The following is an 89,894-nucleotide window of genomic DNA, read 5'->3' as shown; positions in this document are numbered from 1 at the left end:
CGACGGCGTGGGCGTTGTTTCCGGTTGGGGCGCTTTCCGCGCGGGGGGGGCGGGGCGGGCGCGGGGGGGGCCGGCGGGGGGGGGGGGGGGGGCCCCGGGGGGGCCCCCACGGCGGTGATCAGGAGGGGTCCACCGGCCCCGAGATCTGCTCGCTGATCCACTTCATGCTGCCCTCGCCCATCCCCTTCACATAGGACTTCGCGTTGTGCGAACCGCCCTGGATGACCTGGAGATGGGTGTGGATGGGGCCCTTGTTGCCGTAGGTGGCGATGTACTTGTCCACCTTCCCCTTCACGGTCCCTTCAAGGGTGCCGTACTGGAAGGCGAGGTAGACGTCCGGGCCGCCCTTGGCGATCAGCTTCTTGGAGAGCAGCTCGGGGTTGTTCGCGTCCATCTCCTTCTGGTGGCCGTGCCACAGCCGGGAGTCGGGGACGATGTCCGGGCCGGAGGCGATGACGGCCTTGAACTTGTCCGGGTGCTTCAGCACGGCCTTCAGGCCCGCGAAGCCGCCGGTGGAGGAGCCCATGAAGGCCCAGCCGTCGCGGGACTTGATCGTCCGGAAGTTCTCCTTGACGAGCTGCGGAACGTCCTCGGTCAGCCAGGTGCCCATCTTCGGCTGGCCCGGGATGTCACTGCCGTCCCAGTACAGCGGGTCGGCGTTCTGCGGGTTGAGGACGGGCATCGCGATGATGAAGGGCTTGCCCGTGCCCTCCTCGGACCACTTGGCGACGCTCGACTCCAGGCCGAGGTCGGTGCCCATCCAGTAGTTCATGGGGAAGCCGGGGCCGCCGGGGAGCGCGATCAGGACCGGGAAGCCGCTGTGCTTGTACTTGGGGTCCTTGTACTGCTTCGGGGCCCAGACCCAGACCTTGCCGGTGAAGCCGGACTTCTTGCCGTGGTACGTCACCACGCCGATCTCGGTGCCGTCGCTCAGGGTGTTGGCGTTCTTGAACGGGGCCGCCGGGCCCGTCGGCATCGCGATCTTGGAGTCGGACGCCTGCTGGGCGCCCTTTCCACCGTCGTTCCCCCCGGCCTGACCGCCGCCCGCCGGAATGTCCTGGCCGAAGCTGACCGGCTCGCCCTTCCGGGAGAAGGGGCCGATCTCCATGTACTTCATGACACCGGTGGTTATCAGGCCGAGGACGGCTATGGAGGCCACCACTATGATCCAGCGTTTCCGGCCAGAGGCCCGCCGGCGGCTCTGAGACCGGTAGGTCCCGCTCGAGTGCGTCATCGCGTCGCTCCGGACGATTCTGCTGCCCCGAAGGACATGACGGTTTGTTCCTCCCTAGTGGATGGGCAAACCGGGGAGGCGGGTTCCTGGGACAGCCCATGAATTGAGTCATAGGCTGAAAATCAGGGGCCGACAGGGGGCGTACGGCCCCTCCTGGGGGGAGGCGAAGGTCCCGATGCGGCCGTTGCTGGAGGAAGATCCGCGCGCCGTCGGCCCGTACCGGCTGCTGGGCGTGCTCGGCGCGGGCGGCATGGGCCGGGTCTACGTGGGCCGCAACCCCGGCGGCCGGACGGTGGCGGTGAAGGTCGTGCACCCGCGGCTCGCCCTCGACGAGGAGTTCCGCTCGCGCTTCCGCCGCGAGGTGGACACCGCGCGGCGGGTCGGCGGCGCCTGGACCGCGCCGGTCCTGGACGCGGACCCGGACGCGCCGGTGCCCTGGGTGGTGACGGGGTACGTGGCCGGGCCGTCCCTGGACCGGGCGGTCGCCGACGTCGGGCCGCTGCCCGGACCGGCCGTCCGCGCGGTGGGCGCCGGGCTGGCCGAGGCGCTGGCCGCCGTGCACGCGCTGGGCCTCGTCCACCGGGACGTCAAACCCTCCAACGTGCTGCTGCCGCTCGACGGCCCGCGGTTGATCGACTTCGGCATCGCCCGGGCCATGGACGGCACGACCTCGCTCACCGCCACCGGCCTTGTGATCGGCTCGTCCGGGTACATGGCGCCCGAGCAGGTGCTGGGGCGCCCGCTGACCGGGGCGGCGGACGTCTTCTCGCTCGGCGCCGTCCTCGCCTTCGCCGCCGCGGGCGCGGCGCCGTTCCCCGGCGAGCACCACGCGTCGATCAACTACCGCGTGGTCCACGGTGATCCGGAGCTCGGGCCGGGCCTGGACGGTGACCTCCGCGAGGCGGTCACGGCCTGCCTGGCCAAGGACCCGGCCGACCGCCCGGCCCCCGCGGACCTCCTCCGCCGGCTCACCGGCGGCCGTCCGGCGGGTGACCTCGTGGGGCCGGGCTGGCTGCCGGCGCCGCTGGTGGAGCAGGTGAGCCGGCAGGCGGTGGAGTTGCTGGGGCTGGAGGGTGGGGGTGTTCCCTTTGGTTCGCCCGGTGGTGCCTTCGGCCCGGCGACGGGTTACGCGCCGACGGAGTGGGGCGGCGGGGCGCCGTCGGCGGCCGACGGCAGCGGCGGCCGGCACGGCCCGGACGGCACGAGCGGTGGAAACGGCGGGAACGGCGGTCCGGCGGGCGCACGGGAGCCAACGGGCGCGGGCGGTGCCTTCGGGGCACCCCCCTCGGCGCTCCCCGCGCCCCCGCCGGGCTCCTACGCGGAGTGGCCCGACGGCGCGCTCCCCGTACGGGACGGCAGTGGGCCGGGCACGGCGTACGGGCTCGGCGGGGACGCGTACGGCCGGGGCGAGGGCGCGTACGGCGGCGGGGACGCGTACGACGTCTCCGGCGCGAAGACCTACGGCGGACCGGGCGCGGGTCCGTACAGCGACCGCGGCCCGTACGGAGACCGCGGGGCGTCACCGTCCGCTCCCGGGCAGGGCGGTCCCGGGCAAGGCGGTCCCCGGCGGGCCGGTCCCGGCCGGAACGGGGCGCGCCGCCCGGCCGTCCTGGCCGGTGCGGCGGCCGGCGCGGTGGCGGTCGTCCTCGCCGTGCTCCTCGGGCTGGGGGTGTGGCCGTTCGAGAGGGGCGGCGGGCACCACGGCAAGGCGGAGGTGTCCACCGGGTCCGCGTCCCCGGCGGCAGGGGACGTCCCGCGCGGGTTCGTCGGGACGTGGACCGGAGCGGTCAAGCAGCGCGACGGCACCCCCAACGGCTCGGTGACCTCCGTCATCGGCCAGGGGCGGAAGGGCGAGTACGTCGTCCGCAACAGCTACGACGTCCTCGGCGTCTTCCAGTGCCGGGCCAAGGCGGCGCTGCGGTCGGCCACCGCGACGACGATCACGCTCCGCGAGGTGACCGACGGGCCGAAGGCGGCCGGCTGCACCGGCAGCGAGGCGACGCTCGTCTACACCCTCGGTTCCGACGGCACGCTCTCCTACGCCTCCGACGACGCCCAGGGCGGTTCCCCCACCGCCACCCTCACCCGCTCCGGTGGCTGACCCCGGCCGCCCCCGGCGCTGTCGGACCCCTGGCGTAGGCTGGTTCGGACTTCACGAACCCCCTCCGAAGGGACGCACGGTGACAGAGCACGCCGACCTCTCGCCCTCTGAGATCGCAGCCGTCCTCGACCGCGCCGCCGCCGGCGGGCGGATCACTCCGGAGGAGGCGCTCGTCCTCTACCGGTCCGCCCCGCTGCACGCGCTGGGCGCGGCCGCGGACGCCGTGCGCCGCCGGCGCTACGCGGGTACCGAGCACATCGCGACGTACATCATCGAGCGCAACATCAACTACACGAACTCGTGCGTCACGGCGTGCAAGTTCTGCGCGTTCTACGCCCCGCCGAAGAGCGACAAGGTCTGGACCCGGCCCCTCGACGACATCCTGCGCCGCTGCGCGGAGACCGTGGAGCTGGGCGGCACGCAGATCATGTTCCAGGGCGGCCACCACCCGGAGTACGGGGTGGAGTACTACGAGGAGCACTTCTCCGCGATCAAGAAGGCGTTCCCGCAGCTCGTCATCCACTCGCTGGGCGCCTCCGAGGTCGACCACATGGCGCGGATCTCGGGCGTGAGCGCCGAGGAGGCGATCCGCCGGATCCACGCCGCCGGTCTCGACTCGTTCGCGGGCGCCGGCGCCGAGCTGCTGCCGGAGCGGCCGCGCAAGGCCATCGCGCCGCTGAAGGAGTCGGGCGAGCGCTGGCTGGAGATCATGGAGATCGCCCACAACCTGGGCGTCGAGTCGACCTCCACCATGCTGATGGGCACGGGCGAGACCAACGCCGAGCGGATCGAGCACCTGCGGATGATCCGCGACGTGCAGGACCGCACGGGCGGCTTCCGCGCGTTCATCCCGTACACCTACCAGCCCGAGAACAACCACCTGAAGGGCCGGACGCAGGCGACGATCTTCGAGTACCTGCGCATGATCGCCATCGCGCGGCTGTTCCTCGACAACGTCGCGCACATCCAGGGCTCGTGGCTCACCACGGGCAAGGAGGTCGGCCAGCTGTCGCTGCACTACGGCGCGGACGACCTGGGCTCGATCATGCTGGAGGAGAACGTCGTCTCCTCGGCGGGCGCCAAGCACCGCTCGAACCGGCAGGAGATCATCGACCTGATCCGCAAGGCGGGCCGCGTCCCGGCGCAGCGGACGACGACGTACGAGCACATCGTGGTCCACGACGACCCGGCGGACGACCCGGTCGACGACCGCGTCGTCTCGCACCTCTCCTCCACGGCGATCGAGGGCGGCACGGCCCACCCGGAGCTCAAGCTCGTCGCCGCCGACTGAGGCGGGGCCTTCCGGTGCTGACGATCCACGCGGCCGGGCTGCTGCTGACCGGCGACCCGGCGGCGGAGCCCGTGCCCGGCGGCGCGGTCCTCGTCGACGGCGGGGCCGTCGCGGCCCTCGGCCCGCTCGACGAGGTGACGGCGGCGTACCCGGGCGCGCGCGTACGCCGCTGGCCGGGCGTCCTGACGCCCGGCCTCCGGCAGTGGCACGGACTGTGGCTGCTGACGCGCGCCTACCACCCGGACCCGCGTGAGTACGACGAACTCGGCGACCGCCCGCTGACGGGCGACCGCCTCACGGCCCTGGACATGCCGGAAACCCGCAGGTCGGGCAGTGTCCGGCGGGGCCTCCAGCGCATGCTGCGCTACGGCACGACGGCGGTCGGCGGCCCTTTCCGCGACACGGTGGTCCGCACGGCCGTGTCCCGCTCCGGCCTCCGGGAGGTCCCGGCGACCCTCGCCCCCGGCATCACGGCCGCGCCGCCGGACCTCGACCCGTTCCGCAGCGCGTCCGCCCTGGCCGACGTGATCCCCGCCCCCCTGACCGTCGGCGGCCGCGCCGATCTGGCCGCGTTCGACGTCCCGGACGAGACGGGTCTGGTGGCGGCGGGGGCGGGTACGTGTGTGGCGACGGTGCTGGCCGGACGGCTGGTCTACCGGGGCGCCTGAGGGCGGCGCGGTGCGCCCCGCTCATCACATCGGGTGACGGTACCGTCGTATTCAGGACCGCAGTCCGCACGCGCGTCCACGCTCGCGTTCATGGGAGCAGTGATGATCGCAGAACGGCTGGAGCAGGCCGCCGAGCCGGACAAGGCCACTCCTGAGAACTGGATGTTCCCGCCGGAGAACGGATGGACGGTGGACCAGGTGAAGGACCTGGAGCTGCCGTTCGACTGGGAGCTCGTGGACGGAGTGATCGTGGTCAGGGGGCGGACGGTTTGGTGGCACAACAGGGTGCGGGGCAGGATCGCACGGTGCCTGGAGGACGCCTCGCAAGCGCCCTACCTGGTGGAGTCCGAACAGTGTGTGTTCATCGACAGTAACAACCCTCCGGTCCCTGACATCGTCGTCTTCGACAAGACAGGGCTGAATCTCTTCGAGGCGAGGTACATCCCCGTGGAGAAGGCCGTCCTCATGGTCGAGGTCGTCTTCCCCGGCTCCCGCCAGGACGACCGCGTCCGCAAGCCCGCCCTCTACGCCTCCGCCGGGGTGAAGAACTACTGGCGCGTCGAGCGTGGCGAGGACGGGCTGCCGGAGGTGCACGAGTTCTGGCTGCACAAGGAGACCGGGCAGTACGTCTCGGCCCCCGACCGGCCGGTGCACACCGGCAAGCTGGAGACCGACCGGCCGTTCCCCGTCGTCATCGACCTGGCGGGCCTGGTCGAGCTCTGAGGCGGCGCTGCCGTCAAGGATGCGTAGCGGGCGGCGGCGGAAGCGTCAGCAGTCCGTCAAGGAGAACGAGCCCCTCCGCTTTCTTCGGCAGAGTGATCGACGCGGGCCGGCCGCTCCGGTCGTCCGCGGTGCGGAGTTGGGGGCCCGGCCGTTCGACGGCGGGCCGGAAAGAGCGTGTGCCATCGGTGCGGGACGCGGCCGTCGACGGGCGGTGCCGGGTTCCGGGGGACGTGCCGGTGGGCCTGGGGGCGCGGGGGCTCGCAGGAGGGGCGCTCACCGTGCCACGGGAGCGACGTCGTCGCGGAGCGGCCGGGCCGTCCAGAGGCCCCTGTGTCCGGGGGCGGGGGGCGGAGGTGAAGAATGGGGGCGTGACCCGAGCCTCTCTGGACAAGCAGCCGCACGAAGTCGCCGCGATGTTCGACGACGTGGCGGCCAAGTACGACCTGACCAACGATGTGATCTCGCTGGGCCAGGCCCGGCGGTGGCGGAAGCACGTGGCGGCGGCCGTCGCGGGGCGGCCGGGGGAGAGGGTGCTGGACCTCGCGGCCGGCACGGGGACCTCGTCCATCCCGTTCAGCGCGGACGGCGCGTACGTCGTCCCCTGCGACTTCTCGCTGGGCATGCTGCGCGAGGGGAAGAAGCGGCACGAGTGGCTGCCGCTGACCGCCGGTGACGCGACCCGGCTGCCGTTCGCGGACGAGGTGTTCGACGCCGTCACCATCTCCTACGGGCTCCGCAACGTGCAGGACACCGACGCCGCGCTGCGCGAGATGCTGCGGGTGACCAAGCCCGGCGGCCGGGTGGTGATCTGCGAGTTCAGCCACCCCACCTGGAAGCCGTTCCGGACCGTCTACACCGAGTACCTGATGCGGGCGCTGCCGACGGTCGCGCGCGCGGTGAGCAGCAGCCCGGACGCGTACGTCTACCTCGCCGAGTCCATCCCCACCTGGCCGGACCAGCCGGCGCTCGCGGGACGGCTCCAGCGGGCCGGCTGGACGGACGTGGCGTGGCGCAACCTCGCGGGAGGCATCGTCGCCCTGCACCGGGGCAGGAAAGCGGCCACTCCGGCGGGCTGACGTTCGGTAAGGTTCCGGCCCCGGCTTCCCTGTTCGGAGCCGGGAGACACCGAGTCACCGGAGCTTGTATGACGTCGTTCTGCCCGTCTTGTGGGGCTGCCTTCGTGGCTGATGCCCGCTTCTGCATGGCGTGCGGCAAGGAGCGGCCCGTGGCGGAGGCGGCCGGCGCGCCGCCTCCGCCACCCGGCACGCCGCCCCGGCCCGGCGTGGCGTCCCCGCCGTTCGCTCCGCCGCCGGCCGCCCCGCCGTATGCCACGCAGGGCACGTACGTCCCGCACGCCCCGCACGCCGGTGCGTACGGACCGCCGCCCGCCGCCCCTCCGGGTGCGCCGGCCGCGCCGGGGCCCGTGGCCGTGTTCCTGCGCCGGGTGTTCACCGGCGACTGGGCGGGCTCGGTGCTGGCGGCCCTGTGGCCGGTGGCCCTGCTGCTGCTCCTCGCGATCTGTTTCTCCGCCCCCTCCTGGGGTTCGGACGAGGACGACCTGTCCTGGTCCGGACGGTTCCGGATGGTGACCGCCCTGCTGCTCCAGGGCCTCGGCGGCACCGCCGAGGTCTCGGGCGGCGGGTCGCCGTTCGGTCCGTCGCGGGTCAGCGGGTCCATATCGTTCTGGCTGCTCACCATGACGGTCCTGTGGACCGTCGCCGTGGTCCTGGGCGCCCGGTGGCTCCGCCGGGCCCGGCCGGCCGGCGCCGGGATCGACGCCGCGCCGCGCGTCGGGCTGCTGACCGGTGCGGTGGTCCTGGCCCTGGGCCTGTACGGGCAGCCGGACGTGAACGGGGTCGAGCTCTCGACCACGCCGGTGCTCGCCGCGCTGTTCACCTTCGCGCTCACCACGGTGCTCAGCGGTGCCGTGCTCGCGCGGGACACCGTCCTCCCCCGGCTCGGCCCCGGCGCGCGGATGGTCCTGCGGGCGCTCGGCACGGCCCTGCGCGCCGTCGCGCTGGCCGTGGGCCTCTGGTCCGTCGCGCTCCTCGTCATCGTCCTCTACCAGCTCGACAAGGACGGTGACCTCAACGGCTGGGCGTTCGTGGGCATCCTGGTCTTCCTGGTCAACGCGGCGCTCGTGTGCGTCGGCGGCTCCTGGGGCGCCGACCTCAGCGCCAGGATGGGCGCGAACGGCGGTGGCTACGGAAGCGGTTACGACGACGGGGGCTTCGGGTACGGGCGCTCGTCCGGGTCCGGGTCCTTCGGGTCCTCCTCCGGCTTCGGCCGCAACCACGACTTCGGCCTCTCCGAAGCCGGTGACGTGTGGGGGAGCTGGGCCCAGGCGGGCATCGTGGCGATGGGCGTGCTCTGCGCCCTGTCGCTGACCCTGATGCTGGTGCGCCGCTCGCGCGAGGGTCGCAAGGAGCAGGTGCTGACCGGGGTGTTCTTCCTGGCGGCCGTGTGGCTGCTGGGGCTCGCCGCGGGGATCTCGTCCGAGTGGAAGGGGCGTTCCGGCGGGGACTTGATCGGTTCCTTCGCCAACACCGAACTCGGCGTCAACGGCGGTGAACTGTTCCTCTTCGGGACGCTGTGGACGGCCGGCGCGGTGCTGCTCGCGGTGCTCGTCAACAGCGGGCGCGGGACCGGCGGGACGTACGCGGGTCCGTACGGGCCCCCGCCCGGGCCCCCCGCGCCGTTCCACGCGCCGTACGCTCCCCCGATGGGCGCCCCCGCCTCCGCGCCCGGGATGCCTCCGGTTCCTCCGGCCGCGTCTTCCGGCGCGCCGCCGGTGACACCGCCGCCGGTCCCTCCGGCCGGCCCGCCCGCTGGGCCGGCCGTGCCCCCGGCAGGGAGCACGGCCGCAGGCGCCGCGGCCGGGGCCACCCCGCCTGCGGGCGCGCCCACGTCCGCAGGCTCGCCCATATCCGCGGGCGCGCTGTCGGCGGCCGGCCCGCTGGCGTCCTCCGAGGCGCCCACCGTCGTTGGACCGCCCACTGCCTCCGAGGCACCCACGGCCGTCGAGCCGCCCACCGCCGACGAACCGCTCGCAGCCGGTGGAGCCGGCCCCTCGGCGGGCCCCGCCGGAGCAGCGCGCGCCGAGGCGCCCACCGCCGTGGACCCCGCCCCGCCCGCCGGCTCCGCCGCCCCCGCCCCCGCCCGCGGCCGGGCCCTGCGGTGGGCGGCCGTCGGAGCGGCGGCGTTCGTGGTCGGCGGCGTGGCCGCGGCCGGTGTGCTGCTGGTGAACAAGGACGACGGCGGGAAGGACGACCGCGCGTCCCGGCAGTCCGCGAGCAGTGACCAGCGCCCGGCCGGGGGCACCGGCAGCGCCGCCGCCTCCGCGTCCCCCGCGCCGTCGGACTCCCCGTCCGCCGGCCCGGCGACCCCGTCGGAGTCCGCCCCGGGCGACCCGGCCGGCACCGGGGCCCCGTCGAGCACCCCGGACGTCCCCGCCGGTACCAGGACCGCCGCCCCCGACGCGCACGAGCACGTGACGGACCCGACCCGTGACGCGCCGAAGTACTACGAGCTGACCGCCGCCCCGGAGGGTTTCGCGCTCGCCGTCCCCGAGGGCTGGCGCCGTGAGGACAAGGGCAGCGGCCAGATCGACTGGCACGGCCCCACCGGTCCGGAGCACCTGCGCGTCGGCATCGTGAAGAAGGCGGACCAGTCGGCGTACGAGCACTTCGGCGAGCTGGAGCGGACCGTCGCCAAGGAGGACGGCTACCGGCGGCTCCAGTTGACCCGCAACACCTTCAAGGACCGTCCCGGCGCCCTGTGGGAGTGGACCTGGAACGACCACGGCCGCACCATGCACGCCGTCAACCAGGCGTATGTGGACGCCTCCGGGACCGAGTACGCCATCCTCTACCAGGGCCGCGAGGACATGGGCAGCGCGGACGGCTGGCACCGGACGTTCGACACCGCGCTCGACCACTGGACGGCCGGGAAGGACTGAGCCGAGGGCTGGCCGGACCCGTAAGGGACATCCCGGGGCGTGTGGACGGCGGACGTCCCCACGCCCCGGCGCGCGTCCGGCCTCGCCGCGCCCCGCCGCGGCACCGCCCACCCGAGCGTCGGCCCACCGGCCACCCCGCCGCGTCCGGCTCCTAGACTCGTCGGAGACCGAGCAGTCCCCTCCACGCACCCGAACGGGAGAGCCGACGTGACCGACGTCCCTGCCGAACACACCGCCGATGTGATCGTGGTCGGGGCCGGCCCCGCCGGCTCCGCCACCGCGTACCACCTGGCCAGGACCGGCCTCGACGTGCTCCTCCTGGAGAAGACGGCGTTCCCGCGCGAGAAGGTCTGCGGCGACGGCCTCACCCCGCGCGCCACCAAGCAGCTCATCGCCATGGGCATCGACATCTCGGAAGAAGCCGGCTGGCTGCGCAACAAGGGCCTGCGCATCATCGCGGGCGGCAACCGACTCCAGCTCGACTGGCCGGATCTCGCCTCGTTCCCCGACTACGGGCTGGTCCGCAAGCGCGACGACTTCGACGAGCAGCTCGCCCGGCAGGCCGTCAAGGCGGGCGCCCGGCTGTACGAGCGGTGCAACGTCGGCGCGCCGGTCCTCGACGAGCGCACCGGCCGGGTCATCGGCGTGGAGGCGAAGCTGGGCGAGGAGAAGGCGCCGGTCACCTTCCACGCCCCGCTCGTCGTCGCCGCCGACGGCAACTCGACGCGGCTCTCCGTCGCCCTCGGCCTGCACCGCCGCGACGACCGTCCGATGGGCGTGGCCGTCCGTACGTACTTCACCTCCCCGCGCCACGACGACGACTACCTGGAGTCGTGGCTGGAGCTGTGGGACCGGCGCGGCGCCGAGGACCGGCTGCTGCCCGGCTACGGCTGGATCTTCGGCATGGGCGACGGCACCAGCAACGTCGGCCTCGGCGTCCTCAACACCTCCGCGTCCTTCAAGGAGCTGGACTGGCGCGAGGTGCTGAAGGCGTGGTGCGCCTCCATGCCGGAGGAGTGGGGCTACACGCCGGAGAACATGACCGGCCCGATCCGCGGCGCCGCGCTGCCGATGGCGTTCAACCGCCAGCCGCACTACACGCGCGGCCTGTTGCTGGTGGGGGACGCGGGCGGGCTGGTGAACCCGTTCAACGGCGAGGGCATCGCCTACGCGATGGAATCCGGCCAGATCGCCGCCGAGGTCATCGTCCAGGCTCTCGGCCGGGCCACCCCCGAGCAGCGCGAACTCGCGCTTCGCCGCTACCCGAAGGTGCTCAAGGACACCTACGGCGGCTACTACACGCTCGGGCGCGCCTTCGTGAAGCTCATCGGCAACCCGAAAATCATGAAGCTGGCCACCGAACGCGGCCTGACGCACCCGACGTTGATGAAGTTCACACTGAAGCTGCTGGCGAATCTCACGGATCCGACGCATGGTGATGCCATGGACCGTGTCATCAACGGCCTGAGCAGGATCGCCCCCAAGGCCTGACCGGCCGGGGGCGACGCGGCGATCCCCAACCACCCTTCCGGAGCGCGGCGTTCCGGGCCTTGATTCTTTACATGTCAGGGTCCGGGACGCCGCGTTCCGTTGGTATTAACCCGTTCGATACAGCTATTTCACAACAGGTATTGACAATTGCTTGCTACGGACGAGTAGGGTCATACGTGCTTGGTGAAACAGTTGTGACTCTCCGTACAGGGAAAGGCTCGACTTCATGTCGCTCCGGAGTGGTGGCGAGGACCAGTTAGCGCGTAACCGGCAGGAGTTCGCGCGTCAGGCGAGTACGTTCGAGGACGCGCGGCTGAACACCGCGTTCACCATGCGGTTGCGGGAGCTGGTCGAGTTCGCCGCCCCCCGGCCCGAGGACGTCTGTCTGGAGGTCGCCTGCGGCACGGGGCTCGTGTCGAGGGCGCTCGCCGGTCACGTCCGGCATGTGACGGCGCTGGACGCCACCCCCGAGATGCTCGCCACAGGCAAGCGGGAGGCCGACGCCGAGGGGCTGTCCCAGGTCGTCTACCAGCAGGGCGACGCCGCCCGGCTGCCGTTCCTGGACGCCTCGTTCTCCCTGGTCGTCACCCGTTTCTCGCTCCACCACGTGGCCTCCCCGGAGGCCGTCGTCCGGGAGCTGGTACGGGTCTGCCGGCCCGGCGGGCGCATCGTCGTCGCCGACATGGTCCGCCGCCCCGAGCTGGGCGGCGACCCCGACCGCATCGAGCGGCTGCGCGATCCCTCGCACGGCGCGATGCTCACGGTCGACCGGATCACCGAGCTGTTCACCGCCGCCGGCGGTGACGTCCGCAGCACCGAAGTCATCGACGTCCAGCGGCCGTTGAGGCCGTGGCTGGAACAGGCGCGCACGCCGGCGGAGACCGCGGCGCGCATCGAAAGCGAATTGGCCGAGGAATTGGCCGGCGGCCCGGTGTCCGGAATGCGCCCCGTCACTCTCGACGGCAGGTTGCATTACACCCAGAGCTGGGTCCAGCTCCTCGCGGTACCGGACTGACCGCCGGGCCGGCCGCGCCGCGTCGCGCCACGGCCCACCGACCAACGGAACGTGCTCCACATCGACCAGAGCCGGCGGACCGCCGCCGGTGCGCCGCCGCCCGGGAGGAACCGGGCGGAACGGGGGAGACAGCACAGTGCCGCATACCGATCACACCCGCCGCTTATACATCGACCTCATACCCGTTCACACCGGCACCACGCCGTTCGGCACCTGCTATCAGCAGTGCGTGGCCAACCTCGCCACGTGGTACGGACTGCCCGACGCCGAGGACGTCCTCGTCACCGCCTGGGGCTTCAACTGGGACGGCGGAAGCGTCCTGCGGGGCGGCGACCGCTGGGTGACGGCGGCCGCCCGCCTCCACGGACTCCCGCTCCGGGAACGGCGGTTCGGCTCCTACGAGGAGCTCCGCGCCCTGGAGGAGGCCGAACTGGCCGCCGGGCGCCCGCTCGCCGCGGCCGTCGACGCCTACTGGCTGCCCTCGGAGTACGAGGGCGTCGAACACCTCGCACACTGCGTCCTGCTCACCGGCCGGGACGCGGACGGGGTCACCATCGTCGACCCCATGAACCGCCCGGAGCCCGTCCGGTACCCCGAGGAGCGCTGGCGGACCCTGCGCTCGGCGGACGCGGCCGACGGCTTCCGCACTTTCCTTCTGTCCGGCGGGCCCGCCCGCAAGCCGTCCGCCCACGATCTGGCGCGGGCCGTGAGCGAGGACCGGCGCACGCACCACGAGCGTGACACCGCGGCCCTCGCGGCGTACATCGAGGCGTGCGACGCCGCCGAGGCCGGCACCCTCGACGTGAGCGGTGCCGCCGCCGAGCGGCACTTCCTCGGCAGACTTCTCCGCCATCTGGCGGACTCCGTACCGGAGTTGGAGGCGGTGGCCGTCGAGGCCGCGTCCCTCACCCGGCGCTGGTACCTGGTGCACACGCTGTCCCGTGAGTCCGGCGGATCGCCGGAGGGGCGGCAGCGCCTGGTCCGCATGCTGCGCGACCTGCGGGGCCGCGAGGAGCGGCTGGCGGCGCACGTCGACGAGGCCGTCGCCGCCCTGGGCGCGTAGTCCCCAACCGGCCCACCCCGTAAGGGCGTTCCCTGGGGGGCTGCCCCCTGGGCCGATCTTTCCACTCTCCCACCCTTTGCTTCGCGCACTCGCGCATCAGCACTCTCTGTAAGGCTAGGAGTACTTCCCGTGCCCGAAAGCGCAACACCCTGCGAGCATGCCGTTCGCGAGGCGCTCGCCCAGCACTCCGACCTCGGCGCCGCCGCGCACGAGCTGCCCGCCGACGGCGACCTCTACGCCGCCGGGCTCACCTCGCTGGCCTCCGTGCGGGTGATGCTCGCCCTGGAGGAGCGGCTCTCGGTCGAGATCCCCGAGGAGCGCATCGGCCGCGCCCTCTTCGCCTCGATCGCCCATCTCGTCGGCGTTCTCGACGAGTTGACCGGCGAACGCGACCAGGCCGTGGGGGCCGGCCGATGACCGCTTCCACCACCGAGCGCGTCATTCTGACGGAGCGTCAGGCGCTCGACGCGGCCGTCGCGGTGGCGAAGGCGGCGGCCGAGCACGCCGCCGCCACCGACCGCGACGCGGCCTTCCCGGCCGTCGGCGTCGCCGCCCTCCGCGAGCACGGCCTGCTGTCCGCCGCCGTCCCCAAGGAGTACGGCGGCCACGGCCTCGACCCGCGCACCCTGACCCGGATCGGCGCCCGGCTGGCCGGCGGCTGCGCCGCCACCGCCATGATCTGGGCGATGCACCAGCTCCAGGTGGCCTGCCTGGCGCGCGGTGCCGCGGCCTCGCCGGAGATCGCGGCGGCCCTGGCGGACATCGCCGGCCGGCAGCTGCTGATCGCCTCCATCACCTCCGAGGTGGGTGTCGGCGGCGACATGCGGCGCAGCGTCGCCGCCGTGGAGCCGGCCGGCGACGGCATGGTCCGGCTGACCAAGAAGGCCACCACCGTCTCGTACGGCGAGCACGCCGACGGCTTCCTCGTCACCGCCCGCTCGGGCCCCGACGCGGCCCCGACCGACCAGGTCGCGGTGCTCGTCATGGCCGAGCAAGCGGAGCTGGAGCGGACCGGCGACTGGAACCCGCTGGGCATGCGCGGCACGTGCAGCCCGCCGTTCACCATGAGCGCGACCGTGCCCGCCGGCATGGTGGTGCCCGAGCCGTTCGGGGAGACCGCCACCCGCTGCATGGTGCCGCTCTCGCACCTGCTGTGGTCGGGTGTGTGGACGGGCGTCGCCGCGGACGCGGTGCGCCGCGCGGTGGCCTACTCGAAGATCCGGATGCGCGCCCAGCTCAAGGCCGGGCGTACGCAGGACGACCCGCGCCTCGGCCGGGCCTACGCCGACCTGCGGGTGCTCCAGGACACGGTGCGGCGGTTCGCCGACGACTACGCCGTGTGGGACGCCGCCCAGGACGCGGACACCACCGCCATGACCGTCCGGGCCAACGCGCTGAAGACCGGCGTGTCGGTGGACGCGGTACGGGTGGTGGAGCAGGCGCTGGAGATCTGCGGGATGGCCGGCTACAGCGAGTCCGGCCCGTACTCCGTCGCCCGCCACCTGCGGGACCTCTACTCCGCCCGCCTGATGATCGCCAACGGCCGCCTCGAGCTGGCCAATTCGGAACTGCTGCTTCTCACGGGGGACCTGATACAGGAATGACGAGCATCGACACCCGGGCGGCCCGCGCCGCCGACGACCTGACGGCCGGGGGCTGGGCGCTGCCCGCCGGCGCGGTGGGCACCCACCGCTTCACCCCGAAGTTCGAGGCGGTGATCGCCGGACTCCAGGCCCGGCTGACCGCCCTGGGCGGCACCGAGGGGCCGGTCTGGCACCCGCCGGTGCTCTCCCGGTCCCTGATCGACCGCGCCGAGTACGCGGAGTCGTTCCCGCACCTGCTGGGCTCGGTGAACGCCATGGACGAGGACGCGGACGGCGTGGTCCTCGCCCCCGCGGCCTGCTACCCGGTCTACCCCGGGCTCGCGGACGGCACGGTCGGGGAGCAGGTCCACTTCGACGTGGCCGGCTACTGCTACCGCCACGAGGCCACCAGCGAGCTCGGCCGGTTCCGGACGTTCCGGATGCGGGAGTTCGTCACCGTCGGCGCCGAGGAGCCGGTGACCGCCTGGCGGAACGGCTGGATCGAGCGTGGCGAGAAGCTCTTCGCCGAGCTCGGCGTGGCCGTCGAGGTGAAGTCGGCCACCGACCCGTTCTTCGGTCCCGGCGGGCGCCTGATGCGCGCCAGCCAGCTCGAACAGGACCTGAAGTACGAGTTCGTGGCCAAGGTGTCCCCCGAGGACCCCGGCACGGCCATCGCCTCCGCCAACTGCCACAAGGACCACCTGGGCACCCGGTTCGCCGTCCGGCTGCCAGGCGGTGACACCGCGCACAGCGCCTGTGCCGCCTTCGGCCTGGAGCGCATCGCGCTCGCCCTGATCAACGCCCACGGCGACGACCTGAACGACTGGCCCGCGCTCGCCGCGGCCCTGCCCACCCCCGGGAGCCCGGCATGACGCACGTCCCCCACCACCTGGTCACCGGCGCCACCGGTTTCGTCGGCGGCGCCCTCGTCCTCGAACTCCTCGCCCGCACCGACGCCGAGATCCACTGCGTCGTCCGCCCGCGCCAGGACCTCTCCGCCGACGAGCGGCTGCGCGCCGCGCTGACCACGGCCGCCGCCTCGTACGGCATCACGGACCTCGACGAGGCCATCGCCACCCGCTGCCACCCCGTGGAGGGCGACCTGACCGCCGAGGCGTGCGGCGTCGACGCGGCCGCGCTGCCCGAGGTCGAGCAGGTCTGGCACGTCGCCGCCTCGCTCGCCTACGAGGAGCACCGCCGGGAGGAGATCCTCCGCGACAACCTCGGCGGCACCCGGCACGTCCTGGAGCTGGCCCGGGCGCTGAAGTCGCCCACGTTCAACTACGTCTCCACGGCCTACGTGGCCGGCGACCGCACCGGCTTCATCCCGGCCGAGCGGGTCGGCGAGGGCGTGGTGAGCAACAACGCCTACGAGCACAGCAAGATCCAGGCCGAACGGGCGGTGTACGCGGCCGGGTTCGAGCGCACCCGCATCTTCCGCCCCAGCATCGTCATCGGCCACAGCCGCACCTTCGCGGCGACCAGCTTCACCGGCCTCTACGGCTTTGTGAAGGGCCTCCAGAAGGCCCGCTCGGAGGTCCGCGCCACCCTCGGCGACATGCTCGTCTTCCGTCCGCTGCGGCTCCGCGCCACCGAGGACGCGCTGGTCAACTTCATCCCCGTCGACCACGTCGTCTCGGCGGCCGTCGGCGTGGCCCTGGCGGACGGCCCCACCGACGTCTACCACCTGGCCAACACCGAGCAGCCGACCGTCGGCGACACCCTCGCGGAGCTCTGCGACCAGCTCGCGATCAAGCACCCGCACTACGTCGACAGCACCGACGAGTTCACGCTCATCGACGAACGGGTCGACGAACGCGTCGAGTTCTACCGCTCGTACGTCAACGGCACCAAGGAGTTCGACGTCGCCAACGTGCAGAAGCTGCTCGGCGACGACGTCCTCGGCCACGCCCTGCCGCGCGAGCGGCTCGCCGAGTTCATCGGCTGGTACCTGGAGCACCACCGCGCACGGAAGGGAAAGAACGCGTGAAGCGCGAAGGCATCGAGTCCTGGGATCTCGCCTACGACGGCAAGCAGGACCTCCACGAGACGGAGGACGGCTGCAAGCTGTACTACGAGATGCGCGGCGAGAGCGGCCCGGTGGTCACCTTCGTCTCCACCATCTACGTGGTCAGCACGGCCTGGCGGAACTTCACCGGTTCCCTGGTGGACGGCCACCGGCTGCTCACCTACGACCTGCGCAACCAGGGCGCGTCGGAGAGCAAGCCGGCGGACTTCGCCCGGCACGCCGACGACCTGCGGTCGCTGCTGGACGGGCTGGGGATCGAGAAGACGTACCTGGTCGGCACCTCCATCTCCACCCTGATCTGCCGCGACTTCGCCGTCGCCCACCCCGACCGGGTGGCCGGCCTGGTGCTCGTCGGCCCGCCGCTCAGCCCGAAGGGCTCGTCGCGCCGCCGCCGCATCGCCAAGTCCTGGCTGAACGCCCTGGAGACGGGCGGGCCACGGGCCCTGTTCGACCTCATCTACCCGCTGGTCTTCGGCGAGAAGGCCATCGCCGAGGGCGGCTCCGGCGCCTACCTCGCCCTCCGCGAGCGCTTCCTCGCCATGAACTCCACCGCCCAGCTCGCCGCCAACCTGCGCGAGGCACTGGAGGCGGACGACAAGGCGGAGCTGCTGGAGCGGATCCCCGCGCCGACGCTGCTGCTCAGTGGCGACGACGACTTCTCGACGACGGAGTCCACGCTGCGGAACGTCGCGGGGCTGCTGAAGAGCGCCGCCGTCGAGATCATCGAGGAGTGCGGACACCTGCCGTACTTCGAGCGGCCGGACGATTTCCAGGACGCGATCTCCCGGTTCGTGGCGTCGGTCGAGGGCGGCGGGTTCCCGGAGACGTTCGTGCCGCGGGCGGCTGGGGCGCTGGTATGACGGACGACATTCTGCGACGGCTGGTCGCCCTGCTGGAGCGGGTCGCCGCCGTCGAGCTGGACGGCCGGCCGGTCACCGAGACGGGTCCGGACTCGCTGCGGGCGCTGGGGCTGACGTCGGTGCGGCTGATGGAGTTCCTGGTCGCGGTCGAGGACGAGTTCGATCTGATCTGGGATGACGATGTGGAGGAGGCGGTGATCGGGTCGCTGGAGGGGATGGCTCGGTACATCGCGGAGGGGGCGGCGGTGCGCGCCGGATAGCCGGGGGGTTCGCCCCAGTCCCGCCCCTTCGCCGCTTCCTGGGGCTGCGCCCCAGACCCCGCTGATCGCGGCTTCGCCGCTCGTCCTCAATCGCCGGACGGGCTATGTAGCCCGTCCGGCGATTGAGGACAGCGCCCGCAGGGCGCTTCGGGGGTGCGGGGGCAGCGCCCCCGCAAGAAACGGTGAAAGGGCGGGGCCGGGGCACACCCAACTCCCCCCACAGCAACGTTCACTCACGACCACAGGTGGACCCCATGACCGCGGAAACGCAAAAAGCCAAGCGCGAGCGCCCAGCGTTCCTCACCGACTACGCCCCCACCCGCTACCGCAAACGCCTCACCCCCCTCTCCCGAGTCCCCATCACCGGCCGCATCGGCGAGGTCTGGCACCTCGCCGCCCAGCGCCACCCTCGCAACCCCGTCATCGTCGACCGCGCCCCCGACGTGGACCGCGACGGCCCCCTGGAGCGCAGCTACCTGCAGTGGGCCGCGCTCGTCGACGACCTCGCGTCCCGGCTGCACGCCCTGGGCGTACGGGAGTGGGACCGGGTCGCCGTCGTCAAGCGGAACCACCTCGACGTCGCCCTGCTCGCCTCCGCCGCCGCGCGGATCGGCGCCGTGCCCGCGCTGATCACCGACCACCACGACGCGCGCACCCTCGCGGTGATGCTCGGCCGGCTGGAGAAGCCGTTCCTGATCACGGACCGGCAGGCGCTGGAGCGGATGGGCCTCGACAAGGAGGCCGTCGCCGAGCTCACCGAGAAGACGGCCTGCGTCGACGATGCCCCCGAGGACCGGCCCGACGTCGTCTCCTTCGACGGGCTGCGCGGCGGCCCGGTCGTCGAACCCCGGCTCCGCGCCTGGGAAGAGCCGATGGTCATCACCCACACCTCGGGCACCACCGGCGTCCCCAAGCTGGTGCTGCACTCGGCCGAGTCGCTGTACTCGCTGGGCCTGGTCGAGGCCGAGCGGTGGCCGTTCTTCCGGCTGCGGGACGACGACACCGTCGCGTTCTGCGAGCCGTACTCGCACCAGCGCATCATCACCGGGCTGCTGCCGCTGGCGACCGTCGCGCCCAAGCTCGTCATGATGTCGGACCCGCTCGCGCCGGTCGTCCGCGACCTGCTCGTCGAGCACAAGCCGACCTTCGTCGAGACGCTGCCCAACGCCTTCCTCGCCTGGGAGGAGCTGGCACAGGACCCGGCGAAGCCGTTCGCGAACGTCCGCGTCTTCGTCAACTCCTTCGACGCCATCCACACCCGTACCGTCCGCACCTTCCTCGCCGCGACCGAGCGGAAGCTGCCGGTCTGGGTGCAGTCCTGGAGCCAGACCGAGGCCGGCGCGGTGGCCATCCGCCCGTACACGCGCGGCTCGGTCAAGCGGCGCGGCCACCGGCCGCCGCCCACCCAGGTCCTCGGCTGGCCCGTCCCGGGCTTCGGCAGGCTCCGCGCCGTCGACCCGGACACGGGCGTCCCGGTGCGCCGGGGCGAGGTCGGCCTGATCCAGTTCTCCGCGCCGGGCCGCTGCCTCACCTACGTCGGCGAGAAGGAGCGGCACGACCTCAAGCGCGAGGGCCACTGGTGGAACCTCGGCGACATGGCGGTCATCAACCGCCTCGGCGCCGTCCGGCTCATCGACCGCGAGGTCGACCGGATCCCCGGCGCCAGCGCACTGGAGATCGAGGACGTACTGCTGGACCGGCTGCCGCGGACCACCGAGGTCATCGTCCTCGCCGTCGCGGGCGGGAAGCCGCAGCCCGTCTACAGCTCCCAGTTCGACCAGCCCGTGACCGAGGCGCAGTGGCGCGCGGCCACCGCCGACCTGCCGGAGATGGCCGAGCCCATCCACATCCGGTGGGAGGAGTTCCCCCGAACCGCCACGTGGAAGGTGCGCCGCGTCATGCTCCGCGAGCAACTGCTCGAGGACGCCGACGGCATCGGTTACGGCACCTGGACGTAGCGGTCACGTCAACCGGCCGCGAGGGCGCGGCGCGCGGGACGCCTCCGGGCCGCTTCCGCGCGCCGTGCCGTCCGGCCGGCCGACCCGCTGAGAGGAAACATGACAACCCAGACCGAGAGCAGCGGTACGGCACCAGGGGCGCCGGAGGCCGGCCACCCCCGCAGGTGGCTGATCGTCGGCGCGATGTCGCTGTGCATGTTCATCGCCGTCATGGACAACACCGTCCTGACCGTGGCCCTGGCCTCCATCCAGAAGGACCTGGACGCCTCCAACGCCTCGCTCCAGTGGTCGATGGACGCCTACACGCTCACCTTCGCGGCCCTGCTGCTCACCGCGGGACTGCTCGGCGACCGCTACGGGCGGCGCAAGGTGCTGGTCGCCGGGCTGGTGTTCTTCGCCCTGGTCTCCGCCGCCGGCGCGTGGTCCGGGAGCGCGGGGCAACTCATCGGCTGGCGCGCCGCGATGGGCGTCGGTGCGGCGGTGGTGCCCGGCTGCACCATGGCCGTGATCACCACCGCCGTGCCGCGGCACGAGCGGGCCAAGGCCATCGGCCTCTGGTCCGCCGCGGCCGGCGTCGGCATCGCCGCCGGCCCGATCATCGGCGGCGCCCTGCTGGAGCACTTCTGGTGGGGCTCCGCCCTGCTGGTGAACGTGCCGTTCGTGCTGGTGGCGATCGGCCTGATCGTGTTCTGTGTGCCGGAGAACCGCGGCGGCAACAGCACCGCCCGGATCGACCTCCCCGGCGTTCTGCTCTCCACCGCGGCCACCGGTGCCCTGGTGTTCGGCATCATCGAGGGCGGCGAACGCTCCACCCTCGCGGACGCGATCGTCTGGGTGCCGCTGGTCGCGAGCGTCCTCCTCTACGCCGTCCTGGCGAAGGTGGAGCGGCGGGCCGCCAACCCGGCCGTCGACCTCGGGCTGCTGCGCAGGCCGCGGTTCGCGGCGGGCTCCGGAGCCCTCGCGATCATCTTCTTCACCGCGATGGGCGCCAGCTTCGTCGTCGTCTTCTACCTCCAGATCCTGCGCGGCTACAGCCCGTTGGACTCCGGGCTGCTGATGCTGCCGCTCGCCGTCGGCTCGATGATCAGCGCCGGGGTGAGCGACGGACTGGTGAAGCGGTTCGGCGCGGCCTCCGCCATCGCGGTGGGCGCGGTGCTGATGTCCGCCGGGCTGGGGCTGATCGGCCTGCTCGGCGCGTCCACGCCCATCTGGCGGTTCGGCGCGGCCCAGTTCGTCGGCGGCCTCGGCTTCGGCCTGGCGTTCTCCGCGGCGATGGCGGCGACCGTCGCCATGGTCCCGGAGGAGAAGGCGGGCGCCGGCAGCGCCCTCGCCAACACGGCGCGGCACGTCGGCAGCGCCCTGGGCATCGCCGTGCTCGGCGCGGTCCTCGGCGCGGTGTACCGCCACAAGCTCGGCGACACCACCGACCCGCTGCCCGCCTCCGTCCGCGACCAGGCCGGGGACTCCCTCGGCAGCACGGCGGGCGCGCTGCACGAGGTGACCGAGCGGGCGAGAGAGCTCCAGGGCGCCCGGGACGCCGCGTCGCAGGCGGAGCTCAAGGAGCTGCTGCCCGCCGTCCGGTCGGCGCGGACCATCCTCGACCGGGCGGCGGACGCGTTCCTCGACGCCCTGCAGACCACCATGTGGCTGACCGCCGGGATCGGCCTGCTCTCCGCCGTCGTCGCGCTGGTGTGGCTGCGGGGCGGGACGGCGGGCGAGGCCGGTGCGGAAGCCGGTGCCAAGGACGGTGAGTCCGCCGCGCCCGCCACTGCCGCGGGGGACACGTCGGCCGTCTGATCCGGGGGCCGGGGACCCCCGGCCCCCCTACCCCTCACCCTCTCCTGCCCCGCGGGTCCGACCGGCCCGCGCGGGCGTACCGAATGGAGCGCGTTCCGTGGCAGCCCGAGCGCCTGGTGCGCAGACCGACACCTTCGAGATATGCGTGGTGGGCGCGGGACCACGCGGCCTTTCCGTACTGGAGCGGCTCTGCGCCAACGAGCGGACCGCACCCTCGCACGGCACGGTGACCGTCCACCTCGTCGACCCGGCACTGCCGGGAGCGGGCGCCGTCTGGCGCCCGGACCAGTCGCGGCACCTGCTGATGAACACCGTCGCCTCGCAGATCACCCTGTTCACGGACGGGAGTTCGCGGATCGACGGGCCCGTGGAGCCGGGGCCCACCCTGCACGAGTGGGCCAGGGACGTGGTGTCCCTGGCGGAGTGCGCCGGCGAGGACGACTGGGTGCTGCGCGAGGCGCGGGCGCTCGGCCCCGACGCGTACCCCACCCGCGCGTTCTACGGCCGCTACCTGCACGACTGCTACCGGCGCGTGCTGTCGGGCGCCCCCGCGCACCTCACCGTGCGGACGCACCGCTCGCGCGCCGTCGCGCTGGCGGACGCGCTCGGCGCGGCGGGCGGGCCGCAGAGCCTGCTGCTCGCCGACGGCACACGGCTCGACGGGCTCGACGCCGTCGTCCTCGCGCAGGGGCACGTCCCCGCCCGGCCCACCGTCCCCGAGGCGCGCGCCGCCCACCTGGCCCGGCTGCACGGGCTCACCTACCTGCCGCCGGTCAACCCGGCCGACGCCGACCTGGACGGCGTCGAGCCCGGCGAACCCGTCCTGCTGCGCGGCCTGGGGCTCAACTTCTTCGACTACATGGCCCTGTTCACGACCGGGCGCGGCGGCACGTTCGTCCGGGACGAGGACGGGACGGCCGGGAAGCTGGTCTATCGGCCGTCCGGGCGCGAGCCGCGGCTGTACGCGTTCTCGCGGCGCGGCGTGCCCTACCACGCGCGCGGCGACAACCAGAAGGGCGTCTCCGGGCGGTACTTGCCCCGGTTGCTCACGCCGGAGCGCATCGACGCGCTGCGCGCCCGCGCGCGGAGCGGCGAGCCGGTCCGCTTCACCGCCGACCTCTGGCCGCTGATCGCCGCCGAGGTGGAGAGCGTCTACTACGGCACCCTGCTGACCGCCCTCGGCCGGGACGCGGAACGCGCGGAGTTCACCGAGCGGTACCTGGCCGCCGGGACGGCCGGTTCCGGGACGGCCGGTGCCGGGCCTGCCGGGTCAGGCGCGGCCGGGGAGCGCGAGGAGCTCCTCGACGCCCTCGGCATCGCCCCGCGCCACCGCTGGGACTGGGAGCGGCTCGCCGCCCCGCACAAGGGCCGGGACTTCGCCGACCGCGGCGCGTTCCGCCGCTGGCTGCTCGACCGGCTGCGGGCCGACGCGCGCGCGGCCCGCGAGGGGAACGTGGACGGCCCGCTCAAGGCGGCCCTGGACGTGCTGCGCGACCTCCGCAACGAGATCCGGCTCGCCGTCGACCACGCCGGGCTCGACGGCGCCTCCCACCGCGACGAGCTGGAGCGCTGGTACACGCCGCTCAACGCCTTCCTCTCCATCGGCCCGCCCGCCTCCCGCATCGAGGAGATGGCCGCGCTCGTCGAGGCCGGCGTACTGGAGGTGACCGGTCCCGGCACCGACGTACGCCTCGACCCGGCGGCCGGCGCGTTCACCGCGTCGTCGCCGCTGGTGCCGGGGGAGCCCGTACGGGCCCGGGTGCTGATCGAGGCCCGGCTCCCCGAACCCGACCTGCGGCGCACCGAGGACCCGCTGCTCCGGCACCTGCTCGACACCGGGCAGTGCGCGCCGCACCGCGTCCCGACGGCGGACGGGCCGGCGTACGAGACGGGCGGACTCGCCGTCACCGAGCGGCCGTACCGCGTCGTCGCCGCCGACGGCACCGCGCACCCGCGCCGCTTCGCCTACGGGGTCCCGACGGAGGGCGTGCACTGGGTCACGGCCGCCGGCACCCGGCCCGGCGTCGACTCGGTGACGCTCGCCGACGCGGACGCCATCGCCCGTTCCGTGCTCGGGCTCACACCGGCGGACGCGGCGCCGGAGGCGTCGGCGGCGTTCGCGGGGGTACCCGTCTGACGGGTGGGTTGCGCGGCGGAGGCCACCGGCCCGGCTCCGACGGGGGCCGGTGGCCTCCGCCGCTGGGCTGTCCGGACCGGGAACGTCCCTGATCTGTAAGCGATTTCGTCCGATGTGGCACGCACCGCCACCCACGCCCGAGGAGACTCGATGACCGCCCACGACCGGGACGCCCTCCACGACACCGGCCTGCTCTCGCCCGTACGGGCCGGCACCCCCGTGGAGGAGGCCACCGGCGACGCCGCCTGGGTGCGGGCCATGCTCGACGCGGAGGCGGCGCTGGCCCGGGCGCAGGCCCGGCTCGGGACCGTGCCGCCGGAAGCCGCCCTGATCATCAGCGAGGCGGCCGGCGCGGCGCGTTTGGACGTCCGCGCGCTGGCGCTCGCGGCGCGCGAGACGGCCAACCCGGTGGTGGGGCTGGTCGCCGCGTTCGCCGCGGTGGTCGCGGAACGGGACCCGGCGGCGGCCGAGTACGTGCACCGGGGCTCGACCAGCCAGGACGTCTTCGACACGGGTGCCCTGCTGGTCGCGGCCCGGGCGCTGCGGCTGATCCACGCGGACCTGCTGCGGACCGCCGGTGCGCTCGGCCGGCTGGCCGCCGCGCACCGCGACACGCCGGCCGCCGCCCGTACCCTCGCCCTCCAGGCCGTCCCCACCACCTTCGGGCTGCGCGCGGCCGGTTGGCGGCAGTTGGTGCTGGACGCCGCCGGGCGGATCGAACGGTTGCTGGACGGCGGGCTGCCCGTCGCGCTGGGCGGCGCGGCGGGGACGCTGGCGGGCTACCTGGAATACGCGCGCTTGGCGGGGGAGCCCGACCTCGACTCGTACGCCGGCCGGCTCGGCGCGCTGTTCGCCGAGGAGACCGGGCTGGGCCGGCCCGCGCTGCCGTGGCACGCGCTGCGCACGCCGATGGTCGACCTGGGGGCGGTCCTCGCGCTGACCGCGGGCGCGCTGGGCAAGTTCGCCGTCGATGTGCAGAACCTGACCCGCACGGAGGTCGGCGAGGTCGCCGAGCCGGCGGTGGCCGGGCGCGGCGCCTCGTCGGCGATGCCGCACAAGCGGAACCCGGTTCTGGCCACGATGATCCGCACGGCCGCCCTCCAGGTGCCCGCGCTCGCGACCGTCCTCACCCAGCAGCTCCTCGCGGAGGACGAACGCTCGGGAGGCACCTGGCATGCGGAGTGGCTGCCGTTGCGCGAGTGCCTGCGGCTGGCGGGCGGTGCCGCCCACACGGCGGTCGAGCTCGCGGAGGGCCTGGAGGTCCGCCCGGAGCGGATGGCCGCCAACCTGGCGTTGACGGGCGGTCAGATGGTGTCGGAGCGGGTCTCCGCCGTCCTCGCCCCCCGGCTGGGGAAGGCGGCGGCGAAGCGGCTGCTGACCGAACTCACCGGGGAGGCGGCCCGTACGGGCCGCCCCCTGGCCGAGGTGCTCGCCGCCGACCCCCGGCTCGCCGGCGTCTTCACGGCGGAGGAGTGCGCCGAACTGTGCGATCCGGCGCGGTACACGGGGAGCGCGGGGGAGCTGGTGGACCGGGCGCTGGGCCGGATCCCCTAAGGGTTCGGGCTACCGGCCGCCGACGCCGGGGACGGCCGCCTGCGGCGAGGCGTGCCAGTTGGTGACCTCCGGCCGGTCGAACCGCGTGCTGCCGACCTTGAGGCCGACCGGGTCGCCGGCGGAGTCCCGGCTCACCGTGACGGTGATGTCGGCCAGTTCCTTGCCGGAGTGGTCGTTGGTGGTCTTGGGGTTCAGCCCGGCGTACGCGGTGGTGCCGCCGCTCAGCTTGATCTGCTTGCCGACGGCCTGCTCGGCCGGCTGCGCCTCGGTGCCGTCGGCGCCGATCGCCACCACCGGGTAGACGCCGGGGAGCCGGCAGGTGATGCCGGGCTTGGCCCGCACGGATATCTCGATGTAGCCGCCGGCCTGGGTCTTGGAGGTGGCGGCCCAGTTCAGGTCGTTGGTGCCGCAGGCCTGGCCGTAGCCCTTCTTGTCGCCGCTCCCGTCCGCGCCGTTCTTGCCGCCGGGGGCGGGCGCCTTGCCGCTGTGGGCCGGCTTCCCGGCTCCCTTCTCCGCCGAGGTGCCCTGCGACCCCGAGCCCTTGCTACCGCCGGGGGCGGGCTCCTGGCCCTTGCCCGCGGAGCCCTGGTCGGCGGGGCGTGACGTGCTGTCCGAGGCGGAGGGCGCGGAGGAGGCGGCCGGAGCGGAAGCCTCGTTCCCGTCATCACCCTTGTCGCAGGCGCTCAGCGACAGCACACCGGCCAGCGCCGTGGCGGCCAGAGCGGCCGAGCGGATGAGGTTTTTGCGCATGGGTGGTTCCCCCCGTAGTGGTCTCACTGGATGGGTCGGGAACGGCGCGGAGAAGGGCGCCGCCGTCGACGGGAAGAAGCTTCGCGGCGCCTGGTCCGGACCCGCAACGAGCCGTGTGAAAGAGGGGACGTCGAACTGCTCGCATGCCCTGTGACCTGCGGAAACACTGTTCCCCTGGAACGGCTGCCTGGAACGGGGAGCCGGGCCCGGAGCCGCCCGGGGCACGGGCCCGGCCGGTCGGCCGACCCTGAGACGGGGTGGCGAAGGAGCCAGGGGAGAACCGGGGGTTTCCCCCATACCGACCGACCGTGGGACGGCCATAACCTCGTCACACAAGCCAGGCCACCCCCATTCCTGAGAAACGGTGAAGTCCCATGCGTTCCCGCCTCCGTCCGATCGCCGCCGCCCTTCTGACGGCAGCGGCCGCCGTCGGCGCGCTGAGCGCGTGCGACCTGGGGCCGATGAAGAAGTCCGAGGACGACGCCACCGTGTCCCGGAAGGTCAGCGCGGTCCGCATCGACGGCGACTCGGGCGCCATCACCCTCCACGGCAAGCCCGGCACCACCGGCGCCGAACTCCACCGGACCGTCCACTACCGCGACGACCGCCCGGACGGCCCCACCCACCGCGTCGAGAACGGCGTCCTCGTCCTCGGCGGCTGCGGCGAGGACTGCTCGGTCGACTACGAGGTCACCGTCCCCGCCGGGATCCCCGTCAGCGGCGGGACGTCCAGCGGCTCCATCGACCTGGAGCGCGTGGGCGCGACGCACGTGAAGTCGTCGTCGGGCGCCATCGAACTGACCGACATCGCGGGCCCGCTCGACGTCGAATCCACCAGCGGCGCGGTGAAGGGGCACGACCTCACGTCCGGCCCCGTGAAGGCGAAGGCCACCAGCGGAGCCCTCGACCTCACCCTCGCGTCCCCCCAGGACGTCGAGGCCGAAACCTCCAGCGGCTCCCTCACCGTCACCGCCCCCGACGGCCCCTACCGCGTCACCGCCGACACCGACAGCGGCTCCAAGAACATATCCGTCCCCCAATCCCCCTCGGCCCCCCACCACCTGAACCTGACGACGTCCAGCGGCGCCCTGAAGGTCAGGAACGGCTGAGACCGCTCGGGCAGCCGGCAGGCTACTCGTCCAGGCAGTCGGCGAGGTACCGCGCCGTCCGTCCAAGCTCCCGCATATGGGCGGTCGCCGAGCACAGGCCCGTACCCGCGTCGCGGGACAGGTCCGTCCGTACCCGGTCGATGAGTGTCTGCCAGCGGTGCCAGGCGCCGGTGTGGCGGTCGAGCCGGGTGACACGGTCGAGGGCCTCGTCCAGCATGGCCCGCAGGTGTCCGCGCAGGGCTGTGGTCAACTCGGCCACTTCTTCCGGCCGGGGAAGCACGGGCCCCCGGTCCTGGAGGGCCCGCCGGACGGTGGCCCGGATGGTGATGAGATCCAGGGGTGCGGAGTCCCCAGTCAGCATGGAAGTGAGCCGTGTGGCCTGGTGGCCGGGCGTCGTGTCGTGGTGCACAGGGTGCTCCTCAGGGCCGAGCGGTCGAGTCCGGCGCACGACGTGCGCCTCGGTACGCCGATTGCACCGTCGCGGCCATGGCGGGACGAGGCCACATCACCGGACACTTCGTCGGTCCGGCTCCTGGCCCGCGGGCGGAGCAGTAGCGTCTGGCGCCATGTCCGAAGCAGCGTCGCGGAACACGCTCCTTGTGGCCGCCCGGGTGCGGCACGGCTGGCACACGCAGCAGGAATTCGCCGATGCCTACGAACGTCATGCGCTGGCGCTGGGGGAACGCACGGTCATCTCCGTGCGGCAGGTGCGGCGGTGGGAGTCGGGCCGGTCGGAGTGGCCGAACCGCGATGCGCGGCGAGTGCTGGAGAGCATGTTCGGCCTTCCGTTGGAGCAGTTGGGCTTCGTCCGTCCCAGGGCGTCGGGAACTGCTGCCGCCCGTGTTCCGGCCCCTTCACCGGAGGAGGTGCCGATCCGTCCGGTCGCCGAAGGCACCGAGGTACGTCGGCACAGTGGGCGCGAGCTGGTCGACTGTCTGGGTACGGCCCTGGAGAAGGCCGCCCGCCTGGATGGCCGGAACGGCCCCGGAGGTGTCTTGCCGGTCGCCCTCGACCTGGTGCGGTCCGTTGAGAACACGGCGCGGGAAGCCCGCACCGACATCCGCCGGGAACTGTTGCGTCTGGGCAGCCGCGCCGCCGAGTTCACGGCCTGGCTGTATCACGACAACGGGGCGCCCGCGAGGACCGTGCTGTACTGGCACGACCGGGCTATCGAGTGGGCCGACCTGTGCGGGGACGGGGCGATGCACGGATACGTCCTGCTCCGCAAGGCACAGGCGACCGAGCGCACCGACCCGGCCCGCATGCGCGACCTTGCGCACGCGGCCGTGCACGGCCCCTGGTCGCTGCCGCTCCGCGCCCGCGCGGAGGCGCTGCAACAGGAGGCCCGAGCACTGGCGCTCGGCGGCGCGGCGCCGGAGGACGTCGCGCGCATGCTCGATCGGGCCGGTGAAGCGCTCGATGCCGCGCCGCCGGTCACCACCGTGACTTGCGTCGGCCCCTTGTGCGGCGGATACGACCTCGACCGCCTGATGGCACAGAGCGCCGTCTGCCACCGGGAGGCGGGACGGCCGGAGCGAGCCGTCGTCCTGCTGCGCGAGCACTTGGCCACCGGCGCGTTCGCCCTCCGGGACCGGGCCTTCTTCACCGCCCACCTGGCCGGTGCTCTGGCGGCGGCGGGCCATCCCGACGAGGCGGCGGCGACCGGGTTGTCCGTTTTGCGCCTCGCCGCCGCACCGCGTTTCGGCCAGGCGCTCCGCGAACTGCGGCGTTCCGTCGGCCTGCTGCGCCCGCATGGTCGACGGCCCGCCGTGCGCGAACTGCGCCGCGCCCTCGCCGTCCTGCCGGGTTAGCGCGTGAGGAAAGCGGTGACGCGTTCGATGACCTCGGCCTGCCACGCCTGCGACCGCGGGTGCAGATACCCGGGGTCGTCGTGCACGGCGAAGCCGTGTTGTGCTCCGTCGAGTTCCAGCAGCTCCGCCGGGCCGCCGAAAAACCCCAGATGGTGGCGGGAGGACTCGACGGGAACGAAGGTGTCCTTCGTTCCGTGGACCAGAAGGGCGGGGGCCTGGACGTCCCGGAGAAAGGTCGCGGGGGCGAGGTGGTGGACCTCGTTCAGCAGAGCGCGGCCCAGGGCGAACGGGCTGTGTTCGGTGAAACCCCGGCCGTCGAGGGCCTCGGCCGCTTCCGGCGTGAGGTAGTCGTCCCTGACGTACGGCCGGCTGGTCGCGTACCGCTCGTGGTAGTCGAGGCGGGGGTTGAGCAGGACCAGGCGGCGGACGTCCCGCGGCCGGTGGGCGGTGTGCAGCGCGGCGGCGCCACCGGAGAACGACGCGGCGATGACGTCGACGGCGCGGTCCGAAGCGGCCACCGTCCGCAGGTGGTCGCAGGCCGCGCGGATGTCGTTGGCGACGCCGGTGATGGTCACGTCCTCCGGCCGTCCGGCGCTCGTGCCGTGGGCGCGGAGATCGAAGCGGAGGGATCGGAAGCCGGCGGCGGTCAGGCCGGCGGCGAGGCGGGTGAAGAAGCCGCCTTCCTCGCGGGTGACTCCGGCGCCGTGCACCAAGACCACCAGGCCGTTCCCCGGCCCCTCCGGTGCGGTCAGGGTTCCGGCGAGGGCGGTGCCGTCCAGGGAACGGAAGGCCGTCTCCGACTCGGGCATGAGCCGATCGTAGTGACGGCGTGTCGGCGGCGCAGGCGTTCACGGCGAAGGGCCGCCACCTCTGTCCGAGGTGGCGGCCCTTGACCCGAATGTGTCCGTGCGTCACATGACGCGGACCGCGCCGGTGGGCGGGGAGTAGCTCATGTCGCGCTCGACGATGCCCGTGCTGGGGTTCTGGGCGCCGATGAACTTGCCGCCGCCGATGTAGACGCCGACGTGGTAGGCGCTGCCCGCGGCGCCCCAGTAGACGATGTCGCCCGGCTGCAGGTTGGAGAGGGAGACCTGGGTGCCGGCGGTCGACTGGTCCTGGGAGACGCGGGGGAGGCTGATGCCGATCTGCTGGTAGGCGGCCATGACCAGACCGGAGCAGTCGTAGGAGGACGGGCCGGTGGAGCCCATCACGTAGGCCTTGCCGACCTGCGCCCGGAGGAAGGAGATGAGGGTGGCGGCGTTGCCCGTCGCGCCCGTGCTCTTCGTGGACGTCGTCGAGGTGCTCGTGCCGGAGCCGGAGCCCTGGGCGCCGCTGCCCTCGTCGTCGCTGTCGGCGGAGGCGGTGGCCTTGGTGCCGAGGGCGGTGCGCTGGGCGTCGCGGGAGGCGCGGGCCTGCTCGGCCTCGCGCTTCTCCTTGGCCTCGGCGGCCTTGCGCTCGGCCTCGGCCTTGCGGTCGGCCTCCTGCTTGGCCTTCTTGGCGGCGACACGGGCGTGGTCGACCGCCTTGTCCACCTGCGCACGGACCTGGTAGTCGTCCGCGGTCTGCTGCGTGGCCGCGGCGCTTTCGGCGACCGAGGCGGAGAGCGCGGCGTTGATGGCCGGCATCTCGATCGTGGCCTCGGCCGGCTTCTCGGCGGCGGTCGCCTGCGCGGCGCCCGTGACGGCCAGGGTGCTGAGGACGCCACCGGCAACACCCGAGCGGATGGCCCACGACTGCGTCGCGGGGCGACGGGGCTTCCGGTGGCTGGTTATGTGCGCGTTGGGGGACATGGGACAAGGGCTTACCAGGCGCCGTAGGTGGAGTTCAATATAAGTGACGTGGACCACAATCGGCGTTCGAGTGCCAGGAATTCAGGGCAGGCGCACCGGAAGCGGGCTTTCCGCTGCCCGTTCCCCCAATCGTGATCATGCGGTTAAGCATGGCATTTGGGCGTGGAGGGCGCTCGGCGGCGCGGCATATCACGTTCCGGTCTCGGCCGTCGAAGATCGCCGGGCAAATCGGACATCAATCGAACGCCTACGTGGCGGACTTCACGTGCACGCGCTCTTGCCGACGGCCGGGGCGCTGTCGTCGTGCGGCCGTCGCGCGATCACCGGACAGCCGCCCGGCGGATGGTGAATCCGCGCACGAGCCGACGATCGGTCACCGCTCCGCAACGGATGGTGTCGCTATATCAGTTGACGATGGCAGATGCCAATTTGCCCGCAGCCCCGGTGGCTTGATAATGCCTCAGCCCCCGAAGGCCGCCTCGACCAGCGGAAAACCACCGGAATGTGACCACTGGCGATCACTCGGATGCTTCGGGTGAGAAGGTCACCGATCATCCGACTTGATGATCGTTCGTCAGGTGGTGGAGATCACAAACGCCGTGCTGTTCGCCGTGTCGCAGATCACAGACCGCCGGGCATAAGATGCCCTCGACCCGGGCTTGTGAACTGCCTCACATATTCGCGATCTTCGCAGAACCCTTCGCGGTGTTCGCCGGTGAGCGGTCCGCGGAGGTCCGGTCAGCCAGCAGTCAGCGTCGACTGGAAGGAGCGAGGAGCGGTGAACGCCTACGCGCCCATCCTCGTACTGGGAGCCCTCGGTGCCGGCTTCGCGATCTTCTCCGTGGTCATGGCATCGCTCATCGGGCCGAAGAGGTACAACCGCGCCAAGCTCGAAGCCTACGAATGCGGCATCGAGCCGACGCCGCAGCCCTCCGGCGGCGGCCGCTTCCCGATCAAGTACTACCTGACGGCGATGCTCTTCATCGTCTTCGACATCGAGATCGTCTTCCTCTACCCCTGGGCCGTCGCCTTCGACTCCCTCGGGCTGTTCGGCCTCGTCGAAATGCTGCTCTTCGTACTCACCGTCTTCGTCGCCTACGCCTACGTCTGGCGGCGCGGCGGCCTGGAATGGGACTAGGGGGCCACCGCACATGGGTCTTGAGGAGAAGCTGCCCAGCGGCTTTCTGCTGACCACCGTGGAACAGGCCGCCGGCTGGGTCCGCAAGGCGTCGGTCTTTCCCGCCACCTTCGGCCTCGCCTGCTGCGCCATCGAGATGATGACCACCGGCGCCGGCCGCTACGACCTGGCCCGCTTCGGCATGGAGGTCTTCCGCGGCTCCCCCCGCCAGGCCGATCTGATGATCGTCGCCGGCCGGGTCAGCCAGAAGATGGCGCCGGTGCTGCGCCAGGTCTACGACCAGATGCCCAACCCCAAGTGGGTCATCGCCATGGGCGTCTGCGCCTCCAGCGGCGGCATGTTCAACAACTACGCGATCGTCCAGGGCGTCGACCACATCGTCCCCGTCGACATCTACCTGCCCGGCTGTCCGCCGCGCCCCGAGATGCTCATGGACTCGATCCTCAAGCTCCACCAGAAGATCCAGGGCGAGAAGCTCGGCCCGCACCGGGCCGAGGCCGACCGCGAGGCCGAGCGGGCGGCGCTGAAGTCCCTGCCCCTCATCGAGATGAAGGGGCTGCTGCCGTGAGCGAGCAGGACGAGCGGGACCGTCCGGACGACCGGGTCCCCGTCCAGCGTGGTGACACCGGCGAGGTCATCGGCGTCCGCAGGGGCATGTTCGGCGCGAACAACGGCGGCGACACCACCGGCTACGGCCGCCTGGTGCGGACCGTCCGGCTGCCCGGCGAGACCGCCCGGCCCTACGGGGGCTGGTTCGACGAGGTGGCCGACGAGCTGGAGGGCGCGCTGGAGGAGCAGGGTGTCGTCCCGTCGAACGCCATCGAGAAGACCGTCGTCGACCGCGGCCAGATCACCTTCCACATCGCGCGCGAGCACCTGCCGCGCGTCGCCCGGACGCTCCGGGACGATCCGGCGCTCCGCTTCGAACTCTGCACCGGCGTCAGCGGCGTCCACTACCCGGGGGACAAGGGCCGCGAGCTGCACGCCGTCTACCACCTGCGCTCGGTGACGCACGCCCGGCTGATCCGGCTGGAGGTCACCGCCCCCGACGCCGATCCGCACGTGCCGTCCGTCGTCGACGTCTACCCGGCCAACAACTGGCACGAGCGCGAGGTCTACGACTTCTTCGGCCTGGTCTTCGACGGCCACCCGGCGCTCACCCGGATCATGATGCCGGACGACTGGCAGGGCTTCCCGCAGCGCAAGGACTACCCGCTCGGCGGCATCCCCGTCGAGTACAAGGGCGCTCAGATCCCGTCTCCGGACCAGCGGAGGTCGTACAGCTGATGTCCACCAGCGAATCCCCCACGAGCCCGCACGGTTCCGCGAACACGAGCCCGCACGGTTCCGGGAAAACCGCCCAGGGCCCCAGAAGCACCGAGGGCCCCCGCGAGACCACCGAGGGGCCCGTCTACACCGTCACCGGCGGGGACTGGGACGAGGTCGTCACCGCCGCCCGGAAGACCGACGACGAGCACATCGTCGTCAACATGGGCCCCCAGCACCCCTCCACCCACGGCGTGCTCCGCCTGATCCTGGAGATCGACGGCGAGACCGTCACCGAGGCCCGCGCGGGCATCGGCTATCTGCACACCGGCATCGAGAAGAACCTCGAATACCGCAACTGGACGCAGGGCACCACCTTCGTCACACGCATGGACTACCTCATGCCGCTCTTCAACGAGACGGTGTACTGCCTGGGCGTGGAGCGGCTGCTCGGCATCGAGGACCAGATCCCCGAGCGGGCGACGACGCTGCGCGTGCTGCTCATGGAGCTCAACCGCATCTCCTCGCACCTGGTGTTCATCGCCACCGGCGGCATGGAACTCGGCGCCACCACGGTCGCCATCTTCGGCTTCCGGGACCGCGAGATGATCCTCGACATCTTCGAGCTGATCACCGGCCTGCGGATGAACCACGCGTACGTCCGCCCCGGCGGCCTCGCCCAGGACCTGCCGCCCGGCGCGGTGGACCAGGTGCGCGAGTTCGTGAAGAAGATGCGCAAGAACCTGACCGAGTACGACAAGCTCGTGGTCGGCAGCCCCGCCTACAAGGCCCGCCTGCAGAACGTCGGTTACCTCGACCTCACCGGCTGCATGGCCCTCGGCGTCACCGGCCCGGTGCTCCGTGCCGCCGGCCTCCCGCACGACCTGCGCAAGACCGACCCGTACTGCGGCTACGAGACGTACGACTTCGAGGTGCCGACGGTGGACACCTGCGACGCGTACGGGCGCCTCCTCCTCCGGCTGGAGGAGATGCGGCAGTCGCTGCGGATCATCGAGCAGTGCCTGGACCGGCTGGAGCCGGGCCCGGTCATGGTCGCGGACAAGAAGATCGCCTGGCCCGCGCAGCTGGCCCTGGGGCCGGATGGGCTCGGCAACTCCCTCGACCACATCAAGAAGATCATGGGTACCTCGATGGAGGCCCTGATCCACCACTTCAAGCTGGTGACGGAGGGGTTCCGGGTGCCCCCGGGGCAGGCGTACGCGGCCCTGGAGTCGCCGCGCGGCGAACTGGGCGCCCATGTCGTCAGCGACGGCGGCACCCGCCCGTACCGGGTCCACTTCCGCGACCCCTCCTTCCACAACCTCCAGTCCATGGCGGCGATGTGCGAGGGCGGCCAGGTCGCCGACGTCATCGTCGCGGTGGCGTCCATCGATCCTGTGATGGGAGGCGTCGACCGGTGACGACGGAAACGCACTTGGGGATGCCGCAGCTCCCCGCCCCCGACTACCCCGCCGAGGTGCGCGCCCGGCTGGAGGCCGACGCGCGGGAGGTGATCGGCCGGTATCCCGACAGCCGCAGCGCGCTGCTGCCGCTGCTGCACCTGGTGCAGGCCGAGGAGGGGTACGTCACGCGCACCGGCGTCCGCTTCTGCGCGGAGCAACTCGGCCTGACGACGGCCGAGGTGACGGCGGTCGCGACGTTCTACACCATGTACCGCCGCAAGCCGAGCGGCGACTACCAGGTGGGGGTGTGCACCAACACGCTCTGCGCGGTGCTCGGCGGCGACGCCATCTTCGACGCGCTCAAGACGCACCTGGGCGTGGAGAACGGGGAGACCACCGGCGACGGCAAGGTCACCCTGGAGCACATCGAGTGCAACGCGGCCTGCGACTTCGCGCCCGTGCTGATGGTCAACTGGGAGTTCTTCGACAACCAGACCGTCGAGAGCGCCAAGCGCCTGGTGGACGACCTGCGCGCCGGGCGCACGGTCGAGCCCACGCGCGGGGCGCCCCTCTGCACGTACCGCGAGACCTCCCGCATCCTGGCCGGCTTCCCGGACGAGCGGCCGGGCGCGGTGGAGGCGGGCGGCGGTGCCGGGCACGCCTCGCTGGCCGGGCTGCGGCTGGCCAGGGGCGAGACCGGCCCGGCGCGCGTCGGACCACCGCGCGGCGCACCGCCGTTGGGCGAGCGCCCTCCGGAGCATCCGAGCTCCCACGACGCGCCCCGGCCCACGTCCGCCTCGGACCCCGCCCATCCCAGCGGGCCGGTCACCGGGACCGGGCCGGCCACCGGGCCCACCGAGGAGGGGGAGGAATGACCGTGTCCACCGACTACGGCGGGACCCCGCGGCCGGAGGCCGGCGGAGGGGACGGACCCGAGAAGCTGCTCGCACCCGTGCTCAGCGCCTTCTGGGACGACCCCCGCTCCTGGACGCTGGAGACCTACCTCCGGCACGACGGCTACCAGGGGCTGCGCAAGGCGCTGGCGATGTCACCGGACGACGTGATCGCCTACGTGAAGGACTCGGGCCTCCGCGGCCGCGGCGGCGCGGGCTTCCCCACCGGGATGAAGTGGCAGTTCATCCCGCAGAACGACGGCAAGCCGCACTACCTCGTCGTCAACGCGGACGAGTCCGAGCCGGGCACCTGCAAGGACATCCCCCTCCTCTTCGCCAACCCGCACTCCCTCGTCGAGGGAATGATCATCGCCTGCTACGCGATCCGCTCCACCCGGGCGTTCATCTACCTGCGCGGCGAGACCGTCCCCGTCCTCCGCCGGCTGCACGAGGCCGTCCGCGAGGCCTACGCCGCCGGCTACCTCGGCCGGAACATCCTCGGCAGCGGCATCGACCTGGACATCACCGTGCACGCGGGCGCGGGCGCCTACATCTGCGGCGAGGAGACGGCCCTCCTCGACTCGCTCGAAGGCCGCCGCGGCCAGCCCCGGCTCCGGCCCCCCTTCCCCGCGGTGGCGGGCCTCTACGCCTGCCCCACTGTGGTGAATAACGTCGAATCCATCGCGTCGGTTCCCTCGATCCTCCACCGTGGCAAGGAATGGTTCCGTTCGATGGGCAGCGAGAAGTCCCCGGGCTTCACGCTGTACTCGCTGAGCGGCCACGTCGTCCGCCCCGGCCAGTACGAGGCGCCGCTCGGCATCACGCTGCGCCAGCTGCTCGACATGAGCGGTGGGATGCGCCCGGGCCACCGGCTCAAGTTCTGGACGCCCGGCGGTTCTTCGACCCCGCTGCTCACCGAAGAGCACCTGGACGTGCCGCTGGACTACGAGGCGGTGGGCGCCGCCGGCTCGATGCTGGGCACCAAGGCCCTCCAGTGCTTCGACGAGACGACCTGCGTCGTCCGGGCGGTCACCCGGTGGACCGAGTTCTACGCGCACGAGTCCTGCGGCAAGTGCACGCCCTGCCGCGAAGGGACGTACTGGCTCGTCCAGTTGCTGCGCGACATCGAGGCGGGCCGCGGCCGGCTCACCGACCTCGACAAGATCGAGGACATCGCCGACAACATCAACGGCAAGTCGTTCTGCGCCCTCGGCGACGGCGCGGCGAGCCCGATCTTCTCCTCGCTGAAGTACTTCCGGGCCGAGTACGAACAGCACGTCAGGGGCCGTGGCTGTCCCTTCGACCCGGCGAAGTCCACGGTGTGGGCCGACCAGTCGCACCCGGAGGTGCACGTATGACCGTCACCACGTCCGCGCCCTCCGGCGGGGGGAACGCGGCCGTACCCCCCGACGACCTGGTGTCCGTCACCATCGACGGCATCCCGGTCTCCGTCCCCAAGGGCACCCTCGTCATCCGGGCCGCCGAGCTGGTGGGCATCGAGATCCCCCGGTTCTGCGACCACCCGCTGCTCGACCCGGTGGGCGCCTGCCGGCAGTGCATCGTGGAGGTCGAGGGCCAGCGCAAGCCCATGGCGTCCTGCACCATCACCTGCACCGACGGGATGGTGGTGAAGACCCAGCTCACCTCGCCGGTCGCCGGGAAGGCGCAGCGCGGGGTGATGGAGCTGCTGCTCATCAACCACCCGCTGGACTGCCCGGTCTGCGACAAGGGCGGCGAGTGCCCGCTGCAGAACCAGGCGATGACCGCCGGGCAATCCGACACCCGGTTCGAGGGCCGCAAGCGCACCTACGAGAAGCCGGTGCCCGTCTCGCCGCAGATCCTGCTGGACCGCGAGCGGTGCGTGCTCTGCGCCCGCTGCACCCGGTTCTCCAACGAGATCGCCGGCGACCCGATGATCGAGCTGCTGGAGCGCGGCGCGCTGGAGCAGGTCGGCACCGGCGAGGGCGACCCCTTCCTCTCCTACCACTCGGGCAACACCATCCAGATCTGCCCGGTGGGCGCGCTGACCTCGGTGGCGTACCGGTTCCGCGCCCGGCCGTTCGACCTGGTGTCGTCGCCGACGGTGTGCGAGCACTGCGCGGGCGGCTGCGCGACCCGCACCGACCACCGGCGCGGCAAGGTGATGCGCCGGCTCGCGCAGGAGGACCCCGAGGTCAACGAGGAGTGGCTGTGCGACAAGGGGCGGTTCGCGTTCCGCTACGCGCAGCGCCCCGAGCGGCTGGAGACGCCGCTGGTCCGCACCGCCGAGGGCGTCCTGGAGCCGGCGAGCTGGCCCGAGGCGCTGGAGGCCGCGGCCCGCGGGCTGACCGCCGCGCACGGCCGGGCCGGGGTGCTGACCGGCGGCCGGCTGACGCTGGAGGACGCCTACGCGTACGCCAAGTTCGCGCGCGTCGCCCTCGGCACGCACGACATCGACTTCCGCGCCCGCGTGCACAGCGGCGAGGAGGCCGACTTCCTGGCCGCCCGGGTGGCCGGCCGCGGCCGGGACCTCGACGGCGAGGGGGTGACGTACCGCTCGCTGGAGAAGGCGCCGGCCGTGCTGCTCGTCGGCTTCGAGGCCGAGGAGGAGGCGCCGAGCGTCTTCCTGCGGCTGCGCAAGGCCTGGCGCAAGCACGGCCAACGCGTCTTCTCCGTCGCGCCGTTCGCCACGCGCGGGCTGGAGAAGGCGGGCGGGACGTTGCTGCCCGCCGCCCCCGGCACCGAGCCGGAGTGGCTGCGCGCGCTGGCCGACGGCACCGCCCAGGACGCCCGTGCGGCGGCCGAGGCGCTCCGCGCGGAGGGCGCGGTGATCGTCGTCGGCGAGCGGGCGGCCGGGGTGCCGGGCCTGCTCACCGCCGCCGTGGCGACGGCCGCCGCGACCGGCGCGGACTTGGTGTGGATCCCGCGCCGGGCCGGGGAGCGCGGCGCGGTCGAGGCGGGCGCCCTGCCCGGGCTGCTGCCCGGCGGCCGGCCCGCCACCGACCCGCGCGCCCGCGAGGAGACGGCCGCCGCCTGGGGCCTGCCCGAACTGCCGCGCGCCACGGGCCGGGACACCGGGCAGATCGTCGAGGCCGCCGCCACCGGCGAGTTGGGCGCCCTGCTCGTCGCCGGGGTGGAGCCCGCCGACCTGCCCGACCCGGCGCGGGCGCGGGAGGCGCTGGACGCGGTCGGCTTCCTGGTCGCGCTGGAGCAGCGGCCGAGCGAGGTGACGGACCGGGCGGACGTGGTCTTCCCCGTCTCGGCCGTCGTCGAGCGGTCCGGCACCTTCGTCGACTGGGAGGGCCGGGCCCGGCCGTTCGAGGCGGCGCTCAAGCCCGACCAGATGGTCCGCCGGCACGTCGTGCCGGATCTGCGCGTCCTGCACATGCTCGCCGACGCGATGGCCGCCGAGACAACCGGCCCCCATGGTCCCGTACCGCTGCGGCTGCCCGACGTCCGGGCGGCGCGCGCCGAGCTGGCCCGGCTGGGCACCTGGACCGGCGCCCGCGCCGCCGACCCCGCCGAACCCGCCCGCCCGGCGCCCGCCGCCGGGCCGGGCGAGGCCGTGCTCGCCGGCCACCGGCTGCTGCTCGACCAGGGCCGGCTCCAGGACGGCGACGACGCCCTGGCCGCCACCCGGCACCCGGCCGTCGCCCGGCTCTCCCCGGCCACCGCGGCCGAGACGGGCGTCGCGGACGGCGAGCCGCTGGCCGTCACCGGGCCGGCCGGCACCGTCCGGCTGCCACTGCTGATCACGCCCATGCCGGACCGGGTGGTCTGGCTTCCGCTCAACTCCGCCGGCGGCGGCGTCGCCTCCGACACCGGGGCGCGCCCCGGGGAGGCCGTGCGCATCGCGCCCGGCGGGGCCGTCGAGGGACCGGAGGTGCTGTCGTGATCCCCGCCGTGGACGCGGTCCGGCCGGGGGAGCCCGGCTCCCTGGGCGGACTGGCCGTCGAGAACCTGTCGGTGTTCGGCCACGACCCCTGGTGGCTGGTGGTCGTCAAGGCCGTCTTCTGCTTCGCGTTCGTGATGGTGACGGTGCTGCTGTCGATCGTCATGGAACGCAAGCTGATCGGCTGGATGCAGCTGCGCGTCGGCCCCAACCGGCACGGCCCCTGGGGGATGCTGCAGTCCCTGGCCGATGGTGTGAAGCTGATGCTGAAGGAAGACATCGTCGTCAAGCGCGCCGACAAGGCGGTGTACATCCTGGCGCCGATCGTCGCGGCCGTGCCGGCCTTCATGGCGATCGCGGTGATCCCGTTCGGGCCGGCCGGCGACGAGGTGTCGATCTTCGGCACCCGCACCACGATGCAGCTCACCGACCTGCCCATCGGTGTCCTCTACATCCTGGCCACGGCCTCCGTCGGCATCTACGGGATCGTCCTCGGCGGCTGGTCCTCCGGCTCCACCTACCCGCTGCTCGGCGGCCTCCGCTCCTGCGCCCAGATGATCTCCTACGAGATCGCGATGGGCCTGTCGTTCGCCGCGGTCTTCCTCTACTCCGGCTCGATGTCCACCTCGGCGATCGTGGACGCGCAGCACAACCGCTGGTACGTGTTGCTGCTGCCGGTCTCCTTCATCGTCTACATCGTCGCGATGGTCGGGGAGACGAACCGGGCGCCGTTCGACCTGCCGGAGTCCGAGGGCGACCTGGTCGGCGGCTTCAACACCGAGTACTCGTCCATCAAGTTCGCGATGTTCATGCTCGCCGAGTACGTGAACATGGTGACGGTCTCGTCGGTCGCGGTGACGCTGTTCCTCGGCGGCTGGCGGGCGCCCTACCCGATCTCGGCGTTCTGGGAGGGCGCGAACCACGGCTGGTGGCCGATGCTCTGGTTCGTCATCAAGCTCCAGCTGCTCCTCTTCTTCTTCATCTGGCTGCGCGCGACCCTGCCGAGGCTGCGCTACGACCAGTTCATGAAGCTGGGCTGGAAGATCCTCATCCCGGTCTCGATGGTCTGGCTGATGCTCGTGGCGACGGTACGGGCGCTGCGGAACGAGGACTACGACTTCCAGTCGATCGTCCTCTACGTCGCGGGCGCGGTCGTCGCGATCCTGCTGGTCTCCTTCGTCGCCGACCTCTTCCGGGGCCGGGGCGAACGGGACGGGGAAGCCTCCGACGGCGACGGCGAGTTCGACCCCATGGCCGGCGGCTACCCCGTGCCGCCGCTGCCCGGGCAGACGCTGCCACCGGTGCCGCGCCGCAGGTCACGGCGGGAGCGGGAGCTCAGCGAGGTCTCTGTCAGTGGCGGGGTGCATACTCTGAGTGACGAGACCCGCGAGGGGTCGCGTGCCGGAACTCGTGACGGAAAGGAGGCCGGCGGTGCCTGAGTCTGCCCGCGAGGACGCCCCGCGTCCCCGCAAGAACCCCGTGGCCGGTTTCGGGGTGACGTTCAAGGACGTCTTCAAGAAGCGGCTGACCGAGCAGTACCCGGAGTACAAGAAGCCCACCGCGCCGCGCTTCCACGGCCGGCACCAGCTCAACCGCCACCCGGACGGCCTGGAGAAGTGCATCGGCTGCGAGCTGTGCGCCTGGGCCTGCCCGGCCGACGCCATCTACGTCGAGGGCGCGGACAACACGGACGAGGAGCGCTACTCGCCGGGCGAGCGGTACGGGCGCGTCTACCAGATCAACTACCTGCGCTGCATCCTGTGCGGGCTCTGCGTCGAGGCGTGCCCGACCCGGGCGCTCACCATGACCAACGAGTACGAACTCGCGGACAAGAGCCGGGAGTCGCTCATCTACACCAAGGAGGAGCTGCTCGCCGGCCTGGAGGACGGCATGGTCGAGTCCCCGCACGCGATCTTCCCCGGCATGACCGAGCAGGACTACTACCGGGGGCTGGTGACCGAGGCGGCGCCCGGCACCGAGCGCCAAGTGGCCGTCACCAAGGGCGAGAAGCCCGCGTCCGAGGGGGTGGAGGCGTGAATCTCGCCGCGGACTCCATGACCTCCACCGGCGAGGCCGTCCAGTTCTGGATCCTCGCGGTCGTCGCCACGGCCGGCGCGCTGGCCACGGTGCTGATGAAGAAGGCGGTGCACAGCGCCCTCTCCCTCGCCGGGACGATGATCGTGCTGGCGGTGTTCTACCTCGCCAACGGCGCCTACTTCCTCGGCATCGTGCAGATCGTCGTCTACACCGGCGCGATCATGATGCTGTTCCTCTTCGTCGTCATGCTCGTCGGCGTCACCGCCGCCGACTCGCTCCGCGAGACCATCCGGGGCCAGCGGTGGCTGGCCGCCTTGTGCGGACTGGGCTTCGGCGTCCTGCTGATCGCCGGCATCGCCAACGCCTCGCTGCACCACTTCGACGGGCTCGGCCAGGCCAACTCCGGCGGGAACGTCGAGGGGCTCGCCGCCCTGGTCTTCACCAAGTACGTCTTCGCCTTCGAGATCACCGGCGCCCTGCTGATCACCGCGGCGGTCGGCGCCATGGTGCTCACCCACCGCGAGCGCATCCGCCGGGCCGCCACCCAGAAGGAGCTGTCGCGGCAGCGGGTACGCGAGGGCACCCATGTGGCGCCGCTGCCCGCCCCGGGCACCTACGCCCGGCACAACGCCAACGACATCCCCGCCCTGCTGCCGGACGGCGCCCCGTCCGAGCTCAGCGTCAGCCCCACGCTGCGCGCCCGCGGCCAGGTGCGGGACGTCTCCGGCGAGGCGCTCGCGGACCTCGCGGCGCTGGAGCAGCGGTCGCGCGAGTGGCTGGAGCGCGACGGCGACGAGGACCGGAAGGGAGCCGTCAAGTGAACCCGGTCAGCTATCTCTACCTGTCCGCCCTGCTGTTCACCATCGGGGGCGTCGGGGTGCTCGTCCGGCGGAACGCGATCGTCGTCTTCATGTGCGTCGAGCTGATGCTGAACGCCTGCAACCTGGCGTTCGTCACCTTCTCCCGGATGCACGGCAATCTCGACGGCCAGATCATCGCCTTCTTCACGATGGTCGTCGCCGCGGCCGAGGTCGTCATCGGGCTCGCGATCATCGTCTCGGTCTACCGCGCCCGCCACTCGGCCTCGGTCGACGACGCCAGTCTGCTGAAGCTGTAAGGGGACGCCGCCAATGGAGAACCTCATCGGACTGCTCGTCCTCGCGCCCCTGCTGGGGGCGGGGATCCTGCTCTGCGGCGGACGGGCCCTGGACCGCGCCGGGCACTGGCTGGGCACCCTGTTCGCAGCCGTCTCCTTCGCCCTCGGCGCGGTGCTCTTCGCCGACATGCTGGGCCGGAACGCCGACGACCGCGCGCTGGACGTCACCGTCTTCCAGTGGGTGCCGGTCGGCGGCTTCCGCGCCGACGTCGGCTTCCACCTCGACCAGCTGTCCATGACCTTCGTCCTGCTGATCACGGGCGTGGGCACGCTGATCCACCTCTACTCCGTGGGGTACATGGAGCACGACGAGCGGCGCCGCCGCTTCTTCGGCTACCTGAACCTCTTCCTCGCCGCGATGCTGCTGCTCGTCGTGGCCGACAACTACCTGGTGCTGTACGTCGGGTGGGAGGGCGTCGGCCTGGCGTCGTACCTGCTGATCGGCTTCTGGCAGCACAAGCCGAGCGCCGCGACCGCCGCCAAGAAGGCGTTCCTCGTCAACCGCGTCGGCGATGTCGGACTGTCCATCGCGATCATGCTGATGTTCACCACGTTCGGCACCTTCGCCTTCGACCCGGTGCTCACCGGCGCCGACGGGGCGGGGGAGGGCAAGCTCACCGCCATCGGCCTGATGCTGCTGCTGGCGGCCTGCGGCAAGTCGGCCCAGGTGCCGCTGCAGAGCTGGCTCGGGGACGCCATGGAGGGCCCCACCCCGGTCTCCGCCCTGATCCACGCGGCCACCATGGTCACCGCCGGCGTCTACCTGATCACCCGGTCCGGGGCGATCTTCGAGGGGGCGCCGGACGCCCAGCTCGCCGTGGTCACGGTCGGGGCGGTCACCCTCCTCTTCGGTGCGATCGTCGGTTGCGCGAAGGACGACATCAAGAAGGCGCTGGCCGGCTCGACGATGTCGCAGATCGGCTACATGGTGCTCGCCGCCGGCCTCGGGCCGATCGGATACGTCTTCGCGATCATGCACCTGGTGACCCATGGCTTCTTCAAGGCCGGGCTCTTCCTCGGCGCCGGCTCGGTCATGCACGGCATGAACGACGAGGTGGACATGCGCCGTTACGGCGGCCTGTGGCGCTACATGCCGGTCACCTTCGTCACCTTCGGGCTCGGCTACCTCGCCATCATCGGGTTCCCCGGCCTCTCCGGCTTCTTCTCCAAGGACAAGATCATCGAGGCGGCCTTCGCCAAGGGCGGCACCGAGGGCTGGATCCTCGGCGGCACGGCCCTGCTCGGCGCGGCCATCACCGCGTACTACATGACCCGCGTGATGATCATGACGTTCTTCGGTGAGAAGCGGTGGGCCCCGGCCCCCTCGCCGGACGCACCCAGCGCGGAGCCCGCCGCCGAGAAGCACGGCGACGGGACGCACGGCGCCGGGGAGCTCCCGCACCCGCACGAGTCGCCGAAGTCGATGACGATCCCGATGATCCTGCTCGCCGTCGGATCGGTCTTCGCGGGCGGCCTGTTCACCCTCAACGACACCTTCCTGAAGTGGCTGGAGCCCGTCACCGGGCACGAGGAGGGCGACTCCCCGGTCAGCGCGCTCACCGTCACCGGGGCGACCATGGCCGTCCTCGTCGTCGGCGTCGCGCTCGCCTGGGCCCAGTACGGCCGCAAGCCCGTCCCCGTCACGCCGCCGCGCGGCTCGCTGCTCACCCGGGCGGCCCGCCGCGACCTCCTCCAGGACGACTTCAACCACATCGTCCTCGTCCGCGGCGGCGAGCAGCTGACCCGCGGCCTGGAGGCGATCGACCGCACGGTGGTGGACGGCGCCGTCAACGGGACGGCCGTCACCGTCGGCGGGCTCTCCGGCCGGATGCGCAGGCTGCAGAACGGCTACGCGCGGTCGTACGCGGTCTCGATGTTCGGCGGCGCGGCGGTGCTGATCGCCGCGACCCTGCTGATGAGGGCGGTTTGATCATGTCATTTCCCCTGCTCACCGCGACGGCCGCGGTCCCCGCCGTGGGCGCGGTCGTCACCGCCGCGGTCCCGGCAGCGCGCCGCGAGGCGGCCAAATGGCTCGCGCTCCTCTTCGCCTTGGGGACCCTGGTCCTGGCCGCGGTCCAGCTCGTCCGCTTCGACCCGGACGGCAACGCGTTCCAGCTCACCGAATCCCACGCCTGGATCGCGGACTTCGGGGTCCGCTACGACTTGGGCGTCGACGGCATCGGCGTGGTCCTCGTCGCCCTGACGGCCCTGCTCGTCCCGTTCGTCCTGCTGGCCGGCTGGCACGACGCCGAGCCGCTGGAGGCCGCGGCGGCCGACCGGCGCTGGCGGCCCACCCAGGGCCTGTTCGCCCTGATCCTGATGGTCGAGGCGATGGTGGTGATCTCCTTCGAGGCCACCGACGTCTTCCTCTTCTACGTCTTCTTCGAAGCCATGCTCATCCCGATGTACTTCCTCATCGGCGGCTTCGGGGACCGGACCGGGGAACCGGCCGACGCGGGCGAGGCGGCGGCCCGCCGCTCCCGCGCGGCCGTGAAGTTCCTGCTCTACAACCTCGCCGGCGGGCTCGTCATGCTGGCCGCGGTGGTCGGGCTGTACGCGGTCACCGCCGACCAGCTCGGCACCGGCACGTTCTCGCTCCAGGAGATCGTCCAGGCCCGGGCCGCCGGCAAGCTGGAGTTCGCCACCGTCACCGAACGCGCCCTGTTCCTGGGCTTCTTCTTCGCCTTCGCCGTCAAGGCGCCGCTCTGGCCGCTGCACACCTGGCTGCCCGGCGCCATGGGCGAGGCCACCGCGCCCGTCGCCGTCCTGATCACCGCCGTGGTCGACAAGGTCGGCACCTTCGCGATGCTCCGGTTCTGCCTCCAGCTCTTCCCCGGGGCGTCCAAGTGGGCCACCCCGGTGATCATCGTGCTGGCGCTGATCAGCATCCTCTACGGCGCCCTGCTCGCCGTCGCCCAGCGCGACATCAAGCGGCTGATCGCCTACGCCTCGCTCTCGCACTTCGGCTTCATCATCCTCGGCGTCTTCGCGATGACCACCCAGGGCCAGAGCGGCGCCACGCTCTACATGGTCAACCACGGGATCTCCACGGCCGCGCTGATGCTGGTCGCCGGCTTCCTGATCAGCCGCCGCGGCTCCCGGCTCATCGCCGACTACGGCGGGGTGCAGAAGGTCGCGCCGGTCCTCGCGGGCACCTTCCTCATCGGCGGCCTGGCCACCCTGTCGCTACCGGGCCTCGCGCCGTTCGTCTCCGAATTCCTGGTCCTGGTCGGCACGTTCGGCCGCTACCCGGTGGCGGGCGCCATCGCGACCGTCGGCATCGTCCTCGCCGCCCTCTACGTCCTGGTGCTGTACCAGCGCACCATGACCGGGCCGGTGAGGGAACCGGTGCGCGGCATGCCCGACCTGCGGGTCCGTGAACTCGTCGTCGTCACCCCGCTGATCGCCCTGCTCCTCTTCCTGGGCGTCTACCCGAAGCCGGTGACGCGGATCCTCGACCCCGCCGTCGAACACACCATGTCCCAGGTCCACAAGACCGACCCCCGGCCGGATGTCCGGGTGAGCACCGCGGAGGGCGCGAAGTGAGCCGAGCAGCCGCCGTCCACAGCCTGTGGACAGATTCGTCCGCGTCGGCGGTCCTCGCCGACGCCCCCAGGAAGATCCCCGCACCGCACATCGAGTACGCCCAGCTCTCACCGGTGCTGATCGTCCTCGGCGCCGCCGTGGTGGCCGTCCTCGCGGAGGCGTTCCTGCCCCGCCGGTCCCGCCATCTGGCCCAGGTGGCGACCACCGTCATCGGACTCGCCGCCGCGTTCGCCGCGGTCGTCGCGCTCGCCGCCAAGGGCTACGCCACCGGCAAGGCGCACGTGGCGGCGATGGGCGCGGTCGCCGTCGACGGCCCGGCCCTCTTCCTCCAGGGCACGATTCTCCTCGTCGCCCTGGTCGCCGCCCTCGGCTTCGCCGAACGCCGGCTCGACCCCGCCGCGCACGGCCGCCCCGTCGACTCCTTCGCCGCCCAGGCCGCCGCCGTCCCCGGCGGCGACGCCGAACAGGAGGCGGTGAAGGCGGGCTGGACCACCAGCGAGGTCTTCCCGCTGCTGCTGTTCGCGGTCGCCGGCATGCTCGTGTTCCCCGCGGCCGACGACCTGCTGACGCTCTTCGTCGCGCTGGAGGTCTTCTCCCTCCCGCTGTACGTCCTCTGCGCCCTGGCCCGCCGCAAGCGGCTGCTCTCGCAGGAAGCGGCGGTCAAGTACTTCCTCCTCGGCGCCTTCTCCTCGGCCATCCTCCTCTTCGGCGTGGCTCTGCTCTACGGCTACGCCGGCACCGTCACCTACGCGGGCATCGCCGACGTCGTCAACGGCACCGTCCGCACCGTCTCCCCGGCCCTCGCCTCCTCCACCGGCAACGACGCGCTGCTGCTCATCGGCGGCGCGATGGTCCTCATGGGCCTCCTCTTCAAGGTCGGCGCCGCGCCCTTCCACATGTGGACCCCCGACGTCTACCAGGGCGCCCCCACGCCGGTCACCGGCTTCATGGCAGCGGCCACCAAGGTCGCCGCCTTCGGCGCCCTGCTGCGGCTCCTCTACGTCGTCCTGCCCGGCCTGCGCTGGGACTGGCGGCCGGTCATGTGGGGCGTCGCCATCCTGACGATGCTGGTCGGCGCGATCGTCGCCGTCACCCAGACGGACGTGAAGCGGCTCCTCGCCTACTCCTCCATCGCCCACGCCGGCTTCATCCTCGCCGGCGTCATCGCCATCAGCCCCGACGGCGTCTCGTCCGTCCTCTTCTACCTGGCCGCCTACTCCTTCGTCACGCTGGGCGCGTTCGCCGTCGTGACGCTGGTGCGGGACGCCGGCGGCGAGGCGACGCAACTGTCGAAGTGGGCTGGCCTCGGCCGGCGTTCGCCCCTCGTCGCGGCCGTCTTCGCCGTCTTCCTGCTCGCCTTCGCCGGTATCCCGCTCACCAGCGGCTTCGCCGGAAAATTCGCGGTCTTCAAGGCGGCGGCCGAGAGCGGGGGCGCTCCGCTGGTGATCGTGGGTGTGGTGTCGTCGGCGATCGCCGCGTTCTTCTACATCCGGGTGATCGTGCTGATGTTCTTCAACGAGCCGCGGGCGGACGGGCCTACGGTCGCCGTGCCGAGCGCGTTGACGACGGTGACGATCGGGGCGGGGGTGGTGGTGACCTTGGTGCTGGGGGTGGCGCCGCAGTACTTCCTGGAACTGGCGGGGGATGCGGGGGTGTTCGTGCGGTGAGGGTGCCCCTGTCCCGCCCTTTCGCCGTTTCCTGGGGCTGCCGCCCCAGACCCCGTTTGTCGCGGCTTCGCCGCTCGTCCTCAAACGCCGGACGGGCTATATAGCCCGTCCGGCGTTTGAGGACAACCGCGCGGAGCGCGGTTTCAGGGGGTGCGGGGGCTCGCCCCCGCAAGAAACGGTGAAGGGGCGGGGCTGGGGACCCCCTACCGGCCCCCGGCCGGAAGTACGTGCCCCGCCACCTCCCCGAGCCCGATCCGGGCTCCACCCGGCCCCGGAGCCCAAGCCGTGATCACGACCTCGTCTCCGTCCGCGAGGAACGGCCCCTTTCCGGCCGTGATTTCGAGCAAGCACCCCAACTGGTCGGGCTCCGGCCCGCTCACCGTTCCCGACGCGTAGAAGTCGCCGGTCCGCAACGACGCTCCGTTCACCGTCATATGGGCGAGCTGCTGGGCCGCCGTCCAGTACATGGCGGAGAAGGGCGGCCGGGCGACGACCTCGCCGTTGATGCGGACCTCCAGGCGGATGTCGATGCCGCCGGGCTCGGCCGCGTCCGAGTCGTCGAGGTACGGGAGCAGCGGGAAGTCACGGGCCGGCGGTACGACGCGGGCCGCGTCGAAGGCTTCCAGGGGGGTGATCCAGGCGGAGACCGACGTGGCGAAGGACTTGCCGAGGAAGGGGCCGAGCGGCACGTACTCCCAGGACTGGATGTCGCGCGCGGACCAGTCGTTGACGAGGCAGACGCCGAAGACGTGGTCGCGGAAGGCGTTTAGCGGCACGGGCGTCCGGGCGGGCGCCGGGGTGCCGACGACGAAGCCGACCTCGGCCTCGATGTCGAGCCGCCGGGACGGGCCGAACGAGGGGAGCTCCTCGTCGGGTGCCTTGCGCTGCCCCTGGGGGCGTACGACGTCCGTGCCGGAGACGACGACCGTGCCCGCGCGGCCGTGGTAACCGATAGGCAGGTGCTTCCAGTTGGGGGGCAGCGCCTGGCCGTTGGGGCGGAAGATGCGGCCCGCGTTGGTCGCGTGGTGCTCGCTCGCGTAGAAGTCGACGTAGTCCGCGACCTCGAACGGCAGGTGCAGGGTCACCTCGTCCAGCGGGTGGGCGTACCCGCCGGGCAGGGTGCCGTCGTCGAGCATGCCGCGGATCTCCGCGCGTACCGCCTGCCAGACCGGGCGTCCGGCGGCCATCAGCGGGTTGAGCACGGGCTGGTCGAGCAGATCGGCGTACGCCGACCCGCGCTCGGCGGCGGCGGTCGCCGCGTCGAGGACGTACGCGCCGTAGCGCACGCCGATCCGCGGCTGCTCGGGAGCGCCCGGGGTGGTGAAGACGCCGTAGGGGAGTGCGTCCGCGCCGAAGGGGTCTCCTTCGGGCAGTTCGTGGGGGCTGTGCTGGGGCATGGGTCTCGCGGCCTCGCCTTCTCCACTCGGAATGCGCGTCGGATGCACGGGAGCCTCACATTACGGGTTGACGGCCGACGGGCAAGAGCTGTTCGAGGGGTGTTCCCGCGCCGGGAAACGGTGTTCCAATGCGGGGAAAAGGTAGGGCAATGTCCGGTAACTCCTTGCTGGAGGCGATGATTCCGAAGTAGCGTCCTAAGTCGGGTCACACGCAGTAGGGGGCCGCTGAGGGCGGGGTGGCCGAGGGGGGAGCTGGTGGCGAGCAGGAGCGCGTCCGTATCGGCGGACGGGTCAGTGCCCGGGTTGATCGTGAAGTTCGGTGACTATCCCCTGCACCACGGCGGCGTCGGTGCGATCCGCAGCCTCGGAAGACTCGGCGTGCCGATGTACGCCATCACCGAGGACCGGTGGACCCCGGCGGCCGTCTCGCGTTATCTGAGCGCCGGATTCGTCTGGCCGACGACCGGCACCGAAGGGGCCGGGGAGCTGGTGGCGGGCCTGCTCCGGATAGCCGAGCGGATCGGCCGTCCCACCGTGCTGCTGCCCACCGACGAGGAGGCGGCCGTGCTCATCGCCGAGCACGCGGACGTGCTGGCCGGTCCGTTCCTCTTCCCGCCGGTGGAACGGGAGTTGCCACGGCGGCTGGCCAGCAAGCAGGGGCTGTACGAGCTGTGCGTGGAACACGGGGTGCCGGCCCCGACGACACTGTTCCCCGCCACCTACGAGGAGATCGAGAAGTACGCCGCCACCGCCGTCTTCCCGCTGGTGGCCAAGAACCGCGAGGCGTTCGAACGCCGCCGCAGGCCGGCCGTGGCCGGGACGACGCGGATCGCAGACGCCCGCCGGCTGCTGGAGCTGGCCCGCGACTGGGGGCCCCGGCCGGGGGTGATCCTCCAGGAGTACCTGCCGCGCGAGGAGGCCGAGGACTGGATCGTCCACGCCTACTTCGACGCCGACAGCGTGCCGCGCGCCCTGTTCACGGGCGTCAAGGTGCGCTCCTGGCCGCCGCACGCGGGCATGACCGCCAACGCCTACGTCGTCGACAATCCCGAACTGGCCGCCATGACGGCCCAGTTCATCAAACAGATCGGTTTCTGCGGCATCGTCGACCTCGACTGGCGGTTCGACCGCCGCGACGGGCGGTACAAGCTGCTGGACTTCAACCCCCGGATGGGCGCCCAGTTCCGCCTCTTCGAGAACGAGGCGGGCATAGACGTCGTCCGCGCCCAGCACCTCGACCTCACCGGGAGGCCGGTCCCCGAGGGCGAACAGCTCACCGGCCGGCGGTTCGTCGTCGAGAACATCGACCTGCCCGCCCTCGCCGCCTACCGGCGGAGCGGGTACACCACCCCGCACGCTCCCGCCCGCGCCAACGGGACGGAGCTCGCCTGGGCGGCGCGGGACGACATGAAACCGTTCCTGACCATGCTCGCCCGGCTCGTCCGGCCCGGGACGAGACACCTGTGGCAGCTGTGGCGCTCCCGGCGCCGGGCCCACGCGGCCGCCGCCCGGGCGGTGCCCGCCGCCCCGGCCGCGGTCGCCGAGCGGACGGAGTGACGGCGGAGGCGACGGAGGGCGACGCAAAGCGATGGGGGAGGGCGGGGGACGGCGGGAGGCGACGGGCGGACGGGCGCGATGCGGGCGCGCGGGCGCCTTCGGCCGGCCGGGTGAGGAGTGCTGAGGAGCTCAGGGCGTGCGGGGGGCCCGTACGCGCCCTCAGCGCCCGTACCCGCCCCGCGAGGCTCCCGCACCTCCAGCGGTCACACCCGCCCGCAACGCCCGCGTACGCACCGCGTGCGCGGAAGTGACGCAGCAGACCGGCCCCGCGAGCGCCTCGCGGGCCGGGAGACGCCCTGGGAGGGGACACGTGACACTTCCGGTAGCAGTCATCGGGGCCGGCCCGTACGGCCTCTCGACCGCAGCCCACCTGAAGGCGCGCGGCGTTCCGACGCGCGTCTTCGGCTCGCCGATGGTGAGCTGGCGGGAGCAGATGCCCGCCGGGATGCTGCTGAAATCCACCCCCGCGGCCTCGGACATCGACGCCCCGCAGCCCGGCCACACCCTGCTCGACTACTGCCTGGACGCGGGGGAGCGGCGCTACGAGTCCGACTGGGACGTCATCCCCGTCGAGACCTTCGCCGCGTACGGGCAGTGGTTCCAGCGACGCCTGGTGCCGGGGCTGGAGCAGGTGCGGGTGAAGTCCGTGGAGCGGCGCCAGGGCGGTCCCGGTTTCGAGCTCAAGCTGGACTCCGGTGAGCAGTTCGCCGCCCGCGCGGTCGTGGTGGCCACCGGGCTGAGCGGGCTGGCCCGGGTGCCCGCCGAGCTGGCCGCGGCGGTGCCCGGCGGGCCGGCCGGGGATGTCCCGTTCTCGCACAGCTCGCACCACCGCGACCTGTCCGGCTTCGCGGGCCGGCACGTCGCCGTGATCGGCGCGGGGCAGTCGGCCCTGGAGACCGCCGTGCTGCTCGCGGAGGCGGGCGCCGCCTCGGTGCGGGTCGTGGCCCGGCGGCGCGGGGCGGTCCGGTTCGGGGCGGCGCCGGACGGGCAGTCGTCGCTGAAGCCGGACACGCCGTTCGGGCGGGCCTGGTCGCTGTACGCGTTCTCGTACCACGCGGACGGCTTCCGCCGGCTGCCCCCGCGGACCCGCGCGTACCTGGTCCGCCGGGTGCTGGGGCCGCTCGGCGCCTGGTGGCTGCGCGAGCGCTTCGTGGGCCGGGTGCAGGTGACCGAGGGGAAGCGGGTCGTCCGGGCCCGGCTGGCGGAGGGCCGGCCGGTGCTGACGCTCGCGGAGTCCGCCGACGGGCCGGAGAGCGAGCTCACCGCCGACCATGTGATCGCCGCCACGGGTTACCGGGTCGATCTGGGCGCCCTGGACTTCCTGGGGGACAGCGTCCGGACCCGGCTGGCGGCGAGCGCCGGCGGCCCCCGCCTCGGCGCGGGCTACCACTCGTCCGTCCCCGGTCTCTTCTTCACCGGCCTGCCGGCGGCGGCGAGCTACGGCCCGGTGATGCGGTTCGTCTGCGGGACGGCGTACGCGTCGCCGCGGCTGGCACGGGCGGTGGCGGCGCTCTGACGGACCGTGACCGCCGGGCGGTGTCCCCCGCAGGGGGCACTTCTCGTCACACCGATTCCACGGAGGTGGGATCCGGCGCGGGAATCGACACCGGCGCCGACGCCGATTCCGGCACCGGAAACGGCGTCGGAATCGACAATTCCGTTTCTGGTCGCCGCCGGTGCGCGCCCGCTCGCTCTCACCCGGCCCCCTCCCCCTCCGTCCACCCGCCGGACGGGCTGATTCCGGCCCGTCCGGCCCCTTTTCGACGGGCGTGGGCCGCCGGTATGGACCGGGGGCGGCCCGAAGGGGCGGGGGAGGGGCCGGGAAAACGGCCGGGAAGCAGCCGAGGGGAAGCCACGGAGAAGGGGACAAATCGCCCCGGGGAGGGTCGGTGGCGGGCCACTGTTCGGGCAGCCGCCCACGGTGATCCACAACCGACCGGATACGCTGACTTTTGGTGAAGACAGCGACACATCGACAATCCCCGTGATCGCAGGCAGACAGGAGTACCCCTCGTGACCGTCGTCGGGCCCTTCGGGCTGAGCGTGCGGGACCAGGCTCTTGAAGCCGATGTCCAGGCCGGGTTGGCCGCTGTCGAGGAGGGCCTCCTGGAGGCCACCAAGAGCGGTGTGCCCTTCATCACCGAAGCCGCGCAGCACCTCGTCCGGGCGGGCGGCAAGCGCTTCCGGCCGCTGCTGGTGATGCTCGCCGCCCAGTTCGGCGACCCGTACGCGCCCGGCGTCGTGCCCTCGGCCGTCGTCGTCGAGCTCACCCACCTCGCCACCCTCTACCACGACGACGTCATGGACGAGGCGGACATGCGCCGCGGGGCGCCCAGCGCCAACGCCCGCTGGGGCAACTCCCTGGCCGTCCTCACCGGCGACTTCCTCTTCTCCCGCGCGTCCCGGATCCTCGCCGACCTCGGCCCCGAGGCCGTCCGGATCCAGGCCGAGGCGTTCGAACGCCTGGTGACGGGCCAGATCCTGGAGACCGCGGGCCCGCTCGACGGGCGCGACCCGATCGAGCACTACCTCGACGTCATCGGCGGCAAGACCGGCTCCCTGATCGCCGTCTCCGGCCGCTACGGCGCCATGATGTCCGGCGCGGACGAGCGCGTCGTGGAGATCCTGACCCACTACGGCGAGCGGCTCGGCGCCGCCTTCCAGCTCGCCGACGACGTCCTCGACATCGCCAGCGACTCCCACGAGTCCGGCAAGACCCCCGGGACCGACCTGCGCGAGGGCATCCCCACCCTCCCCGTCCTGCACCTGCGGGCCCGCGCCGAGGCCACCGGCGACCCGGACGACCTGGAGCTCTGCGCCCTGCTCGACGGCGACCTCGCCGACGACGCCCGGCTCGCCGAGGTGCTCCGCCGGCTGCGCGTCCACCCGGCCCTGGAGCAGGCCCGCCGCGACACCGTCCGCTACGCCGAGGAGGCGCGCGCCACGCTCGCGCCGCTGCCCGAGTGCCCGGCCAGGGCCGCGCTGGAGGAGCTCTGCGACGCGGTCGTGCACCGCGCGGGCTGACGGGCCGGCGGTCGTACGGAGCCGTTCTCCGGAGTGGTTTCCGGGACCGATGGGAACCGGCCGCCCGAGACGGACGACGCGAACCGGCCACCGGGTGACGGGTGGGACCGGCGAGCGCCGGCCCGTACGCGCCACCCCTCGATCGGGACGGGACGGGCGTGCACAAACGGCAGTGACGAGCACGGTGTTGCGGGTCCGGCGGTCCGCCGGGCCGGGCATGGACAGGTCGCGGCCGGTTCGCGACCGGTCGCCGGGGAGAACCCCGCTCATCCTCCCGGGGGTTCGTCCCCTAGGGCTTGTCATACCCGAGAGGTACCGTGAGTTGAGTCCGGCGGCTGATGACCGGAGCATCGCGCGTTGGTGGAATGGACGGAGTCGTGCGGGAGGGCAGTCCTCCCGACTCCGGCGCCCCCACCGAGCGGTCGGGCCACATGAGCCAGGGGATGGGCGAGTGCACGACGCGAGAGACCGCCGCAGACGACGGAGGTAGAGCACATGGCACGGAACCAACCGACACCCGGCGCCGACGGCCACGAGCCGGCCGGGGCCACCGGGCCCTCGGGGGCCGGCCGCCGCAAGGCCGTCCGTTACGCGGTCCCCGTCGCGGTGGCCGGGGTCGCCGCCGCCACCATCGGCATCGGCTCGGCCCTCGCCACCTCGGGCGACCCCGACCTGCCGAAGATCAGCGCGCAGGACCTGCTGGCCAAGGTCGCCGCCTCGGACGTGCAGCAGCTCTCCGGCTCCGTCCGCGTCACCACCGACCTGGGCCTGCCCTCCCTCCCCTCGGGCGTCTCGCTCGGCGGGGCGATGGGCAAGGCCGGCGGCGAGCGCAAGGGCGACGCCAACCCCGCGGGCAAGCTGACGGAACTGGCCTCCGGCTCGCACACGCTGCGCGTCGCGGCGGACGGCCCGGACAAGCAGCGGGTGTCGATCGTCGAACGCGCCGCGGAGTACAGCGTCGTCCGCAACGGGCAGCAGGTGTGGGCGTACGACAGCGGCAGCAACACGGCGTACCACGCGACGGCGCCCAAGGGCGCGGCCGGTGCCGACAAGGACCGCAAGCTCCCCGGCGGGCTTGCCGACGCCTCCCCGCAGGAGCTGGCGAAGAAGGCCCTCGCCGCGGCGCAGGGCACCACGGACGTGGCCGTCGACGGCACGGCCAAGGTGGCGGGCCGGGACGCCTACCGGCTGACCCTCACGCCCAAGCAGAGCGAGTCGACGATCGGGTCGGTGCGGATAGCCGTGGACGCGAAGAACGGCGTCCCGCTGAAGTTCACGGTCACCCCGAAGGGCGGCGGCAAGGCGGCTGTTGACGTGGCCTTCACCAAGGTCTCCTTCGACCGGCCGAGCGCGTCCACCTTCTCGTTCACCCCGCCCAAGGGGGCGAAGGTGACCGAGGGGTCGCAGGGCAAGGGCGCCGGCCACGGTACGGACGACCACGGCAAGGGCCGGCTCCCGGCCGCCCCCGGGACGGACGCGGCGTCCGCCCCGAAGACGACGGGCACCGGCTGGGCGACCGTCGCCGAGCTCGACGCCGGCAAGGGCGCGGGTGCGGGTGTGGGTGCCATGGGGTCCGGCAAGGGCGTCGGCCCGAAGGGCGGTGCCCACGGGAGCGGCGCTCACGCCAAGGACGCGGAGAAGCTGCTCGACAGCTTCGGCGGCAAGGTGACGGGCTCGTTCGGTTCCGGCAGGATCGTCAGCACCCGCCTGCTGAACGTGCTGCTGACGGACGACGGCAAGGTGTACGCGGGCGCGGTGACCAAGGAAGCGCTGCTGAAGGCCGCGGACGCCAACCGGTAGGGCCGCGGTAGACGCGGTAGGGCGCGCGGGCGGTACGGGGGAGGGGAGAGGGGCCTGTGACGGAACCGGAGACGGGGTCGGGAGCGGGGCCGAAGCCTGCGCGGGAGCCGAAGTCGGAGCCGGAGCCCGGGCCGGCGCCGAGGCCTGTGCCGACGCCCGCCCCCGGGCCTGAGCCTGCTCCCGGCGTCGTGCCTGCTCCCGACCCCGTATCTGCCCCCGGCCCCGAGCCGGTCATCGAGACGCGGGGGCTGACCAAGCGCTACCGCGGCGGGCAGCTCGCGGTGGACGGCCTCGACCTCGTCGTGCCGCGCGGCAGCGTCTTCGGCTTCCTCGGCCCCAACGGATCGGGCAAGACGACGACGATCCGGATGCTCATGGGGCTGATCGAGCCCACGTCGGGGCAGGCCCGGGTGCTCGGCGAGCCGATGCCCCGGGCCGGCGGCCGGGTGCTGCCGCGGGTGGGGGCCCTCATCGAGGGCCCGGCCCTGTACGGGTTCCTCTCCGGCCGTGACAACCTCGTCCGGTACGACGCCGCCGACCCCACCGCCGACCCGCGCACCCGCGCCGCCCGGGTGGCGGACGCCCTGGACCGGGTGGGGTTGGCGGGGGCGGCCGGAAAGAAGGCCCGGGCCTACTCGCTCGGCATGAAGCAGCGGCTCGGCCTGGCCGCCGCCCTGCTCCAGCCGCGCGAGCTGCTGGTCCTGGACGAGCCGACCAACGGCCTCGACCCGCAGGGCATGCGGGAGATCCGGTCCCTGGTGCGGGGGCTGGCCGCCGAGGGGACCACCGTCTTCCTCTCCTCCCACCTCCTCGACGAGATCGAGCAGGTCTGCTCGCACGCCGCGGTGATGGCGCGCGGCCGGCTGCTCACCCAGGGCACGGTCGCCGACCTGGCCTCGTCCACCCGCGGCCGGCTGGCCGTCACCACCCCCGACACGGCGGACGCGGTCCGCGTCCTCAAGGAGCACGGCGTGAACGATCTGGCGGTCGCCGACGACCGCGTCACCGGCGAACTGCCCACCGGCACCCCGCCGCCCGACCTCGCGGACCTCAACGCCGCCCTGGTCCGGGCGGACGTCCGGGTGCGTTCTTTCGGCACCGAACGGGTCTCGCTGGAGGACGCGTTCGTCGCGCTCACCGGGGAGGGCTTCGATGTCGCGGGCTGAGCCCGGGGCGGTCCCCGCGCCCGTCGCCGTCCGTCCGCCGCGCGCGGTGTGGCGGCTGTCGCTGTTCCGCAACGAGATCACCACCGTCTTCCGGCGCTGGCGCACGCTGGCGCTGCTCGGGGTGCTCGCGGCCGTGCCGGTGCTGGTCGGCATCGCGGTCAAGATCGAGACGAGCGACGGGGACGGCTCGTTCGGCGGCGGGCGCGGCGACGGCCCCGCCTTCGTCAGCCAGGTCACCAACAACGGCCTCTTCCTCGTCTTCGCCTCGCTCGCCGCGACGCTCCCCTTCTTCCTGCCCATGGCGATCGGCGTGATCGCCGGGGACTCGATCGCCGGCGAGGCGGGCAGCGGCACCCTGCGCTACCTGTTGGTCGCCCCGGCCGGCCGCACCCGGCTGCTGCTCGCGAAGTTCACCACCACGGTCGTCTTCTGCCTCGCCGCCACCCTCGTCGTCGCCTGCTCGGCGCTGCTGGTGGGCGCGCTCCTCTTCCCGCTGGGCGACGTCACGCTGATCAGCGGCACGACGGTCTCCTTCGGCGACGGGCTGCTGCGCGGCGTGGCCATCGCCGGAGTGGTGGCCGCGTCGCTGATCGGCGTCGCGGCGCTGGGCCTGTTCGTCTCGACGCTGACCGGCAGCGGCATCGCGGCGATGGCGACGACGGTGGGGCTGCTGATCACCGTGCAGATCCTGGACCAGTTCCCGCAGCTGCACGCGATCCAGCCGTACCTGTTCCCGCACTACTGGCTGAGCTTCTCCGACCTCCTCCGGGACCCGGTGTACTGGGACCAGATCGGACGGAACCTGGGCCTCCAGGCGCTGTACGCGGCGGTGTTCGGGTCGGCGGCGTGGGCCCGCTTCACGGCGAGGGACGTGACGGCGTGACGGCGCGGAGCGGGCCGCTGTCCGGACCCGCTCCGCGCCGCAGGGCTCAGAAGGTGAGCTTCCAGCTGTTGACGGTGCCGCTGTCCTGGGCGGCGACGTCCTGGACGCGGAGCTTCCAGGTGCCGTTGGCGGTCTCGGACGAGGCGTCGACCGTGTAGGTGGCGACGACGTCGGACGCCGAGTCGTTGGCGCTGGACCCCTTCAGCCGGTACGTGCGCCCGCTGGGTCCGATGAGGTCCACGGTGAGGTCGCCGCGGTAGGTGTGCGTGATGTCCACGGACACCTTGAGCGCGGCCGGGGCGTTGCCGGTGAGGCCGCTGACCGCGATCGGGGACTCGACGGCCGGACCGTTGTCGGGAATGGCGACCGGCGTCTTGCTCTCGAAACTGGTGCCGGTGGGCGGGTTGGTGGACCCGCCGCCGCTGAGCTTCCAGATGGCGCCCGCGATGGCGGTGCTGTTGGTGCCGAGCGCCTTGTCGTCGATGTTCGCGATCGTGTCGCAGGAGCGGTGGTAGCAGCTGTCGAACGCCTTGCCGGCCGTCCCGCCCCAGTTGCGGGCCTGCTCGGCGGTCTTGATGTAGTCCGCGCCGCTGAACAGGCCGCCCACGCGGATGCCCGCCTGCTGGAACGGCGCGTGGTCCGAGCGCCCGTCGCCCTCGGTGTCGACCTCGGTGGCGATCTGCCGGGCGGCGAACCAGTCCTCGAAGAGGCTCTTCAGCGAGGCGTCGTAGCCGTAGACGAAGTAGCCGGGGTTGGGCGAGCCGATCATGTCGAAGTTGAGATACGCGTCGATCTTCGACCGCTCGGTGGACGGCAGTTGGTTGACGTAGTACGAGGAGCCGCGCATCCCCAGCTCCTCCGCACCCCACCAGCCGAACCGCAGGTGCTTGTCCGGCTTGTAGCCGGACTTGGCCACGGTGAGCGCTACTTCGAGGACGCCCGCGGACCCGGACCCGTCGTCGTTGATCCCCGGCCCGGCACTGACCGAGTCGAGGTGCGCCCCGGCGAACACGACGTGGTTCGCGTCCCCGCCCGGCCAGTCGGCGATCAGGTTGTAGCCGGTCGCGCCGCTGGTGGTGAACTGCTGCACGGTCGTCTTGTAACCGGCCGCGTCCAGCTTCGACTTGACGTAGTCGAGCGACGCTTTGTACCCGGCCCGGCCGTGGGCCCGGTTGCCGCCGTTGGCGTTGGCTATCGACTGGAGTTGGGTGAGGTGCGCCTTGACGTCGGCGGCGGGTATCTCGGGCGCGTCGGCGACTCGTGTGGCCGACGTCGCCGTGGTTCCTGCGGTTCCCGCTGTGACCGGCACCGCGATGGCCGGAGACGCGCCGATGAGCGTCACCGCCGCGACCGCGGTGCACGCCAGGAGAGTGGCGGAACGGCGGCGTCTTCGGGGGCTGGTGGGCAGGGTGGGACCTTGGACATCAAGCATGGGGGGCTCCCGTCCTTTTGACGTGCCCATGATGTTCAAGGGGTTTTCGGAGATCCGTCAAGGGCGGAATTCGGACAGGGGGGTTCGCTATCCGGATATCGGGCGGGGCATCCCCGCTGTTGTGCGGGGACCAGACCCCGATCACGCGTCGGCGACGCGGTAAGGGCGGGCCATCCCCGCGTGCGCGGGGACCACGCCGACGGCGAACTGTGCGAAGCTGAGGTCGATGGACCACCCCCGCGTGCGCGGGGACCACGGCATCAGGGCCAGGACGGGACGGGCCCACCAGGGACCGCCCCCGCGTGCGCGGGGACCACCGAGGGGACTCCGCCCAGCGCCACGTGGGTCAGGGACCACCCCCGCGCGCGCGGGGACCACCCCAGTCGGGCGTCGGCGGCGGGGGCGGCGGCGGGACCACCCCCGCGCGCGGGGACCACCGCTTGCTGTACTTGCCCGACCTCAAGTACGGGGGGACCACCCCCGCGTGCGCGGGGACCACACGGCGTGACCTGCGCGTTTAGCCAGCGGCAGGCCGGTTTTTACTCACTTTCGCAGCTTCCGGCATTCGGGCTGATCCGTAGCGAACCGCTCTCCAGAGCTGTGCGTTGGGCGCGTGAGCAGCGTATCCAGGCCCCAGATCGTAGAGCCAGGCGCCGCCCCGCGCCCATCCGTTCACGCCCCGCCGCGCCCCGCCGTCGCGTCCGGCTCGCCCGCAACGCCCGCCGCCGCCTCCACGGCGGCCTCCGGCCGCGCCGGCTCCGCCGGGGCCGCGGGACCCGCCGTGACATCCGGCCCGTCGGAACCCGGCGGCTCCGCCGCCGCCCGCTCGCGAGCCGCCGCCAGTTCCACCCGCGTCGCCCGCGCCGAGCGCATCGCGTCCCAGGTCAGCATGGCCAGCGCCAGCCACACCAGCGCGAAGCCCGCCCACCGCTCCGGCGGCATCGACTCGTGGAAGACGGCGAGGCCGAGGGCGAACTGGAAGATCGGGGCCAGGTACTGGAGCATGCCCAGCACCGACAGGGGGAGGCGGACCGCCGCCATGCCGAACGACACCAGCGGCAGGGCGGTGATCGCGCCGGAGGCGAGAAGCAGCAGCAAGTGCCCCGCGCCCTCGCTCGCGAACGTGCTCTTGCCGTCCGCGCCGAGGAAGATCAGGAAGCCCAGCGCGGGCAGGAACTGGACGGCCGTCTCGGCGGCCATCGACTCCAGCCCGCCCAGCCCGACCTGCTTCTTGAAGAGGCTGTAGGTGCCGAACGACGCCGAGATGCCCAGCGCGATCCACGGCAGCTTGCCGTAGCCCACCGCCAGCACGATCACCGCCGCCGCGCCGACGCCGACGGCCGCCCACTGCGCCGGCCGCAGCCGTTCGCGCAGGACGACGACGCCGAGGGCGATGACGACGAGGGGGTTGATGAAGTAGCCGAGCGACGTCTCGACCACATGGCCCGCGTTGACGGCCCAGATGTAGATGCCCCAGTTCACCGAGATCGTCGCGGCGCTCAGCGCGATCATCCCGAGCCGCTTCGGCTGCCGCAGCAGCGGGCGTATCCAGGCCCAGCGCCGGGTGAGGGCGAGCGCGGCCACGACCGTCACCAGGGACCACACCATCCGGTGCGCCAGGATCTCGAACGCCCCGGCCGGCTCCAGGAGCGGCCAGTACAGGGGGAACAGCCCCCAGATCGCGTAGGCGGCGAGACCGCACAGGAACCCCGTGCGCGTCTCGTTCTGCTGCGTGTCCGGCTTCACGGATCCCTCCCGGCGGTTTCGACGACGACCTCGCGAAGGTAACGCCGTCCGGGGGTGCCTGTCATGTCCGTACCGAATGACGGTCATGACGCCGGACGGCTACGGACCGGGCCGCTCCGTCCCCAGCGCCCCCCGCAGCCGTTCCACCGCCCGCGAGACGTCGAACGGCAGGACCGTGACGGCCACGTTCGGCAGCTGCTCCAGCGTCCGCGCCATCTGCTCGCCCGTGCCCCGGTGCAGGAGCCGCCCGAGCGGGGTGGAGTACGTCCGCTGGGGGACGAGCAGGGTCAGCGCGGTCGAACCGTCCGCCGTGGTCCGGGCGGCGAGTTCGAGGACGGCCCGCCGCAGCCGCCGGTCCGGGCAGTCGATCAGCTCCAGCGGGACGTTCGTGCCGGGCGTCGCCTCCCAGCGGGCGGCCAGCCGCCGCGCCCGGGCCTCGTCGATGACGAAGTGCAGGGCGCGGACCTCGTCCGGCCGCAGCTCCTGCGCGTACCGCAGGGCCTTGACGGCGGCCAGGTCGAGGCTGTCCACCAGGACGTACACCAGGTGCCGCCGCCAGTGTGGCCGGCCGGTGGTGAAGGCGGGGACGTTCTCCAGCACCGCCGCCTCCGTCCGGTAGTGGCGGTTGATGCGGATCAGCGCCCAGACGCCGACCGGGAAGACCACGACCACCAGCCACGCGCCCTCCGTGAACTTGGTGATCGCGAAGATCAGCACCACCAGTGCGGAGACCACGGCGGCGGCCAGGTTCACCGCGATCTTCGCCCGCCGGCCCGGCCCGGACGAGCGCACGTGGTGCGCGGTCATCCCGGCGGCGGCCATGGTGAAGCCGGTGAAGACGCCGATCGCGTACAGCGCGACCAGCTTGTCGACATTGCCGCCGGCGAGGAGCAGCAGCCCGAGCGAGACGACGGTGAGGCAGATGATGCCGTTGGAGAAGGCGAGGCGGTGCCCGCGCCGGGTCAGCTGGCGGGGCAGGAAGCGGTCCTCGGCGACGAAGCTGGCGAGGAAGGGGAAGCCGGTGAACGGCGTGTTGGCGCCGGTGTAGAGGATCAGCGCGGTGGCGAGCTGTACGAACACCAGACCCGCCGTCCCCGCCTGGCCGTCACCGAAGACCAGGTGCGCCTCCTGGGCGAGGACGGTCGGGTTGCCCTCTTGGTAAGGGATCGCGTGCGTGAAGTGGGCCAGCGCCGAGACGCCGAACACCATGATCCCCAGGATCAGGCTCATCACGGTAAGTGTGCGGCGCGCGTTGCGGCCCTGCGGGTGCCGGAAGGCGGACACGCCGTTGGAGATCGCCTCCAGGCCGGTGAGCGACGAACCGCCGTTCGCGAACGCGCGCAACACGATGAACAGCGACGCGCCGTACAGCCAGCCGTGCCCGCCCGTGCCCAGCGGGACGGCACCGGGCGCTGCCGTGTCGGCGTGCGGCAGCCCGCCGCCCAGCCCCCGGACCAGCCCGATGGTCAGCAGCAGCCCCACCGCCGCCATGAAGAGATAGGCCGGCAGCGCGAACGCCCGGCCCGCCTCTCGGATTCCGCGCAGATTCCCGTACATCAGCAGCACCACGACGCCGATCGTGATCGGCAGTTTGAGATGGTCGATGCCGTGGTAGCCGTGGCCGACCAGGTGGGCGAGGGAGATCAGCGCGTCCGTGCCGGCGGCGGTCTGCACGGCGACCGTGACCGTGTAGTCCACCAGCAGCGCCACGGCCGCGATCTGCGCGACGCGCGGTCCCAGGTTCTCCCGGGCGACGACGTACGAGCCGCCGGCCCGGGTGTAGACGGACACGACGTCGCGGTAGGCCAGTGTCACCAGCAGCAGGACCAGCAGAATCGCCCCGGTCACCGGCAGCAGCAGCGTGAACGCGGCGATTCCGGCGACGGGGACGAGGATGCGGAGCATCTCCTCCGAGCCGTACGCGGTGGACGAGATGCAGTCGGAGGCGAGGACGCCGAGTGCCATCGGGTTCGACAGCTTCTCCTGCGCGAGGCGCTCCGTCACCAGGGGTGGGCCGAGGAGGGCGCGTTTCACGCGGTAGCGGAGGCGGTCGGGTGGGAGGGGAACTTCGGCGTCGGCCATGTCCTCTATGAGAGCGGGTGGCTCCCGGGGGTGGGCGGGTCGACGCGGCGGGAACACTCGTTTGGTGGTCCCCTGGTCCCTCCCCTTCACCGCTCGTCCTCGAACGCCGGACGGCCTGAATACCAGCCCGTCCGGCGTTTGAGGACGACCGCGCGGAGCGCGGTTTCGGGGTGCGGGGACCCGCCCCCCGCAAGAAACGGTGAAGGGGCGGGGCTGGGGCCCCTACCCGGCCACCGTCCAGGTGTCGCCCCCCGTGAGCAGCCCCGCGAGGTCCCCCTTGCCCCGCTGCTCCACGGCCGTCTCCAACTGCTCGGCCATCAACGTGTCGTACACCGGCCGCCGCACACTGCGCAGGACGCCGATGGGCGTGTGGTGGAGGGTGTCGGGGTCGGCGAGCCGCGACAGCGCGAACGCCGTGGTCGGGGATGTGGAGTGCGCGTCGTGTACCAGCACCCGCGCCTCGTTCTCGGGCGTCACCTCGATGACCGTGAGGTCCCCGGTGGCCGGGTCCCGCACCACGCCCTTGGATCCGTCGGCGCCGAAGCGGATGGGCTGTCCGTGCTCCAGGCGGATCACCGCCTCCTGCGCCTGCTCCTTGTCCTTGAGCGCTTCGAAGGCGTTGTCGTTGAAGATGTTGCAGTTCTGGTAGATCTCCACCAGCGCCGTGCCGGGGTGGTCGGCGGCTTGGCGCAGGACCTCGGTGAGGTGTTTGCGGTCGGAGTCGATCGTGCGGGCGACGAACGACGCCTCCGCCCCGATCGCCAGCGAGAGGGGGTTGAAGGGCGCGTCCAAAGAGCCCATCGGCGTGGACTTGGTGATTTTGCCGACCTCGGAGGTGGGGCTGTACTGGCCCTTGGTCAGCCCGTAGATCCGGTTGTTGAACAGCAGGATCTTGAGGTTGACGTTGCGGCGCAGCGCGTGGATGAGGTGGTTGCCGCCGATGGAGAGCGCGTCGCCGTCACCGGTGACCACCCATACCGACAGATCGCGGCGGGAGGTGGCCAGGCCGGTGGCGATGGCGGGGGCGCGGCCGTGGATGGAGTGCATCCCGTAGGTGTTGAGGTAGTACGGGAAGCGGGAGGAGCAGCCGATGCCGGAGACGAAGACGATGTTCTCCCGGGCGACGCCCAGTTCGGGCATGAATCCCTGCACGGCGGCGAGGATGGCGTAGTCGCCGCAGCCCGGGCACCAGCGCACTTCCTGGTCGGACTTGAAGTCCTTCATGGACTGCTTGGCTTCCGCCTTGGGCACCAGCTTCAGCGCCTCAGACATCGATGGCCTCCTTGAGCACGGTGGCGAGCTGCTCGGCCTTGAACGGCATGCCGCTGACCTGGGTGTGAGAGCGCACGTCCACCAGGTAGGTGGCGCGCAGCAACAGGGCGAGCTGGCCGAGGTTCATCTCCGGCACCACGACCCTGTCGTAGCGCTTCAAAACCTCGCCCAGGTTGCGCGGGAAAGGGTTGAGGTGACGCAGGTGTGCCTGGGCGACGTGGGAGCCTGCGGCGCGCACCCGTCGCACGGCCGCGGTGATCGGGCCGTAGGTCGAACCCCAGCCCAAAACCAGGGTCCGGGCCTGGCCGGAGGGGTCGTCCACCTCGATGTCGGGGACCGCGATGCCGTCGATCTTCGCCTGGCGGGTGCGGACCATGAAGTCGTGGTTGGCCGGGTCGTAGGAGATGTTGCCCGTGCCGTCCTGCTTCTCGATCCCGCCGATACGGTGCTCAAGCCCCGGCGTCCCCGGTACCGCCCAGGGGCGGGCCAGCGTCTTCGAATCGCGCTTGTAGGGCCAGAACACCTCGGTGCCGTCGGCCAGCTCGTGGTTGGGTGACGCGGCGAACTGCACCCGCAGATCGGGCAGTTCGTCCGGCTCCGGGATCCGCCACGGCTCCGAGCCGTTGGCCAGGTACCCGTCGGAGAGCAGGAAAACCGGCGTGCGGTAGGTCAGCGCGATCCGCGCCGCATCCAGGGCGGCGTCGAAGCAGTCGGCCGGCGTCTTCGGCGCCACCACCGGCACCGGCGCCTCACCGTTGCGCCCGTACATCGCCTGCAACAAGTCGGCCTGCTCGGTCTTGGTCGGCAAACCGGTCGAGGGACCACCACGCTGGATGTCCACGATCAGCAGCGGCAGCTCCAGCGAGACCGCCAGACCGATCGTCTCCGACTTCAACGCCACACCCGGCCCCGACGTCGTCGTCACCGCCAGCGCCCCGCCGAACGCCGCCCCCAGCGCCGCACCGATCCCCGCGATCTCGTCCTCCGCCTGGAAGGTGCGCACCCCGAAGTTCTTGTGCTTCGACAGCTCGTGCAGGATGTCGGAGGCCGGAGTGATCGGGTACGAGCCCAGGTACAGCGGCAGATCCGCCTGCCGGGAAGCGGCGATCAACCCATACGACAACGCCAGGTTCCCCGAGATGTTGCGGTACGTACCGGCCGGGAACGCGGAAGCCGCGGGGGCGACCTCGTAGGAGACCGCGAAATCCTCCGTCGTCTCACCGAAGTTCCAACCCGCCCGGAACGCCGCCACGTTCGCCTCGGCGATCTGCGGCTTCTTCGCGAACTTCTTCCGCAAAAACCGCTCGGTGTTCTCCGTCGGCCGGTGATACATCCACGACAGCAGCCCCAGCGCGAACATGTTCTTGCTGCGCTCGGCCTCCTTGCGGGAGAGCCCGAACTCCTTGAGCGCCTCGATCGTCAGCGTGGTCAGGGGGACGGGGTGGACGTTGTAGGCGTCCAGCGAGCCGTCCTCCAGCGGGTTCGTGGCGTAGCCGACCTTGGCCATCGGGCGCTTGGTGAACTCGTCGGTGTTGACGATGATCTCCGCGCCCCGCGGGACGTCCGCGATGTTCGCCTTCAACGCGGCGGGGTTCATGGCGACCAGGACGTTCGGGGCGTCGCCGGGGGTGAGGATGTCATGGTCGGCGAAGTGGAGCTGGAAGGAGGAGACGCCCGGGAGGGTGCCGGCGGGCGCCCGGATCTCGGCGGGGAAGTTCGGCAGCGTGGACAGGTCATTGCCGAACGAGGCCGTCTCGGAAGTGAAACGGTCACCCGTGAGCTGCATACCGTCACCCGAGTCACCCGCGAACCGGATGATCACCCGGTCCAGGCGGCGGACCTCCTTGCCGCCCGAGCCCGCTTCCGCAGCGGAGGCGCGCTGCCCGGTGAGGCGCGACGGCTCCTCCCCGGCCCCGGGCGGGGAGACTCCGGGCTGCTGTTCGGCTGGTTCGGCCTGTTCGGCCGGGCTGCTGACCTGGCTGGTCACTGCTTCGGACCTCCCTCGTGACGGCGGTCCCGCACACGAGGTGCCGACCGGCGTTCCCATCGCCATCGTACGTGGGCGGGGCACGGCCATCCGGGACGGATCACGGGATGGGGAGGCCCCGCAGCACCCCCATCCTGGCATGCCCGCTTCCGGCCATCCTCGATGTCGCCGGTGCTCCGGCGCACGCCCTCCGCCCCCAGGACCAGGACCGGAGGAGGAGGCCGGGCGTCCGGCCCCGGCACCCGCCGGGCTGACGGGGCGTCAGGCGGGCGGAAGCGGAAGCGCCGGAAAGGTGTTCAAGCGCGTCCCGGCGCACGCTCCGGCCCGTCCGGCGCCTGGGGACGGCGCGTTCCACAGAGGTCCGGGGGCCCGGCCCCCGGAACCGGCGGCGAAACGAAGACCGGGGCGCCCCTCACGACCGCAGACAGGGCCTCACGAACGCAGATACGTGAGGACCGCCAGCACCCGCCGGTGATCGCCGTCACTCGGCGACAACCCAAGCTTCATGAAGATGTTGCTGACGTGCTTCTCCACGGCCCCGTCGCTCACCACGAGCTGCCGGGCGATGGCACCGTTCGTCCTGCCCTCCGCCATCAGCCCCAGGACCTCCCGCTCGCGCGGGGTGAGCCCGGCCAGGACGTCCTGCTTGCGGCTGCGGCCCAGCAGCTGGGCGACGACCTCGGGGTCGAGCGCGGTGCCGCCCCGGGCCACCCGGACCACGGCGTCCACGAACTCCCGCACCTCGGCCACCCGGTCCTTGAGCAGGTAGCCGACCCCGCGGCTGCTGCCGGCGAGCAGCTCGGTCGCGTACTGCTCCTCGACATACTGCGAAAGGACCAGGACACCCAGGTCCGGATGGTCCCGGCGGAGGCGGACGGAGGCGCGGACGCCCTCGTCCGTGTGGGTCGGGGGCATGCGGACGTCCGCCACCACCACGTCCGGCAGCGCCCCCTCGTCGGCCAGTACCCGCACCGCCTTCAGCAGCGCTTCGGCGTCCCCCACCCCGGCCACGACCTCGTGGCCGCGGTCGGTGAGCAGCCGGGTCAGGCCCTCCCTGAGCAGCACCGAGTCCTCGGCGATGACCACCCGCACCCTGTCCGCGGCGTTCTCGACCACGCGTCCGGCCCCCTGGCTTCCCGGCGGACGCTCCGGCCCGCGCTACGACTGCGACGTCCCACAGCATCGCAGCAAAACGGCCCCGGGACGGACGGTCCGGGGCCGTGGTGCGATCAGGCGGGCGGGCGATCGGGCGCGTAGCGGTCAGCGGTCGCGCCAGGGCAGCTCCGCGGTGATGGTGGTGGGGCCGCCGGCGGGGGAGTCGACGACCAGCAGGCCGTCGACCGAGCCGAGCCGTTCGGCGAGCCCGGCCAGGCCGCTGCCGTCGGCGGTGGACGCGCCGCCCCGCCCGTCGTCCCACACCTGGAGCATCACGCGGTTGCCCGAGCGCCACACCTCCACCCGCGCGGTCCGGGCCCGGCTGTGCTTGCTGATGTTCTGGAGGAGTTCCGAGACGGTGAAGTACGCGATGCCCTCGATCGCGGGCGCCGGGCGGCTGTCGAGGTCCACATGGACGGCGACGGGGACGGTGCAGCGGCCGGCCACCGACGACAGGGCCGCGTCCAGGCCGCGGTCGGTGAGGACGGCGGGGTGGATGCCGCGGGCGAGGTCGCGCAGCTCCTGGAGGGCGATCTTCACTTCGCCGTGCGCCTCGTCCACCATCCTCGCGGCGGCCTCCGGGTCCTCCAGCAGCTTCTCCTTCGCCAGGCCGAGGTCCATGGCGAGGGCGACGAGCCGGGCCTGGGCGCCGTCGTGCAGGTCGCGTTCGATGCGCCGCAGGTCGGCGGCGGCCGTGTCGACCACGACGCCCCGGTCCTGCTCCAGCCTGGCGACCCGGACGGCCAGCTTCGACGGGCCGAGCAGGGACTTCACCAGCATCCGGTCCATGGTGGCCATGCCGTGGATCAGCCACGGGGTGGCCAGGACGATCACCAGGCCGACAGCGGAGGCGGCGGCGACTTCGAAGGGGTTGTCGAGGTAGACCTCGTGGGTCCGGTCGCTGAAGACCTGCATGCCCGGCTGCCCCCACCACGCCGGGTACATCCACTGGTAGGCCGGGTAGAGGAGCAGGGACCAGCCCAAAATCTGGAGGACCAGCGACGCCGTGAACGTGCAGATGGCCCACGGCATCTGCACCACCGCGTAGACCATGTGCCGCCAGGACGCCCCGCTCTTCAGCAGCGCCCACACCCAGCCCATGAACCCGCCGTTCCGGTTCTCCGCCTGGACGGGGAGCGGCCCCTCGACGTCCGCGCCCAGCAGCAGCCGGGCCCGGGTCCGCTCCACCGCGCCCAGCACCCGCGCCCCGGCGAGGCCGAGGGCCAGCACCGGCAGGCCGATGAAGGTGACCAGGAGGCCGAGCCCCAGCGAGACCGTGGTGACGGCCCAGGTGAAGCCGGCGATCGAGATCGGCAGGCTCAGCTGGAGGTAGAGGAACGCGCGCCAGGTGCGTCCCGACAGGGGGGCCCGCAGCGCGAGCGGCAGCCGGTGGTGCCGCTCCGCCGGGGCGGCCGGGTATCCGTGGTCTCCGTAGTCGATGGCCATCTCCAGGGTTCCTCTGTCCTCTGCGTCCGTCGCGTCCGCCGGAAGTGCGGGATGACTCCAGGTTCTCCCGGGGGGAGAGGGCCGGACCATGCGGTGGGTGGGTGTTCTCGGGGTGGGGTTCTCCCTACCCCGAGGGGCTCAAGGGTTTTTCAGGAACCCTCACGGCGGCGGGGAAGCGGAACGTCCCCGCGGCGTCAGTTCCGGGACCGCCACGGCAGCTCGGCCGTGATCACCGTCGGGCCGCCGGCCGGCGAGTCCACCTCGAACAGGCCGTCCACCGAGCCCAGCCGCTCCGCGAGCCCGGCCAGGCCGCTGCCGTCGGCGGTGGACGCGCCGCCCTGCCCGTCGTCCCGCACCTGGAGCAGCAGCCGGTCGTCCCTCCGCCACACCTCGACCTCGGCGGTCCGGGCCCGGCTGTGCTTGCTGACGTTCTGGAGGAGTTCCGAGACGGTGAAGTACGCGATGCCCTCGATCGCGGGCGCCGGGCGGCTGTCGAGGTCCACATGGACGGCGACGGGGACGGTGCAGCGGCCGGCCACCGACGACAGGGCCGCGTCCAGGCCGCGGTCCGTCAGCACCGCCGGATGGATGCCGCGGGCGAGGTCCCGCAGCTCCTGGAGGGCGAGCTTCACCTCGCCGTGCGCCTCGTCCACCATCCTCGCGGCGGCCTCCGGGTCCTCCAGGACCTTCTCCTTCGCCAGCCCCAGCCCCATGGCGAGGGCGACGAGCCGGGCCTGGGCGCCGTCGTGCAGGTCGCGTTCGATGCGCCGCAGGTCGGCGGCGGCCGTGTCCACCACGATCCCCCGGTCCTGCTCCAGCTCCGCCACGCGCCGTTCGAGCTCGTCGGAAGGGCTCAGCAGCCCGCGCGCCATCGCCCGGTCGACCGAGGCCATGGCCCGGGCGAGGTGCCCGAGCACCGGCCAGGCGACGAAGAGGGCGCAGATCGTCACGCCGAAGGTGAGCACCCCCCACGGCAGCCGGACCAGCGTGTACAGCGTGGTGCGCCAGGCCACCGTGTCCTTGAGGGTCCTCCAGACCCAGCCGACGGCCCCCCGGCGGGATCCGCCGCGCGGCAGCGGGCTCGGTTCGTCGACCCGGACGCCCAGCAGCGCCCGCGCCCGGCCCCGCTCCATCCGCCCCACGAACCGCACGCCCATCAGGCCCGCCGCCAGCAGCGGCAGACCTATGACGGTGAACGACAGCAGCACGCCCGCGAACAGCCACAGCGCCACGTACACGAACCCGATGAGCGACGTCAGCAGGTTGCTCAGCAGGTAGAGGACCTCTTTCCAGGTCCACGCGTCGAAGGCGAACCGGGCGGGCGGCAGCCGCTCGTCCTCGGACCCGCCCCCGGAGGGGACGGGGACCCGGGGCCGGAGACGGGTGGGTATCGGGGAAGGGCTGCGGGCGGTCACGGTCCAAGCCTGCCCGGCGCTCCGCCATCCCCGCCATGGGGGCCCCGGGAGCGCCCCGGTGGGGACAACCCCACCCCCGGCCGGGCAGCGCTGCCCGGTCCCCGGCCCGTAGCGCCTAGACTCCTGTGCGTACAGATCGTCGAATGCGGACGAACAGCCGCACACAGGGAGTGAGGGGCCGGACGTGCCGGAGGCAACCGCGCGCATCGCGACGGCCGACACCCGGCTCGCGGCGGAATCCGCCGCCTACTTCCACGGCTACGGCCTGGTCGCCCTGCTCGGCGTCCTCGGCGCGCTCTTCGTCGCCGTGGCGTTCGGCGCCGGACGGCTGCTGCGGCCCGTCGTGCCGACGCCGGAGAAGCTGCTGACGTACGAGTGCGGCGTCGACCCCGTCGGCGAGGGCTGGGCCCACACCCAGGTGCGCTACTACGTCTACGCCTTCCTGTACGTGATCTTCGCGGTGGACTCGGTGTTCCTGTTCCCCTGGGCGACGGTCTTCGCCGCGCCCGGCTACGGTGCCGCCACCCTGGTCGAGATGTTCGTCTTCCTCGGCTTCCTCGCCGTTGGCCTGTTGTACGCATGGAAGAAGGGCGTCCTGGAGTGGACGTGACACGCGCCGAGCCGGTCGGCCTGCCCGAGCCCCGCCGCCTGGGCGCGCTGGCCCGGCTGGCCCCCGAGCCCATGAAGGTGGTCCTGAACTGGGGCCGCCGCTACAGCCTATGGGTGTTCAACTTCGGCCTCGCCTGCTGTGCGATCGAGTTCATCGCCGCGTCCATGGCCCGGCACGACTTCATCCGCCTCGGCGTGATCCCGTTCGCGCCCGGGCCCCGGCAGGCCGACCTGATGATCGTCTCCGGCACGGTGACGGACAAGATGGCGCCCGCCGTGAAGCGGCTGTACGAGCAGATGCCCGAGCCGAAGTACGTCATCTCGTTCGGCGCCTGCTCCAACTGCGGCGGCCCCTACTGGGACTCGTACTCCGTCACCAAGGGCGTCGACCAGATCATCCCGGTGGACGTCTACGTTCCGGGCTGCCCGCCCCGGCCGGAGGCGCTGCTCCAGGGCATCCTCAAGCTGCAGGAGAAGATCGCGGCGGAGTCGACGGCGGAGCGGTACGGCGCCTCGGCGCCGGTGGGTACGGCGCCGTCCGCCGGCGTGCCGACCGCGTCCGTCGCGGAGCTGCGCAGCGCGCCGGTGACGGCGCCGGCGACGGGGGCGGGGGCGGCCGGGTCCGAGAGGAATTCGGGGAGCGCCCCTGAGTCAGACTCCGGGAACAACCCCGAGGACCGTTCCGGGGACGGCTCGGCGAACGGCCCCGGGGAGGACGGCCGATGACCGGCTGGCTGCCCGCACCCGTCACCGACCTCTTCGGCGCGGACGCCACGGCCGAGGAGGCGTACGGCCTGCTCACCGTCGACGTCCCCGCCGCGTCCTGGATCACCGCCCTCACCGCCGCCCGCGACGTGCTCGGCTGCACCTTCTTCGACTGGCTGAGCGCCGTCGACGAACCCGGCACGGGCTTCCTCGTCTGCGCCCACCTCGTCGCCCTGCCGACCGCCGACGACGCGTCCGTCCGCCGCCTCGTCGTCCGCACCACCGTGCCGCACGACGCGCCCGCCCTCCCGACCGCGGTCGGGGTGTACGCCGGCGCGGGCTGGCACGAGCGCGAGACGCACGAGATGTTCGGCGTCGACTTCACCGGCCACCCGAACCTGGCGCCGCTGCTCCTCCCCGAGGGCTTCGAGGGCCACCCGCTGCGCAAGGACTTCGTCCTGGCGGCGCGGGTCGTCAAGGCGTGGCCGGGCGCGAAGGAGCCCGGAGAATCCGATCACGGCGGGCCCAAGCGGCGGCAGATGCTCCCGCCCGGCGTCCCCGACCCCAACGAGTGGGGCCCCCTCAAGGGCCAGCTTCCCCCCGCCCCGGCCCGCCCGGCCCGTGCCGCTCGCACGACGGGCCCGGCCGCGGCGGCCGACCGCCCGGCCCGGCGCACCCGCACCGCGGGCGACGGCTCGGCGAGCCAGGAGACGACGGCCCCGGTGCGCCGCGCGAGGAGCGCGTCGGAGGGCTCGGCGAGCCAGAGCGAGACCGACGCAGCCGTTCCGCGTCGTGCGCGCAGTGCGGCGGAGGGTTCGGCGAGCCAGGGTGAGGCGGGTACCGCCGTTCCGCGTCGTGCGCGCAGCGCGTCGGAGGGCTCGGCGAGCCAGGGCGAGGCGGGTACCGCCGCTCCCCGGCGGAACCGGAGCGCGTCGGACGGTTCGGCGAGCCAGGGCCAGGCCCAGCCCGGCGCCGCCGCTCCCCGCCGTACGCGCAGTGCCTCCGAGGGCTCGGCGAGCCGGCAGGGGACCGCCGGCGCGACGCCCCGCCGTACGCGCAGCGCGAGCGACGGCTCGGTGAGCCAGTCCGGTACGGACGCGGGTACGGGCCCGGCCTCCGCGACCACGCCGATGGACGCCCCGGAAGCCACCCCGGCCACCCGCCGCCCGGCCCCGCGCTCGTCCGACGCCCCGTGGCACCACGCCCGCCCCGCCTTCGACGAGCCGCAGGCCGAGAAGCCGAACGCGTCGGATCGCCCCGCCGACCCCGCAGCGCCGGAGGCGGCTGAAGCGGCTGAAGCGGCCGAGGCGGCCGAGGCGGCCGAGGCGGCCGAGGCGGTGAAGCCCGGCGCGCGCGAAGCGGCAGAGCCCGGAACGGACGCCCCCGCCCCGCAGAGCGCGCCGGCCGCGAGGCCCGCCGCGCCCGACGTGCAGCCCGCCGTGGAGCCCGGTGACAGGTCCGCCGCGTCCGGCGCCAAGCCCGCCGGGGAACCCGGCGTCACGCCCGCCGACCGGCCCGGCGCCGCGCCCGCCGCGCACCGCGAGCAGCCCGCCGGTCAGCCCGGCGCCCCCGCCGCCGAGCCCCCCGCCCCCGGCGGGAAGCGACCCGCCGCCCCCGACGGCGGCGCCCCCGAGAACGATCCTGACCCCGCCGGAGGCGACCCCGCATGAGCAGCAGCGACGCCCTCGACGTGGTGCTGCGCCTCGTGGCCCTGTTCGGGGTCTTCCTGGTGTTCCCGCTGCTCGTGGGGCAGATGGAGCACAAGGTGATGGCCCATATGCAGGGCCGGCTCGGGCCGATGTACGCGGGCGGGTTCCACGGGTGGGCGCAGCTCGTCGCGGACGGGGTGAAGTTCGCGCAGAAGGAGGACATCGTCCCGGCCGACGCCGACCGGCGGGTCTTCCAGCTCGCGCCGGCCGTCGCCCTCCTGCCCTACCTCCTCGTCCTCGTGGCCCTCCCGATCGGCCCCGGCGCGGCGGTCGGCTGGTACATCGACGCGGGCGTGTTCTTCGTCCTCGCCGTGATGGGCGTGGGTGTGCTGGGCTCGCTGATGGCCGGCTGGGCGTCGGCGAACAAGTTCTCCCTGCTCGGCGGCCTGCGGACGGCCGCGCAGCTGATGGCGTACGAGCTGCCGATGCTGCTCGCCGCCGCCTCCGTGGCGATGGCGGCGGGCACGGTCTCGCTGCCCGGGATCCTGGACGCGTTCCACTGGTGGTGGGTGCCCTGGCAGATCGTCGGCGGGCTGGTGTTCTTCACCGCCGGCCTGGCCGAGCTGCAACGGCCGCCGTTCGACATGCCGGTGGCCGACTCCGAGATCATCTTCGGCGCGTACACCGAGTACACGGGCCTGCGGTTCGCGATGTTCCTGCTGTCCGAGTACGCGGGCATCGTCGTCCTCTGCGGGCTGACGACCGTGCTGTTCCTCGGCGGCTGGCACGGCCCGTTCGGGGCCGACGGGCTCGGCTGGGTGTGGACGCTGCTCAAGACGGCGGTGCTCGCGTTCGTCGTGATCTGGCTGCGGGTGAGCTACCCGCGGCTGCGCGAGGACCAGTTGCAGAAGCTCGCCTGGACCGTGCTCATCCCGCTCGCCCTCGCGCAGATCGCGCTGACCGGCGTCGTCAAGGTGGCGATCTCATGAACATCCCCGGCAGCGGCCTGGCCAAGGGCCTGGCCGTCACCCTGCGGACGCTCACCCGGCGCACGCAGACGGTCCAGTACCCCGACGCGCAGCCCGAACTGGCGCCCCGCACCCGCGGCGTGATCGGCCTGTTCGAGGAGAACTGCACGGTCTGCATGCTGTGCGCCCGCGAGTGCCCCGACTGGTGCATCTACATCGACTCCCACAAGGAGACCGTCCCCCCGGCCGCGCCGGGCGGGCGCGAGCGCAGCCGCAACGTCCTCGACCGGTTCGCGATCGACTTCGCGCTGTGCATGTACTGCGGCATCTGTATCGAGGTGTGTCCGTTCGACGCCCTCTTCTGGTCGCCGGAGTTCGAGTACGCCGAGACGGACATCCTCGACCTCACCCACGAACGCGACCGGCTCCGCGAGTGGATGTGGACCGTGCCCGAGCCGCCCGCGCTCGACCCGGCGGCGGAGGAGCCGAAGGAGATCGCGGCGGCCCGCAAGACGGCCGAGAAGATGGCGGCCGCGCAAGCCGCACAGGCCGCGCAGGCGGCCCAGGAGAAGCAAGCGAAGGAGGACGGAGCATGAGCCCCCACGGCGTCGCACTCGCCTCGGGCGCGCACGGCTTCCTGTCGCCCACCGGCGTCGAGGTCGCCTTCCTCCTCGTCGGCCTGGTCACCCTCGGGGCCGCCGTGCTGACCGTCACCACCCGGCAGCTGGTGCACGCCGCCCTGTGGCTGGTCGTGGCGCTCGGCGGGCTGGCCGTGGAGTACCTGCTGCTGACGGCCGAGTTCGTGGCCTGGGTGCAGGTGCTGATCTACGTCGGCTCGGTGGTCGTCCTCCTGCTGTTCGGCCTGATGCTGACCAAGGCGCCCATCGGCCGCTCGCCGGACGCCGACTCCGGCAACCGGCCCGTGGCGATCGCGGTCGCCGGCGCCGCCGCCCTCGCGCTGGTCTGGGTCGTCGTGGACGCCTTCCGGAGGACGTGGATCGACCTCCGCGGACCGGTCCAGGGCTCGACCAAGGTGTCCGGCGAGATGCTCTTCCGCTACTGGGTGCTGCCCTTCGAAGCGCTCTCCGTCCTCCTGCTCGCCGCGCTCGTCGGCGCGATCGTGCTGTCCCGGCGCGGCAAGGAGAACGGCGAGGAGAACGGTCCCGCGGAGAAGCCGGAGAAGCCGCGGAAGGAAGAGGCCCGCTGATGCACCTCGTCTACCCCGCGGTCCTCGCCGCCCTCCTTTTCTGCACCGGCCTCTACGGCGTCCTCGCCCGGCGCAACGCCATCCTGGTGCTGATGTCCGTCGAGCTGATGCTCAACGCCGTCAACCTCAACCTCGTCGCCTTCGACGTCTGGCTGCGCGACGAGCTGCACGCTGGGCAGGCGCTCACCCTGTTCACCATCGCCATCGCCGCCGCCGAGATCGGCATCGGCCTGGCCATCGTCCTGCTCGTCCACCGCAACCGCGGCACCGCCGACCTCGACCGGCTCCGCGACCTCCGCGAGGACGACGCGGACGGGACCGCATCGCAAAACAGCGCCACCGACTGCGAGCAGAAGGCCGAGGCCGCCTCGTGACGACCACGACCACCGCCGCCCTCGTCCCGCTGCTGCCCTTCCTGGGTGCCGTCGGCGGCATCCTGGCCGGCCGCCGCGCGCCCGGGCTCGTCCGGCCGCTCGCCCTCCTGCCGACCGCCGTCGCCGCCGTGCTCGCCATCGTCGTGGCCTGCCGGCAGGGCGGCGGACGGCCGCTCGACGCGTCGACCCGGCTCACCCCGACCGGCTCCGTCCCGGTCGACCTCGCCCTGCACCTGGACGGCTTCGCCGTCCTCGTCGCCGTGCTCGTCGGGGTCGTGGCCACCTGCGTCCAGCTGTACTCGACGGCCTACCTGCGCGACGATCCGCGCTACCCGTCCTACGCCGCGCTGGTCTCCCTGTTCACCTCCGCGATGCTCCTCGTCGTCTACTCGGGCGACCTGATGGTGCTGCTGGTCGGCTGGGAGGTCATGGGCATCTGCTCGTACTTCCTCGTCGGCCACTACTGGGAGACGGAGGCCGCCCGCGCCGCCTCCCTCAAGGCGTTCCTGGTCACCAAGCTCGGCGACGTCCCCTTCCTGATCGGCGTGTTCGCGCTCGCCGACGACGCCGGGACGTTCCGCATCGACGGCATCGTGCGCACCGCCGCCTCCGGCGACCTCTCCCACCCCACGCTCACGGCGCTGCTGCTGCTCGCCGGTGTGGCGGGCAAGTCCGCCCAGTTCCCGCTGCACACGTGGCTGCCCGACGCGATGGCCGGCCCCACGCCGGTGTCCGCGCTGATCCACGCCGCGACGATGGTCGCCGCCGGCGTCTACCTCGTCGCCCGGCTCCTGCCCGTCTTCGCCGCCTCCACCGCGGCCCTGGCGGTGCTCGCCGTGATGGCGGCGGTCACCATGGTCGGCTCGGCCGTCGCCGCGCTCGCGCAGGACGACATCAAACGCGTCCTCGCCTACTCGACCGTCGGCCAGCTCGGCTACATGACCGGCGCCCTGGCCGTCGGCGACCGCGGCGCCGCCGTCTTCCACCTCGTCTCGCACGGCGCGTTCAAGGCCCTCCTCTTCCTCGGGGCGGGCGTGGTCATCCACGCCGCCGGCACCAACTCGCTGGCCGCCACGGCCCGCATGGGCGGCCTCGCCCGGCGCGTCCCCGACGCGTTCTGGACGATGACCGTCGCTCTCCTCGCGCTCGCCGCGATCCCGCCCTTCAGCGGCTTCTTCTCCAAGGAGGCCGTGCTGGGCGCCGCCGAGCACGCCGCCCGCGGCGAGGCGGACGGCATCCCGGGCGCGGTCGGCTGGACAGTGCTGGTCGCCGGCCTGCTCACCGCCGTCCTCACCGCCGCCTACGCCACCCGCCTGTGGCTGCTCGCCTTCCGCGGCACCGGCCCCGAGGCCGCCGACCACGGCCGGCAGCCCGCCGCCATGACGAGCGTCCTGTGGGTGCTGCTCGTCCCCACCATCGCCCTCGGGCTCGCCGCCTGGAAGCTCCCCGACTGGTTCGACGGCGGCTCCCTGGCCCCCACGCTCACCACCTCCCTCCTGTCCACCGGCTGTGCCCTCGCCGGCGCGCTCGTCGTCGTCGCCGCGTGGCGGCGCACCGCGGCCCTCGCCGCCCGCACCCCCCTCGGCGCGGTCGCCGCGTACCCGGAGGAGGCCCCGGCCGTCTCCGAGGAGGAGGCCATCGCCACCCACGAGGCCGCGTACGGCAGCGTCGCCGGCGCCCAGGACCCCGCCGACCCGGGCCGGCTCCTCCTCGGTCCGCTGCACCGGCACGCCGCCGCCGGCTTCCACCTGGACGCCGTCGTCCACGCCGTCGCCGTCCGCCCGGCGCGCGGTGCCGCCCGCCTCGCCCGCTTCCTCGACCGCGAGGTCGTCGAGACCTACGTGCGCGGCGCGGCGTCCGCCCCCGGCCTGCTGGGCGCGGCCGTCCGCCGGGCCCAGACCGGCAACACCCAGACCTACCTGAGCGTCCTGTTCGCGGGCTCCGTCGTCCTGGCCGTCGCCGCCGTCCTCGTCGCCTCCGGAGCCTGACCGTGAGCCATACCGTTCTCCAGATCCTCCTCCTCGCGATCGTCGGCCTGCCCGTCGCCGGAGCCGTCGCCGCCCTCCTGCCGGCCCCGCCCGGCCTGAAGGGGCGGAGCCCCGAACAGGCCGTCCTGCGGCACGGCGTCACCGTCACAGGCGCCGTGCTCGCGCTCACCGTCGCCCTGGCCGCCGGCTTCGACCACGGCCGGCCGGCCCGGATGCAGGCCACCACCGACGTGAGCTGGATCCCGGCCCTCGGCATCCGGTTCCACCTCGGCGTGGACGGCGTCTCGCTCCCCCTCCTCGTCCTGACCTCGCTCCTCACCTTCCTCTGCGCGCTGTACAGCTACTTCCGCGTGCCCGACGGCCCGTCACCGAAGGCTTTCGTGGCGTTGCTGCTGCTCCTGGAGGCCGGCACCCTCGCTTCGTTCGCCGTCCTCGACCTCGTGCTGTTCTTCCTCGCGTTCGAGACGGTGCTCGTCCCGATGTACTTCCTCATCGCCCGCTGGGGTGGCGAGGGACGCGAGCGCGGCGCCTGGCGCTTCGTCCTCTACACCCTGCTCGGGTCCGTGGTCATGCTGCTCGGCTTCCTCCTCGTCGGCATCAAGGGCGGCACCTTCGACATGGTGGCACTCGCCACTGACAACGGGTCGGGTCTGAGCCATTCGACGCAGGTCATCGCGGTGTTGGCGATCGGCGCGGGGCTCGCCGTCAAGGCGCCGATGTTCCCGCTGCACAGTTGGCTGCCCGACGCGCACACCGCCGCGCCGACCGCCGGCTCGGTGCTCCTCGCGGGCGTGCTGCTGAAGATGGGCACCTACGGAATCGTCCGCATCGTCCTTCCCATGGCCCCCGACGGCGCCCACACCCTCGCGCCGTACCTCGCCGCGTTCGCCGCCGTCGGCATCGTCTACGGCTCGCTGGTCTGCCTCGCGCTGGCCCGCCGCGGCTCCGGCGGCGACCTCAAGCGGCTGATCGCCTACAGCTCCGTCGGCCACATGGGCTTCGTCCTCCTGGGCATCTCCACCCTCACGCCCACCGGCGTCAACGCGGCCCTCTTCGCCAACATCGCCCACGGCCTCATCACCGGCCTCCTCTTCTTCCTGGTCGGCGGCATCAAGGACCGCTACGGCACCACCGACCTCGACCGGCTCTCCGGCCCCACCGGCGCCGCGCTCTACGGCCGGGCGCCACGCCTCGGCGGCCTGCTCGCCTTCGGCGCCGTCGCCTCCCTCGGGCTGCCTGGACTGGCCGGATTCTGGGGCGAGATGCTCGCGATGTTCGCCTCCTTCCGGCCCGCCGACGGCCTCAGCCGCCCCGCCTACCTCACCTTCATGGCGCTGGCCGGCCTCGGCACCCTGCTGACCGCCGCCTACCTGCTGGTCGTCGTCCGCCGCGTCTGCATGGGCGGCAACGGCGAACAGCACACCGTGGCGAAGGGAGCCGGCCCGGCGCTCGCGGACGTCCGCCCGTACGAGTTCGCCGCCTGGACGCCGCTCGTCGTCCTCACCGTCCTCGCCGGCCTCTGGCCCGCGGCCCTCCTGGGCCTCACCGACCCGGCCGTCCAGCAGCTCCTCGGAGGAGGCAACTGATGGTTCTCCTCGCCGACTCCGCGACCGTTTCCCTCGTCCAGTCCGTCGACTGGCTCGCCGTCGCACCGCCCCTGATCGCCGCCGTGGCCGCGCTCGTCGTCCTCGTCGCCGACCTCTTCCTGCCCGCCGGGCGGAAGAACGTCCTCGGCGGCATCACCGTCGGCGGCCTGCTGCTGGCCGGACTCGCGCTGATCCCGCTGCACGGCGACAACCGCAGTACCTTCTGCCTCACCGGCGGCAGCCACACCTGCAGTTACGAGGCCGACCGCTTCACGCTCGTCCTCCAGCTCCTGGTGCTCGGCGGCGCGCTGCTCACCGCGCTGCTGTCCGCCACCACCGTGCGGGAACAGGAACTCCCCGCCGGCGAGTACTGGTTCCTGCTGCTCTCCTCCGCCGCCGGCGCCGCCCTGCTGCCCGCCTCCCGCGATCTCGCCACCCTCGTCGTCGCCCTGGAGGTCGCCTCGCTGCCCGCGTTCGCCCTCGTCGGCCTGCGCCGCGGCGACCGGCGCTCCTCCGAGGCGGCGCTGAAGTTCTTCCTCTCCTCGGTCACCGCCACCGCCGTCACCCTCCTCGGCGTCAGCTTCGTCTACGCGGCCACCGGCACCCTGCACCTCACCGACGTCGCCCACAGCCTCGCCGCCGTCGACCCGCGGCTCGCCGTCCTCGCCCGCACCGGCGTCGTCCTGACCCTCGTCGGCTTCGCCTTCAAGACGGCCGCCGTGCCCTTCCACTTCTGGGTGCCGGACGCCTACGCCGGCGCGCCGCTGCCCGTCGCCGGCTACCTCTCCGTCGTCGGCAAGGCCGTCGGCTTCACGGGCATCTCCCTCGTGACGGTCGTCGCGTTCCCGTCGTACTCCGACGTCTGGGGTCCTGCCCTGGCCGTCCTCGCCGCCCTCACCATGACCGTCGGCAACGTCGCCGCGCTGCGCCAGCGGCCGGACCGGCGGCTCAGCGCCGTCCGGCTGCTCGCCTGGTCCTCGGTCGGCCAGGCGGGCTACCTGCTGGTGCCGCTGGCCGCCGCCGGGTACGGGAACGAACCGGGGCATGCCGTCGGCTCCACCGTCGCGTACGCCCTGATGTACGCGGCGGTGAACCTCGGCGCGTTCGCGGTCGCCGTCCTCGTCGGCCGCACCGCGCCCCGCCACCGGGTCGACGACTACCGCGGGCTGTACGCCCGGAACCCCCTCGCGGCGTTCGCCCTCGCCTTCTTCCTGCTCTGCCTGGCCGGTCTGCCGCCGGGCGTCATCGGGCTGTTCGCCAAGGTCACGGTCTTCTCGGCGGCGGTCGACGCGGGGCTGGGCTGGCTGGCGGCGGTCATGGCCGTCAACGTCGTCATCGCGCTGTACTACTACCTCCAGTGGACGGCCTTCCTCTTCCGGCCGGCGGGGGACGTGGAGGTGGCGAACGCGGAGGCGGCGACGGCGCGCGTGCCCCGCTCCCTCGCGGCGGCGATCGGCCTGGCCGCGGTGGCCGGCATCGTGCTGTCGGGCGCGCCGCAGCTGGTGCTGCGGTACGCGTCGGGGGCGCTGCTGTAGCGGGACGCCTCGGCGCGCGCCTCACCCGACCGGCGTACACCCCACCCCGTGCACAAGGGAACTAGCGGCCTCCGCCTGGCGTTGACCAGTACGAAAGGTTCCACTGGTTCAAGGGTTCCCCTGCCGCACCACCTGGAGGGCGTACCGTGCACCGCCGGCACAACGGGCTCAGGACCGCCGTACTCCTCGGCGGGCTGTCCGCGCTCATCATCGTCATCGGCAGCGTCTTCGGCAGGACGGGGCTGATCGTCGCCGTCCTGGTGGCGCTGGGCACCAACGCCTACGCGTACTGGAACAGCGACAAGCTCGCCCTGCGGGCGATGCGCGCCCGCCCGGTCAGCGAGTTCGAGGCGCCGCAGCTCTACCGCATGGTGCGCGAGCTCTCCACCGCCGCCCGCCAGCCCATGCCCCGGCTGTACATCTCGCCCACCGAGGCCCCCAACGCCTTCGCCACCGGCCGCAACCCGCGCAACGCCGCGGTCTGCTGCACCGACGGCATCCTGCGCCTCCTCGACGAGCGCGAGCTGCGCGGTGTGATCGGCCACGAGCTCAGCCACGTCTACAACCGCGACATCCTCATCTCCTCGGTCGCGGGCGCGCTCGCCTCGGTGGTGATGTTCCTGGTGAACTTCGCCTGGCTGGTCCCGGTCGGCAGGTCCGACGACGACGAGGGCCCGGGGATCGTCGGCATGATCATGATCATGCTGCTGGGGCCCATCGCCGCATCCCTGATCCAGCTCGCCGTCAGCCGCTCCCGGGAGTACGAGGCCGACGCGTCCGGCGCCCGCCTCACCGGCGACCCGCTGGCCCTGGCCTCGGCCCTCCGCAAGCTGGAGACGGGCACCGCGCGGCTCCCGCTGCCGCCGGAGCCGCGCCTGGAGACGGCGAGCCACATGATGATCGCCAACCCGTTCCGGCCCGGCGAGGGCATGTCCAAACTCTTCTCCACCCACCCCCCGATGACCGAGCGGATCAGCCGCCTGGAGCGGATGGCGGGCGGCGGCCACGGCTGAGGGGAGCCTCAGGAGATTTTCTCGCCGTTGTGGGTGCCGCCCTTGCAGGTGGCCTGGATGTCGACGGTGAGTACGCCCGGGCCCGCGTCGCCGTAGTCAGGGACGCCGCCCCCGTCCAGGCAGGTGAAGACGTCGATGTCGGCCGGGGCCACGGGTTCGGCCTGGGCGCTGGTGACGCCGATGACGCTCACGGCGGCCAGAGCCGCCGCCAGGATCGCTCTGCGCATGGTTCCTCCCGGACGGTTCGTCCGCCGAATGGCGGCACGCCCACCATGGCCACGGGGCACGTCCGATGGCGCGCTGCGTTGAGCCGTTAGAGGGTTTCAGCCCGCGTTGGGGGCGCCCCTCCGGGGGAGTACGAGAACAACCGCGCGGAGCGCGGTTTCGGGGATGTGGGGGGGCTTGCCCCCACAAGAAACGGTGAAGGGGCGGGACCGGAGCACCCCGCCCGCCCCCGGGAAGCACCGCTCACGCCACGGCCCGCTCCACCCTCGCCGCCCGCCGGTACCCACCGGGCGCCTGCCCGAACTCCCGCTTGAACGCCTTCGCGAACGCGAACTCCGACCCGTACCCGGCCCGTGCCGCGACGGCCGACAAGGGAACGTCCGACTCCCGCAGCAACCGCGCCGCCGTCGTCATCCGCCAGCGGGTCAGGTACGCGACGGGCGGCTCGCCGACGAGCGCCGTGAAGCGGCGGGCGAACGCCGCCCGGGACAGCCCGGAACGCCCGGCCAGCGACTCGACCGTCCACTGCGCCGAGGGCTCCTCGTGGATCGCCGCGAGCGCGGGCGCGACCACGGGGTCGGCCAGCGCGGCGGCCCACCCCGCGCCGTCGCCGTCCCCGGCGGGCCGCTCCGCCAGCCAGGCCCGGAGGATATACAGGAGCAAAGAGTCGATCAGCGAGGGCACGATGCCGGACGAGCCGGGCCGCGGGTTCTCCACCTCGGCGCCCAGCAACCGTACGGCGGCGCTCAGTTCGGGGTGCCGGCCGTCCCGCGCCGGCAGGTGGATCACGGCGGGCAGCCGGCCGACGAGCGGGTGCGGCCGGCCCTGGTCCAGGTGGTAGTTGCCGCACAGCAGGCTGGTACGGGCGCCGTCACCGCCCACCGAGACCGTTCCGATCGGGGTGCCCGCACAGAAATCCGCCGTGTCCTCGGGCTGCGCCGGGGTGTCCGGGTGGTCGGCGAGGATGTGCCCGCGCCCGTCCCGCAGGAAGATCACGTCACCTTCCTCCAGCCGGATCGGGTCCTGGTACGTGTCCACGGCCCCGTCCTCCAGCGGCAGCACCCAGCACGCGCCGTGCAGCACCACGTGGAACCCGGCCCCCGCGACGGGCGGCAGCCGCAGCCCCCAGGGCGCCCGCCCGTCGGTCCGCACGGAGGCCGGACTCCCGGTCCGCATCGAGGCCAGCGCCTCGGTCAGGATGTCCACACGATCTCCTCCACCCGACGTACCCGATGTACCCGGCTCACCCGACGTACCGGCTCACCCGAGGCTGCCGGCGTCCCCGGCGTCCCCGGCGTCCCCAGCGTCACGGCTCACCCGCCGCACCGGCCCGCAGCGTCCCCCAGTCTCATCCACGCCTCACCCGTCCCCCCATCCACCCCGCATCCACCCCTCAGTCCACCGTCAGCACGACCTTCCCCAGCGCCCGCCCCGCGCCCACCAGCTCATGCGCCGTGCCCGCCTCGGCGAGCGGGAAGGTGGCCCCGACGTGCGGCCGGATCCGGCCCGCGTCCACCAGCTCGGCGATCGCCTCCAGGGCCGCGTAGTCCGGCTCCACCATGACCCCGGCGAAGCGGAAGCCGGCGTCCTCCACCGCGGCCGCGAGCTCCCGGTCGCCGTGCTCCAGAATGCTGACCAGCGTGCCGCCGGGCCGGAGAACCTTCGTCGAACGGGCGCCCTGGGCCGTGGAGTCGAAGACCACGTCGACGTCCTTCACCGCCTCCGTGAAGTCGACCGACTGGTAGTCGATCACCTCGTCGGCGCCCAGCCCGCGGAGGAACTCGTGCTTGCCCGCGCTCGCCAGCGCGATCACCTCGGCGCCCCGGACCTTCGCGATCTGCACCGCCAGGTGCCCGACCCCGCCGGCCGCCCGGTGGACCAGCACCCGGTCGCCCTCCGCCACGCCGGCCGCGTCCACCAGCCCCTGCCAGGCGGTGAGCGCCGCGAGCGGCAGCGCGGCGGCGTGCACGTGATCGAGCGAGGCGGGCTTCCGGGCGACCTGGCGCGAGGGCACGGCCACGTACTCGGCGTAGGCGTTGGCGGCGCGCGGGAAGAACGGCATCCCGTACACCTCGTCACCGACCTTGAACCGGGCGCCGGCGCCGACCTCCTCGACGACCCCGGAGACGTCCCAGCCGACCCCGAACGGCGGCTCGCCCAGCAGCGGGAACGCCCCGGACCGGACGGCGACGTCCACCGGGTTCACCGCGCTCGCCCGCACCCGTATCAGCACCTCGCCCCCGAGCGGCACCGGCCGCTCCTTCTCCACCAGCTCCAGCACCTCGGGGCCGCCGAAGGTCTTCTGCACCACAGCACGCATGGGGACACTCCCTGCTCGTTCGTCCGTTTCGACTCGTTCACCGTACGAACCCGGAACGAGCGTCTGAATGGCCTTCCGTCTCCGAAAAATGTCCCGCCGTCTCGCATTCCACCCCGAGGGGGCGCTCAACGGCCGTAGACCCCGACGGCGATCCGCACGAGCGACCCGACCAGCGGGTTCGCCTCACCCGCCCGCCACGCCACCACCACCGGGCTCGGCGCCACGCCGTCCAGCGGCACCACGGCGAGCCCCTCGCCCGGCTCGTGCCCCAGGACCGTCACGCCGACCGTGCCGTTCCAGAGCACGGCCTGCCGGCACTCCCGGACCGCGCGGACCACCGGGCCCTCGCGGGGCTCTCCGGCGTGCCAGTACGCCTGCCAGAGCGGGTCGGTGCCCGCCGGGAAGCGGAACCAGCGGCGGTCCGCCAGGTCGGCCGGCCGCAGCCGGCCGTGCCGGACCAGCGGATCGTCGGCGCGCAACAGGGCGCCCACCGGGTCGGCCCGCAGCTCGCGCACGGTCAGCCCGGTCTCGTCGAACGGTCCGCGGGTCAGGGCGACGTCGACCGTTCCGGCGTGCAGCCCGCAGGTCGGGTCGGTCAGGTCCGTGTCGCGGACGCGGACCTCGGCGTGCGGGTGCCGCCGGCGGAAGGCGCGGGCCAGCCGCGCCGCCTCGGGACCGCCGCCGTCCCCCAGGATGCCGACGGCGAGGGTGGCGCCCCCGGCCGCCGCGGTGACGCGGTCGCGGGCCCGGCCGGCCCGGTCGAGCAGGGCGCGCGCCTCGTCGAGCAGGACGGCTCCCGCCGGGGCGAGCGCGACACCGGCGGGCGACCGGTCGAACAGCGCCGCGCCGACGTCGGCCTCCAGCCGCCTGATCGCCCGACTCAGCGGCGGCTGGCTCATGTGCAGCCGGGCGGCGGCCCGGCCGAAGTGGAGTTCCTCGGCGACCGCCACGAAATACCGCAGGGTGCGCAGCTCCATGCGGGGACGATACCCGTCCGGTATCGGCCGTCCCGGGCAGGTCTTGGACAACCCCCGGGCCCCGGCCGTCAGATGGGGACATGACCGACGAACCGCAGACCGACACCGGCCGACCGTCCACCGCCCCCACCGCATCGGTGGTCGCCCCGGGCGAAGGGGAAACGATCCTCCTGGGCCCCACGCGCATGCGCGTCCTCGAAGACGGCACCCACACCGGCCACCGCCTCGGGGTCACCGAGTCCGTCCTCGCGCCGCACACCCCCGGACCGCCGCAGCACCGCCACGCCCGGCACGACGAGGGCTTCTACGTCCTCTCCGGCACGGTGAGGTTCACGGTCGGGGACCGGGAGCACGACGCGACCGCGGGCACCTTCGTGCTCGTCCCGCCGGGAACCCCGCACACGTTCGCCAACACGACCGGCCAATCGGCCGTCATGCTGAGCGTCTTCACGCCGGATCTGTACGTGCAGTACTTCCGCGACCTGCGGGACATGACGGCCGACGGCCGCACCCCGAGCCCCCGGACGCACCGCGAGACGATGAGCCGCTACGCGACGGAAACCGCCACCGACCTCCCCTGACGGCCGGCCGCGGCTCTTTCCGCCCGCGCGGAGGGCAACCGCGTCACCGGGTCCCGGCGTCACAGTGAGTGGTCAGGGAACCGGTCGCGTGAAAGGCTATGTACATGAGGTTCATCCTGAATGTCGTCTGGCTGGTCCTCTGCGGGCTCTGGATGGCGCTCGGCTATGTGCTCGCGGGCATCATCTGCTGCGTGCTCATCGTGACGATCCCGTTCGGCGTCGCCTCTTTCCGTATCGCCTCCTACGCCCTCTGGCCCTTCGGCCGGACGACCGTCGAACGCCGGGACGCGGGCGCCGGCTCGCTGCTCGGCAACATCATCTGGATCGTCTTCGCCGGCTGGTGGCTCGCGCTGGGCCACATCTTCACCGGCATCGCGCTGTGCTGCACGATCATCGGCATCCCGCTCGGCATCGCGAACTTCAAGCTGATCCCGGTCTCCCTGATGCCGCTCGGCCGCGAAATCGTCCCGACGGACCGCCCGTTCGCCACCCGGTAGGCATGACGCGAGGCGGGTGCCCGTACGGCGTCCGGGTACGGGCCGCCACGGCGAGGTGACGGCCGCCCGGGCGAGGGCGCGCCGCGCACCGCAACCTCCCGGCCGCCCACGCCGTTTGCCGCGCATGAACGCAGCGCTGCAATCAGAGACCGACACGGCGGCGGCCCGGGCCGGTGCGCGGTGAGGGAGCCCTCGGCCGGCCGCGGCACCCCCGCGGAGCGGCCCGCCCCGCCGGTCAACTCGCACAACGAATGGGACCCCTTGGAGGAGGTCGTCGTCGGACGCCTCGACGGCGCCGTCGTCCCCTCCCGCCACCCGGTCGTCGCCTGCAACCTCCCGCCGTGGGCGGCCCGGCTGCAGGGGCTCGCCGCCGGCCGCCGGTATCCGAGGATCCTGGTGGAGCGGGCGCAGCGCGAACTCGACGGGTTCGTCGACCTCTTGTGCTCCCTCGGTGTCACGGTCACCCGCCCCGACCCGGTCGACCACGGGAGGTGCTTCCGCACCCCGCACTGGTCGTCGCGCGGCTTCTGCAACGCCTGCCCGCGGGACTGTCTGCTGGTGGTCGGCGACGAGATCATCGAGACCCCGATGGCGTGGCCGTGCCGGTATTTCGAGACGCACTCCTACCGCACGCTCCTCAAGGACTATTTCCGGCGCGGCGCCCGCTGGACGGCCGCGCCGCGGCCGCAGCTCACCGACGAGCTGTTCGTGCCGGGCCACCGGAGGCCCGGGGCGGGCGCGCCCGTGCGCCACATCGTCACCGAGTTCGAGCCGGTCTTCGACGCGGCGGACTTCGTCCGCGTGGGCCGGGACCTCTTCGTCACGCGCGGCAACGTCACCAACCGCATGGGCGTCGACTGGCTCCGCCGCCACCTCGGCCCCGGCTACCGCGTCCACGAGATCGAGAGCCGCTGCCGGACGCCCATGCACATCGACACGACGTTCATGCCGCTCGCCCCCGGCAAGGTGATGATCAACCCGGAGTACGTCGACGTCGACGGCCTGCCCGACATCCTGCGGTCGTGGGACATCCTCGTCGCCCCCGAGCCCGACCCGATGGACGACCGCCTGCTCAGGCTGACGTCGCTGTGCGGCAAGTGGCTGAGCATGAACGTGCTCGTGATCGACGAGAAGCGGGTGATCGTGGAGCGGCACCACACCGGGATGGTGAACGCGCTCAAGAAGTGGGGGTTCGAGCCGGTCCCCTGCGACTTCCTGCACTACGCGCCGTTCGGCGGCTCGTTCCACTGCGCCACGCTCGACGTCCGGCGCCGCGGCACGCTCGAGTCGTACTTCCGCTGACACCCCGACGACACGGGAGAACGCATCCCGCCCCCGCGGCACCACTTTTCGGTCAGGACGCGTCGATCGGCCGCGCGCCGCCTGCGCGGCCGGGAGAGTGGTCGCGCGCCCCGACGCGCGGCAGCGCCTCGACGCGCATCAGCGTTCCGACGCGCGGCAGCGCCCCGGGCGCAGCAGCGCACCGGCCCGCCCGCCGGGCCGGCCCCGGCCGAAAGGACCCCACCCGTGCCCCAGCGCACCTCCCGCCTGCGCACCGCCGCCCTGGCCGCCGCGACCGTCCTGGCCGTGGGCGCCCCCACGGCGTACGCCGCCCTGGACGCCGGCAACGAACCGGCGGCCACCGACCGTTCGACGGCCGTGCGCGGCACCCCGTACGTCGGCACGCACCTCTACTTCGGCACCGCCCGCTCCGACGGACACCCGGATGTGACGGACCGTCAGTTCCGCGACTTCGTGACCCGGCGCGTCACGCCGAGGTTCCCCGCCGGCCTGACCATCGAGGACGCGCGCGGGCAGTGGCGCGACGCCAAGGGCGTCGTCATCCGCGAGCGCTCCTACGAACTGACCCTCTACTACCCCAAGTCCGAGGCCCGCGCGAAGGACGCGGGCATCCAGGAGATCCGCGCCGCGTACAAGAAGCAGTTCCACCAGGAGTCGGTGATGCGCGCGGACGAGGCCGCGAGCGTGGACTTCTGACCGTCCGCGGAACGGGACGAGGGCGCGCCGCGGAAGATCGTGGACCTTCCCCGGCGCGCCCTCGTCCGGACGCCGGTCGCCTACGGGAATGCCCGTCGCGTCACCGGTAGTTGACGAACTGGAGGGCGAAGTCCAGCTCCTTGCCCTTCAGCAGGGCGATCACGGCCTGGAGGTCGTCGCGGCTCTTGGAGGAGACCCGCAGCTCGTCACCCTGGACCTGGGCCTTGACGCCCTTGGGGCCCTCGTCGCGGATGATCTTGGCGACCTTCTTGGCGTTCTCCTGGGAGATGCCCTCTTCGAGCGACGCGGAGATCCGGTACTCCTTGCCCGAAAGCTGCGGCTCGCCCGCGTCCAGGGCCTTCAGGGAGATGCCGCGCTTGATGAGCTTCGACTGGAAGACGTCGAGAATCGCCTTCACCCGCTCCTCGGAGTTGGCCCGCATCTCGATCTTCTCGCCGGACCAGGCGATCGAGGCGCCGACGTTCTTGAAGTCGTAGCGCTGCGAGATCTCCTTGGCAGTCTGGTTGAGGGCGTTGTCGACCTCCTGCCGCTCGACCTTCGAGACGATGTCGAAACTGGAGTCGGCCATATTGAGTTGGCTCCTCGTGCGTAGATTCTGTCAGGGGCGCGGCGTGGGGGCGTCCTCGGCGGCGGGTGCCCGGCGAGGGCCGGACGGGCCCGGAGGACGGCCGCCCCGCAAGCCTAGTCATCCGGGCGGCGTTCGGCTGGCTCCGAATCGAGTGGCGGAGCACCCCCGGTCATCGGGTATGGTTTACGTCGTTGCCGAGGAGATCTCGAAAGGGAGTCCGAGGCGGCACCCATGGCGGTGTGCCCGAGTGGCCAATGGGAGCGGACTGTAAATCCGTCGGCTTAGCCTACCCAGGTTCGAATCCTGGCGCCGCCACCGAGTGAGGCCCCTGCTCTTCCGAGAGCAGGGGCCTCTTTGGTGTGCTCGCAGTGCTCAGCGTGCTCGGTGGGGCGCTCCGGTCCGCTCGCCGCCGGTCAGGGGTGCCCGCCCGCGTTCAGGTGGGGACCGGGTGCGTTCAACTGCGTTCGGGCGGGTTTTTTCTGGGCGCCCGGGGCGGGAAGCCGGGGCGCCGGCCCCCCGGACCGGACCGCCTCCGCCGCCCCCCTGCCCGCC

Annotated in this window: 75 protein-coding genes and 1 tRNA gene; 57 read left to right on the top strand and 19 right to left on the bottom strand. The window is 72.8% G+C overall.

Going from position 1 to position 89,894, the window contains the following annotated elements:
• Positions 1 to 118: 118 nt before the first annotated feature.
• On the bottom strand, positions 119 to 1,108 hold the full coding sequence (locus tag ACH4PU_RS19220; RefSeq protein ID WP_398273036.1) for an alpha/beta hydrolase: 990 nt from the start codon (positions 1,106 to 1,108) through the stop codon (positions 119 to 121).
• A 301-nt stretch (positions 1,109 to 1,409) separates the two neighbouring features.
• Between ACH4PU_RS19220 and ACH4PU_RS19215 the strand changes: the two genes are divergently transcribed.
• From ACH4PU_RS19215 to ACH4PU_RS19125, 19 genes are all read left to right on the top strand, one after another.
• Positions 1,410 to 3,335 carry a serine/threonine-protein kinase gene (locus tag ACH4PU_RS19215; RefSeq protein ID WP_398273025.1) on the top strand — a complete coding sequence of 642 codons (1,926 nt, stop codon included), beginning with the start codon at positions 1,410 to 1,412 and terminating at the stop codon, positions 3,333 to 3,335.
• A gap of 79 nt (positions 3,336 to 3,414) precedes the next feature.
• Positions 3,415 to 4,626: a cyclic dehypoxanthinyl futalosine synthase gene (gene mqnC / locus ACH4PU_RS19210; RefSeq protein ID WP_398273023.1), complete on the top strand. Its 1,212-nt coding sequence runs from the start codon at positions 3,415 to 3,417 to the stop codon at positions 4,624 to 4,626.
• Positions 4,627 to 4,640: 14 nt separating this feature from the next.
• A complete protein-coding gene (locus ACH4PU_RS19205; RefSeq protein ID WP_398273021.1) occupies positions 4,641 to 5,294 on the top strand; it encodes an imidazolonepropionase-like domain-containing protein in 654 nt (217 codons plus the stop codon).
• Between the two features lie 90 nt (positions 5,295 to 5,384).
• Positions 5,385 to 6,017 (top strand): Uma2 family endonuclease, encoded by a 633-nt coding sequence (locus ACH4PU_RS19200; protein ID WP_398273019.1) that lies wholly within the window; start codon positions 5,385 to 5,387, stop codon positions 6,015 to 6,017.
• 368 nt (positions 6,018 to 6,385) lie between these two features.
• Positions 6,386 to 7,093 (top strand): demethylmenaquinone methyltransferase, encoded by a 708-nt coding sequence (locus tag ACH4PU_RS19195; RefSeq protein ID WP_398273017.1) that lies wholly within the window; start codon positions 6,386 to 6,388, stop codon positions 7,091 to 7,093.
• A gap of 104 nt (positions 7,094 to 7,197) precedes the next feature.
• A complete protein-coding gene (locus tag ACH4PU_RS19190) occupies positions 7,198 to 9,975 on the top strand; it encodes a hypothetical protein (protein WP_398273014.1) in 2,778 nt (925 codons plus the stop codon).
• A 207-nt stretch (positions 9,976 to 10,182) separates the two neighbouring features.
• The gene (locus ACH4PU_RS19185) at positions 10,183 to 11,466 is read left to right on the top strand and encodes a geranylgeranyl reductase family protein (RefSeq protein ID WP_398273012.1); all 1,284 of its coding nucleotides are present in this window, start codon (positions 10,183 to 10,185) and stop codon (positions 11,464 to 11,466) included.
• A 226-nt stretch (positions 11,467 to 11,692) separates the two neighbouring features.
• The gene (locus tag ACH4PU_RS19180; protein WP_398273009.1) at positions 11,693 to 12,481 is read left to right on the top strand and encodes a class I SAM-dependent methyltransferase; all 789 of its coding nucleotides are present in this window, start codon (positions 11,693 to 11,695) and stop codon (positions 12,479 to 12,481) included.
• 136 nt (positions 12,482 to 12,617) lie between these two features.
• Positions 12,618 to 13,544, top strand: a complete 927-nt coding sequence (locus ACH4PU_RS19175) for a BtrH N-terminal domain-containing protein (protein ID WP_398273007.1) — start codon at positions 12,618 to 12,620, stop codon at positions 13,542 to 13,544.
• 129 nt (positions 13,545 to 13,673) lie between these two features.
• Entirely contained in the window at positions 13,674 to 13,961 is a 288-nt protein-coding gene (locus ACH4PU_RS19170; RefSeq protein WP_398273004.1) for an acyl carrier protein, read from the top strand.
• Positions 13,958 to 15,148 (top strand): acyl-CoA dehydrogenase family protein, encoded by a 1,191-nt coding sequence (locus tag ACH4PU_RS19165; protein WP_398273002.1) that lies wholly within the window; start codon positions 13,958 to 13,960, stop codon positions 15,146 to 15,148. The genes ACH4PU_RS19170 and ACH4PU_RS19165 overlap by 4 nt, the downstream gene beginning before the upstream one ends.
• The gene (locus ACH4PU_RS19160) at positions 15,145 to 15,999 is read left to right on the top strand and encodes a hypothetical protein (RefSeq protein ID WP_398273000.1); all 855 of its coding nucleotides are present in this window, start codon (positions 15,145 to 15,147) and stop codon (positions 15,997 to 15,999) included. Before ACH4PU_RS19165 ends, ACH4PU_RS19160 begins: the two co-directional genes overlap by 4 nt.
• A complete protein-coding gene (locus tag ACH4PU_RS19155; RefSeq protein WP_398272998.1) occupies positions 15,996 to 17,117 on the top strand; it encodes an SDR family oxidoreductase in 1,122 nt (373 codons plus the stop codon). The genes ACH4PU_RS19160 and ACH4PU_RS19155 overlap by 4 nt, the downstream gene beginning before the upstream one ends.
• On the top strand, positions 17,114 to 18,016 hold the full coding sequence (locus tag ACH4PU_RS19150) for an alpha/beta fold hydrolase (protein WP_398272996.1): 903 nt from the start codon (positions 17,114 to 17,116) through the stop codon (positions 18,014 to 18,016). Before ACH4PU_RS19155 ends, ACH4PU_RS19150 begins: the two co-directional genes overlap by 4 nt.
• Positions 18,013 to 18,276 (top strand): phosphopantetheine-binding protein, encoded by a 264-nt coding sequence (locus ACH4PU_RS19145; RefSeq protein ID WP_398272994.1) that lies wholly within the window; start codon positions 18,013 to 18,015, stop codon positions 18,274 to 18,276. The genes ACH4PU_RS19150 and ACH4PU_RS19145 overlap by 4 nt, the downstream gene beginning before the upstream one ends.
• 254 nt (positions 18,277 to 18,530) lie before the next feature.
• Positions 18,531 to 20,234 carry a class I adenylate-forming enzyme family protein gene (locus ACH4PU_RS19140; protein WP_398272992.1) on the top strand — a complete coding sequence of 568 codons (1,704 nt, stop codon included), beginning with the start codon at positions 18,531 to 18,533 and terminating at the stop codon, positions 20,232 to 20,234.
• Between the two features lie 99 nt (positions 20,235 to 20,333).
• The gene (locus ACH4PU_RS19135; protein ID WP_398272990.1) at positions 20,334 to 22,031 is read left to right on the top strand and encodes an MFS transporter; all 1,698 of its coding nucleotides are present in this window, start codon (positions 20,334 to 20,336) and stop codon (positions 22,029 to 22,031) included.
• A 97-nt stretch (positions 22,032 to 22,128) separates the two neighbouring features.
• Complete coding sequence (locus ACH4PU_RS19130) at positions 22,129 to 24,168, top strand: FAD/NAD(P)-binding protein (protein WP_398272988.1); 2,040 nt, start codon at positions 22,129 to 22,131, stop codon at positions 24,166 to 24,168.
• 150 nt (positions 24,169 to 24,318) lie between these two features.
• Entirely contained in the window at positions 24,319 to 25,722 is a 1,404-nt protein-coding gene (locus ACH4PU_RS19125) for a lyase family protein (RefSeq protein ID WP_398272986.1), read from the top strand.
• Positions 25,723 to 25,731: 9 nt separating this feature from the next.
• Here ACH4PU_RS19125 and ACH4PU_RS19120 read toward each other — a convergent pair whose 3' ends face one another.
• Positions 25,732 to 26,472 (bottom strand): DUF4232 domain-containing protein, encoded by a 741-nt coding sequence (locus ACH4PU_RS19120; RefSeq protein WP_398272984.1) that lies wholly within the window; start codon positions 26,470 to 26,472, stop codon positions 25,732 to 25,734.
• Positions 26,473 to 26,846: 374 nt separating this feature from the next.
• Here ACH4PU_RS19120 and ACH4PU_RS19115 point away from each other — a divergent pair, with 374 nt between their 5' ends.
• Entirely contained in the window at positions 26,847 to 27,581 is a 735-nt protein-coding gene (locus ACH4PU_RS19115; protein ID WP_398272982.1) for a DUF4097 family beta strand repeat-containing protein, read from the top strand.
• 22 nt (positions 27,582 to 27,603) lie between these two features.
• On the opposite strand, the gene ACH4PU_RS19110 is transcribed toward ACH4PU_RS19115, so the two are convergent.
• The gene (locus ACH4PU_RS19110; RefSeq protein WP_398272980.1) at positions 27,604 to 27,990 is read right to left on the bottom strand and encodes a DUF6415 family natural product biosynthesis protein; all 387 of its coding nucleotides are present in this window, start codon (positions 27,988 to 27,990) and stop codon (positions 27,604 to 27,606) included.
• A gap of 157 nt (positions 27,991 to 28,147) precedes the next feature.
• Here ACH4PU_RS19110 and ACH4PU_RS19105 point away from each other — a divergent pair, with 157 nt between their 5' ends.
• Entirely contained in the window at positions 28,148 to 29,392 is a 1,245-nt protein-coding gene (locus ACH4PU_RS19105; RefSeq protein ID WP_398272978.1) for an XRE family transcriptional regulator, read from the top strand.
• Here the strand turns inward: ACH4PU_RS19105 and ACH4PU_RS19100 are convergent.
• Both ACH4PU_RS19100 and ACH4PU_RS19095 read right to left on the bottom strand, forming a co-directional pair.
• A complete protein-coding gene (locus tag ACH4PU_RS19100) occupies positions 29,389 to 30,201 on the bottom strand; it encodes an alpha/beta hydrolase (protein WP_398272976.1) in 813 nt (270 codons plus the stop codon). The genes ACH4PU_RS19105 and ACH4PU_RS19100 overlap by 4 nt on opposite strands.
• A gap of 102 nt (positions 30,202 to 30,303) precedes the next feature.
• Complete coding sequence (locus ACH4PU_RS19095; RefSeq protein WP_398272974.1) at positions 30,304 to 31,182, bottom strand: C40 family peptidase; 879 nt, start codon at positions 31,180 to 31,182, stop codon at positions 30,304 to 30,306.
• 778 nt (positions 31,183 to 31,960) lie between these two features.
• On the opposite strand from ACH4PU_RS19095, the gene ACH4PU_RS19090 reads away from it, so the two are divergent.
• Genes ACH4PU_RS19090 through nuoN form a run of 14 tightly spaced genes read left to right on the top strand, consistent with a single transcriptional unit; the run spans position 31,961 to position 48,159 of the window.
• Positions 31,961 to 32,320, top strand: coding sequence for an NADH-quinone oxidoreductase subunit A (locus ACH4PU_RS19090; RefSeq protein WP_004941767.1), 360 nt, complete (start codon positions 31,961 to 31,963; stop codon positions 32,318 to 32,320).
• A 13-nt stretch (positions 32,321 to 32,333) separates the two neighbouring features.
• Positions 32,334 to 32,888 (top strand): NuoB/complex I 20 kDa subunit family protein, encoded by a 555-nt coding sequence (locus tag ACH4PU_RS19085; protein ID WP_398272971.1) that lies wholly within the window; start codon positions 32,334 to 32,336, stop codon positions 32,886 to 32,888.
• Positions 32,885 to 33,607, top strand: coding sequence for an NADH-quinone oxidoreductase subunit C (locus tag ACH4PU_RS19080; RefSeq protein WP_398272969.1), 723 nt, complete (start codon positions 32,885 to 32,887; stop codon positions 33,605 to 33,607). The genes ACH4PU_RS19085 and ACH4PU_RS19080 overlap by 4 nt, the downstream gene beginning before the upstream one ends.
• Positions 33,607 to 35,007: an NADH-quinone oxidoreductase subunit D gene (locus ACH4PU_RS19075; RefSeq protein WP_398272967.1), complete on the top strand. Its 1,401-nt coding sequence runs from the start codon at positions 33,607 to 33,609 to the stop codon at positions 35,005 to 35,007. The genes ACH4PU_RS19080 and ACH4PU_RS19075 overlap by 1 nt, the downstream gene beginning before the upstream one ends.
• A 20-nt stretch (positions 35,008 to 35,027) precedes the next feature.
• Positions 35,028 to 35,864: an NADH-quinone oxidoreductase subunit NuoE gene (gene nuoE / locus ACH4PU_RS19070; RefSeq protein ID WP_398273034.1), complete on the top strand. Its 837-nt coding sequence runs from the start codon at positions 35,028 to 35,030 to the stop codon at positions 35,862 to 35,864.
• Positions 35,861 to 37,240, top strand: a complete 1,380-nt coding sequence (nuoF, locus tag ACH4PU_RS19065; protein WP_398272965.1) for an NADH-quinone oxidoreductase subunit NuoF — start codon at positions 35,861 to 35,863, stop codon at positions 37,238 to 37,240. Before nuoE ends, nuoF begins: the two co-directional genes overlap by 4 nt.
• Positions 37,237 to 39,756: an NADH-quinone oxidoreductase subunit G gene (locus ACH4PU_RS19060; RefSeq protein ID WP_398272963.1), complete on the top strand. Its 2,520-nt coding sequence runs from the start codon at positions 37,237 to 37,239 to the stop codon at positions 39,754 to 39,756. Before nuoF ends, ACH4PU_RS19060 begins: the two co-directional genes overlap by 4 nt.
• Positions 39,753 to 41,192: an NADH-quinone oxidoreductase subunit NuoH gene (nuoH, locus tag ACH4PU_RS19055; protein WP_398272961.1), complete on the top strand. Its 1,440-nt coding sequence runs from the start codon at positions 39,753 to 39,755 to the stop codon at positions 41,190 to 41,192. Before ACH4PU_RS19060 ends, nuoH begins: the two co-directional genes overlap by 4 nt.
• Complete coding sequence (gene nuoI, locus ACH4PU_RS19050; protein WP_398272959.1) at positions 41,185 to 41,790, top strand: NADH-quinone oxidoreductase subunit NuoI; 606 nt, start codon at positions 41,185 to 41,187, stop codon at positions 41,788 to 41,790. Before nuoH ends, nuoI begins: the two co-directional genes overlap by 8 nt.
• Complete coding sequence (locus tag ACH4PU_RS19045) at positions 41,787 to 42,611, top strand: NADH-quinone oxidoreductase subunit J (RefSeq protein WP_398272957.1); 825 nt, start codon at positions 41,787 to 41,789, stop codon at positions 42,609 to 42,611. The genes nuoI and ACH4PU_RS19045 overlap by 4 nt, the downstream gene beginning before the upstream one ends.
• Positions 42,608 to 42,907 carry an NADH-quinone oxidoreductase subunit NuoK gene (nuoK, locus tag ACH4PU_RS19040; protein ID WP_004941739.1) on the top strand — a complete coding sequence of 100 codons (300 nt, stop codon included), beginning with the start codon at positions 42,608 to 42,610 and terminating at the stop codon, positions 42,905 to 42,907. The genes ACH4PU_RS19045 and nuoK (ACH4PU_RS19040) overlap by 4 nt, the downstream gene beginning before the upstream one ends.
• A gap of 13 nt (positions 42,908 to 42,920) precedes the next feature.
• Complete coding sequence (nuoL, locus tag ACH4PU_RS19035; protein ID WP_398272954.1) at positions 42,921 to 44,876, top strand: NADH-quinone oxidoreductase subunit L; 1,956 nt, start codon at positions 42,921 to 42,923, stop codon at positions 44,874 to 44,876.
• 2 nt (positions 44,877 to 44,878) lie between these two features.
• The gene (locus ACH4PU_RS19030; protein WP_398272952.1) at positions 44,879 to 46,492 is read left to right on the top strand and encodes an NADH-quinone oxidoreductase subunit M; all 1,614 of its coding nucleotides are present in this window, start codon (positions 44,879 to 44,881) and stop codon (positions 46,490 to 46,492) included.
• Positions 46,489 to 48,159 (top strand): NADH-quinone oxidoreductase subunit NuoN, encoded by a 1,671-nt coding sequence (gene nuoN / locus ACH4PU_RS19025; RefSeq protein ID WP_398272950.1) that lies wholly within the window; start codon positions 46,489 to 46,491, stop codon positions 48,157 to 48,159. The genes ACH4PU_RS19030 and nuoN overlap by 4 nt, the downstream gene beginning before the upstream one ends.
• Positions 48,160 to 48,362: 203 nt before the next feature.
• Here nuoN and fahA read toward each other — a convergent pair whose 3' ends face one another.
• Positions 48,363 to 49,556 (bottom strand): fumarylacetoacetase, encoded by a 1,194-nt coding sequence (gene fahA / locus ACH4PU_RS19020; RefSeq protein ID WP_398272948.1) that lies wholly within the window; start codon positions 49,554 to 49,556, stop codon positions 48,363 to 48,365.
• Positions 49,557 to 49,811: 255 nt separating this feature from the next.
• Here fahA and ACH4PU_RS19015 point away from each other — a divergent pair, with 255 nt between their 5' ends.
• The 6 genes from ACH4PU_RS19015 (at position 49,812) to ACH4PU_RS18990 (ending at position 57,986) form a co-directional block, all read left to right on the top strand.
• On the top strand, positions 49,812 to 51,113 hold the full coding sequence (locus tag ACH4PU_RS19015) for an ATP-grasp domain-containing protein (protein WP_398272946.1): 1,302 nt from the start codon (positions 49,812 to 49,814) through the stop codon (positions 51,111 to 51,113).
• Positions 51,114 to 51,423: 310 nt separating this feature from the next.
• Positions 51,424 to 52,629: an FAD-dependent oxidoreductase gene (locus ACH4PU_RS19010; protein ID WP_398272944.1), complete on the top strand. Its 1,206-nt coding sequence runs from the start codon at positions 51,424 to 51,426 to the stop codon at positions 52,627 to 52,629.
• A gap of 497 nt (positions 52,630 to 53,126) precedes the next feature.
• Positions 53,127 to 54,137, top strand: coding sequence for a polyprenyl synthetase family protein (locus ACH4PU_RS19005; protein WP_398272942.1), 1,011 nt, complete (start codon positions 53,127 to 53,129; stop codon positions 54,135 to 54,137).
• A 495-nt stretch (positions 54,138 to 54,632) separates the two neighbouring features.
• On the top strand, positions 54,633 to 55,937 hold the full coding sequence (locus ACH4PU_RS19000; protein WP_398272940.1) for an outer membrane lipoprotein carrier protein LolA: 1,305 nt from the start codon (positions 54,633 to 54,635) through the stop codon (positions 55,935 to 55,937).
• Positions 55,938 to 56,125: 188 nt separating this feature from the next.
• Complete coding sequence (locus ACH4PU_RS18995; protein ID WP_398272938.1) at positions 56,126 to 57,103, top strand: ATP-binding cassette domain-containing protein; 978 nt, start codon at positions 56,126 to 56,128, stop codon at positions 57,101 to 57,103.
• The gene (locus ACH4PU_RS18990) at positions 57,090 to 57,986 is read left to right on the top strand and encodes an ABC transporter permease (RefSeq protein WP_398272936.1); all 897 of its coding nucleotides are present in this window, start codon (positions 57,090 to 57,092) and stop codon (positions 57,984 to 57,986) included. The genes ACH4PU_RS18995 and ACH4PU_RS18990 overlap by 14 nt, the downstream gene beginning before the upstream one ends.
• Before the next feature lie 46 nt (positions 57,987 to 58,032).
• Here ACH4PU_RS18990 and ACH4PU_RS18985 read toward each other — a convergent pair whose 3' ends face one another.
• The 8 genes from ACH4PU_RS18985 to ACH4PU_RS18950 form a co-directional block, all read right to left on the bottom strand.
• Positions 58,033 to 59,418 carry a M28 family metallopeptidase gene (locus ACH4PU_RS18985; protein ID WP_398272934.1) on the bottom strand — a complete coding sequence of 462 codons (1,386 nt, stop codon included), beginning with the start codon at positions 59,416 to 59,418 and terminating at the stop codon, positions 58,033 to 58,035.
• Between the two features lie 672 nt (positions 59,419 to 60,090).
• Positions 60,091 to 61,164: an EamA family transporter RarD gene (gene rarD / locus ACH4PU_RS18980; protein ID WP_398272932.1), complete on the bottom strand. Its 1,074-nt coding sequence runs from the start codon at positions 61,162 to 61,164 to the stop codon at positions 60,091 to 60,093.
• Between the two features lie 99 nt (positions 61,165 to 61,263).
• A complete protein-coding gene (locus ACH4PU_RS18975) occupies positions 61,264 to 63,246 on the bottom strand; it encodes an APC family permease (protein WP_398272930.1) in 1,983 nt (660 codons plus the stop codon).
• 222 nt (positions 63,247 to 63,468) lie between these two features.
• Positions 63,469 to 64,518: a 2-oxoacid:ferredoxin oxidoreductase subunit beta gene (locus tag ACH4PU_RS18970; RefSeq protein WP_398272928.1), complete on the bottom strand. Its 1,050-nt coding sequence runs from the start codon at positions 64,516 to 64,518 to the stop codon at positions 63,469 to 63,471.
• Positions 64,511 to 66,505, bottom strand: coding sequence for a 2-oxoacid:acceptor oxidoreductase subunit alpha (locus tag ACH4PU_RS18965; RefSeq protein ID WP_398272926.1), 1,995 nt, complete (start codon positions 66,503 to 66,505; stop codon positions 64,511 to 64,513). The genes ACH4PU_RS18970 and ACH4PU_RS18965 overlap by 8 nt, the downstream gene beginning before the upstream one ends.
• Positions 66,506 to 66,937: 432 nt before the next feature.
• A complete protein-coding gene (locus ACH4PU_RS18960) occupies positions 66,938 to 67,597 on the bottom strand; it encodes a response regulator transcription factor (protein ID WP_185943984.1) in 660 nt (219 codons plus the stop codon).
• A gap of 168 nt (positions 67,598 to 67,765) precedes the next feature.
• Positions 67,766 to 69,106: a sensor histidine kinase gene (locus tag ACH4PU_RS18955; RefSeq protein WP_398272924.1), complete on the bottom strand. Its 1,341-nt coding sequence runs from the start codon at positions 69,104 to 69,106 to the stop codon at positions 67,766 to 67,768.
• Between the two features lie 194 nt (positions 69,107 to 69,300).
• Positions 69,301 to 70,521, bottom strand: a complete 1,221-nt coding sequence (locus tag ACH4PU_RS18950) for a sensor histidine kinase (RefSeq protein WP_398272922.1) — start codon at positions 70,519 to 70,521, stop codon at positions 69,301 to 69,303.
• A 184-nt stretch (positions 70,522 to 70,705) separates the two neighbouring features.
• Between ACH4PU_RS18950 and ACH4PU_RS18945 the strand changes: the two genes are divergently transcribed.
• The 11 genes from ACH4PU_RS18945 (at position 70,706) to htpX (ending at position 82,155) form a co-directional block, all read left to right on the top strand.
• Complete coding sequence (locus tag ACH4PU_RS18945) at positions 70,706 to 71,131, top strand: NADH-quinone oxidoreductase subunit A (protein WP_185943901.1); 426 nt, start codon at positions 70,706 to 70,708, stop codon at positions 71,129 to 71,131.
• The gene (locus tag ACH4PU_RS18940) at positions 71,101 to 71,856 is read left to right on the top strand and encodes an NADH-quinone oxidoreductase subunit B (RefSeq protein ID WP_398272919.1); all 756 of its coding nucleotides are present in this window, start codon (positions 71,101 to 71,103) and stop codon (positions 71,854 to 71,856) included. Before ACH4PU_RS18945 ends, ACH4PU_RS18940 begins: the two co-directional genes overlap by 31 nt.
• Complete coding sequence (locus ACH4PU_RS18935; protein ID WP_398272917.1) at positions 71,853 to 73,505, top strand: NADH-quinone oxidoreductase subunit C; 1,653 nt, start codon at positions 71,853 to 71,855, stop codon at positions 73,503 to 73,505. The genes ACH4PU_RS18940 and ACH4PU_RS18935 overlap by 4 nt, the downstream gene beginning before the upstream one ends.
• Entirely contained in the window at positions 73,502 to 74,473 is a 972-nt protein-coding gene (locus ACH4PU_RS18930) for an NADH-quinone oxidoreductase subunit H (RefSeq protein ID WP_398272915.1), read from the top strand. The genes ACH4PU_RS18935 and ACH4PU_RS18930 overlap by 4 nt, the downstream gene beginning before the upstream one ends.
• Positions 74,470 to 75,048, top strand: a complete 579-nt coding sequence (locus tag ACH4PU_RS18925) for a NuoI/complex I 23 kDa subunit family protein (protein WP_398272913.1) — start codon at positions 74,470 to 74,472, stop codon at positions 75,046 to 75,048. The genes ACH4PU_RS18930 and ACH4PU_RS18925 overlap by 4 nt, the downstream gene beginning before the upstream one ends.
• On the top strand, positions 75,045 to 75,659 hold the full coding sequence (locus tag ACH4PU_RS18920; RefSeq protein WP_398272911.1) for an NADH-quinone oxidoreductase subunit J: 615 nt from the start codon (positions 75,045 to 75,047) through the stop codon (positions 75,657 to 75,659). Before ACH4PU_RS18925 ends, ACH4PU_RS18920 begins: the two co-directional genes overlap by 4 nt.
• Entirely contained in the window at positions 75,659 to 76,033 is a 375-nt protein-coding gene (nuoK, locus tag ACH4PU_RS18915) for an NADH-quinone oxidoreductase subunit NuoK (protein WP_398272909.1), read from the top strand. Before ACH4PU_RS18920 ends, nuoK (ACH4PU_RS18915) begins: the two co-directional genes overlap by 1 nt.
• Positions 76,030 to 78,021 carry an NADH-quinone oxidoreductase subunit L gene (locus ACH4PU_RS18910; protein WP_398272907.1) on the top strand — a complete coding sequence of 664 codons (1,992 nt, stop codon included), beginning with the start codon at positions 76,030 to 76,032 and terminating at the stop codon, positions 78,019 to 78,021. Before nuoK (ACH4PU_RS18915) ends, ACH4PU_RS18910 begins: the two co-directional genes overlap by 4 nt.
• 2 nt (positions 78,022 to 78,023) lie before the next feature.
• On the top strand, positions 78,024 to 79,607 hold the full coding sequence (locus ACH4PU_RS18905; protein WP_398272905.1) for a NuoM family protein: 1,584 nt from the start codon (positions 78,024 to 78,026) through the stop codon (positions 79,605 to 79,607).
• Positions 79,607 to 81,142, top strand: coding sequence for an NADH-quinone oxidoreductase subunit N (locus ACH4PU_RS18900; RefSeq protein WP_398272903.1), 1,536 nt, complete (start codon positions 79,607 to 79,609; stop codon positions 81,140 to 81,142). Before ACH4PU_RS18905 ends, ACH4PU_RS18900 begins: the two co-directional genes overlap by 1 nt.
• A gap of 146 nt (positions 81,143 to 81,288) precedes the next feature.
• Positions 81,289 to 82,155: a zinc metalloprotease HtpX gene (gene htpX, locus ACH4PU_RS18895; RefSeq protein WP_398272901.1), complete on the top strand. Its 867-nt coding sequence runs from the start codon at positions 81,289 to 81,291 to the stop codon at positions 82,153 to 82,155.
• An 8-nt stretch (positions 82,156 to 82,163) separates the two neighbouring features.
• Here htpX and ACH4PU_RS18890 read toward each other — a convergent pair whose 3' ends face one another.
• The 4 genes from ACH4PU_RS18890 to ACH4PU_RS18875 all read right to left on the bottom strand — a co-directional run bounded on the left by ACH4PU_RS18890 (position 82,164) and on the right by ACH4PU_RS18875 (position 85,677).
• A complete protein-coding gene (locus ACH4PU_RS18890; protein WP_398272899.1) occupies positions 82,164 to 82,382 on the bottom strand; it encodes a hypothetical protein in 219 nt (72 codons plus the stop codon).
• A 241-nt stretch (positions 82,383 to 82,623) separates the two neighbouring features.
• Positions 82,624 to 83,586: an AraC family transcriptional regulator gene (locus tag ACH4PU_RS18885; RefSeq protein ID WP_398272897.1), complete on the bottom strand. Its 963-nt coding sequence runs from the start codon at positions 83,584 to 83,586 to the stop codon at positions 82,624 to 82,626.
• Between the two features lie 187 nt (positions 83,587 to 83,773).
• Complete coding sequence (locus ACH4PU_RS18880) at positions 83,774 to 84,700, bottom strand: NADP-dependent oxidoreductase (protein WP_398272895.1); 927 nt, start codon at positions 84,698 to 84,700, stop codon at positions 83,774 to 83,776.
• Positions 84,701 to 84,825: 125 nt separating this feature from the next.
• On the bottom strand, positions 84,826 to 85,677 hold the full coding sequence (locus tag ACH4PU_RS18875) for a LysR family transcriptional regulator (protein ID WP_398272892.1): 852 nt from the start codon (positions 85,675 to 85,677) through the stop codon (positions 84,826 to 84,828).
• 80 nt (positions 85,678 to 85,757) lie between these two features.
• On the opposite strand from ACH4PU_RS18875, the gene ACH4PU_RS18870 reads away from it, so the two are divergent.
• The 4 genes from ACH4PU_RS18870 (at position 85,758) to ACH4PU_RS18855 (ending at position 88,753) form a co-directional block, all read left to right on the top strand.
• Entirely contained in the window at positions 85,758 to 86,258 is a 501-nt protein-coding gene (locus ACH4PU_RS18870) for a cupin domain-containing protein (protein WP_398272890.1), read from the top strand.
• Positions 86,259 to 86,362: 104 nt separating this feature from the next.
• Positions 86,363 to 86,755 carry a YccF domain-containing protein gene (locus tag ACH4PU_RS18865; protein WP_398272888.1) on the top strand — a complete coding sequence of 131 codons (393 nt, stop codon included), beginning with the start codon at positions 86,363 to 86,365 and terminating at the stop codon, positions 86,753 to 86,755.
• Between the two features lie 180 nt (positions 86,756 to 86,935).
• Positions 86,936 to 88,057, top strand: coding sequence for an amidinotransferase (locus tag ACH4PU_RS18860; RefSeq protein WP_398272886.1), 1,122 nt, complete (start codon positions 86,936 to 86,938; stop codon positions 88,055 to 88,057).
• A 225-nt stretch (positions 88,058 to 88,282) separates the two neighbouring features.
• Positions 88,283 to 88,753, top strand: a complete 471-nt coding sequence (locus ACH4PU_RS18855) for a DUF3574 domain-containing protein (RefSeq protein WP_398272884.1) — start codon at positions 88,283 to 88,285, stop codon at positions 88,751 to 88,753.
• 100 nt (positions 88,754 to 88,853) lie between these two features.
• Here the strand turns inward: ACH4PU_RS18855 and ACH4PU_RS18850 are convergent, their stop codons facing one another.
• On the bottom strand, positions 88,854 to 89,342 hold the full coding sequence (locus ACH4PU_RS18850) for a YajQ family cyclic di-GMP-binding protein (RefSeq protein WP_185943919.1): 489 nt from the start codon (positions 89,340 to 89,342) through the stop codon (positions 88,854 to 88,856).
• 233 nt (positions 89,343 to 89,575) lie between these two features.
• On the opposite strand from ACH4PU_RS18850, the gene ACH4PU_RS18845 reads away from it, so the two are divergent.
• Positions 89,576 to 89,657, top strand: a tRNA-Tyr gene (locus ACH4PU_RS18845).
• Positions 89,658 to 89,894: the final 237 nt, after the last annotated feature.

The sequence above is a fragment of the Streptomyces sp. NPDC021100 genome (genome assembly GCF_044333095.1).
Lineage (GTDB): Bacteria > Actinomycetota > Actinomycetes > Streptomycetales > Streptomycetaceae > Streptomyces.
This window is presented reverse-complemented; position numbering and strand designations above follow the sequence as displayed.

Coding starts and splice junctions, on each gene's coding strand:
- ACH4PU_RS19145 (WP_398272994.1), top strand. CDS start 18,013: ATGACGGACGACATTCTGCGACGGCTGGTCGCCCTGCTGGAGCGGGTC.
- ACH4PU_RS18955 (WP_398272924.1), bottom strand. CDS start 69,106: ATGGCCATCGACTACGGAGACCACGGATACCCGGCCGCCCCGGCGGAG.
- ACH4PU_RS18975 (WP_398272930.1), bottom strand. CDS start 63,246: ATGGCCGACGCCGAAGTTCCCCTCCCACCCGACCGCCTCCGCTACCGC.
- fahA (WP_398272948.1), bottom strand. CDS start 49,556: ATGCCCCAGCACAGCCCCCACGAACTGCCCGAAGGAGACCCCTTCGGC.
- ACH4PU_RS19180 (WP_398273009.1), top strand. CDS start 11,693: ATGTCGCTCCGGAGTGGTGGCGAGGACCAGTTAGCGCGTAACCGGCAG.
- ACH4PU_RS18880 (WP_398272895.1), bottom strand. CDS start 84,700: ATGCGTGCTGTGGTGCAGAAGACCTTCGGCGGCCCCGAGGTGCTGGAG.
- ACH4PU_RS19125 (WP_398272986.1), top strand. CDS start 24,319: ATGACCGCCCACGACCGGGACGCCCTCCACGACACCGGCCTGCTCTCG.
- ACH4PU_RS18920 (WP_398272911.1), top strand. CDS start 75,045: ATGAGCCCCCACGGCGTCGCACTCGCCTCGGGCGCGCACGGCTTCCTG.
- ACH4PU_RS18875 (WP_398272892.1), bottom strand. CDS start 85,677: ATGGAGCTGCGCACCCTGCGGTATTTCGTGGCGGTCGCCGAGGAACTC.
- nuoL (WP_398272954.1), top strand. CDS start 42,921: ATGGAGAACCTCATCGGACTGCTCGTCCTCGCGCCCCTGCTGGGGGCG.
- ACH4PU_RS18925 (WP_398272913.1), top strand. CDS start 74,470: ATGAACATCCCCGGCAGCGGCCTGGCCAAGGGCCTGGCCGTCACCCTG.
- ACH4PU_RS18850 (WP_185943919.1), bottom strand. CDS start 89,342: ATGGCCGACTCCAGTTTCGACATCGTCTCGAAGGTCGAGCGGCAGGAG.
- ACH4PU_RS19160 (WP_398273000.1), top strand. CDS start 15,145: ATGACGAGCATCGACACCCGGGCGGCCCGCGCCGCCGACGACCTGACG.
- ACH4PU_RS18930 (WP_398272915.1), top strand. CDS start 73,502: ATGAGCAGCAGCGACGCCCTCGACGTGGTGCTGCGCCTCGTGGCCCTG.
- nuoF (WP_398272965.1), top strand. CDS start 35,861: ATGACCGTGTCCACCGACTACGGCGGGACCCCGCGGCCGGAGGCCGGC.
- ACH4PU_RS19120 (WP_398272984.1), bottom strand. CDS start 26,472: ATGCGCAAAAACCTCATCCGCTCGGCCGCTCTGGCCGCCACGGCGCTG.
- ACH4PU_RS19155 (WP_398272998.1), top strand. CDS start 15,996: ATGACGCACGTCCCCCACCACCTGGTCACCGGCGCCACCGGTTTCGTC.
- ACH4PU_RS19075 (WP_398272967.1), top strand. CDS start 33,607: ATGTCCACCAGCGAATCCCCCACGAGCCCGCACGGTTCCGCGAACACG.
- ACH4PU_RS18865 (WP_398272888.1), top strand. CDS start 86,363: ATGAGGTTCATCCTGAATGTCGTCTGGCTGGTCCTCTGCGGGCTCTGG.
- ACH4PU_RS18900 (WP_398272903.1), top strand. CDS start 79,607: ATGGTTCTCCTCGCCGACTCCGCGACCGTTTCCCTCGTCCAGTCCGTC.
- ACH4PU_RS19115 (WP_398272982.1), top strand. CDS start 26,847: ATGCGTTCCCGCCTCCGTCCGATCGCCGCCGCCCTTCTGACGGCAGCG.
- ACH4PU_RS18870 (WP_398272890.1), top strand. CDS start 85,758: ATGACCGACGAACCGCAGACCGACACCGGCCGACCGTCCACCGCCCCC.
- ACH4PU_RS19105 (WP_398272978.1), top strand. CDS start 28,148: ATGTCCGAAGCAGCGTCGCGGAACACGCTCCTTGTGGCCGCCCGGGTG.
- ACH4PU_RS18935 (WP_398272917.1), top strand. CDS start 71,853: ATGACCGGCTGGCTGCCCGCACCCGTCACCGACCTCTTCGGCGCGGAC.
- ACH4PU_RS19100 (WP_398272976.1), bottom strand. CDS start 30,201: ATGCCCGAGTCGGAGACGGCCTTCCGTTCCCTGGACGGCACCGCCCTC.
- nuoE (WP_398273034.1), top strand. CDS start 35,028: ATGCCGCAGCTCCCCGCCCCCGACTACCCCGCCGAGGTGCGCGCCCGG.
- ACH4PU_RS18990 (WP_398272936.1), top strand. CDS start 57,090: ATGTCGCGGGCTGAGCCCGGGGCGGTCCCCGCGCCCGTCGCCGTCCGT.
- ACH4PU_RS19000 (WP_398272940.1), top strand. CDS start 54,633: ATGGCACGGAACCAACCGACACCCGGCGCCGACGGCCACGAGCCGGCC.
- nuoK (WP_398272909.1), top strand. CDS start 75,659: ATGCACCTCGTCTACCCCGCGGTCCTCGCCGCCCTCCTTTTCTGCACC.
- ACH4PU_RS18890 (WP_398272899.1), bottom strand. CDS start 82,382: ATGCGCAGAGCGATCCTGGCGGCGGCTCTGGCCGCCGTGAGCGTCATC.
- ACH4PU_RS19140 (WP_398272992.1), top strand. CDS start 18,531: ATGACCGCGGAAACGCAAAAAGCCAAGCGCGAGCGCCCAGCGTTCCTC.
- ACH4PU_RS19060 (WP_398272963.1), top strand. CDS start 37,237: ATGACCGTCACCACGTCCGCGCCCTCCGGCGGGGGGAACGCGGCCGTA.
- ACH4PU_RS19215 (WP_398273025.1), top strand. CDS start 1,410: ATGCGGCCGTTGCTGGAGGAAGATCCGCGCGCCGTCGGCCCGTACCGG.
- ACH4PU_RS19085 (WP_398272971.1), top strand. CDS start 32,334: ATGGGTCTTGAGGAGAAGCTGCCCAGCGGCTTTCTGCTGACCACCGTG.
- ACH4PU_RS19165 (WP_398273002.1), top strand. CDS start 13,958: ATGACCGCTTCCACCACCGAGCGCGTCATTCTGACGGAGCGTCAGGCG.
- ACH4PU_RS19095 (WP_398272974.1), bottom strand. CDS start 31,182: ATGTCCCCCAACGCGCACATAACCAGCCACCGGAAGCCCCGTCGCCCC.
- ACH4PU_RS18985 (WP_398272934.1), bottom strand. CDS start 59,418: ATGCTTGATGTCCAAGGTCCCACCCTGCCCACCAGCCCCCGAAGACGC.
- ACH4PU_RS19220 (WP_398273036.1), bottom strand. CDS start 1,108: ATGGAGATCGGCCCCTTCTCCCGGAAGGGCGAGCCGGTCAGCTTCGGC.
- ACH4PU_RS18970 (WP_398272928.1), bottom strand. CDS start 64,518: ATGTCTGAGGCGCTGAAGCTGGTGCCCAAGGCGGAAGCCAAGCAGTCC.
- ACH4PU_RS19030 (WP_398272952.1), top strand. CDS start 44,879: ATGTCATTTCCCCTGCTCACCGCGACGGCCGCGGTCCCCGCCGTGGGC.
- ACH4PU_RS19200 (WP_398273019.1), top strand. CDS start 5,385: ATGGGAGCAGTGATGATCGCAGAACGGCTGGAGCAGGCCGCCGAGCCG.
- ACH4PU_RS19135 (WP_398272990.1), top strand. CDS start 20,334: ATGACAACCCAGACCGAGAGCAGCGGTACGGCACCAGGGGCGCCGGAG.
- ACH4PU_RS18940 (WP_398272919.1), top strand. CDS start 71,101: ATGGAAGAAGGGCGTCCTGGAGTGGACGTGACACGCGCCGAGCCGGTC.